This window comes from Methylophaga sp. UBA2012 (assembly GCF_002335235.1).
Lineage (GTDB): Bacteria > Pseudomonadota > Gammaproteobacteria > Nitrosococcales > Methylophagaceae > Methylophaga > Methylophaga thalassica.
This window is the reverse complement of the sequence record NZ_DDCG01000003.1, coordinates 1-115,343: the sequence shown is the minus strand read 5'-3', so window position 1 is coordinate 115,343 and position 115,343 is coordinate 1. Positions and strand designations below refer to the sequence as shown.

General features: G+C 43.7%; 115 protein-coding genes, 1 tRNA gene and 2 riboswitches (1 of these 118 running past the window's edge). Of the genes, 82 read left to right on the top strand and 34 right to left on the bottom strand.

Annotation, left to right across the window (positions count from 1 at the left end):
• Positions 1 to 944, bottom strand: the 5' portion of a protein-coding gene (locus B2248_RS03730) for a substrate-binding domain-containing protein (protein WP_273178745.1). The gene continues 127 nt to the left of window position 1, outside the view; the window shows 944 of its 1,071 coding nt (coding positions 1-944); its start codon is at positions 942 to 944; its stop codon lies off the left edge, out of view.
• Positions 945 to 1,067: 123 nt separating this feature from the next.
• Here B2248_RS03730 and B2248_RS03725 point away from each other — a divergent pair, with 123 nt between their 5' ends.
• A complete protein-coding gene (locus B2248_RS03725; RefSeq protein WP_273178748.1) occupies positions 1,068 to 2,417 on the top strand; it encodes an OprO/OprP family phosphate-selective porin in 1,350 nt (449 codons plus the stop codon).
• A 51-nt stretch (positions 2,418 to 2,468) separates the two neighbouring features.
• Here the strand turns inward: B2248_RS03725 and B2248_RS03720 are convergent, their stop codons facing one another.
• A complete protein-coding gene (locus B2248_RS03720) occupies positions 2,469 to 2,876 on the bottom strand; it encodes a c-type cytochrome (RefSeq protein ID WP_007146890.1) in 408 nt (135 codons plus the stop codon).
• A 132-nt stretch (positions 2,877 to 3,008) separates the two neighbouring features.
• Positions 3,009 to 4,064 (bottom strand): DUF2333 family protein, encoded by a 1,056-nt coding sequence (locus B2248_RS03715; RefSeq protein ID WP_273178750.1) that lies wholly within the window; start codon positions 4,062 to 4,064, stop codon positions 3,009 to 3,011.
• A 168-nt stretch (positions 4,065 to 4,232) separates the two neighbouring features.
• Between B2248_RS03715 and B2248_RS03710 the strand changes: the two genes are divergently transcribed.
• The 4 genes from B2248_RS03710 to B2248_RS03695 are packed head-to-tail and all read left to right on the top strand — an operon-like array spanning position 4,233 to position 9,021.
• A complete protein-coding gene (locus tag B2248_RS03710) occupies positions 4,233 to 5,180 on the top strand; it encodes an ABC transporter ATP-binding protein (protein ID WP_007146888.1) in 948 nt (315 codons plus the stop codon).
• Entirely contained in the window at positions 5,180 to 5,920 is a 741-nt protein-coding gene (locus tag B2248_RS03705) for an ABC transporter permease subunit (protein WP_007146887.1), read from the top strand. The genes B2248_RS03710 and B2248_RS03705 overlap by 1 nt, the downstream gene beginning before the upstream one ends.
• A 15-nt stretch (positions 5,921 to 5,935) precedes the next feature.
• Complete coding sequence (locus tag B2248_RS03700) at positions 5,936 to 7,849, top strand: Gldg family protein (protein ID WP_273178753.1); 1,914 nt, start codon at positions 5,936 to 5,938, stop codon at positions 7,847 to 7,849.
• A 38-nt stretch (positions 7,850 to 7,887) separates the two neighbouring features.
• Complete coding sequence (locus B2248_RS03695; protein WP_273178755.1) at positions 7,888 to 9,021, top strand: DUF4340 domain-containing protein; 1,134 nt, start codon at positions 7,888 to 7,890, stop codon at positions 9,019 to 9,021.
• A gap of 31 nt (positions 9,022 to 9,052) precedes the next feature.
• On the opposite strand, the gene B2248_RS03690 is transcribed toward B2248_RS03695, so the two are convergent.
• Complete coding sequence (locus B2248_RS03690; protein ID WP_007146884.1) at positions 9,053 to 9,973, bottom strand: chemotaxis protein CheV; 921 nt, start codon at positions 9,971 to 9,973, stop codon at positions 9,053 to 9,055.
• A gap of 134 nt (positions 9,974 to 10,107) precedes the next feature.
• Here B2248_RS03690 and flgA point away from each other — a divergent pair, with 134 nt between their 5' ends.
• The 3 genes from flgA to B2248_RS03675 all read left to right on the top strand — a co-directional run bounded on the left by flgA (position 10,108) and on the right by B2248_RS03675 (position 11,676).
• Complete coding sequence (flgA, locus tag B2248_RS03685; protein WP_273178757.1) at positions 10,108 to 10,806, top strand: flagellar basal body P-ring formation chaperone FlgA; 699 nt, start codon at positions 10,108 to 10,110, stop codon at positions 10,804 to 10,806.
• Between the two features lie 65 nt (positions 10,807 to 10,871).
• Entirely contained in the window at positions 10,872 to 11,174 is a 303-nt protein-coding gene (gene flgM / locus B2248_RS03680; protein WP_273178758.1) for a flagellar biosynthesis anti-sigma factor FlgM, read from the top strand.
• A 13-nt stretch (positions 11,175 to 11,187) separates the two neighbouring features.
• Positions 11,188 to 11,676 (top strand): flagella synthesis protein FlgN, encoded by a 489-nt coding sequence (locus B2248_RS03675; protein ID WP_007146881.1) that lies wholly within the window; start codon positions 11,188 to 11,190, stop codon positions 11,674 to 11,676.
• Here B2248_RS03675 and hemH read toward each other — a convergent pair.
• Both hemH and B2248_RS03665 read right to left on the bottom strand, forming a co-directional pair.
• Positions 11,673 to 12,683 (bottom strand): ferrochelatase, encoded by a 1,011-nt coding sequence (hemH, locus tag B2248_RS03670; protein WP_273178759.1) that lies wholly within the window; start codon positions 12,681 to 12,683, stop codon positions 11,673 to 11,675. The two genes, B2248_RS03675 and hemH, sit on opposite strands and share 4 nt — an antisense overlap.
• Before the next feature lie 9 nt (positions 12,684 to 12,692).
• On the bottom strand, positions 12,693 to 13,592 hold the full coding sequence (locus B2248_RS03665; protein WP_273178761.1) for a TIGR01777 family oxidoreductase: 900 nt from the start codon (positions 13,590 to 13,592) through the stop codon (positions 12,693 to 12,695).
• Positions 13,593 to 13,685: 93 nt separating this feature from the next.
• Between B2248_RS03665 and B2248_RS03660 the strand changes: the two genes are divergently transcribed.
• The 3 genes from B2248_RS03660 to B2248_RS03650 all read left to right on the top strand — a co-directional run bounded on the left by B2248_RS03660 (position 13,686) and on the right by B2248_RS03650 (position 18,301).
• Positions 13,686 to 14,630, top strand: coding sequence for a DUF523 and DUF1722 domain-containing protein (locus B2248_RS03660; RefSeq protein WP_273178763.1), 945 nt, complete (start codon positions 13,686 to 13,688; stop codon positions 14,628 to 14,630).
• A gap of 164 nt (positions 14,631 to 14,794) precedes the next feature.
• A complete protein-coding gene (locus B2248_RS03655) occupies positions 14,795 to 17,188 on the top strand; it encodes a bifunctional diguanylate cyclase/phosphodiesterase (RefSeq protein ID WP_273178765.1) in 2,394 nt (797 codons plus the stop codon).
• A 222-nt stretch (positions 17,189 to 17,410) separates the two neighbouring features.
• Positions 17,411 to 18,301: a crotonase/enoyl-CoA hydratase family protein gene (locus tag B2248_RS03650; protein WP_007146876.1), complete on the top strand. Its 891-nt coding sequence runs from the start codon at positions 17,411 to 17,413 to the stop codon at positions 18,299 to 18,301.
• Here the strand turns inward: B2248_RS03650 and B2248_RS03645 are convergent.
• The 3 genes from B2248_RS03645 to alkB all read right to left on the bottom strand — a co-directional run bounded on the left by B2248_RS03645 (position 18,291) and on the right by alkB (position 22,783).
• On the bottom strand, positions 18,291 to 20,864 hold the full coding sequence (locus tag B2248_RS03645; protein WP_273178767.1) for an ATP-binding protein: 2,574 nt from the start codon (positions 20,862 to 20,864) through the stop codon (positions 18,291 to 18,293). The genes B2248_RS03650 and B2248_RS03645 overlap by 11 nt on opposite strands.
• Positions 20,848 to 21,981 carry an HD domain-containing phosphohydrolase gene (locus tag B2248_RS03640; RefSeq protein ID WP_007146874.1) on the bottom strand — a complete coding sequence of 378 codons (1,134 nt, stop codon included), beginning with the start codon at positions 21,979 to 21,981 and terminating at the stop codon, positions 20,848 to 20,850. The genes B2248_RS03645 and B2248_RS03640 overlap by 17 nt, the downstream gene beginning before the upstream one ends.
• A gap of 169 nt (positions 21,982 to 22,150) precedes the next feature.
• The gene (gene alkB, locus B2248_RS03635) at positions 22,151 to 22,783 is read right to left on the bottom strand and encodes a DNA oxidative demethylase AlkB (RefSeq protein WP_007146873.1); all 633 of its coding nucleotides are present in this window, start codon (positions 22,781 to 22,783) and stop codon (positions 22,151 to 22,153) included.
• A gap of 334 nt (positions 22,784 to 23,117) precedes the next feature.
• On the opposite strand from alkB, the gene B2248_RS03630 reads away from it, so the two are divergent.
• The gene (locus B2248_RS03630) at positions 23,118 to 23,672 is read left to right on the top strand and encodes a TMEM165/GDT1 family protein (protein ID WP_007146872.1); all 555 of its coding nucleotides are present in this window, start codon (positions 23,118 to 23,120) and stop codon (positions 23,670 to 23,672) included.
• Between the two features lie 76 nt (positions 23,673 to 23,748).
• Here the strand turns inward: B2248_RS03630 and B2248_RS03625 are convergent, their stop codons facing one another.
• A complete protein-coding gene (locus B2248_RS03625) occupies positions 23,749 to 25,065 on the bottom strand; it encodes a methyl-accepting chemotaxis protein (RefSeq protein ID WP_273178769.1) in 1,317 nt (438 codons plus the stop codon).
• Between the two features lie 419 nt (positions 25,066 to 25,484).
• Positions 25,485 to 25,569, top strand: a riboswitch (cyclic di-GMP riboswitch).
• A gap of 17 nt (positions 25,570 to 25,586) precedes the next feature.
• Between B2248_RS03625 and B2248_RS03620 the strand changes: the two genes are divergently transcribed.
• The 3 genes from B2248_RS03620 to B2248_RS03610 all read left to right on the top strand — a co-directional run bounded on the left by B2248_RS03620 (position 25,587) and on the right by B2248_RS03610 (position 27,481).
• On the top strand, positions 25,587 to 26,267 hold the full coding sequence (locus B2248_RS03620; RefSeq protein ID WP_273178771.1) for a hypothetical protein: 681 nt from the start codon (positions 25,587 to 25,589) through the stop codon (positions 26,265 to 26,267).
• A gap of 353 nt (positions 26,268 to 26,620) precedes the next feature.
• A riboswitch (cyclic di-GMP riboswitch) is annotated at positions 26,621 to 26,703 on the top strand.
• Between the two features lie 14 nt (positions 26,704 to 26,717).
• Positions 26,718 to 27,248, top strand: coding sequence for a hypothetical protein (locus B2248_RS03615; RefSeq protein ID WP_273178773.1), 531 nt, complete (start codon positions 26,718 to 26,720; stop codon positions 27,246 to 27,248).
• A gap of 156 nt (positions 27,249 to 27,404) precedes the next feature.
• A tRNA-Arg gene (locus B2248_RS03610) sits at positions 27,405 to 27,481 on the top strand.
• A gap of 317 nt (positions 27,482 to 27,798) precedes the next feature.
• Here the strand turns inward: B2248_RS03610 and B2248_RS03605 are convergent.
• A complete protein-coding gene (locus B2248_RS03605) occupies positions 27,799 to 29,169 on the bottom strand; it encodes an acetamidase/formamidase family protein (protein WP_273178775.1) in 1,371 nt (456 codons plus the stop codon).
• 234 nt (positions 29,170 to 29,403) lie between these two features.
• Positions 29,404 to 29,634 (bottom strand): sulfurtransferase TusA family protein, encoded by a 231-nt coding sequence (locus B2248_RS03600; protein WP_273178777.1) that lies wholly within the window; start codon positions 29,632 to 29,634, stop codon positions 29,404 to 29,406.
• A gap of 101 nt (positions 29,635 to 29,735) precedes the next feature.
• On the opposite strand from B2248_RS03600, the gene B2248_RS03595 reads away from it, so the two are divergent.
• The 26 genes from B2248_RS03595 (at position 29,736) to B2248_RS03470 (ending at position 56,094) form a co-directional block, all read left to right on the top strand.
• Positions 29,736 to 31,178 (top strand): M48 family metalloprotease, encoded by a 1,443-nt coding sequence (locus B2248_RS03595; protein WP_273178778.1) that lies wholly within the window; start codon positions 29,736 to 29,738, stop codon positions 31,176 to 31,178.
• 3 nt (positions 31,179 to 31,181) lie between these two features.
• Positions 31,182 to 31,670, top strand: coding sequence for a thiosulfate oxidation carrier protein SoxY (locus B2248_RS03590; RefSeq protein WP_007146865.1), 489 nt, complete (start codon positions 31,182 to 31,184; stop codon positions 31,668 to 31,670).
• Positions 31,670 to 31,987, top strand: a complete 318-nt coding sequence (gene soxZ / locus B2248_RS03585; RefSeq protein ID WP_007146864.1) for a thiosulfate oxidation carrier complex protein SoxZ — start codon at positions 31,670 to 31,672, stop codon at positions 31,985 to 31,987. Before B2248_RS03590 ends, soxZ begins: the two co-directional genes overlap by 1 nt.
• The gene (locus tag B2248_RS03580) at positions 31,984 to 33,702 is read left to right on the top strand and encodes a PAS domain-containing protein (RefSeq protein ID WP_273178780.1); all 1,719 of its coding nucleotides are present in this window, start codon (positions 31,984 to 31,986) and stop codon (positions 33,700 to 33,702) included. Before soxZ ends, B2248_RS03580 begins: the two co-directional genes overlap by 4 nt.
• Positions 33,699 to 34,343 carry a response regulator gene (locus B2248_RS03575; RefSeq protein ID WP_007146862.1) on the top strand — a complete coding sequence of 215 codons (645 nt, stop codon included), beginning with the start codon at positions 33,699 to 33,701 and terminating at the stop codon, positions 34,341 to 34,343. The genes B2248_RS03580 and B2248_RS03575 overlap by 4 nt, the downstream gene beginning before the upstream one ends.
• A 138-nt stretch (positions 34,344 to 34,481) precedes the next feature.
• Entirely contained in the window at positions 34,482 to 34,553 is a 72-nt protein-coding gene (gene pqqA, locus B2248_RS03570; protein ID WP_081443609.1) for a pyrroloquinoline quinone precursor peptide PqqA, read from the top strand.
• 144 nt (positions 34,554 to 34,697) lie between these two features.
• A complete protein-coding gene (locus B2248_RS03565; protein WP_273178782.1) occupies positions 34,698 to 36,041 on the top strand; it encodes a sensor histidine kinase in 1,344 nt (447 codons plus the stop codon).
• On the top strand, positions 36,038 to 36,682 hold the full coding sequence (locus B2248_RS03560; RefSeq protein ID WP_007146860.1) for a response regulator: 645 nt from the start codon (positions 36,038 to 36,040) through the stop codon (positions 36,680 to 36,682). Before B2248_RS03565 ends, B2248_RS03560 begins: the two co-directional genes overlap by 4 nt.
• Positions 36,683 to 36,866: 184 nt before the next feature.
• Positions 36,867 to 38,645: a methanol/ethanol family PQQ-dependent dehydrogenase gene (locus tag B2248_RS03555; protein ID WP_286722130.1), complete on the top strand. Its 1,779-nt coding sequence runs from the start codon at positions 36,867 to 36,869 to the stop codon at positions 38,643 to 38,645.
• A gap of 267 nt (positions 38,646 to 38,912) precedes the next feature.
• Positions 38,913 to 40,265, top strand: a complete 1,353-nt coding sequence (locus B2248_RS03550; RefSeq protein ID WP_273178374.1) for a sensor histidine kinase — start codon at positions 38,913 to 38,915, stop codon at positions 40,263 to 40,265.
• Complete coding sequence (locus B2248_RS03545) at positions 40,252 to 40,890, top strand: response regulator (protein WP_007146856.1); 639 nt, start codon at positions 40,252 to 40,254, stop codon at positions 40,888 to 40,890. Before B2248_RS03550 ends, B2248_RS03545 begins: the two co-directional genes overlap by 14 nt.
• Before the next feature lie 190 nt (positions 40,891 to 41,080).
• Positions 41,081 to 42,859 carry a methanol/ethanol family PQQ-dependent dehydrogenase gene (locus B2248_RS03540; RefSeq protein ID WP_007146855.1) on the top strand — a complete coding sequence of 593 codons (1,779 nt, stop codon included), beginning with the start codon at positions 41,081 to 41,083 and terminating at the stop codon, positions 42,857 to 42,859.
• Between the two features lie 224 nt (positions 42,860 to 43,083).
• Complete coding sequence (locus B2248_RS03535) at positions 43,084 to 44,859, top strand: methanol/ethanol family PQQ-dependent dehydrogenase (RefSeq protein WP_273178493.1); 1,776 nt, start codon at positions 43,084 to 43,086, stop codon at positions 44,857 to 44,859.
• 40 nt (positions 44,860 to 44,899) lie between these two features.
• On the top strand, positions 44,900 to 45,538 hold the full coding sequence (locus B2248_RS03530; protein WP_273178491.1) for a response regulator: 639 nt from the start codon (positions 44,900 to 44,902) through the stop codon (positions 45,536 to 45,538).
• A 174-nt stretch (positions 45,539 to 45,712) separates the two neighbouring features.
• Positions 45,713 to 47,491, top strand: a complete 1,779-nt coding sequence (locus B2248_RS03525; RefSeq protein ID WP_007146852.1) for a methanol/ethanol family PQQ-dependent dehydrogenase — start codon at positions 45,713 to 45,715, stop codon at positions 47,489 to 47,491.
• A 488-nt stretch (positions 47,492 to 47,979) separates the two neighbouring features.
• Positions 47,980 to 48,051 carry a pyrroloquinoline quinone precursor peptide PqqA gene (gene pqqA / locus B2248_RS03520; protein ID WP_081443609.1) on the top strand — a complete coding sequence of 24 codons (72 nt, stop codon included), beginning with the start codon at positions 47,980 to 47,982 and terminating at the stop codon, positions 48,049 to 48,051.
• A 105-nt stretch (positions 48,052 to 48,156) separates the two neighbouring features.
• On the top strand, positions 48,157 to 49,071 hold the full coding sequence (gene pqqB / locus B2248_RS03515; protein ID WP_273180228.1) for a pyrroloquinoline quinone biosynthesis protein PqqB: 915 nt from the start codon (positions 48,157 to 48,159) through the stop codon (positions 49,069 to 49,071).
• A 30-nt stretch (positions 49,072 to 49,101) separates the two neighbouring features.
• Positions 49,102 to 49,833, top strand: a complete 732-nt coding sequence (gene pqqC / locus B2248_RS03510; protein WP_007146849.1) for a pyrroloquinoline-quinone synthase PqqC — start codon at positions 49,102 to 49,104, stop codon at positions 49,831 to 49,833.
• A complete protein-coding gene (pqqD, locus tag B2248_RS03505) occupies positions 49,830 to 50,114 on the top strand; it encodes a pyrroloquinoline quinone biosynthesis peptide chaperone PqqD (protein WP_273180229.1) in 285 nt (94 codons plus the stop codon). Before pqqC ends, pqqD begins: the two co-directional genes overlap by 4 nt.
• Positions 50,086 to 51,279 (top strand): pyrroloquinoline quinone biosynthesis protein PqqE, encoded by a 1,194-nt coding sequence (pqqE, locus tag B2248_RS03500; protein ID WP_273180231.1) that lies wholly within the window; start codon positions 50,086 to 50,088, stop codon positions 51,277 to 51,279. The genes pqqD and pqqE overlap by 29 nt, the downstream gene beginning before the upstream one ends.
• Positions 51,269 to 52,207 carry an ABC transporter ATP-binding protein gene (locus B2248_RS03495; RefSeq protein WP_273180233.1) on the top strand — a complete coding sequence of 313 codons (939 nt, stop codon included), beginning with the start codon at positions 51,269 to 51,271 and terminating at the stop codon, positions 52,205 to 52,207. The genes pqqE and B2248_RS03495 overlap by 11 nt, the downstream gene beginning before the upstream one ends.
• Positions 52,204 to 52,992, top strand: coding sequence for an ABC transporter permease (locus tag B2248_RS03490; protein ID WP_273180235.1), 789 nt, complete (start codon positions 52,204 to 52,206; stop codon positions 52,990 to 52,992). The genes B2248_RS03495 and B2248_RS03490 overlap by 4 nt, the downstream gene beginning before the upstream one ends.
• 177 nt (positions 52,993 to 53,169) lie before the next feature.
• Positions 53,170 to 53,826, top strand: a complete 657-nt coding sequence (locus tag B2248_RS03485; protein ID WP_273180237.1) for a protein-L-isoaspartate O-methyltransferase family protein — start codon at positions 53,170 to 53,172, stop codon at positions 53,824 to 53,826.
• 14 nt (positions 53,827 to 53,840) lie between these two features.
• Entirely contained in the window at positions 53,841 to 54,164 is a 324-nt protein-coding gene (locus B2248_RS03480) for a rhodanese-like domain-containing protein (protein ID WP_273180239.1), read from the top strand.
• A gap of 40 nt (positions 54,165 to 54,204) precedes the next feature.
• Positions 54,205 to 55,527 carry a TolC family outer membrane protein gene (locus B2248_RS03475; RefSeq protein ID WP_273180241.1) on the top strand — a complete coding sequence of 441 codons (1,323 nt, stop codon included), beginning with the start codon at positions 54,205 to 54,207 and terminating at the stop codon, positions 55,525 to 55,527.
• A complete protein-coding gene (locus B2248_RS03470; RefSeq protein WP_273180242.1) occupies positions 55,528 to 56,094 on the top strand; it encodes an isochorismatase family protein in 567 nt (188 codons plus the stop codon). It abuts the gene before it with no gap.
• Here the strand turns inward: B2248_RS03470 and B2248_RS03465 are convergent.
• The 4 genes from B2248_RS03465 to hemL form a co-directional block, all read right to left on the bottom strand.
• On the bottom strand, positions 56,087 to 56,302 hold the full coding sequence (locus B2248_RS03465; protein WP_273180244.1) for a DUF1289 domain-containing protein: 216 nt from the start codon (positions 56,300 to 56,302) through the stop codon (positions 56,087 to 56,089). The two genes, B2248_RS03470 and B2248_RS03465, sit on opposite strands and share 8 nt — an antisense overlap.
• A 77-nt stretch (positions 56,303 to 56,379) precedes the next feature.
• A complete protein-coding gene (locus B2248_RS03460) occupies positions 56,380 to 57,891 on the bottom strand; it encodes a B12-binding domain-containing radical SAM protein (protein WP_273180246.1) in 1,512 nt (503 codons plus the stop codon).
• 1 nt (position 57,892) lies between these two features.
• Complete coding sequence (sbcB, locus tag B2248_RS03455; protein ID WP_273180247.1) at positions 57,893 to 59,341, bottom strand: exodeoxyribonuclease I; 1,449 nt, start codon at positions 59,339 to 59,341, stop codon at positions 57,893 to 57,895.
• 105 nt (positions 59,342 to 59,446) lie between these two features.
• A complete protein-coding gene (hemL, locus tag B2248_RS03450; protein WP_273180248.1) occupies positions 59,447 to 60,727 on the bottom strand; it encodes a glutamate-1-semialdehyde 2,1-aminomutase in 1,281 nt (426 codons plus the stop codon).
• Between the two features lie 72 nt (positions 60,728 to 60,799).
• On the opposite strand from hemL, the gene B2248_RS03445 reads away from it, so the two are divergent.
• The 12 genes from B2248_RS03445 to B2248_RS03390 all read left to right on the top strand — a co-directional run bounded on the left by B2248_RS03445 (position 60,800) and on the right by B2248_RS03390 (position 72,197).
• Positions 60,800 to 62,239: a LapD/MoxY N-terminal periplasmic domain-containing protein gene (locus B2248_RS03445; RefSeq protein WP_237701235.1), complete on the top strand. Its 1,440-nt coding sequence runs from the start codon at positions 60,800 to 60,802 to the stop codon at positions 62,237 to 62,239.
• A complete protein-coding gene (locus B2248_RS03440; protein ID WP_040576633.1) occupies positions 62,133 to 62,768 on the top strand; it encodes a response regulator in 636 nt (211 codons plus the stop codon). Before B2248_RS03445 ends, B2248_RS03440 begins: the two co-directional genes overlap by 107 nt.
• Before the next feature lie 293 nt (positions 62,769 to 63,061).
• On the top strand, positions 63,062 to 63,835 hold the full coding sequence (locus B2248_RS03435) for a DUF3450 domain-containing protein (RefSeq protein WP_273180249.1): 774 nt from the start codon (positions 63,062 to 63,064) through the stop codon (positions 63,833 to 63,835).
• Positions 63,832 to 65,187 (top strand): MotA/TolQ/ExbB proton channel family protein, encoded by a 1,356-nt coding sequence (locus B2248_RS03430; protein ID WP_007146833.1) that lies wholly within the window; start codon positions 63,832 to 63,834, stop codon positions 65,185 to 65,187. The genes B2248_RS03435 and B2248_RS03430 overlap by 4 nt, the downstream gene beginning before the upstream one ends.
• Positions 65,171 to 65,695, top strand: coding sequence for a MotA/TolQ/ExbB proton channel family protein (locus B2248_RS03425; RefSeq protein WP_007146832.1), 525 nt, complete (start codon positions 65,171 to 65,173; stop codon positions 65,693 to 65,695). The genes B2248_RS03430 and B2248_RS03425 overlap by 17 nt, the downstream gene beginning before the upstream one ends.
• A 9-nt stretch (positions 65,696 to 65,704) precedes the next feature.
• Positions 65,705 to 66,112 carry an ExbD/TolR family protein gene (locus tag B2248_RS03420; protein WP_273180251.1) on the top strand — a complete coding sequence of 136 codons (408 nt, stop codon included), beginning with the start codon at positions 65,705 to 65,707 and terminating at the stop codon, positions 66,110 to 66,112.
• Between the two features lie 11 nt (positions 66,113 to 66,123).
• A complete protein-coding gene (locus B2248_RS03415) occupies positions 66,124 to 66,783 on the top strand; it encodes an energy transducer TonB (RefSeq protein WP_007146830.1) in 660 nt (219 codons plus the stop codon).
• On the top strand, positions 66,780 to 68,012 hold the full coding sequence (locus B2248_RS03410; RefSeq protein ID WP_273180252.1) for a tetratricopeptide repeat protein: 1,233 nt from the start codon (positions 66,780 to 66,782) through the stop codon (positions 68,010 to 68,012). Before B2248_RS03415 ends, B2248_RS03410 begins: the two co-directional genes overlap by 4 nt.
• Entirely contained in the window at positions 68,005 to 68,565 is a 561-nt protein-coding gene (locus B2248_RS03405; RefSeq protein WP_273180254.1) for a class II aldolase/adducin family protein, read from the top strand. The genes B2248_RS03410 and B2248_RS03405 overlap by 8 nt, the downstream gene beginning before the upstream one ends.
• 80 nt (positions 68,566 to 68,645) lie before the next feature.
• Positions 68,646 to 70,784, top strand: coding sequence for a 5-histidylcysteine sulfoxide synthase (ovoA, locus tag B2248_RS03400; RefSeq protein ID WP_273180256.1), 2,139 nt, complete (start codon positions 68,646 to 68,648; stop codon positions 70,782 to 70,784).
• Positions 70,784 to 71,959, top strand: coding sequence for a pyridoxal phosphate-dependent aminotransferase (locus tag B2248_RS03395; protein WP_273180258.1), 1,176 nt, complete (start codon positions 70,784 to 70,786; stop codon positions 71,957 to 71,959). The genes ovoA and B2248_RS03395 overlap by 1 nt, the downstream gene beginning before the upstream one ends.
• A 37-nt stretch (positions 71,960 to 71,996) precedes the next feature.
• On the top strand, positions 71,997 to 72,197 hold the full coding sequence (locus B2248_RS03390) for a winged helix-turn-helix domain-containing protein (RefSeq protein ID WP_007146825.1): 201 nt from the start codon (positions 71,997 to 71,999) through the stop codon (positions 72,195 to 72,197).
• Here B2248_RS03390 and B2248_RS03385 read toward each other — a convergent pair.
• The 6 genes from B2248_RS03385 to cydP are packed head-to-tail and all read right to left on the bottom strand — an operon-like array spanning position 72,184 to position 76,045.
• On the bottom strand, positions 72,184 to 72,774 hold the full coding sequence (locus B2248_RS03385; protein ID WP_273180260.1) for a Tll0287-like domain-containing protein: 591 nt from the start codon (positions 72,772 to 72,774) through the stop codon (positions 72,184 to 72,186). The genes B2248_RS03390 and B2248_RS03385 overlap by 14 nt on opposite strands.
• Positions 72,774 to 73,052 carry a cyd operon YbgE family protein gene (locus B2248_RS03380; protein ID WP_007146823.1) on the bottom strand — a complete coding sequence of 93 codons (279 nt, stop codon included), beginning with the start codon at positions 73,050 to 73,052 and terminating at the stop codon, positions 72,774 to 72,776. Before B2248_RS03380 ends, B2248_RS03385 begins: the two co-directional genes overlap by 1 nt.
• Complete coding sequence (gene cydX, locus B2248_RS03375) at positions 73,045 to 73,149, bottom strand: cytochrome bd-I oxidase subunit CydX (protein ID WP_040576631.1); 105 nt, start codon at positions 73,147 to 73,149, stop codon at positions 73,045 to 73,047. The genes B2248_RS03380 and cydX overlap by 8 nt, the downstream gene beginning before the upstream one ends.
• 9 nt (positions 73,150 to 73,158) lie before the next feature.
• A complete protein-coding gene (gene cydB / locus B2248_RS03370) occupies positions 73,159 to 74,298 on the bottom strand; it encodes a cytochrome d ubiquinol oxidase subunit II (RefSeq protein WP_273180312.1) in 1,140 nt (379 codons plus the stop codon).
• A 5-nt stretch (positions 74,299 to 74,303) separates the two neighbouring features.
• On the bottom strand, positions 74,304 to 75,866 hold the full coding sequence (locus B2248_RS03365) for a cytochrome ubiquinol oxidase subunit I (RefSeq protein ID WP_273180263.1): 1,563 nt from the start codon (positions 75,864 to 75,866) through the stop codon (positions 74,304 to 74,306).
• On the bottom strand, positions 75,863 to 76,045 hold the full coding sequence (cydP, locus tag B2248_RS14760) for a cytochrome oxidase putative small subunit CydP (protein ID WP_379006734.1): 183 nt from the start codon (positions 76,043 to 76,045) through the stop codon (positions 75,863 to 75,865). The genes B2248_RS03365 and cydP overlap by 4 nt, the downstream gene beginning before the upstream one ends.
• Positions 76,046 to 76,338: 293 nt before the next feature.
• Between cydP and parE the strand changes: the two genes are divergently transcribed.
• From parE to lysS, 8 genes are all read left to right on the top strand, one after another.
• Entirely contained in the window at positions 76,339 to 78,240 is a 1,902-nt protein-coding gene (parE, locus tag B2248_RS03360) for a DNA topoisomerase IV subunit B (protein ID WP_273180264.1), read from the top strand.
• A 20-nt stretch (positions 78,241 to 78,260) separates the two neighbouring features.
• The gene (parC, locus tag B2248_RS03355; protein ID WP_007146818.1) at positions 78,261 to 80,498 is read left to right on the top strand and encodes a DNA topoisomerase IV subunit A; all 2,238 of its coding nucleotides are present in this window, start codon (positions 78,261 to 78,263) and stop codon (positions 80,496 to 80,498) included.
• Between the two features lie 170 nt (positions 80,499 to 80,668).
• Positions 80,669 to 81,415 (top strand): 5'/3'-nucleotidase SurE, encoded by a 747-nt coding sequence (gene surE, locus B2248_RS03350; RefSeq protein ID WP_007146817.1) that lies wholly within the window; start codon positions 80,669 to 80,671, stop codon positions 81,413 to 81,415.
• A 1-nt stretch (position 81,416) separates the two neighbouring features.
• Positions 81,417 to 82,076 carry a protein-L-isoaspartate(D-aspartate) O-methyltransferase gene (locus B2248_RS03345; RefSeq protein WP_007146816.1) on the top strand — a complete coding sequence of 220 codons (660 nt, stop codon included), beginning with the start codon at positions 81,417 to 81,419 and terminating at the stop codon, positions 82,074 to 82,076.
• Positions 82,076 to 82,651: a YqaA family protein gene (locus B2248_RS03340; protein WP_273180266.1), complete on the top strand. Its 576-nt coding sequence runs from the start codon at positions 82,076 to 82,078 to the stop codon at positions 82,649 to 82,651. The genes B2248_RS03345 and B2248_RS03340 overlap by 1 nt, the downstream gene beginning before the upstream one ends.
• Positions 82,652 to 82,655: 4 nt before the next feature.
• The gene (locus B2248_RS03335) at positions 82,656 to 83,450 is read left to right on the top strand and encodes a peptidoglycan DD-metalloendopeptidase family protein (RefSeq protein WP_273180267.1); all 795 of its coding nucleotides are present in this window, start codon (positions 82,656 to 82,658) and stop codon (positions 83,448 to 83,450) included.
• Between the two features lie 110 nt (positions 83,451 to 83,560).
• A protein-coding gene (gene prfB / locus B2248_RS03330) for a peptide chain release factor 2 (protein ID WP_139031940.1) occupies positions 83,561 to 84,638 on the top strand; the annotation gives its coding sequence in 2 pieces (ribosomal slippage) (positions 83,561 to 83,614 and positions 83,616 to 84,638; 1,077 coding nt in all).
• A gap of 13 nt (positions 84,639 to 84,651) precedes the next feature.
• Positions 84,652 to 86,145, top strand: coding sequence for a lysine--tRNA ligase (gene lysS, locus B2248_RS03325; protein WP_273180269.1), 1,494 nt, complete (start codon positions 84,652 to 84,654; stop codon positions 86,143 to 86,145).
• A 101-nt stretch (positions 86,146 to 86,246) separates the two neighbouring features.
• On the opposite strand, the gene B2248_RS03320 is transcribed toward lysS, so the two are convergent.
• The 3 genes from B2248_RS03320 to B2248_RS03310 all read right to left on the bottom strand — a co-directional run bounded on the left by B2248_RS03320 (position 86,247) and on the right by B2248_RS03310 (position 88,232).
• Complete coding sequence (locus tag B2248_RS03320; protein WP_273180271.1) at positions 86,247 to 86,690, bottom strand: DUF3617 domain-containing protein; 444 nt, start codon at positions 86,688 to 86,690, stop codon at positions 86,247 to 86,249.
• Positions 86,691 to 86,773: 83 nt separating this feature from the next.
• Entirely contained in the window at positions 86,774 to 87,307 is a 534-nt protein-coding gene (locus tag B2248_RS03315; protein ID WP_273180273.1) for an NlpC/P60 family protein, read from the bottom strand.
• Between the two features lie 76 nt (positions 87,308 to 87,383).
• Positions 87,384 to 88,232 carry an HDOD domain-containing protein gene (locus tag B2248_RS03310; RefSeq protein ID WP_007146809.1) on the bottom strand — a complete coding sequence of 283 codons (849 nt, stop codon included), beginning with the start codon at positions 88,230 to 88,232 and terminating at the stop codon, positions 87,384 to 87,386.
• A gap of 95 nt (positions 88,233 to 88,327) precedes the next feature.
• On the opposite strand from B2248_RS03310, the gene alaC reads away from it, so the two are divergent.
• Genes alaC through B2248_RS03290 form a run of 4 tightly spaced genes read left to right on the top strand, consistent with a single transcriptional unit; the run spans position 88,328 to position 92,532 of the window.
• Positions 88,328 to 89,506, top strand: coding sequence for an alanine transaminase (gene alaC, locus B2248_RS03305; protein ID WP_040576629.1), 1,179 nt, complete (start codon positions 88,328 to 88,330; stop codon positions 89,504 to 89,506).
• An 8-nt stretch (positions 89,507 to 89,514) separates the two neighbouring features.
• A complete protein-coding gene (locus B2248_RS03300; RefSeq protein WP_007146807.1) occupies positions 89,515 to 90,828 on the top strand; it encodes a homoserine dehydrogenase in 1,314 nt (437 codons plus the stop codon).
• A 34-nt stretch (positions 90,829 to 90,862) separates the two neighbouring features.
• Positions 90,863 to 92,005, top strand: a complete 1,143-nt coding sequence (gene thrC, locus B2248_RS03295; protein WP_007146806.1) for a threonine synthase — start codon at positions 90,863 to 90,865, stop codon at positions 92,003 to 92,005.
• A 5-nt stretch (positions 92,006 to 92,010) separates the two neighbouring features.
• Positions 92,011 to 92,532, top strand: coding sequence for a hypothetical protein (locus B2248_RS03290; RefSeq protein ID WP_273180277.1), 522 nt, complete (start codon positions 92,011 to 92,013; stop codon positions 92,530 to 92,532).
• A gap of 30 nt (positions 92,533 to 92,562) precedes the next feature.
• Here B2248_RS03290 and B2248_RS03285 read toward each other — a convergent pair whose 3' ends face one another.
• Genes B2248_RS03285 through rph form a run of 5 tightly spaced genes read right to left on the bottom strand, consistent with a single transcriptional unit; the run spans position 92,563 to position 96,050 of the window.
• Positions 92,563 to 92,853, bottom strand: coding sequence for a hypothetical protein (locus B2248_RS03285; protein ID WP_273180279.1), 291 nt, complete (start codon positions 92,851 to 92,853; stop codon positions 92,563 to 92,565).
• A 40-nt stretch (positions 92,854 to 92,893) separates the two neighbouring features.
• Positions 92,894 to 94,048 carry a radical SAM family heme chaperone HemW gene (hemW, locus tag B2248_RS03280; RefSeq protein WP_273180281.1) on the bottom strand — a complete coding sequence of 385 codons (1,155 nt, stop codon included), beginning with the start codon at positions 94,046 to 94,048 and terminating at the stop codon, positions 92,894 to 92,896.
• Positions 94,048 to 94,701: a hypothetical protein gene (locus B2248_RS03275; RefSeq protein ID WP_273180314.1), complete on the bottom strand. Its 654-nt coding sequence runs from the start codon at positions 94,699 to 94,701 to the stop codon at positions 94,048 to 94,050. The genes hemW and B2248_RS03275 overlap by 1 nt, the downstream gene beginning before the upstream one ends.
• 27 nt (positions 94,702 to 94,728) lie before the next feature.
• Positions 94,729 to 95,334: an RdgB/HAM1 family non-canonical purine NTP pyrophosphatase gene (rdgB, locus tag B2248_RS03270; protein WP_273180283.1), complete on the bottom strand. Its 606-nt coding sequence runs from the start codon at positions 95,332 to 95,334 to the stop codon at positions 94,729 to 94,731.
• Positions 95,331 to 96,050 (bottom strand): ribonuclease PH, encoded by a 720-nt coding sequence (gene rph / locus B2248_RS03265; protein WP_007146800.1) that lies wholly within the window; start codon positions 96,048 to 96,050, stop codon positions 95,331 to 95,333. Before rph ends, rdgB begins: the two co-directional genes overlap by 4 nt.
• A gap of 118 nt (positions 96,051 to 96,168) precedes the next feature.
• Between rph and B2248_RS03260 the strand changes: the two genes are divergently transcribed.
• Complete coding sequence (locus B2248_RS03260; RefSeq protein ID WP_349676129.1) at positions 96,169 to 97,035, top strand: YicC/YloC family endoribonuclease; 867 nt, start codon at positions 96,169 to 96,171, stop codon at positions 97,033 to 97,035.
• A 72-nt stretch (positions 97,036 to 97,107) separates the two neighbouring features.
• Here the strand turns inward: B2248_RS03260 and B2248_RS03255 are convergent, their stop codons facing one another.
• Positions 97,108 to 97,758: a VPLPA-CTERM sorting domain-containing protein gene (locus B2248_RS03255; RefSeq protein ID WP_273180285.1), complete on the bottom strand. Its 651-nt coding sequence runs from the start codon at positions 97,756 to 97,758 to the stop codon at positions 97,108 to 97,110.
• Positions 97,759 to 98,104: 346 nt separating this feature from the next.
• Here B2248_RS03255 and gmk point away from each other — a divergent pair, with 346 nt between their 5' ends.
• The 9 genes from gmk (at position 98,105) to B2248_RS03210 (ending at position 106,499) form a co-directional block, all read left to right on the top strand.
• Positions 98,105 to 98,722 carry a guanylate kinase gene (gmk, locus tag B2248_RS03250; protein ID WP_273180287.1) on the top strand — a complete coding sequence of 206 codons (618 nt, stop codon included), beginning with the start codon at positions 98,105 to 98,107 and terminating at the stop codon, positions 98,720 to 98,722.
• Between the two features lie 45 nt (positions 98,723 to 98,767).
• Positions 98,768 to 99,028: a DNA-directed RNA polymerase subunit omega gene (gene rpoZ / locus B2248_RS03245; RefSeq protein ID WP_007146778.1), complete on the top strand. Its 261-nt coding sequence runs from the start codon at positions 98,768 to 98,770 to the stop codon at positions 99,026 to 99,028.
• Between the two features lie 66 nt (positions 99,029 to 99,094).
• Complete coding sequence (locus B2248_RS03240) at positions 99,095 to 101,191, top strand: bifunctional (p)ppGpp synthetase/guanosine-3',5'-bis(diphosphate) 3'-pyrophosphohydrolase (protein WP_337955133.1); 2,097 nt, start codon at positions 99,095 to 99,097, stop codon at positions 101,189 to 101,191.
• A gap of 24 nt (positions 101,192 to 101,215) precedes the next feature.
• Positions 101,216 to 101,602: a RidA family protein gene (locus tag B2248_RS03235; protein WP_007146776.1), complete on the top strand. Its 387-nt coding sequence runs from the start codon at positions 101,216 to 101,218 to the stop codon at positions 101,600 to 101,602.
• 26 nt (positions 101,603 to 101,628) lie between these two features.
• Entirely contained in the window at positions 101,629 to 103,716 is a 2,088-nt protein-coding gene (gene recG / locus B2248_RS03230; RefSeq protein WP_273180291.1) for an ATP-dependent DNA helicase RecG, read from the top strand.
• 15 nt (positions 103,717 to 103,731) lie between these two features.
• Positions 103,732 to 104,274, top strand: a complete 543-nt coding sequence (locus B2248_RS03225; protein ID WP_273180293.1) for a chorismate--pyruvate lyase family protein — start codon at positions 103,732 to 103,734, stop codon at positions 104,272 to 104,274.
• Positions 104,271 to 105,149 (top strand): 4-hydroxybenzoate octaprenyltransferase, encoded by an 879-nt coding sequence (ubiA, locus tag B2248_RS03220; RefSeq protein ID WP_273180294.1) that lies wholly within the window; start codon positions 104,271 to 104,273, stop codon positions 105,147 to 105,149. Before B2248_RS03225 ends, ubiA begins: the two co-directional genes overlap by 4 nt.
• Positions 105,146 to 105,643: a hypothetical protein gene (locus tag B2248_RS03215; protein WP_273180296.1), complete on the top strand. Its 498-nt coding sequence runs from the start codon at positions 105,146 to 105,148 to the stop codon at positions 105,641 to 105,643. The genes ubiA and B2248_RS03215 overlap by 4 nt, the downstream gene beginning before the upstream one ends.
• 31 nt (positions 105,644 to 105,674) lie before the next feature.
• On the top strand, positions 105,675 to 106,499 hold the full coding sequence (locus B2248_RS03210) for a thermonuclease family protein (RefSeq protein WP_273180297.1): 825 nt from the start codon (positions 105,675 to 105,677) through the stop codon (positions 106,497 to 106,499).
• Between the two features lie 3 nt (positions 106,500 to 106,502).
• On the opposite strand, the gene B2248_RS03205 is transcribed toward B2248_RS03210, so the two are convergent.
• The 3 genes from B2248_RS03205 to B2248_RS03195 are packed head-to-tail and all read right to left on the bottom strand — an operon-like array spanning position 106,503 to position 108,745.
• Positions 106,503 to 106,931 carry a potassium channel family protein gene (locus B2248_RS03205; protein ID WP_273180298.1) on the bottom strand — a complete coding sequence of 143 codons (429 nt, stop codon included), beginning with the start codon at positions 106,929 to 106,931 and terminating at the stop codon, positions 106,503 to 106,505.
• Positions 106,932 to 107,996 carry a GGDEF domain-containing protein gene (locus tag B2248_RS03200; protein WP_273180299.1) on the bottom strand — a complete coding sequence of 355 codons (1,065 nt, stop codon included), beginning with the start codon at positions 107,994 to 107,996 and terminating at the stop codon, positions 106,932 to 106,934.
• Positions 107,997 to 108,034: 38 nt separating this feature from the next.
• Entirely contained in the window at positions 108,035 to 108,745 is a 711-nt protein-coding gene (locus B2248_RS03195) for a ComF family protein (protein WP_273180301.1), read from the bottom strand.
• A 42-nt stretch (positions 108,746 to 108,787) separates the two neighbouring features.
• Between B2248_RS03195 and bioB the strand changes: the two genes are divergently transcribed.
• The 7 genes from bioB to B2248_RS03160 all read left to right on the top strand — a co-directional run bounded on the left by bioB (position 108,788) and on the right by B2248_RS03160 (position 115,102).
• Positions 108,788 to 109,801 (top strand): biotin synthase BioB, encoded by a 1,014-nt coding sequence (gene bioB / locus B2248_RS03190; RefSeq protein WP_273180303.1) that lies wholly within the window; start codon positions 108,788 to 108,790, stop codon positions 109,799 to 109,801.
• A 15-nt stretch (positions 109,802 to 109,816) separates the two neighbouring features.
• On the top strand, positions 109,817 to 110,992 hold the full coding sequence (bioF, locus tag B2248_RS03185) for an 8-amino-7-oxononanoate synthase (RefSeq protein WP_273180304.1): 1,176 nt from the start codon (positions 109,817 to 109,819) through the stop codon (positions 110,990 to 110,992).
• Positions 110,982 to 111,743, top strand: a complete 762-nt coding sequence (bioH, locus tag B2248_RS03180) for a pimeloyl-ACP methyl ester esterase BioH (protein WP_273180305.1) — start codon at positions 110,982 to 110,984, stop codon at positions 111,741 to 111,743. Before bioF ends, bioH begins: the two co-directional genes overlap by 11 nt.
• Complete coding sequence (gene bioC / locus B2248_RS03175) at positions 111,736 to 112,629, top strand: malonyl-ACP O-methyltransferase BioC (protein WP_273180306.1); 894 nt, start codon at positions 111,736 to 111,738, stop codon at positions 112,627 to 112,629. Before bioH ends, bioC begins: the two co-directional genes overlap by 8 nt.
• Positions 112,626 to 113,291: a dethiobiotin synthase gene (bioD, locus tag B2248_RS03170; RefSeq protein ID WP_273180307.1), complete on the top strand. Its 666-nt coding sequence runs from the start codon at positions 112,626 to 112,628 to the stop codon at positions 113,289 to 113,291. The genes bioC and bioD overlap by 4 nt, the downstream gene beginning before the upstream one ends.
• A gap of 232 nt (positions 113,292 to 113,523) precedes the next feature.
• Positions 113,524 to 114,327 (top strand): hypothetical protein, encoded by an 804-nt coding sequence (locus tag B2248_RS03165; RefSeq protein ID WP_273180309.1) that lies wholly within the window; start codon positions 113,524 to 113,526, stop codon positions 114,325 to 114,327.
• Between the two features lie 274 nt (positions 114,328 to 114,601).
• A complete protein-coding gene (locus B2248_RS03160) occupies positions 114,602 to 115,102 on the top strand; it encodes a hypothetical protein (RefSeq protein WP_273180311.1) in 501 nt (166 codons plus the stop codon).
• Positions 115,103 to 115,343 lie beyond the last annotated feature (241 nt).

Here is a 115,343-nt window from a genome sequence, read left to right as displayed (position 1 = left end):
TCATCCACTAATAGCTGCGGTACTGCCAAGCAGTAGTGTTCCCATACCAAGGGGATAAATTCCAGATTGAATTTATCGGCAATGGGAGCGATACCAAAGCCAATATCGGCAGCACCACTAGCCACCATGGCTGCCACAGCCATGTGTGTGAACTCTTCATGTGAATAGCCTTTAATATGGTCACTGGAAATAGCATTCGCTACAAGAAGTTGATCAAATAACGTGCGGGTGGCCGACCCCGTTTGCCGGTTGATAAAAGTGACTCCATCCTGAGTCAGCGAGCTGAGATCGTTGATGTGTTTCGGGTTGTCCCTGGTAACCATCAGACCTTGATTACGACGAACCACATAGATCAATTGATGTTGTTTTTCATCAAGCAGTTTTAAATAGTCGCTCATTAAGTGACGTCTTAACTCGCCAATCGGAAGATGGAAGCCTGCAATATGACAATCACCAGCTTTTAATGCTTTCAGACTTTCCTGACTGCCGTGAAAATGTAAATCCAATAAAAAGTCAGATTGCTGATCGAGTAATTCTTTTAGTGCACCAACGGCCAGACCATGACTGGTAAAAATTTTAAATGTATCGCGGGGGCTATGATCCAATATGGCTTCAAATTCACGTTTCAATTCGGTGGAAAAGTTATCCAATTCCGGAGAAAATGAGGCGCTGAGATGCCGGTTCGCATGCATTAGCTTTTCTCCGACCACAGCCAATCTGGCGCCACGACCTCGTTCGAGAATGACCAAGGGCTGCCCCAGCAGGGCTTCCCATTTATTCAATAAGCCCCAGGCGAAGCGATAGGAAATGCCTAACCTGTCAGTCGCTTGTTTTAATGATCCTTCCTGCTGAATGGCTTCCAGCATCTGAAACAGAATGTCATCAATGTGGTGCGGTTTTCCGTGTTGTGTCAATTGCCAATGAAAATCAATTTTAATTTCCATGATTTATCTCGACTAATTGTTGTAACAAAACTGTCATGATAAGTACCTTTTAACCGTTAACTAGGATTACAAGCTGCTTTTGTCAGCTATGTAGTGCTTAGTAATTCAGACAAGGAGAAGAACATGACAATAAAAAGAAGCCTTTTGGCTGCTGGTATTCTGGCTGCATTATCGGGTCCTGCCTATGCGGGGTCTGAAATTGAAACTCTCATTAATATGCTGCATGAGAATGGTATGGTCAATGATGACCAATATGGTCGGCTCATGGCGGAATTAAAACAAAATCAGGCTCAGGCAAAAGAAGAAAAACAACAAGTCGATGCCAAACTCGCTGAAGCGACCAAGCCTTCAGATGTTGAAGTCACCGTCAAGGGAGGGATTGGTGTTAAGACCCGTGACGGTAAGTTTGAAAGTAAGTTAGGTGGTCGCTTACAAGCTGATGCAGCAAGCTATAGCGGTCAGCCTGAAATGGGGGATGGTTCAGAATTTCGCCGTGCCAGGATTTCTTATTCGGGCACAATGTATAACGTTTGGGACTTTAAGCTCGAATATGATTTTGCCAGTACCGGGTCAAATGGCAGGGGGATAACGGATGCTTACCTAGCCTATACAGGCTTTGAGCCAATGGATATCACTGTCGGTAATTTTAAAACACCGTTCAGCTTAGATTATCTGACCAGTGCAAATAACACATTATTTATGGAACGCGCGCTGCCTAACGCTTTTTCTTCAGGAAGAAAGATGGGAATCATGGCGAGTAATGAAACAACGCACTGGTCATGGGCGACAGGCATCTTCGGTGATTCCATCACTAATAAAGGTAATAACGATGGTCAAGATGATGAAGGCTGGGGGGCAACTGCTCGTGGCACCTGGGCTCCGATTAACGATGGCGTTCATTTTGTGCATTTAGGTCTTGGTGTTAACTATCGTGATACCGGCGATAGTGGTGAAGTGGGGTTCGATAGTGAGGCTGAATCACATGTATCTGGTGTGAGCATTATTGATACCAGAGATATTACTTCAGTCACAGATTATTACAATATCGGTGCTGAACTGGCTGCTGGTCACGGGCCATACTCTGTCCAGGGTGAATATATCACCACAAAGGTGAATCGTAATAATGGTAAAGATGCCGACTTTGATGGCTGGTATCTGCAAGCGGGTTATATCCTGACCGGCGAGACCCGCCAATACAAAAATGGTGTGATGGGTGGCGTGAAACCAAGCTCGATTGTCGGTGAAGGTGGTTATGGTGCTTGGGAGCTGGCCTTGCGCTATAGCTCGCTTGATTTAAGTGATGCCGGTATTGATGGTGGGGAAGCGGATGCAATGACGTATGGTGTGAACTGGTATCCAACACCAACATTACGTTTCTCTGCTAACTATGTGGATGTGCTGGAAGTCGATGGTGGGCCGAATGATAATGATGAACCATCCGTATTTCAGGTTCGAAGCCAATGGGCGTTCTAAGATAACTTAACTATTGAGGGCTGTTTACAGCCCTCAATGCTGTTTCTGGTTTTAATTGGCTTTTTTAGGTTTTACTTCGCCAATTGCGCCGTCTGCTCTGGCTTTAAGATAGTTATAAATGTCTTCTCTGCCTTTCATGACTTTTGCATTTGATGACCAGGCCGGCATGCTGCCGATAGTGCCCGTTTTTCCATGCTCTACCGTATTAAAAAATTCGTCTTTGGAAATTACCTTCAGGCTTTCCGCTAAGTTAGGCCCAACCATACCTTGACCATAGGTGCCATGACAGCGGGCGCAGAAGTTTCTATACAGTTTGAAGCCAGCATAGCTTGAGGCATCAAGTTCATTGCCATTCGTTACGGTGTAAGGTTTGTCATCAGCAAAAACTGATGGTGCTGAAATAAGCAGCAGTGTTGCTGAAAGCAAAACTGGCTTAATTGATTTAAGTTGAAACAACATGAACATCTCCATTAAATCTGAACTTCCAGCCCCTGTTCCGGGGCCGGATAATTCAATAATAAGATGTTATTTTCTGACCTGGTTGGGTGATTTGCCCTGATATATAAGTCAAATACCCTTCTTTTGTAGGATTTATCCTCGATTTAACAGATCTCTTAAATCGATCAAAGCTGCATTGGCCCGAGACACGTAAGAAGCCATCACTAATGAATGATTAGCGAATAAGCCAAACCCATTCCCATTCAAAATGACCGGACTTAACACCGGCTCCTGTGTGGCTTCCAGTTCGCGAATGATCTGACGAAGGCTGACTAGAGCGTTTTTCTTCCTTAAGACATCAGAAAAATCATATTCGACGGCTTTCAATAAATGGATGAGGGCATAGGTTGTTCCTCGCGCTTCGTAGAATACGTCGTCGATTTTATTCCAAGGCGTTTTTGTCACCACTTCATCTGCTAAAGGGGTTGATTGCAGCGCCTCAGCATCACCGGCTAAGTCAGTATTAATTCGGACCTGACCTACACTGGCGGTTAAGCGCTGTGACAAGCTACCAAGACGTTTTTCTGCCACGGATAACCAGGCGACTAAGTTATCGGCCCTGGCATAAAATTGAGCATCATCCTGATTACTGCTCAATCTCGCTAAGTAGGATTTAAGAGACTTAATGCCTGCACGGTATTCACGTTCAGTGGGCGGGAATAACCAGGAGTTGGAATTAAAGTTAAACTGAGGTTCAGCAATCGCCAGATCCTCATCTTCTCGTGATTGTGATTGTGAACGACTGATGTCATTGCGCAAGACCCGAGCAAAATCACGAATCTGCACCAGCACACCGAACTCCCAGCGAGGGATATTGTCCATCCACACGGATGGTGGCATGACATCATTGCTCAAGTAGCCACCCGGTTTATCCAGTAGCTTTTCAGCGAGTGTGATGAGTGTCGCTGTGGATGTATAACCGGTTACCAGTTGTTGTTGCTGTTGAGATGCCATAATTCGGGCATTTTCAGTGGGGTCAAATTCACTGGGGGCGATGCTCCACCACACCATCAGAATGACCATAATGGATGCAATCACACCTATGATGATGCTGGTGGTCTTAATGATACGTTGACGAGTTGTGGTATCGGCAAAACTGTCGCTGACTGACCAGCCGAAATCACGGATTTTATGTGTTAAGCGTTTCATTGACATCTCATATCTGAATAAGTGGGAGTGTTATGTGACAGCTTATGCGCTATGAATCTTTAAGACAATGGGGTTGATGAAAGACAATTCAAGCTTGACTTAAATTGCCTCACCTCAGAATAATGACAGGTTTGCAAAAATGATTAGGAAGCGGGGGACGCTTTTGTTATGACATTGAGAATTGAGATCGATGATCTGGCCAAATATTTTGGTGCGATCAAAGCCGTTGATGGTGTGTCATTTTCTGTCAGTAAAGGCGAAGTGCTAGGGTTTTTAGGCCCGAATGGTGCCGGCAAATCAACGACGATGAAAATGATTACCGGGTTTTTGACACCGACAAGAGGTACGGTACGAGTTTGTGGTTATGACGTGCTGACAGACCCTATTTCGGTGAAAGCACATTTAGGATATCTTCCTGAGGGGGCACCGGCTTACGCGGATATGACGCCGGATAGTTTCCTGAAGTTTATTGCTGAGATTCGAGGTATTAAAGGGGCTGACAGACGTCGTGCTGTCGACAGTGCAGCTGAGCGGGCAAGAATTACCAATGTCATGTATCAACCGATTGAAACCCTGTCGAAAGGGTACAAGCGTCGTGTTGGTCTGGCTCAGTCTATTTTGCATAATCCGCCCGTGTTAATTCTTGATGAACCTACAGATGGTCTCGATCCGAATCAAAAACACGAAGTCAGAACATTAATTAACGAAATGGCGGAAGATAAAGCCATTATCATCTCTACCCATATTCTCGAAGAAGTACACGCTCTGTGTACGCGTAACGTCGTTATTGCTAACGGTAAAGTGAAGTTTGACGGCACACCTCAACAACTGGAATCAAAATCACGTTATTACCATGCCGTTGTGGTCAATGTCGCTAATGTCGAACAAAAGGCATTCGAGACCTTCTTGAACTCATTGCCGTTTGTTGCTCAAGTTGAACCTGTGGAAGGGGCTGGCTTCAGAGTCTATCCAAAAGATGGACAGCAAATTACCGCCGACTTATCAGAGAAAATTCGTGAGAATGGCTGGAGCATTGATGCCTTGCATGCGGAAGCAGGTCGCCTGGATGAAGTTTTCCGTAGTATTACCATGCCTAGTACGGGAGCCAAAAACTGATGAATATGCGTAATATCTGGTTCATTATGAAACGTGAGTTTAATGGCTATTTTGCTACACCGGTGGCTTATGTTTTCATTATCATTTTCTTGTTGTTAACCGGCTTTTCAACATTCTATGTTGGTAACTTTTTCGAACGCGGTGAAGCCGACCTTTATCCTTTCTTCTCCATGCATCCATGGTTGTACATTTTGTTGATTCCGGCCATATCAATGCGTTTATGGGCCGAAGAACGTAAGAGTGGCTCAATTGAGTTATTGATGACCTTACCTGTTTCTGTTTTTGAAGCCGTTATTGGTAAATTCCTCGCGGCCTGGGCGTTTACTGGCTTAGCGTTGTTTTTGAATTTTCCATTGTGGATTACCGTGAATTATCTGGGTAATCCTGATAATGGTGTCATTGTGGCGAGTTTCTTAGGCAGTTTATTAATGGCCGGCGGTTTTCTGGCCATTGGCTCATGTATCTCAGCGATTACCAAAAATCAGGTGATTGCCTTTGTGATTAGCCTGATTATTAGCTTGGTATTTGTACTTAGCGGCTATGGTATCGTCATTGACTTTTTCAGCGGCTGGGCACCTAAGACATTAGTGGAAACAGTGAGCTCGTTTAGTTTCTTGACCCATTTTGACGCTATCAGCAAAGGCGTAATTGATATGCGAGATATGATGTATTTCATTTCATTAATCGTTATCTGGCTGTTTGCTAACGCCCTTATCGTCAATGCTCGTAAGGCTGACTAGGAGAGAAGTGCGACGATGAATAAACAACTATTATCTGCAACAGGTCTGATTCTGGCCATCATTCTGTTTGTATCATTCAATATTGTGGTCAATGGCAACTTCAAATCAGCACGTGTTGATTTGACTGAGGATAATCTTTACACCTTATCCGATGGCACGGTTAACATTCTCAAATCGATGAAAGAGCCGATTAGTCTGCGTTTTTACTACACAGAAAAAGCAGCTCAGGCGTTGCCTAGTTTGAAGTCCTATGCACAACGTGTGCAGGAACTATTGCTTGAATATCAACGAGCTTCGAATGGCAAGATTCGTTTGTTTGTGATGAACCCTGAACCTTTTTCATCTGATGAACAGCGTGCTGATCAATATGGTTTGCAGTCTGTGCCGATTGATGGCGAATCAGATCCATTATATTTTGGTTTGGCAGGTACCAATGAAGTAGATGGTGTTGAGACGATTCCTTTCTTTCAGCCAGAAAAAGAAGATACGCTGGAATATGATCTGACAAAATTGATATACAAACTGTCTAACAACAACAGAAAAACGGTGGGTGTGATTAGCTCTCTGGAAGTTGATGGTGAGCAGTACGATCCTTTAAAAGGTGAAGTCGCCTCTGCTGATGGTGCCAAACCTTGGGCCATGATGGCTGAGTTACGTCAGATGTTTAATGTCTCTATGCTACCTACCGACGTTCGCCGTATTCCCTCAAGTATGGATGCATTAGTGGTGATTCATCCCAAAGAGCTGTCTGAAAGTACACTCTATGCGATCGATCAGTACGTGTTGGCTGGTGGTAAGTTGATTACCTTTGTTGACCCTTACGCAGAAGTCGATAAGCCGAAAAAGGATCCGGACAATCCAATGAGTGCCATGTTGGCGCCTCGCAGCTCAAATATGGATGAATTATTTGAGGCATGGGGCTTTAAGCGTTCCAATACAGATGTCGTAGCGGATCGTAAAACCGCAACGAAAGTGGATTTTGGTGCTAAGACAGATTATCAGCCCATCGATTATGTACTCTGGCAGAAGTTGACCAAAGGCAACTTTAATAAAGATGAGCGTATCACCTCAGCTTTACGTCAATTGAATGTTGCCACTCCAGGGCGTTTTGAGATTCTGGATGGTCATACCACAAAAATTACGCCTTTATTCTCATCAAGCAACGAAGCGATGCTGGTGGATAAGCGGGTGGTTCAATTCCGTAATGATCCTGTTGCCCTGTTGACCAAATATCAACCGGGGACAATTAGTTATCCAATGGCTATCCGCGCCCAAGGCGAGGTAAAAACAGCGTTCCCTGATGGCGCGAAAACGGTGTCTGGTGAGTTGAAAAAAATGCCAGGCCATTTAGATAAAGCTAAGGGTGATATTGATGTTATCGCCATTGCTGATGTCGATATGCTGGATGATCGTTTTTGGGTCGAAACTCAGGACTTTTATGGCAAGCAATTAGCCTTTAATACATCAAATAACATTGATTTTCTGATTAATGCTATTGAGGATATGACAGGCAGTGAAGGGTTAATCAGTATCCGTTCCCGAGCAGGTTTTTCCAGACCTTTTTACAAGGTAATTGAGCTGCAACGTGATGCCGAAAAACGCTTCCGTACCAAAGAGCGTGAATTACAGAACAAGCTGAAAGAAACGCAGCAACGTATCGCCCGTATGCAAGTCCAGCGTAGTGGTTCAGGACAACAAATATTATCTCCTGAGCAACAAAAGGAAATTGCTGAATTCCGTCTGACCGCCAATAAGACTCAGCAACAACTTCGTGATGTACAGGCTAACTTGCGTAAAGATATTGATAAACTTGATGCACAGCTGAAGTTTTTCAATATAGGTTTGGTACCGATATTAGTCGGATTATTAGCGGTTTTCACTGGCTGGATGCGTATTCGGAAACGCAATAAAGCACGTAGCCAGCAATAACGATGCTGTTTTAGTCGACTCGATAATAGGTTTATAACATGACAAAAAAATTCAACAGTTTGACTATTCTTTTCATTATTACGGTCGTGATGGTATTGCTGATGTTAGTAACCATTTATCGAACTGATGATAATGATGATGATTATGGATTGTTGTTTCCTGATTTATTCAGTGAATTGAGTCAGGTAGATAATATTCAATTCAGCAGTGGTGAAGATCAGTTTTCACTGCATCGAGAAGGGGAAGACTGGTTTATTCCTGATCACTACAACTATCCAGCAAACTTTGATGAAGTGAAGCGTATGTTGATTGATCTATCAGAAGCAAAGCTGATGGAGAAAAAGACCTCTAATCCAGAGCAATATGCTGTGCTGGGCGTGGATGGTGCTAAGCCTGAAACGCCTGATGGTGATTCGATCAAAGTGTTGTTAAAGCATGGAGATAATGACATTGCAGGCTTACTATTAGGTAAGCAACGTGACGTGACTGTCGCCAGTGCTGGCCCTAAACAGTTTTATGTCAGGCGTGTAGGTGACGAGCAAAGCTGGTTAGCCGAAGGCTACTTGCTGATTAGTCCAGTGATGTTGAACTGGATTGATAGTCAGGTTATTGATTTAGCGCGTGAACGTATTGCTCGGGTGGAAATTATTCAGCCTAATGGTGATATTGCTACGCTGGTAAATTTAGGCAAAAAAGACAAATTTGGCACACCTGAGTCGGGTGAAAAAACCGTATTTAAATATCCTCAGTTGGGGTACGACATAGCGGGATCATTACACCAGTTGCGTATGGAAGACGTGTTACCGAAAAAAGATTTTAATCGGGGCGACGCGGACGTGGTTATTGCGCGATTTATTACATTTGACGGTTTGGTGATAACCACCAAAACGTCATTTATTGATGGTTTCTACTACACAACGTTATCTGCGGATTATCAGCCGGAACTGATCAGCGAAGCATCTGATGATATTAAAGCGCTTGATGTACTGAAATCAGAAGAACAAGTCAAAACTGAAGCTGAAGCCTTAAATAAAAAACTGTCTGACTGGGTATATCGTGTCAGTGGTTTTACAGGGACTAATCTGATGAGAGCGAAAGCGGATATTGTTACAGAAAAAAATAATGTTATCCCAATGCCGGCTGATTTAAATGGTTTTGGACCACTCCGCTAGGCATAAAAAAGGCTCTGAAAAGAGCCTTTTTTTATTTCAGCATTGACTGTACTGCTGCCGCTAGTTCATCAGCAGAAAATTTAGGGATAAATTTATCTGCACCGACTTTTGAAACCAGTGCCTGATTAAATGTCCCGCTCATTGAGGTATGTAATAGAATGGGCAAGCTCTTCATTGCCGGGTCATTTCTAACTTCAGATGTCAGTGTATAACCATCCATCTCTGGCATTTCGATATCGGATATCATTAAGGCGATTTTTTCATAGATATCTTCACCATTCGCTTTCCACGCCTTGAGCATATCCAGAGCTTCCTTACCATTTTTAGCTAAGGTAATTTCTAAGCCAATTTGCTCAAGCGTGCGTTTAATCTGATTTCTGGCCACACTGGAGTCATCAACCACCAGAATATGTTGTCGTATCTCTTGGTTATGTTCAGAATAATTATTGACTAACTCAGAAGATACGTCAGCCTGAATACCCATCACCTCGGCTAAAACTTGCTCAACATCAATAATCTGGACTAACTTGTCTTCAAATTTGGTAATAGCAGTCAGATAACTGCTGGCACCTGATGCTGCTGGTGGCGGTAATACATCAGACCAACTGATATTAATAATACGTTCAACAGAGGTGACTAAAAATCCTTGAACAGAACGGTTATATTCGGCGAGGATGACAAAACTCTCTGCCATATCTTGTATAGGTCGACGTCCGATGCTTTGTGATAAATCAACAATGCTGACTGTTTGTCCACGTATAGAGGCCATACCTTTAATATTAGGATGAGATTGTGGAAGCTTGGTTAAGGCCGGACAAGCAATCGCTTCACGAACTTTAAAAACGTTAATGCCGTAAAGCTGAGCGGTGCCTAGACGAAATAACAATAACTCCAGACGATTCGTACCGGCAAGGTTGGTACGTTGGTCTACACCATCAATAATGCTGCTCATGTTGACTCCTCTATACTTAATGATGCTATCGGCAATGCTTAACAAGTCTTGAGTTTTTGCGATTGAGTCTAGGCATATAACTTGCAGCATTGAAATCAAGAAGTTTTTTAACCTCACATATTAGGTAAACTCGCATGATTCGTAGATTTTTTTTATGCTTTCTAAGTGTCGTTTTTTTGACGCCTTCTGTAAATGCCGAATCTTTACAAGCTTTAGCCGGAATTGAGCAAACTGCTTACGTTTTTGCCATGAACGATGCACAAGCCTATTACGACAATCCTCAAGTGATTGTTGATGCTATGGATAAACGCTTACGACTGCAAGCCTGTTCTGGTGATTTAGAAGCTTTTTCTACATCCAATGCTAATACAGTTGGAAAAAGAACTATCGGCATCCGCTGTCTTGCGCCAATAGAGTGGACTGTATACGTAGCTGTTCAAGTCAAAGTCATGCGCCCTGTCGTTGTGGCAGCGAAAGCGTTGTCAGCAAATCAGACTTTGAAAGCATCCGATGTTAAAATTGTTATGCAGGATATTAGTGACTTACGGCAAGGTTTTTTACTTTCAACTAACAAGGTATTGGGTAAACAGTTAAAGTATCCCGTTGCTATGGGAACAGCGCTGACTCCACGTAGTCTCAAGCAACAGAAAGTCGTTCAGCGAGGTGAACAAGTCATACTTGTTGCTCAAGCAGGATCTATGGAAGTGAGGATGAATGGCATGGCGATGGAAGATGCCGTTTTAGGCGATAAAATTAAAGTAAAAAATAATTCTTCAAACCGGGTGGTAGAAGGTGTCGTACAGGCGCCAGGCATTGTTCAGGTGACAATGTAAAAAATTCTCAACTTTCTTTCTTTGCTGCCGATACAACAAACATAAGATAAACGGAGACAGCTTATATGTCTGATATTAATAGTATTAAACCACCATCTCAGACGGAATATACCCCGTCACGAAATGTAGGTGAACGCAATGAGACGGCAGAAAAATCACCGTCAGTGACAACATCAAGCCCAAACACGGAAAGTGATAAAGTGAGTTTAAGCGATACACTGTCGCAGGTAGAAAAAAGCTTAGCTGATGTCCCTACTGTGAATCAGACTAAAGTCGATAGTATTAAAGCGGCAATTGATAACGGCACTTATCAGGTGGACAGTCAACAGTTGGCACGAAAAATGATTGATTTTGAGGGTAACCTGTAGAAAGGACATCCTCATGTCAATGAATGCCATGCAGCAGCTGAGTACGATTTTACAATCTGAAATCAGCAATAGTACTGCACTTGCAAGCCTGTTAAAGCAGGAACGCGATGCGTTAAAAATTTCAGATGTTGATAAAGTCTCTGAAATAACCAAACTCAAACAGCCGTACCTGTTAAAGCTGGAGCAACTTGCCCGACAGCGTGAGCAGTTACTGTCTGCTGTCGGTTTCCCAGCAGGAAAGTCTGGTTTAGAGGCCTTTATTGCAAACCAGGAAGAAGCCGACGCAACTCGTATGTCTATGCAGGTATCACGGCTTCGTGAAGTGGCAAAAACTTGCCGGGAGTTTAATCAAATAAACGGTGGCATTATCAATGTAAACCGGCAATATTTGGTCAGGGCTTTATCTATTCTCCGTGGACGCGATCCCGAAACTGGCGCTTACGGACCCGGTGGTGAATATACCAGCCAAGTTGTCAGACAACCTTTAATTGGTCGCGTCTAATTTTGACACCAATCTGCTAGCACATTTACCCATGCCGGATCATCATTCATACATGGAATGAGCGTCAATTTCTCGCCGCCGGCTTCTTTAAAGACTTCTTCGCCACGAATGGCAATTTCTTCTAATGTTTCGAGACAATCGGTGACAAATGCCGGACATAAAACCATGACATGTTTTGCACCTTGTTGAGCTAAATCTCGCAAGGTGTCTTCTGTATTTGGTCCTAACCATTTTGCCCGGCCTAATCTAGACTGGAATGCGACGGAATAACGCTGTTTTTCTAAACCGGCTTGCGAGGCGAAACATTCAGTGGTTCTCATGACCTGATGTCGATAGCAGGTTTTATGAGCGGGATGACTGCCCTGGCAGCAATTATTCTGTTTTAGACAGTGTGAACCCGAACTATCCAATTTAGTGATATGTGACTCGGGCAACCCATGATAACTAAATACCACGTGGTCATAAGGTTGTTCGAGATAAGGCTGAGCACTGGTCACTAAAGCTTCTATGTATTGAGGGTGATCGTAAAAGGGGGGGATGATCGTCAGCGTAATATCTAATCCATGTTTTTTGATAACACGCTTAGCTTCCTCTATAGATGTGGTCACCGTGCTGTCTGCGTAATGCGGGTAAAGTGGGATATAGAGTACTTCTTCTATCGATTTATCTGCGGTAATTTTTAATAGCTGCTGTTCAATACTAGGATTGCCATAACGCATTGCCATTTCTACAGGCATTGTTAGTCTAGCCTGAAGTGCATTTTTCAACTTTTCTGATAAAACGATTAGCGGAGAACCTTCAGGCATCCATACACTTTGATAGGCTTCTGCTGATGCCTTTGGCCGAGTGGGCAAGACAAACAGGCTGACAATCATCCTGCGTAGTATCCAGGGCAGTTGAATCACATATGGATCCATTAAAAACTGATTAAGGTATCGGCGTACGGCTGTTGTCGAAGGTGCGTCAGGAGAACCAAGGTTAGCTAATAAGATGGCACGTTTTGTCATAGGATTAGTTTACGGTTTATTCAAAAGATTGTAGAGAGCATTATCTAGCTCAGTATATTGGAATTGATAACCAATTTCCTTGGCTTTTTCCGGATACGCTCTTTGCCCCCCTAATAAAAGTTGAGACATTTCACCTAATGCCAATTTTAAAATTGATTCGGGTGCTTTTAGGAAAGTGGGGCGATGTAGCTGCTCGGCCAGAGTGTGGGTAAACGTTTTATTTGTGACCGGATGAGGAGCTGTAGCATTGAATACCCCTGTTGCTGAAGGATTCTGGCTGATATAAATAATAAGTTGAACGATGTCAGTAATATGAATCCATGGCATAAACTGGTGTCCATCTCCGAGCGTGCAGCCAAACCCGAGTTTAAAGGGTAATAGCATACGTTGAAGAACACCACCTTCCATGCTCAGAACGAGTCCGGTGCGAATGATACAGACTCTGATATCATCCGCAGCGGCTAATGCGGCTTGTTCCCACTTCTCACAAAGTTCGTGAGCATAGTCACTTTTGTAAGCGCTATCCTCAGTCAACGGTTGAGCACCCTGATCGCCATACCAGCCAACGGCTGAGCCGCTGATTAATGTATGTGGCTTTTGCTGAAGACTTTTTATCCAGTTGACTAAATTTCTGGTCAAGTCGATTCGGCTTTTTTCCAAAATTGTTTTTTGTTTTTCACTCCATCTCTTATTCGCAATAGGTTCACCGGCAAGATTAATGACAATATCTACAGCATGTTTCTGATCGATTTCATCAAGAGATTCTACGGCTTTTACCTTGTCACTAAAGAGGTTGTAGACTTTTTGTCTGTCTCGGCTTAGAACAGTGACATCATTACCCGATGTTAAGAGATGCTGGCAGAGTGATGAGCCAATGAGTCCTGTACCACCAGTAATTAGATAATGCATATTGATGTCCTTAATAATCTTCGCCAGACCTTCACATTTTTTAGTAATCCCAATGCTAATATAATTTACACAAGATGAGATGGACGTGAAGAGATGAAAATTAAAGTCGGCATCAGTAGTTGTTTGCTAGGTCATGAAGTACGTTATGACGGTACGCATAAACATTTGCGTCTGGCTACAGAGAGTTTATCGCGTTATTTTGATTTTGTACCTGAGTGTCCAGAGGTGGGAGTAGGCATGACTATTCCACGCAAACCAATACGTTTGGTGGGTAACCCTGAGAGCCCGGATGCGGTTGCCGTTCATGATGAGACGTTAAATTACAGTCATGCACTGACGGCTTTTGGAGAAAAAAAAGCAGCAGAACATCAAGACTTGTGTGGATATATCTTTATGAAAAATTCACCGAGCTGTGGTTTGTTCAGGGTAAAGGTTTATCAGGAAAATGGTTATCCTTCAGCTACTCCTGGACGAGGCTTGTATGCCAAAGCGTTTACCAATTTACATCCTTTATTACCGGTGGAAGAGTCGGGGCGATTATGTGAGCCTTTACTAAGAGAGAACTTTGTAACGCGTGTTTTTGCTTATGCGAACTGGCTTCAGCTCAAAAAGCAGGGCTTAACGGTAAAAGCCATTTTAGATTTCCATGTCCGTTATAAATATACCTTGATGGCACATTCTCCATCGAAGTATGCCGAGTTGGGGCGTATGTTAGCGGATGCGGGTAATCATGAACCAGATGCATTGGGTCAGCGTTATTTTGCAGAGTTAATGACGACACTGAAAACATTAGCATCAAGAAAAACCCACACAAATGTATTGATGCATTTACAGGGGTACTTGAAGAAAAAAATTTCGAGCTCTGAAAAACAAGAGCTGGCGACGATAATTGAACAATACAGAACTGCGCAAATTCCTTTGATAGTGCCTGTGACACTATTACGGCATCATTTTAACAATCATCCAGATCCATACATAAACAAACAGGCATACTTGCAGCCTTATCCAGATGATTTAAGCTTAAGGAATGCTATTTGACGTTATTAATGATGAATTATGATGAGGGTGAGTTCCGTTTAGTGATGGCGAATTTAGCAAAAACTTCTGCTACTTAGTTTATTCCGGTGACATGGGGTTAGTAATGAGATTCTAATCAATGATATTCTCATGTATTCATAACGTTACGGATAGATAAGCTAGATATGGATGCTCAAGTTATACTAAGAAAACAAGCTGATCGCTTATACGACGAAGTGTTGTTTTCTAATCTCACAGTAATGGGCGTCTCCATACTGGTTTTTATCGTGTTTTTTGATCATGTCCAGTCCCACTCAATACTATTATTTAGCTGGAGTCTTACTATTTGCCTATTGTCTTCAATACGGCTGATAGTTCTGTTTCTATATAAAAAACATAATGATATTTTTGGTTTTACGCCAAAAAAATGGATTATTCTCTATACCTTTCTGACGGGGTGTGTTGGGATCGTTTGGGGGTTGGCAAGTATTTTTTATGTCATTATCGACGATGTTCAAATCAATACCTTATTCTATATTCTAATCAGCACTGTGATAGCTGCTGCTGTGCCTGTACTAAGTGCTTATTTCGCTACTTTTCTGGCGTATACCCTTCCCCAATTAGTATTACTTACCAGTATGTCAATTTATCAGATCGAGACTACGTCAGCTGATAAATTGGTTTACATCCTAATGTTTGGTTTTATTGCTTTTTATGCCTTGATGTTTTCTATGGCGAAGCGGGCGAACCACAATCTGATCAGAAGCTTGAACCTGCAAGAGAAAAATCAGTATTTAGTAGATCAACTTAATGATGAAATGATAAAACGCGAAGAGCTTATTGAAGAGCGAACCAAAGCGTTACAACTGAGTAATGAAAAATTACAAGCCAGTCAGGCGCACATGCTCAAGTTATCTCGGGCCGTAGAGTCAAGTCCAAATTCTATTCTGATTATGGATGCAAAAGGTACGATTGAGTATGTAAACAAAAAATGCGAACAGGTATCAGGTTATTCTGCCACTGAGATGATTGGCCAGAGACTCGAGAGCTACAAATCGAACAAAATGGTCTCAGCATTTTTTGACGAAATCTGGCATCAGGTTGCTTCTGATGGGCACTGGTCAGGAGAAATCGAAAACCGCCGGAAAGATGGCAGTCTCTACTGGGTTAAGCTTTATCTCGCAGCAGTTTATGATGACAAACAACAGATTAGTCATTATGTCGCTATTTATGAGGATATCACCGAGTCAAGAAAACTAGCGAAGAAATTGTCATTTCAAGCAACACATGATGATTTGACTGGTTTGATTAATCGTACTGAATTTGAGCGACGGTTGTCGATGCTGGTGAATGATGCTCAGCGAATAGGAACTGAACATGCCTTATGTTTCCTTGATTTGGACCAATTTAAAGTCATTAACGATACCTGTGGTCATATTGCAGGAGATGAACTGCTTCGGCAGTTAGGATCGTTACTCGGTAATTCCACACGAAAAAGCGACACGTTAGCAAGACTTGGCGGTGATGAGTTTGCGATTCTTGTGGAAGATTGTGAGCTGGAAAAAGCCGAGTTTATTGCAAATGAAATTAAAGAATTGATATCGCAATTCCAGTTTATCTGGGAGTCTCAAGTTTTTACTGTCGGTGTCAGTATTGGTGTCACGATGGTGACCTCCCACACTCGAGATAGAACTGAGGCGCTTAAACAGGCCGACAGTGCATGCTATGCGGCCAAAAATTCTGGCAGAAACCGCGTTTACATTTATCAGGAACAAGATCAGCAGTTAACCACTCAGAAGGGAGAGTTTAAATGGGTCAATGAGATAAAGGATGCATTGACCGAGAATAGATTCGAGTTGTATGCACAACCTATTGTTAGCACTGCAACAGGCTCACTGGACATGTATGAAGTACTCGTCCGACTGAGAAACAGAGCGGGTCGATTATTCCCTCCGGGCGCATTTCTATCCTCGGCAGAGCGTTACAATTTGTCTGAACGAATTGATAAATGGGTTGTAAGCCATGTATTTGAATGGTTGGAGGAACATTACACTTCCGTACCCCATTTAAAATACTTAGCTATTAACCTTTCAGGTACGAGCCTAGGTAATGAGGATATGTTGGACTTTATCAAGACAAAATTATCCTCAGCGTCTTTTCGTCGGGAAATGATTAAGTTTGAAATTACTGAAACCGCCGCTATTGGTAATTTGAAACAAGCTCACTACTTCATTAAAAGCTTATTGGAGTTAGGCTGCAAATTCTCTTTGGATGACTTTGGTAGTGGCTTGTCATCGTTTGCCTATCTGAAAAATTTACCCGTACAAAGTATTAAAATTGATGGAATGTTTGTGAAAGATATGCACATCGACCCACTTGATTATGAAATGGTTAAATCGATTAATGATATCGGTCATGTTATGGGATTGGTAACTATTGCTGAATTTGTTGAGGATGAAAAAATCTGGCAAAAGTTAAAAGCCATTGGCGTTGATTATGGTCAGGGATATCATTTAGGAAAACCTGAACCTATTGATGGCATTCTTCATCATACTCAAACCATTGAGCCTGTAGCATAATTTGATAAGACTCTAGCAAGAAAGTTGCGCGTGATATTTCTAGTCAGATAATTGACAGTTACATAATCGATTGTTATCGCTTTATTTTTAATTTAAGTTATTGATAATTATATAAAAATATATTTTATTGCTATCTTGTTGTTTGGGCATGGTTCCTGCAAAAGCTTAACTATCCAGCATGTTTTACTTTTTTGGTAATTAAGTCTGTATAGGAGATGATGTATGAATGCCCTGGCAAAAATGGATGACGCCGCTCAATTACAACAGGAGCAAAATCAGTTTTCACAACTATCTACACATTATGATAAAAAATATCGTACAGGCTGGTTTCGTATGCATGGAGAGCCCAGACCTTGTTTTACACCGACCTTACTGAGTGAAATTGCTAGCTATTTTTCGAGTGTTAAACAAGACATGCGATTATCTCAGGGGCAAAAATACGATTACCTGGTGCTAGCCTCAGATGTTGATGGCATCTTTAATTTGGGAGGTGATCTGGGGCTGTTTGCAAATCTTATTGAGCAGCAAGATGCCGATGGTTTGCTGGCGTATGCAGTGAGCTGCATTGACGTTTTATATGCCAATATGTCCCATCTCGATAGCGACCTGACCACTATCGCTTTAGTCAAAGGTGATGCACTGGGAGGGGGCTTCGAGTCGGCGCTATCAAGTAATGTATTGATTGCTGAAAAGGGCGCCAAACTCGGGCTTCCCGAGGTCTTATTTAATTTATTCCCTGGTATGGGGGCATTCTCACTTTTATCAAGAAAAATTGGCGCATCAAAAGCAGAAAAAATGATTCTGGCAGGTAAGTTATATTCTGCTGAAGAGCTTTACGAGATGGGCGTTGTCGATATTCTCGCTGAGCCTGGACAAGGCGAATGGGAAGTTTATCGTTATATTGAAAAATCGAACAAAAATGCGAATAGCCATCGGGCTATGAGACAGGTTAAAGATGCCTGTAGTGCGGTTAGTTATGACGAATTATTGACGATCACTAAAATTTGGGCTGAGTCAGCATTGAAATTGCAACCTCGTGATTTGCGTATGATGCAACGTCTAGTCCATCGTCAATCCAGTAAAACAGATGTCTTAGCATCAGCTAATGTTTAGTTTCATAACTATGGTCGGTAATGGTTTTTTTGAGGGCAACTAATGAGTCATTAAATACCTGACTGATATCTCGGGCGATTTGTTTGATCTCGTGACTGTTGATTTGATCGGGTTTTATCTGTTCAGCCTGACGTGTTAACCCGGCAAGTTTGATGGCGCCAATTTCAGTGGAAGAGCCCTTAAGGGCATGTAAACTTTCACGATATTGATAATAGTCATCGAAGACGGCACTGTTGATAATATCAATGTGCTTGCGGCCATCGTACTCAAAGCCACTGACGAGGCTATTGATAAATTGTTCACCTCCGCCAAGTTGTTCTAATTCGGAGATGAGGCGGTAATCGAGTAATTGTTCATTGTCTGGTGTTGAAATACTCTCACTGAACGGAGGCGATGACTGCTTTTGTTTTGATTGTTTTGTGAAACTTGCTATCTCTGACAATAGTGCTTTTGAATTGATAGGTTTTGTCAGAAAAATATCAGCACCGGCGTCAATGCTGTTTTGTCTAGCTTCAGGTGTGGCATCAGCGGTAAGGATTATGGACGGTATTTTTCTTGATGTGTCCATGAATTGAGTTGCTTTGATGATATCAATTCCAGAATAACCGGGCATATTCATATCCAGTAGCATTAAATCAATCTCGTCGTAATGCTCGCTGATAAGACTCATCGCTTCTTCACCGGTATTGGCTAAGATAAGCTTGTGTCCTATTTGACTCAAGATGCCTGATAATACCCGCTGATTAACAACATTATCTTCTGCGATAAGAATAGTTAATTGAGTCTGGGAGTTAGCTTCGGATTGATAGTATTCATTGAGCTTAACCACCTTATCAGCGTTATAGAATGTAGACTCAGCTGAATGCAGCGCATTAAATAAAGCTCTTTTATCCAACACATCTTTTACTGAAGAACGATAAAACTGGTTAAGCTCTTCGTCCTGAAGCACATCTTCATTATGATTGACTAACACTAACGACAAATGTTGAAGACTGTCTTCTTGAGTTAAAAGTTGTGCATATTGAACGGGGCTGATTCCAGCCATACAATCACTATCGATGACTAAAGTAGAAAAAGGTTGTTCATTTTCTGCTGCGGTCATTAAGGCTGACATTGCCTGAGCTGAAGACTGTACACATTGATATTCCAAATTCCATGTGTCAAAGCTTTGGCATAAAGATGAAGTGATTTTTTCTGTAGCGAGAACGAGTACTTTATGTTCGTTTAATTCCAATTCATATTCAGAGTGGGTGTCAAAAGGCAGTTCAAACCAGAACGTTGTTCCTCTGCCGAGTTCACTTTTTACACCTATCTCTCCTCCCATGAGTTCTACGAGCTGTTTAGAGATCGTGGTTCCGAGCCCTGTACCCTGGTATTTCGACGTGTTTGACATATTGGCTTGCGTGAAGTTATCAAATATCTTATCCAGATATTCTTCAGCTATGCCGATGCCAGTATCACGTACTTCGAACCGTATCGTTATTTTTTGACTTATTGTATCAGTCGCTAATTTTTCTAACAGTAATTTTACCGAACCAGAGTCCGTAAATTTAATGGCATTTCCCAATAGATTAATTAGAACTTGACGTAAATGTTGTGGATCGCCTATCAGTCGATAATCAATATTTGAGTCGATATGATAACTGACGCGGAGGTCCTTAGACTCACCCATTACGGCCTGTAATTCGATAATGTTATTAATCAAAGAATGTAAATCAAAACTCTCTTTAGCAATATGTATCTTGCCAGCTTCGATTTTTGAAATATCCAGCACATTTTCAATTAAACCCGATAAGGTCTGCGCTGAATTACGCATGATATTAACGAATTCGTACTGTTGTGGGCTTAGCTTGGTTTCACCTAGCAAGTCTGCAATGCCAATTACACCGTTTAGAGGTGTCCTTAATTCATGGGACATATTCGCTAGAAAACGGCTTTTAGCTTCATTGGCAAGTTTTGCCGTTTTTATAGCGACATGCAGCTTATTGATTAAAAATGCGGAGTAGACAGGGATGACCAGCAATAATAACAGTAAGCTAAACCCAATGGGTTTGTGCTGGAGATCCTGCCAATAAGGACCGTAAACCACCGCGATACTAAAGCCAATCAATCCCACGCAGAGTGAAAGATAAAGGTATCGAGTGCCATAGCGGAAGCCATTACCCAAAATTACCCAGAGATAGAGAATAAACAGAAACACACTCTCATCGCCTGAATAAAACATCAGAATCGACAAAGAGCCCAGATCTAAGAGGATACCGGCAAAGCGTCTGAAAGGAGAGGGATGAGGATGGCGCAATATCGCTATGGCAATGGCCATAGCGCCAGCATAATAAATTAAAGTGACTAAGGTGGGATGAGAAAGCAACGTATCTTGTAGCTGCTCACCATCATTCCATGGCAAGGCGAAATAGAAAAGAATACCAAGACCAATAGTTAAGCGTACTTTGATGGCTTGCTCAGGCTCACTGTCACCGGTGTTATTTAGGATGGAACGAAAGTGTTCTAAGCGAGCTAAAAAACGGTGTTTACGATTGGGCTTGGCGTTATCTGAATCGTTCATTAGGTTCATCCGCATACTCAGCCTGAATTGCTTTTATCTTATCGAGACTTTCGATAAACGCATCAACACATTCAGGATCAAAATGGCTGCCAGATTGTTTTCTTATATAGTCAATGGCGTCTTGAAATGGCCATGCCACTTTGTATGGTCTTTCAGAGACAAGGGCATCAAATACATCGGCTACAGCAACAACACGTGCGATGAGTGGAATTTCATCACCCTTTAAGCCATTCGGATAACCTTTTCCATCGAAACGTTCGTGATGATTCAAGGCGATGATAGCGCCCGTTTGCATGTAGCGAGACTGGCTGTCCGATAAAATGGCATGTCCAATAGTCGTATGGGTTTGCATGATTCCCCACTCATGTTCACTTAGCGGGCCTGCTTTAAGCAATATACCGTCAGGAATACCAATTTTCCCAATATCATGCATGGGAGCGGTATATTCTAATTCCTCACACTCTCTCTGACTGAAAGTATTAAGCGACTCAGCAATCACGCGTGCATACTTCGCCATACGAATAACATGATTTCCTGTGCCTTCATCTCGATATTCGCCAGCACGAGCTAATCGTAATAAGGTTTCTTTTTCGCGATCGACCACTTTCTTTGTGGCAATCTCAACTTGCCTTGCCAGCCAGTCTGCACGGTCTTGAATAATCAGGTGCTGTTCCTGCATTTGAAGTAGATTTCGGCAAGTGGTTCGGCATTCAATCTGATCTATTGGTCGGGTTAGGAATGCGGTAGTACCTGCTTCAAGAGCATCGTAGCGAACAGATTTTTCACTAACAACAGTGATCATCACAATAGGTACGGTCTGACAATGAGGCATGACGCGAATTTTTTGAATAAATTCCACACCATTCATATTCGGCATACGATAGTCGGTGACGATGAGATCCGGCTCATTATCGTTAAGCCATATTAGACCTTCTCCCGGACTACTTAACGACGTAACAACAATATTGTCAGCAATTTGTTGAATAATGCGTTCTAGAATTGTGCGCCCTGTAGATTGGTCATCAATGATCAATACGTGTTTTGATTTTTTCAGAATGCTTTGCCTCCTGGCTTTTGCATAGGGACTCTGAGTGATTAGTTTGTCTTCGCGAATCAAGATGGTTTACCTGATTATGTGGCACTTCTGACCGCGCATCCTGCAATAAAGCCACTAAAGACAGCTTACGAAACCTGTAGGCTGCTAGTTAAAAGTATCAAAATGCCTCAATTAAACTTGGCTTTCAGACTCTAAATCTAATCATTATGCGTATAACGTTTTTTTTAGTCTAGTCGATAGTCGTCCCTGTATTGCGAAATGTCAGGTTATATCTAAATTGACCGGTTAGAGGGTGATGAGCGAGTTTGATCGGTTTTATACCATGAAAGCGTAAACGGTCAACGCCTCCCCAGATGACGATATCACCATGCTCAAGTAAATGGTAATTAGGTGTTTCATTGCGTTTATTACTACCAAATTGAAATATGGCCGGTACGCCGAGAGAGACGGAAACAATAGGCTGAGTGAAGTCTTTTTCGTCCTTATCCTGGTGCAAGCCCATACCGACACCGGGAGTGTACTGATTGATAAGACAAGCATTAGGCTGGAAATGTTGAAACTCTACCAATGAGGCATTTTCTTCTGCCAGCGATTCAAATAACTCAGGCATGGATGGCCACGGCATATTTGTCAGTGGGTCGATAGCTGTATAACGGTATCCCTTGTTATCACTTACCCAGCCTAAGTCACCACAATTGGTCATTTTTGCTCCTACATAATATCCGCGCTTAGTCGACATTTGTCGAAAAGGGGAGAGTGCGCTTATCTGATTTATTTCAGTGAGCAAGTTTTCTGCAATCTGTTTTGCTACTCCTTTAAGAAGGTAGCTTTGCTCTGCAAGTTTGATAACCATGTCAGACATTGTATTTCAGTATACGTTTATAGCAGATTAATTAAGTTGATGAGTGTTGTTACCTGCGATTGGATAATGCGCTCATTGGATAAAAGCCGCCAATAAAAAATGCAGATTAACCATAGGCAATTAGTTAGATAACAGCTAGAATATTGTCATCGTCTTGGGGGAGTAGTCTACTCACCTACCGGTGTTTGAAGCTGTCAACATAATTGGACCCTCAAGGTCCATGGCAGTTTCGTACCAGCTTGCTGGTATTGACAAGACCTGAGACAAATAATGATTCCTCTTGGCGGGAGATCGTTGTTTGTCTTGGTATTGTTATCCCGCCGGAGTTTATTTAATGGATGCTTTCTTTACTTCTGTTCTCACGGTTTCGCTAGCGGAAATTGGTGATAAAACCCAGCTTTTATCTTTAATGCTAGCTGCACGTTTTAGCCATAAATCAGCCATCGTGGCTGGAATCCTTGTTGCTACACTCCTCAATCATGCTGCATCTGCCTGGCTGGGCACCTGGCTTGGACAATTTATTCTTGGTCCAACAGGTCAGTGGATACTGGGCTTGAGTTTTATTGCGATGGCCGCTTGGTTATTGATACCAGACAAGGAAGATGATGATGCGATTAAATATGCTAGATACGGGGCGTTTGTCGTTACCACCGTGTTATTTTTCATTGCTGAGATTGGTGATAAAACGCAAGTCGCTACGATTGCGCTTGCTGCAACCTACCAAAATATTTTTATGGTGACACTGGGCACGACAATTGGCATGTTATTAGCCAATGTTCCAGTAGTATACGCAGGAGAAGCCATGTTGAAAGTGATCCCTTTGAATGTGGCTAGATGGGCTGCTTCCCTAGTATTTGTTATTGTTGGTTTAACCATTATTCCATGGTAAACCCTGTGACAAGGGCACAATAAATATTATCGAGCCACACACCTGTGTGCGGCTCGATGGTTTATCACTAATAGTGTTAGTGAAGATTCGATAAATTTTCTACCACTTCCACGACTTTTTTTGCACCGCTTCTGATTTGGCTGATGGTATTCCCTGCGGTATTAGCAAACTCAACGCCTGATTCGACACCCGACATGCTTCCGGACATACTTTTTATGACGGAATCACTTTTAGACTGGATTTTATTAATCATGCTCGCTATTTCGGCCGTTGATTGTGAGGTCCGTGTCGCCAGTGAGCGAACTTCATCAGCCACAACAGCAAAACCACGCCCACTATCACCCGCTCTTGCAGCTTCTATTGCGGCATTTAAGGCGAGTAAGTTTGTTTGTTCAGTGATATCGCTGATCGTTTTAACGATAAATGATATTTGTGCGGTTTCTACACCTAGCTGTTCCAACTCGGTTGATGAATGACTGAATTGTTGTTTCAATTCTTCAAGTTTATCAATGGTTTTAAAAATAATATCTTCACCTGTCGAGGATAACTTTTCTGTCTCCAGTGATATTGTATAGGCTGTGTTAGCGGCCGCTTTTTCTTCCTCGGAACGGCGAACTTTTTCAGTAATGTCAGTGGCAAATTTAATGACTCGATAGGGCTTGCCATTACTATCGAATATAGGGTTATAGGTGGCTTCCAACCAAACAGCAGATTGATATTTATTTATCCGTTTAAAATTGTCTGCAATAAAACGTCCCTCATTCAATTGTTCCCAGAACTTGGCATATTCAGGACTTTTTACATAGTCTGAGTCACAAAAAATTCTATGGTGCTGTCCTTTCACTTCATCAAGCTTATATCCCATAAGGCTCAGAAAATTTTGATTGGCATTGGTGACACGACCTCCCATATCAAACTCTATGATAGCCATTGAACGATCGATTGCAGATAGCAAACTATCATTACTACGAGAATGTTCTACACGTTCGGTCACATCGTTAGCAATCTTAAAAATTTTAACGACACGGCCTTCACCATTTTTTATTGGGAAATAATTGGCTTCCAGCCATATATCATGGCCGTTTTTATGCTTGCGTAATACTTCCCCTGAAAAATACTCACCGTTCTTTAGATGCTTCCAAAAATCTTTATATCGGGAAGATTCAACTTCGGATTTATCGCATAACAGTTGATGATGCTGTCCTATCAGTTCAGAAGAGGAATAACCTGTTACCCGAGAAAAATTGTCGTTTACTGCGGTGATGATACCTTCAGGTGTGAACTCAATAATGGCCAGTGATGACTGCATGGCGCTGAAAATCTCCTGCAAGGGAGTGAGTTCGTTTTTTAATAACGCATTCTCGGTGATTAACTGCTTTGTTTTACCAAACATGTCTTTTTTTCGCCTCTTTGCAAATAGTGTGCAATTTAATTGTATGCATCTTATATCGGCAGTGAAAAGTAAAAGTTAACTGCTTTTATACGAAAGCATGATGTCTATCACGTTACTGGTAAGTTAATGATCTTAATGGGGGGCACTGACTTTTGCATTTCAAACACGGTGGGTGGATATGGGTAAATTGTGTTCTGCCGAGTGAGGATTAAGTTATTTTTCACTTATGCTGAAAACGTATCGAATTTTCCTCTATAAACATTGTGTTGAGGAAGAATGGAATGTCTTTTTTTTAATAAATTAGTACCAAAGTACAATGTAATTTTTAATTAATTAAGGCAAGTTAATAGTGCGCAACTGATTGTTGGTGGTTACCTGTTGCGAAATTAAATAGTTATATTATTATTTCATCGTGTTCAACACATTAACGCCAAACCTGATGTGAGTCAGGGACGGAAAGCCTACAGCTGTATATTGAAGTCTTGACAGGGCTGGGTTGCAAAATTATTGGGATATGGGACATGTATAAAAAATTTTTTGCAACAACCCTTGCTCTGTCAGCATCGATGTTAACGATATCGGCTCATGCTGCAAATATTGGCTGGACAGACTGGACAAAAACAAGTCAAAAAACTGCATCTGGAACCATGGCGTTTGGTAGTGACAATGTCAGTGTTGGTTTTAGCTCAAGTTCTGATGCTTATTTCATAGAATCGGGAGCGACAGATAATTGGTGGGGTAATGCCTACACCAAGGGGACGGTTAGCAATCTTCCATCATCACGTGAAATTATCGGTTTGAGTACCGGTGGTACAGTAGAAATAAAATTTTCAGAAACAGTGCTGAATCCTTACATTGCCCTTGTCAGCTGGAACGCAAATAATGTTGATTTTGGTGATACAAAAATTAAATTTGATAGTACTGGTTTAGGGAAGTACGGTTCGGGATCACCCACCCTGTATTCTGACGGTACTGGATTTACTACCTCTAATTTTGCCGAGCTACATGGAGTGATTATTCTTGAAGGGTTATTTGACTCGTTCAGTTTTACTCATACAAGTGAAGGCTGGCATGGCTTTACCGTAGGTGCCGCAGGCATCGCGCCTGTGTCGGAAGTGCCTATTCCAGCGGCTGCATTTATGTTTGCTCCGGCTTTGCTTGGTTTTATGGGACTTCGCCGTAAAGCCAAACAAGCTGCATAATCAATCAATAGATACTGGCGTTTCATAAAAAAAAGCCGTTACAAAATGTAACGGCTTTTTTTGTCACTGATTGTCTCACCATGACAAGCTGGTTATCGAACATATATTGCCTAACTCCATATAGTCTTCTTAATCTGAACTTAATTAGAGATATGTTGACGTGAGTTAATATTCTCTTTGAACATTTTTTTGACTCAATTTTTACTATGAATTTAAAGTCAATTTTTTAAAAAAATCATACTTAAGGATGATTTTTTTTCTAATTCAATTTAAGTAACCTGTTAACAACAGAATATAAGTGTTCATCTGTTACTCGCCATAGCAAGTTAACTTTAATTTATTAATTTTGTTCAACATATTATCGCCAAACCTGATGTGAGTCAGGGACGGAAAACCTACAGCTGTGCATTAGTGGCATCAGGGCTGGGCTGCATTAGATGGAAATTTCTTATGAAAAAAAAATTGTGGATGCTATTAAGCCTCGTTTTATTGACACTATCCCACAACTCTTGGGCTGCAACTGTTGTTAAAGCTAATTTTATTGCCGGATGGGCCCCCACGGGGAGTCCTGAAGTTATTAAGTTTAAAGGGAGTTTTGTTGGCGAAGATCTGAATGAGGACGGGAAGTTATCTTTTGGTGAATTTTCTGTTTTTAATGCGGAGACTCCGAATGATGACGGTACCATTACTTTCTATACTTTATCAGACCTGTTTGATACGGGGGATATTAATATTGGTACGCAAAAATGGTTGGCTAATGGTATAAGTTGGGTTGGAAGTGAGCAGTTAGCTTATATAACTTGGGACCCTTCGGATGACGTGCGACAATCAGTAAATCTCAACATTTCAAGCTTTCCGGGTGTAGTTCACTTTACTTCTTTCGAGGTTTCAGCTGTTCCACTTCCTCCAGCAGCCTTGCTATTTGCTCCTGCGCTACTTGGTTTTATGGGCTTACGTCGCAAAGTAAAACTTGCTGTCTAGTTAATTTCAGTATTTCAAACGTTTAAAGCCGTCATAGAGTGACGGCTTTTTTGTTTGTATCGTTACCGTTTAACCGCCGATCCTATGACGATTAATCAACAAACAATATTCAGTCTTCGAGCTTAATGCTTATCGCTGTTATAATGCCTGACCAATGTCCCCGTAGCTCAGCAGGATAGAGCGTCCCCCTCCTAAGGGGAAGGTCGCAGGTTCGACTCCTGCCGGGGACGCCATTTAATCTTCCTTTTTTCAATAAGTTACATTACTCTGGTGTCAACGCTAGATCCTCAAAATGCCCATTTGGGACAATTTTGGGACACTAACAAAATGATACTGATGTGATAATGGATGATTCAGCATTATGGTTTCAGACTCATTTTTACCAGATAAAACTGTCTGACTATTGTCAGGCATCACTAGTAAATCGAAATAGAAGAACAAAATACCTCATCACAATTTTATTCCTGGTCATCGAGCAGGAGTGTTTCATTAAAAAGGCTATCTGTGGATAGCCTTTTTGGTGTTCTGATGATAAAAATATTAAATCCAATCAGTTTATTGAATCGCCAGCAAAGACGCGTTTTTCAATGACACCATGAACGCCCCAATTACCATCTACCACTTGAGTTATGCCGAAGTCAGCGGATACCGACATCAGAGAAATAGCTTCGTCTTCACTGAGCCCTTTGGCTGTCATGAGAAAGTGGCGCATTTTTCTAAAAGCATCGCGCATGGCATTGTCGATAGAGGATTTTGCGTAAATCTCGCTCTGTGCTTTTTCCCCAAGTGCTTCAAGGTAATTAGGATAACTAAAGCCGTGAACAACCCATTCGGTGTCTGTTTCCAGTAGAGGGTAATCCAGGCCTTGCAAAACCGTATCTTGCAACTCATTTTGTTTGTGAAGAATAACTTGAACGACGCCTGTCATTGAGGTTTCGATAGCGGTTCCAGCAAGTTCTGAGTCACCTTGTGCTGCATGCGGATCGCCGGCACTGAGTAAAGCGCCTTTAACTGCAACAGGGTAGTACATGGTGCCGCCTTTACCAATACGCCAGTCATCAATGTTGCCGCCAAAATAGCCTGGTGGAATAGAGTCGACATAATCTGTTTCGACCGGAGCTACCCCCATTGTTCCAAAATGTAATCTGACAGGAACGCGAATATTCTCGAGGACTTTTGTGTTTTTAGTGATTTTGCTGTGATCAACGGGGACGCCTGGATAGTCAATTTTTTCATGGACGACACCTTTAGGGTCGGTTTGAGGAACCCATTGATAGTTGTAGACCGCTTTTGCCCAGTCTTTCTCTCCAGTCGCGTCAAGCTCAAAAATAGTAATGACTTCACGCGGTTTAGGATCTTCGATCATATCGTTGTAGTGATATCCCCACCATGCTGCAGCATTGACCCCATATGTTTTACCAGCATACTTGGGGTTTCCAGAGGGACGCGGGTACATATCCAGAATGCGTACTTCAAGAACGTCACCTGGCTCTGCACCACAGACATAGACTGGACCAGTTAAAACATGAACTCCGAAACCTTCACCGGCACCACGACCATAGATTGACGCATCCATGGGGCCAGCACCGCGTCGATCCACACCTTTATCATTTTTTTCCCATTTAAAAACGCTCTCAGCACCGGGATCGCCTTTTACCATTCTTTCTGCGTCGTCATTAGCATGATGTGTCAATGTTTCCAGAGTCACAAAATCACCAGATTGAACAACTGCCTGTGGTGCTTTATTTTTACTGAAGTAGCCCCAGTGGACCGTTTTATTATTAGCCGGAATGTAATGATGTTTCGCTTCTGTTGATTCTGAATCACAGCTTATTTCCGCAAATACCGGGCTGCTTAATATCGTGAAAAAGATAGAACTGGCAATGAATCCTGTGTGTTTGAGTGGACTGATGTTGTTCATTAATAACTGCTCCATATTATTTAAAATGAAAAAACATTTTAAAAACAAGCAGATAAGGTGCCATCTTTTAATCTGGCATTAAAACAGATATTAGTTACTGTTTTTTATAGAGTAAATTCTGTTTAGCGCTTATTCAGCAGTATTTGGCGATATGCTGTTTCGGATCATAACTGAGCAAGTGATCAATATTGGCGCGTAGTGTGATGAATCGCCACCATTCAGTACGATGTCAAATTAGGCTTTCTCAACAACAAAATGATATTTATCGTCGACTTCAGACATTTCTATTAATGCATTGCCTGTCATTTTACAAAAAGTAGGAATATCTTTATTTGCACCTTTGTCGGTGGCAATCAATAAAAGCCGTTGTCCAGGTGACATATCGGCGAGTGCTTTCCGGGCTTTTAACACAGGAAGAGGGCAATTGAGGCCGGAGGTATCAATTTCTTTTTGAAATTCTGACATACTACTTATCCCATTTTTTCTTAGAATGATGCAATGATAAACGGATTTATATTCAGTGTCTCACTGGAACCGTGTACCTTACTGGCGGGTCTATTTGGCTTATGAGAACAATATTTCAAATCGTAAGTTTAGTTTTTTTCAGTCATCTTAGTAGTGGCTGGGCGCTGGATATTGCCTTACCTGAAATGGGGGATAGCGCAGGTGAATTGATTTCTCCTCGAGAAGAGCAGGAGATTGGTCAAGCATTTTTCTGGCGCTTACAACAAAGTACTGACTTGGTAGAAGATCCTGAGGTGAATAGTTATATCCAGTCCTTGGGTTACCGATTGGCTTCTAATAGTAACGAACCTAATTTGAACTACACTTTTTTTGTTGTTCCTGACGCTACTGTAAATGCGTTTGCTACGCCAGGTGGGTATGTAGGGGTCAATTCAGGCTTGATTCTGACCGCAGCAAATGAAGATGAGCTGGCTTCGGTAATGTCGCATGAGATTGCGCATATCACGCAACGCCATATACTGAGAAGCTTTGAAAATTCAAAACGGATGACGATTCCCCGAACAGCTGCCATGATTGCTGCAGCGCTGTTGGGTGCCGCTGATCCTAAAGCCGGTTCGGCGGCGATCATGGCAGTGCAGGCAGGGAGTATTCAGAGTCAGATTGACTATACCAGGGCGAATGAGGCAGAAGCTGACAATATAGGGATGCAGACATTAGTTAAATCAGGGTTTAATCCTGATGCGATGCCCAGTTTTTTTGAAAAGCTCCAGCAAGCGAGTCGCTTTTATGGTGGCGATGCGATTCCAGAGTTTTTACGAACTCACCCAGTCACCACATCACGTATAGCCGATGCTAGAGGTCGTGCATCTCAATATAAGGTAAAACCAAGGCTTTCAGATCATGAGCAGTTTTACTTAGTCAGAGAAAAGCTTCGTGTGATGATGGCGCAGGATAGTCAGGATTTGATTAAGTATTATCAACAGCAATTAACGGAAGATAAACCAGAAAATAAAGATCCGCTGAATTATGGTTATGTGCTGGCATTAATGAAGAGTGCACAATACACCTTAGCGCGTCAGCGTTTGATGCCATTGATTGAGAAAGAGCCTGATCGTTTGGCCTATCAATTGGCGCTGGCAGATATTGAATTATCAGTAGGTCGTGTCGATGCAGCCCTGGCGATTTATGAAGACAATCAGCGTCTATATCCCGACGATCGTGCATTGACGCTGAATGAGGTGCATGCCTTGTTAACAACAGGCAGACCCGATAAAGCGGCTAAGCTATTACAGACCCAGATTGAGCTCGGTGAGACAGGACGACAGATATATAAGCTAATGGCCCAGGCGAAAGGTGATATGGGGCAAAAAAGCGAGTCGCATGCATGGCTTGCTGAGTATTACTATCAGTCAGGCTTACTGAAGGCCGCTGCAGATCAATTGCACCTGGCTGCAGAGGCGGCTGGCCATGATGAATATCAACTTTCCAAAATTGCTTCACGATTGCGGGAAGTTGAGAATGCGATGAGTGAGATGGAAAATTAAATAATGACGGAGAATGCCGACAAGCGACGCAGACAGTTTTTGAAAAGTGCTATTTCAGCATCTACATTGGCATTGGTGGCCAGTACTGGCTTGCTGGCTCCAAAACGCGTACTGGCACATTGGCCCTCTGATGCCTTTACGGCGGATACGGTTGAGGATGCGCTGCTTGCCTTATTAGGGCAGGCACAAGATATTCCAGAAGATAAAGTGAGTTTTAAAGTGGGCTCACCACCTAGCTACGCCGTTAATGGCGCCTCTGTGCCTTTTGAGGTGATATCCAGTTTGGAGAATATAGAACGGATTGCTATTCTCGTGGATAAAAATCCCAATCCATTAGCAATGAGTATCGAACTTACAGAAGGTGTAAAACTGCCATTCAAAAGCATGATAAAAGTGGCGGAAGATTCAAAAATCATTGCTGTCATTCGTGCCGATGGCAAGCTTTATCAAACTTCACGTGACATCTCAGTTGATATTGGAGGATGTGCCTGATGGCCATAACTGCCCGAGACCGGATTCGTGCCAAACTAAAAGAGGGCGATACGACCGTTAGAGTATTACTCGCCCATCCGATGCATACCGGTAGAGGTAAGGATGAAAACGGTGAGTTGATTCCAGCCCAATTTATTCAGGATATTCGTTGCTGGCGAAATGGTAACGAGGTGATGGCGATAAAATGTGGCACGGCAACGGCTCGTAATCCTTATTTCTCTTTTCAATTGGCGGGAGGAGCCGTTGGCGATAAGATTATGATTCGCTGGGTCGATAATCTGGGCGCTAAAGGCGTAACAGAAACTGAGTTACGATGAGTCTTAAGTTAAAAGTTAATCTGTTTTTTACCGTGCTCTTACTGGTGGCATTACTCGCCAGTACCGGTGTTCTGATTACTAACGCACGAAAATCTGTTCAGATTGAAGTTGAAGATACGATGGCTGCCGCAGCTCGTCTTATTACTCTGACCTTAGCCGATAAACCGCTTAACCGGGATTATGGTATCAACCAGCAAATCCATGAAATGGTCAAAGCGCTGAGTCAGATAAGAAGTTTACATATTTTGATGTTCGATTCGCAGGGGCTTCTTTTCGAAGGAGAGCCGGATGAAACACTCAAAGTCGAGCCTCCTGAGTGGTTTGTCAAAGTGCTGTTTCCCGAAGTGACACCTCTCTCTAAACGGTTTGGCACCGGCCATATGGTGATTTATGCTGCGCCAATGCAAGAAATCAGTGACCGTTGGATGGATATACGGAGCATCCTGGCCTTAGGTATGGTGGCTTTTGTATTTGTCAGTATTTTCCTTTACTGGGGCGTGGACTGGTTTTTAAGGCCTTTGCAGAGACTATTGCAAGTTTTGTCTGCGTTTGAGAAAGGCGATTTGCACTTACGCCTGCCGGATTTCAGCCTGGCTGAAATGAATCAAATCAGTCATACCTTTAATAGAATGGGTCAGGCACTGGAACTGAGTATGGCAGAAAATCAACGTTTAGCCATGTTAGTTCGGCAGTCCGGCGATGCCATTTTGTCACTGGATCATGCTGGTAATATCACATTTTGTAACTCTACAGCCGAACGTTTATTTGCCAAACAAACCTTGGTATTAAAGGGTGAAGCACTTGCTAACCTGGGCTTTGAACAGTCTCATCAGAAAATAGCTTCCATTTTAGAAAACTGTGAAACGACAGAAAACATGGAGACTACGCTGTTACGACCAGATGGCGAAAAAGTGGCCTTACTTATGTCAACGGTGCCGTTATTTGATAAAGAGCAGCAGGTCATTGGTCTGATTTGTACACTGCGTGATATCACCGAGCTAAAACAGGCTGAGGCCGCTAGAACGCAACTCAGGGAGACGCGTTTACTGACTCAGCATATGGATGAAGTACAAGAAGCGGAACGGCGTCATTTAGCCAGAGAGCTTCATGATGAGTTGGGTCAGTGCCTGACAGCGATAAAAACTGATGCGGTATTAATCCGCAATCGTACGGAGCAGAGCGAACCGCGAGTGTTCAACAGTGCCCAGGCTATTATTGATACGACGAGTCATATATATGATGTAGTTCATAATATGATCACGCGTTTACGCCCGAGTCCTTTGGATGATTTAGGATTGGTGCCGACACTTGAGCAAGCGATTACCAGCTGGCAGGCACGTGAGCCTGATATCCAGTTTGATATTCGGGTGTCAGGTCGTTTAGATAATCTGAATGAAATGATGAATATGACGGTATTCCGTGTGGTGCAGGAAGCAATAACCAATGCAGTAAGACATGCGGAGGCAAGTCAGATCAATGTTATTGTAAAAACACAGAAAGCCAGTAATAGTGATATAGATAATCTTTCTATCGAGATTAAAGACAACGGTAAAGGTATGGTTGTTAAAGACCTACATTCTGACGTCGACTTTGGATTGTTGGGCATGCGCGAGCGTGCTCACAGCCTCGGGGGTGAGTTTGAACTTACCAGTGAGCCAGGCAATGGCGTTAAAGTCAGCGTGGTTATTCCTCTAAGAGCGGACAGATTATTATGAGTCTGGATAAAAAAACAATATTGCTGGTTGATGATCACGAACTGGTGCGAGCAGGATTTCGTCGACTTTTGGAAGATGGTGACAAATTTACGGTGATTGCAGAGGCAGGTAGTGGTGAGCAGGCTGTTCAGGATTTCAGTAAACATCATCCTGATATTGTTGTTATGGACATATCTATGCCTGGCATCGGTGGTGTAGGCGCCATAGAGAGGATCACTGCCAGAGACCCCTCTGCAAAAATTCTTGTCCTCAGTGTGCATGAAGATAGTGTCTTTACGACAAGGGCAATGCAGGCAGGGGCGTTAGGTTTCATTCCCAAACGCAGTGCGCCGGAAGAAATGCTACGAGCAGTAGAAATGGTCGCTCAGGGCAAAACCTGTATTGCGCCTGAAATCGCTCAGCAGTTAGCCATGCAAAAACTGACTGGTTCAGAGAATCCGATTGATGTTTTGAGTCAGCGAGAGTTTGAAGTCTTCCGTTTGCTGGCGGAAGGTAAAACGGTAAACGAAATTGCGGATATCTTGAATTTAAGTCCAAAAACAGTGGGCACTCATCATACCAATATCAAGCAAAAATTGAATGTCTCAAACTCTGCAGAGTTAGCGCGCTTGGCAATTCGTAGTGGTTTGCTTGATGCGTGAGATAATCCTGCTTAGTTTATTCAGAAAAATCCTGAGTCATGACGAGTAAAAACCTCTCTGAATTGTTTACACAAATCCGTAGACTGTGAACTATGGAATTCAGCCAATAGTGACTGAATCAATTAAGAGGAATTGACTATGTGGACTAAACCAGAATACTCAGACATGCGTTTCGGCTTTGAAGTAACAATGTATATTTGCAACCGCTAAAACGCCTTTCTTTCAAAGAAAGTCAAAAAGCCCCGTTAATCGGGGCTTTTTTTTGTCTGTCACTTTTGTAAAAGGGAATTTCTCCTATCTCCAATACATCACTGCAATACTAGAATGCTTATTTATTTCACATAGTCCTAGTGCATGAATCTCAGATATAGACTCAATCTTATCGTCACAGCTGTCTTGTTAATTATCTTAGTGATTGGCGCAGTAAAAGCGATCCATAGTGCTCGTGAAGATGTTAGGGCTGAAGTCGCCTCTACCATGGACTTCGCCTTACACATGCTAAATGCCGAGTTAAGTCATTTTAAATTCAAAGACAAAGTGCTTAAAGAGCAGGCTGAATCACCATTTATGCTGAATAAGCTCACGGGAGTCAGGCATTTAAGAATCGAATTTTATGGCATGCATAATCAACTTATCGAAAGTAATGAAGATGAAACCAGTAATGACCATAAACCCTATCCCGACTGGTTTGGTCGCGAGATGTATTCTGCCCTTGATGATTTAAAACCTGAACGACTGCCGGTTTATGTGAATTCGCAAAAAATTGGTGAATTAGTCATAAAGCCTAAGCCTGATAATGAAATAGCCGAGGCTTGGGATGAGACGAAAACACTATTGACCATGATTTCATTATTTTTTGTCTTTGTGAATATTCTGGTTTATCTGGTAGTGGCTCGCGCCTTAAAACCTATCGATCAGATAATTTCTGCGCTGACTGATATTGAAACTGGGAATCTGGATAGCCGATTACCTATATTTGAATTACCCGAAATGGCCAGTATCAGCCATAAATTCAACATGATGGCTTCTACCTTACAAAGTAGTATTCGTAATAACCATCGCCTGACACAACAGATTATTCGTTTGCAGGAAGCTGAGCGAAAAAGTCTTGCTCACGAACTGCATGATGAAATTGGTCAGCATCTGACGGCAATTCATGTTGATGCTTCGGTGATTAAGTCTACCAACGATCTTGAGGCTGCTAAAAAAAGTGCTTCGGCGATTGATGAAGTGGTGGGCTTGATGATGGATATTCTGCGAACCATGCTGCAGCGCTTGCGTCCGGGCGGACTCGATGAATTAGGTTTTATTGCAGCAATGCAGGAGTTAGTGGATAGCTGGCGTGAAAGACATCCGAATATTGAAGTGGAATATCAATTTGATGGTGAGTTCTCGTCACTGGAAGAAAATGCCCAATTAACACTTTATCGCGTCATACAGGAATGCCTAACCAATATCAGCCGCCATTCAAAAGCCAAGCAGGCATGGATCATTTTAAAAGAGGAAAAGCGTGCCATTCATTTGACCGTGAGTGATAACGGCAAAGGCTTTGAACCATCACAGCACACACAGCGTTTTGGTCTCGCAGGAATGAAAGAACGCTTAGACAGTGTGGGCGGCACTTTTGATATTACATCTAATTTAAATCAAGGCGTCACGATTGATGTGACGGTTCCCAAACAAGGAGATAATGCGTGAGCCAGTTAATTAAAGTCATGCTGACTGATGACCATGCCGTAGTCAGATCAGGTTTATGTCGATTACTCGAACAAAATTCAGACATAAAAGTGATTGCTGAAGCGGAGAGTGGAGAACAGGCCTATCAAACTTATCCGGAGAATCGTCCGGATGTGTTAGTGATGGATATGTCGATGCCTGGTATGGGGGGGCTTGAGGCATTACGCAGGATTCTTCATCGTTGGCCTGATGCACGAGTCATTATGTTCTCTATGCATGAAAATGCGACCTATGCAATTCAGTCGCTGACCGCTGGCGCCATGGGTTACGTAGCAAAATCGGGTAATGCTGAGGATCTTGTTAAGGCAGTAAAAGAAGTCGCGTCAGGCAAAAGCTTTTTGAGTGCAGATATGGCACAAAAAGTCGCTTTGCAAAGTTTGACTGGCGATGATAACCCGACGCAAAGATTAACTTCACGGGAATTTGAAGTTTTCCGTTTATTGGCGGAAGGAAAGTTAGTAGAAGAAATTGCGGGACGATTAAATATCGGTCAAAAAACAGTCGCTAATTACCAAACAAGTCTCAAACAGAAGCTAGATATTCATTCTCCGGTTGAATTGGTCAGATTGGCCATGAAATATGGTGTAATTACGGAGCAGTGATTTTTGATTAAATGACAATTATTTCATCAGTTTAGGTTTTACTTCCTTAAGTTGTGTCGATTTGTTCCCGCTAAAATCGGGAATCTTTGGTAATGATTCTTGGGCATAACGAGCATAAAGTGTGGGAACCATGTCGTTGTTATTCCTCTCGACATGTTCTGTAATCAAACACTAGGGATTAAAAATGAAGCTGAAAACTTTGTCATTAGCAATGATGACATTGGCAGTGCCAGGCTTGGCTGCTGCCGATGAATTGCTTGAAATGCAAAAAAATCCGAATAACTGGGTAATGCCAGCAGGTAACTATAACAACCAACGTTACTCTGAATTAACTCAAATCAACAAAGACAATGTCAAAGATTTAAACATGGCATGGTCTTTCTCAACCGGTGTTTTACGTGGTCACGAAGGTAACTCTTTGGTTATCGGTGACACTATGTATGTCCATACTCCTTTCCCAAACATCGTTTATGCGTTGGACTTAAACAACGATGGTGCGATGAAATGGAAATATGAACCCAAACAAAACTACGATGAAACAGTGCCTGTTATGTGCTGTGACACGGTTAACCGTGGTTTAAGCTATGGCGATGGCAAAATCTTCCTGAACCAAGCCGATACAACACTTGTTGCATTAAATGCTGAAGACGGCAAAGTGGTTTGGTCTGACAAACGTGGTGATCCTAAAAAAGGTGAAACCAGCACAGGCGCTGCATTTGTTGTTAAAGACAAAGTCTTAGTCGGTATCTCAGGTGGTGAGTTTGGTGTACGTGGTTATATCAAAGCCTATAGCCTGGATGGTAAAGAACAGTACACGGCATACAGCACAGGTCCTGACAAAGAAATGTTAGTTGATCCTAACAAAACCATGTCTATGCTGAAGCCGGTTGGCAAAGATTCATCTTTGAAAACCTGGCAAGGTGACCAATGGAAAATTGGTGGTGGTACCACTTGGGGCTGGATTTCTTATGACCCGGATCTGAACATGTTCTACTATGGTTCAGGTAACCCATCTACCTGGAACCCGGTTCAACGTCCTGGTGACAACAAATGGTCAATGTCTTTATGGGGTCGTGACTTAGACACCGGTATGGCGAAATGGGTTTACCAAATGACACCACATGATGAGTGGGATTATGACGGTATCAACGAAGTCATTCTTGCTGATCAAAAAGTGAAAGGCAAAATGCATAAAACTGCTGTTCACTTTGACCGTAACGGTTTTGGTTACACCATGGACCGCGTCACTGGTGAACTGTTAGTGGCTGAAAAATATGATCCAGCAGTTAACTGGGCAACTGGTATTAATATGAAAACAGGTCTGCCTGAGCGTGCTGCAAAATACTCAACAGCAGCCAATGGCGAAGACGTTAATACTACGGGTATTTGTCCTGCGGCCTTAGGTTCAAAAGACCAACAGCCAGCGGCATTTTCGCCTCGTACAGGTCTGTACTATGTGCCAACCAATCACGTTTGTATGGACTATGAACCATTTGAAGTGGAATACGTAGCGGGTCAACCATACGTTGGTGCAACGCTGAATATGTTCCCTGCACCAGGTGGTACTCACATGGGTAACTTCATCGCTTGGGATGCCCGTGAAGGTAAGATCGTATGGTCAAACCCAGAACGTTTCTCAGTCTGGTCTGGTGCCTTAGCAACAGCGACTGATGTCGTGTTCTACGGTACATTGGAAGGTTATCTGAAAGCCGTTGATGCACAAACAGGTCGTGAACTATGGCGCTTCAAAACAGCATCAGGTGTAATCGGTAACGTCAATACTTACACACATGACGGTAAACAGTACGTTTCTGTGCTGTCAGGTGTCGGTGGTTGGGCTGGTATCGGTATGGCGATTCCTGACTTAGAAAACAGCTCAGATGGTCTAGGCGCAGTCGGTGCTTATAAAGCATTGTCTAGCTGGACTAACCTGGGTGGTGTTCTGAGCGTATTCAGCCTGTAAGACCCAGATGATATAGATTACTCTGTAATCTTAGTCTGAATAAAAGGCCCGGTATCTTTTGATGTCGGGCCTTTTTTTATATCTCTAAATCAAAATGGGATTTGAGGTATGTCTGTGGTTAAAAAAGCTATAATAGTCGGCTTCGACTGCATTGTTTATATCTAAGGATGTTGATGTAGCAAGGTGTGCTTGGGTGTGAAAACCTAAATACCAAACTTATTTCGTTAGGGACTACAGGTATTTTTAAGCCTCACGATAAGGGTATTGATGAATAAAATATTGACCGGCTCAGTTGCACAGAAAGTAGCGTTATTTATCGCTGGATTAATTTGCTTCCTAATTTTCTTAGAAGTCTTAGCCCTAGTACAAATCTACTTGATTAACCATCGTGAAACTACTCAGGAAGCCACCTTGGTCTCATCTATGATTCGTGAGCAGATTGACGATTTTAATATCGCCGAGACAGATAAAAATCAGATTCCTATATTTGAACTACAACAATGGCGTAATTTAGATCGTTTGAATATTGAGTTCATCTCTCAAGATGGTTCTATGATTGAAAGTAATCGTCAATATCAATCTGATACTGATGGCGTGATGACAAAAGTGATGAAAGTCATTTTAGATATCTTTCATCTTAAATCTGTTTATATTGTTGAGCCGGTAGTGATTCACTCCAGGCATGTCGGTGAAGTCATTATTCGCAGTGATATATATCATGAACTGAAATATGTTGGGATAGGGATTGCCGAATTATTAATTCCCATTTTATTTACATTCATATTATCAAGCTGCCTGGTCGTGTTTCTGTTCTCACTCATTTTAGAGCGTATTGACGGTCAACTTAACTTTCCAAGACAGAAGGAAGAGAAAACTGGACGTCTACGTTATCTATCCTTATCCAATATCAAACGCCTTATTTTTCGTATTATTGAGTCAAGTGAAAGTTTAAAAAAGGTTTTTCACATACAAAAGAGAAAAGCCGTTGAATTACAAGAAATCGAACGAAAACGTATTGCGGCAGAGCTACACGATGAGCTTGGTCAACTTTTAACCACAATGCGTATTGATTTGGACAAGTTTTATCACTCAGATGATCCCAATACAAAAGAAAATACCATTGCTAATCTAAGGCAACGTAGCGAGAGAATGTCAGATATTCTGAGATCGAATCTTAAACAATTACGCCCCCCTAATTTATCTGAATTTGGTTTGGCACATTGTTTACATGAGTTGGTTAATGACTGGATTTATAACCATCCGCAGCATCAACTTGAATTGACCATAAATTGTAATTTGAGGTTACTTGATGAGCATATGCAATTAAGCTGTTACCGTATCATTCAGGAAGGTTTAACTAACATCAGTCGTCACGCTGGTAACAATGTTGAAGCTAAAATTCTGCTTTACAGAAAAGACAATGACATTATTATCGACGTGATGGATAACGGTCAGGGATGCGATTTAAACTTGATAAAAAAAGGCTATGGATTATTAGGTATGCGAGAACGGGTAGAGACAGTATCAGGTCACATTCATATTGAAAGTCAGCCAGGACAAGGCATGAAAATTAAAGTGAAGCTACCGTGTGGTATCGGAGAGATCGATGGCAAAAATTAAGATTCTATTGGCTGATGATCATGAGATTGTACGATCAGGTCTAGCGAGTATGCTGAACAGTTACGATGAGTTTCAGGTTGTGAAAGAAATTCCAAGCGGGGAAAAAGCCTATCAGGCATACACAGAATTATTACCCGACATCCTGATCACTGATATGTCGATGCCGGGTATTGGCGGTTTGGAAGCAGTAAGAAGGATCTGTGGTAAGTTTCGAAATGCTCGTATTATTGTCTTTTCAATGCATGAAAATGTGACATTAGCGATGCAAGCAATGAGTGCTGGAGCAAAAGGTTACGTTATCAAATCAGGTGATAGTCAAGATCTGGTGACGGCTATTCATCAGGTAATGAATGGCAAAAACTTTTTAAGTGCTGAAATGGCACAGAAAATTGCTATGCAAAGTGTGTCTGGCTCCGATGACCCTACCCAAAGATTGAGTACGCGGGAATTTGAAATATTCAGGCTGTTGGCTGAAGGACTGACCATTTCACAGGTTGCCTCCCAGTTAAGTCTGGAAGCGAAAACTATTGCTAATTACCAGACCATGTTAAAACATAAATTGGGTTTTAATTCATCGGCAGAAATGGTTCGCTTAGCCATAAAGTACGGTGTAGTCAGCAGTTAATACTAGATTTTCAATTATTTTCAGGAATCTTATTAATATTGCGTGGGAAGCCTTTCCGCCATGCTTGGGAATATATCCCAAACTATGGGTGATTATTCCCTAATGAAAAGAAGGTAAAAGCCGAATAGAGTCCTCCCTGACCGGCCAGTGTTGCCGTCATGTTAAATAACAATTAATAGAGGTCACTCTAATGAAGCTGAAAACTTTATCAATCGCAATGATGACTTTAGCTGTGCCAAGCTTGGCTGCTGCTGATGAATTATTGCAAATGCAAAAAGATCCGAATAACTGGGTAATGCCAGCAGGTAACTATAACAACCAACGTTACTCTGAATTAACTCAAATCAACAAAGACAATGTCAAAGATTTAAACATGGCATGGTCTTTCTCAACCGGTGTTTTACGTGGTCACGAAGGTAACTCTCTGGTTATCGGTGACACTATGTATGTCCATACTCCTTTCCCAAACATCGTTTATGCGTTGGACTTAAACAGTGACGGTGCGATCAAATGGAAATATGAACCCAAACAAAACTACGATGAAACAGTACCTGTTATGTGCTGTGACACGGTTAACCGTGGTTTAAGCTATGCAGACGGCAAAATCTTCCTGAACCAAGCGGATACAACACTTGTTGCATTAAATGCTGAAGACGGCAAAGTGGTTTGGTCTGATAAACGTGATGATGCTAAACGTGGTGCAACAAGCACGGGTGCTGCATTTGTATTCAAAGATAAAGTCTTAGTCGGTATCTCAGGTGGTGAGTTTGGTGTACGTGGTTACGTTCAAGCCTATGACTTAGATGGTAACGTTAAATACAAAGCCTACAGCACGGGTCCTGATGATGAAATGTTAGTTGATCCTAACAAAACAACGTCTATGCTGAAGCCGGTTGGCAAAGATTCATCTTTGAAAACTTGGCAAGGTGACCAATGGAAAATTGGTGGTGGTACAACATGGGGTTGGTATTCATACGATCCAGATCTGAACATGTTCTACTATGGTTCAGGTAATCCATCTACCTGGAACCCGGTTCAACGTCCTGGTGACAACAAATGGTCAATGTCTCTATGGGGTCGTGACTTAGACACCGGTATGGCGAAATGGGTTTACCAAATGACGCCACATGATGAGTGGGATTATGACGGTATCAACGAAGTTGTACTTGCTGATCAAAAAGTGAAAGGCAAAATGCATAAAACTGCTGTCCACTTTGACCGTAACGGTTTTGGTTACACCATGGACCGCGTCACGGGTGAACTGTTAGTGGCTGAAAAATATGATCCAGCGGTTAACTGGTCAAACGGTGTGAACCTGAAAACTGGTTTACATGATCGTGTAGCGAAATACTCTACTGCACGTAACGGTGAAGATGTGAATACATCTGGCGTATGCCCTGCAGCATTGGGTTCTAAAGATGAGCAACCTTCAGCGTATTCTCCACGCACTGGTCTGTTCTACGTGCCAACCAACCATGTATGTATGGACTATGAACCATTTGAAGTGGAATACGTCGCAGGTCAACCATACGTTGGTGCAACATTAAGCATGTATCCCGCACCAGGTGGTACACACTTAGGTAACTTTATCGCTTGGGATGCCCGTGAAGGTAAGATCGTATGGTCAAACCCAGAACGTTTCTCAGTCTGGTCTGGTGCCTTAGCAACCGCTTCTGACGTCGTGTTCTACGGTACATTGGAAGGTTACCTGAAAGCCGTTGATGCGCAAACAGGTCGTGAGCTGTGGAGATTCAAAACTCCATCAGGCGTTATCGGTAACGTCAACACCTACAAACATGACGGTAAACAGTATATTTCTGTACTGTCAGGTGTCGGTGGTTGGGCTGGTATCGGTATGGCGATTCCAAGCTTAGAAAACGAAACAGATGGTCTTGGCGCAGTCGGTGCATATAAATCACTGTCTAGCTGGACTAACCTGGGTGGTGTTCTGAGTGTATTCAGCCTGTAAGACCCAGATGATATAGATTACTCCGTAATCTTAGTCTGAATAAAAGGCCCGGCATCGTTTGATGTCGGGCTTTTTTTATTCAGCCAAGGTTCACTTGTCACATGTGAAAATACTCAGACTGGTCAGATCGGGAAGATTTGCCGGTGATTCATTCGTTTTTTAGGCATAGAGTGTGATGACCTACATGCCCTGAAAACGCATTTTTAATGAATAAACTGAGTAATATGACATTTCTAAGATTTTTAATTGCTTCTGCAGTCGGAATTTATGCTGGCACCAGCCAAGCTGATGAATTACAAAAACTTCAAGATGATCCGGCCAACTGGGTGATGCCGGCCGGAAATTATAATAACCAACGATACTCATCACTCAAGCAAATCAATAAAAAAAATATTAACAAGCTGAACATGGCCTGGTCTTTTTCGACAGGTGTTTTACGTGGTCATGAAGGCAATTCTCTAGTCATTGACGATACTCTATATATTCATACACCTTTCCCTAATATTGTTTATGCGCTCGATTTAAATAATGACGGTGCTATTAAATGGAAATACGAACCCAAGCAGAGCTATGACGAAACTGTGCCAGTCATGTGCTGTGATACGGTCAACCGAGGCCTGGCTTATGCAGATGGAAAAATATTTCTTAATCAGGCAGATACGACCTTGGTTGCGTTGGATATGCACACAGGTAAAGTCGTTTGGTCTGATAAACGTGATGATCCAACGACAGGTGCCACAAGTACTGGCGCCGCTTTTGTTTTTAAAGATACGGTTTTAGTCGGTATTTCTGGCAGTGAATTTGGTATTCGTGGTTATGTTCAGGCATATGATTTACAGGGGAATGTGAAGTATAAAGCCTATACCACAGGACCCGATGATGAGATGTTGGTAGATCCTGTAAAAACCACCTCAATGTTGAAACCGGTAGGTAAAGATTCATCTCTGAAAACATGGCAGGGTGATCAATGGAAAATCGGTGGTGGTGTCACATGGGGTTGGTTTTCATACGATCCTGACTTAAATCTGTTCTATTACGGGACAGCAAACCCTTCCACATGGAATCCCGTACAACGACCCGGTGACAATAAGTGGACTATGTCATTGTTTGCCAGAGATTTGGATAGTGGAATGGCAAAGTGGATTTACCAAATGACACCTCATGATGAATGGGATTATGACGGTGTGAATGAAATTATTCTCAGTGATCAGAAAATTAAAAATAAACTACGCAAAACCGCAGTTCACTTTGATAGGAATGGTTTTGCCTACACAATGGATAGAGAAACAGGTGAGTTATTACTGGCGAAGAAATTTGATCCATCTGTGAACTGGTCAAAAGGAGTTGATTTAACCACCGGAAGGCATGACCGTGTTCAACAATATTCGCCCGATTTTAATGGTGAAGATGAGAATACAACGGGTATTTGTCCTGCAGCGTTAGGGTCAAAAGATCAGCAACCGGCGGCTTATTCTCCACGAACCGGTTTGTTTTACGTGCCAACCAATCATGTTTGTATGGATTATGAACCATTTGAAGTCGAGTATGTGGCGGGTCAGCCATATGTTGGAGCCAGCCTGTCAATGTACCCGGTAGATGACGATCCCAACTTAGGTAATTTTATTGCCTGGGATGCCCGTGAAGGCAAGATTGTCTGGTCTAACCCAGAACGTTTTTCTGTCTGGTCAGGTGCTTTGGCGACTGAGTCAGATATTGTTTTTTACGGCACCCTTGAAGGCTACTTAAAAGCGGTGGATGCCAAAACTGGACGCGAGCTTTGGCGTTTTAAGACGGCATCGGGAATCATTGGTAACGTCAATACCTATGAACATAATGGCAAACAATACGTTTCAGTGATATCTGGACTGGGTGGCTGGGCCGGTATTGGTATGGCGATGGGACTAAAAAATGATGCTGATGGCGATGGAGCAGTAGGTTTATACAAATCACTTTCCAGCTGGACAAATCTAGGTGGTGTATTAAGTGTCTTTAGCCTCTAAGCCAACTTACTTTCCTAAGATAAAAGTGATGTAAATATTAATGATAACAGTCATTCTGGTTGATGAGCATCATGTTGTACGTGCTGGGATTAAACGTCTAATTGAAGAACAGAATGACATATTAGTGATTGCAGAGACCAACCAGAGTGATCAACTGCCAGCCTTGTATGAAGAGTATCAACCGGATGTATTCATCATTGATATGAATACGGCTTATGGCTCGACCTTAAATAGGGTTAATGAGCTTACAATGACATACCCAAGCGCCCGTGTGATGATATTTTCGAACCTGCCGGAGTCTTTTTTTGCCAATGAAGCTATCCAATCTGGTGCAAAAGCCTACATAAGAAAAACCAGTACAACTGAAGAATTGCTGCTAGCCATTAGAAGTGTCGCTGCAGGCAAAACATATCTGAGTGTGGATATTGCCGAAAAATTGGCATTAAAAAATGTTGCTGATGAGCATGAGCCAAGCACAATACTTACCCCTAGAGAGTTTGAGATTTTTCGTTTACTTGCTGAAGGTATGGAAGTAGAATCCATCGCGAAAGAATTGAAGATCAGCCTCAAAACAATGGCTAATTATCAAACGCAGTTAAAGCAAAAGTTGAATATAGCGACACCCATTCAGCTGGTTCGTTTAGCACTCAAGCATCACGTTATCACCCTAAATGAATAATCAGAATTCATTTCTAGCGCCAAGTCAATCCCGAGTTAACTATGATTAATTCCTGCTTATATAGGGAGTTGCTCCTAATGTGCTAGGGGAAAAATAAGAATAAAGTATTCAGCAGTGGTTATTTATAGATTAGCCACCTATAAAAACAAACCTTCAATACTAGAGGTATATAAAATGAAGCTGAAAACTTTATCAATCGCAATGATGTCATTGACTGCGCCTGGCTTGGCTGTAGCTGATGAATTGCTTGAAATGCAAAAAAATCCGAATAACTGGGTAATGCCAGCAGGTAACTATTCAAATACACGTTACTCAACATTAACTGAAATTAACAAAGATAATGTCAAAGATTTAAACATGGCATGGTCTTTCTCAACCGGTGTTTTACGTGGTCACGAAGGTAACGCTTTGGTTATCGACGGTACTATGTACGTTCACACACCATTTCCAAACATCGTATTCGCATTGGACTTAAATAATGATGGTGCGATCAAATGGAAATATGAACCCAAACAAAACTACGATGAAACAGTGCCTGTTATGTGCTGTGACACGGTTAACCGTGGTTTAAGCTATGGCGATGGAAAAATCTTCCTGAATCAAGCGGATACAACATTAGTTGCTCTGAATGCCGCTGACGGTAGCGTAGTTTGGTCTGACAAACGTGATGATGCAAAACGTGGTGCGACCAGCACTGCAGCGGCTCACGTATTTAAAGATAAAGTTCTGGTGGGTATTTCAGGTGGTGAGTTTGGTGTACGTGGTTATATCAAAGCCTATAGCCTGGATGGTAAAGAACAGTACACGGCATACAGCACGGGTCCTGATGACGAAATGTTAGTTGATCCTAACAAAACCATGTCTATGCTGAAACCAGTTGGCAAAGATTCATCTTTGAAAACCTGGCAAGGTGACCAATGGAAAATTGGTGGTGGTACAACATGGGGTTGGTATTCATACGATCCAGATCTGAACATGTTCTACTACGGTAACGGTAACCCATCTACCTGGAACCCGGTTCAACGTCCTGGTGATAACAAATGGACCATGTCTTTATGGGGTCGTGACTTAGACACCGGTATGGCGAAATGGGTTTACCAAATGACACCACATGATGAGTGGGACTATGATGGTGTGAATGAAGTCATTCTCGCTGAACAAAAAGTGAATGGTAAAATGCATAAAACCGCTGTCCACTTTGATCGTAACGGTTTTGGTTACACCATGGACCGCGTCACGGGTGAACTGTTAGTGGCTGAAAAATATGATCCAGCGGTTAACTGGTCAAACGGTGTGAACCTGAAAACCGGTTTACATGATCGTGTAGCGAAATACTCTACTGCACGTAACGGTGAAGACGTTAACACAACAGGTATTTGTCCTGCGGCTTTAGGTTCTAAAGACCAACAGCCAGCGGCATTCTCGCCTCGTACAGGTCTGTACTATGTGCCAACCAACCACGTTTGTATGGACTATGAACCATTTGAAGTGGAATACGTCGCAGGTCAACCATACGTTGGTGCAACATTAAGCATGTATCCCGCACCAGGTGGTACACACTTAGGTAACTTCATCGCTTGGGATGCCCGTGAAGGTAAGATCGTATGGTCAAACCCAGAACGTTTCTCAGTCTGGTCTGGTGCCTTAGCAACAGCGACTGATGTCGTGTTCTATGGTACATTAGAAGGTTACCTGAAAGCCGTTGATGCACAAACAGGTCGTGAGCTGTGGAGATTCAAAACAGCGTCAGGCGTTATCGGTAACGTCAACACCTACAAACATGACGGTAAACAGTATATTTCTGTACTGTCAGGTGTCGGTGGTTGGGCTGGTATCGGTATGGCGATTCCAAGCTTAGAAAACGAAACAGATGGTCTGGGCGCAGTCGGTGCATATAAATCACTGTCTAGCTGGACTAACCTGGGTGGTATTCTGAGCGTATTCAGCCTGTAAGACCCAGATGATATAGATTACTCCGTAATCTTAGTCTGAATAAAAGGCCCGACATCGTTTGATGCCGGGCTTTTTTTTGATCAAAAAAAACCAGGCACAGGGCCTGGTTAAATGAAATATAGGTAATGCAATAATGTGGTAAACCACAAAAAGATTAAAGAAGCTGAAATTCTCTAACTTGGTGAATAGTCTATCTTCCATGGTTAATCATGTCGTGAGCATAAATGCATTTAAATTTAGGTGTTTTTTGCCTGACCAGGCTAAGAAGATCTTCCCGCACATTTAGTCATTTTCATCAAATTTTAAAACTACTGCTTTAGCTAAAACTAAGCAGATAGAGCCTCTACAGCTTTTCGGTGAATCAGGAAAATCCTGAATGGCAAGGCGGGGAATCCTGACGAAACATCTCAATCTGCTGTGTACTATCTAATCGTCATTCAAATAGGTTGGATGACATTAAATAAAACAATTTTAGAGAGGATATAGTTATGTGGACTAAACCTGAATACTCAGATATGCGTTTTGGTTTTGAAGTAACCATGTACATCTGCAACCGTTAATCACGGTTTTGATGTATGCCCGGGGCTTTCTGCTCCGGGCAACGTTATACCAGATAAAATTTGTTAAAGTCTTATCTGGTCTAATGCAAGTTTCTAAGGATAATTATGTTTGTACATGTTTTAGGTTCTGGAGCCGGTGGTGGCTTTCCTCAGTGGAATTGTAATTGCACTAACTGCAAAGGTGTAAGAGAGGGCACAATCAAGGCCAGTCCTCGCACACAATCATCCATTGCTATCAGTGCAAACGGAACAGACTGGATTCTGTTTAATGCTTCACCTGATATCAAAAAACAACTGGATGATTTTCCCGCTTTACAACCTGCCAGACAAGTCAGAGATACCGCTATCTCGGCGATAGTGATCACAGATGCACAGATCGACCATGTCACCGGTATGCTCACCCTTAGAGAACATAATAAGCCATGGGATGTATACACAACCAAGGCTGTTTATGAGGATCTGACCACAGGATTCCCAGTATTTAATATCCTTGGTCATTTCCGCGGCATCAACCATCATGAAATTGCAACGGATGAATCAAGCTTCACCATTCCTACAGCAGAAGGACTCGTGTTTACTGCCGTGCCTTTGAAGAGTGAAGCACCTCCTTATTCACCGCATCGTCATAATACGGTCCCTGGCGATAATATCGGTATGCGTATAGAAGATACGCGTACCGGCAAAAACTTATTCTATGCACCAGGATTAGGTGTAGCAGAACCGCATGTTATGGAATATATGGCAAATGCCGACATGGTTCTCGTTGACGGTACCGTTTGGACCGATGATGAGATGTCACATGAAGGCATTAGTAATAAACGTGCGCAGGAAATGGGCCATCTTGATCAGTCGAGTAAAGGCGGCATCATGGAGATCCTCAGTGGTATGGATAAACCACGTAAATTCCTGATTCATATTAATAATACTAATCCAATACTCAACGAGGAATCACCCCAGCGAAAAACGCTGGAAGCGGCTGGAATTGAAGTGTCGTATGACGGCATGGATATCGAGCTTTAACAGTCTAAGATGATTCTAGAGGAACAAAACATGTCAGAAAAACCAGCACCATGGACACGCGAAGAGTTTGAACAAAAATTACGCGAAAAAGAGTCGCTGTATCATATCAACCATCCTTTTCATAAATTGATGCACGCAGGCAAGCTGGATCAAAAACAAGTTCAAGGCTGGGTCGCTAATCGTTTTTATTATCAAACGGCGATTCCAATAAAAGATGCAGCCATTATGGCAAATTGTGAAGATGCTTCAGTACGTAAACACTGGGTGCAACGCATTCTTGATCATGATGGTTATGATGGAGAAGAAGGTGGCATTGAAGCCTGGTTGCAGCTGGGTGAGGCTGTTGGTTTAACAAGAGACGAACTGGAATCACATCAACATGTATTGCCAGGTGTCCGCTTTGCGGTAGATGCGTATGTCAATTTCGCGCGTCGGGCTAACTGGCAGGAAGCTGCAGGCTCTTCGTTAACAGAGTTATTTGCACCAAAGATCCATCAAGCGAGGCTAGATAACTGGCCTGATTTGTATCCCTGGATCGACGAACGTGGATATCGTTATTTCCGTAAACGTTTAAGTGAAGCGCGTCGTGACGTAGATCACGGCCTACAAATTACGCTTGATTACTGTGACACACGTGAGAAGCAACAACGTGCTGTCGACTTATTACAATTCAAGCTTGATATCTTATGGACCATGTTAGATGCGATGTGGATGGCGTATATTGAAGGACGTCCTCCTTACTTTATGGAAGTTGAAAAATGACCGATCGCATCTTTAATGCAGACTCGACTCCTGTGCTGGCCCTGGGTTACCGTTTCCAATGGGAGCCAGCTCAGGATTGTTATGTACTGCTTTATCCGGAAGGTATGGTGAAATTAAATCCAGCTGCAGGTGAAATCCTGAAGCGGGTAAGTGAAAAAAAGCAAACTGTCGGCGAGCTCATCGCTGAACTTAAAGAAGCCTTTAATGGCGCTGACTTAGACGATGACGTCTATCAGTTTTTGGAGGAAGCTCATGACAACGACTGGATCAGACCAGAATAAAGCGCCCGGAAGTACTGGTGGCGCTGTAGGTATGAATGTCCGTGATAGCATTCGTCAGCCTCTATGGTTATTGGCCGAGTTAACCTACGCATGCCCGCTGCAATGTCCTTATTGTTCAAATCCTATGGATTTTGCCAGTGTCAAAAAAGAGCTGACAACAGAAGAGTGGATCAATGTTTTCCGTCAGGCTCGGGAAATGGGGGCCACTCAGCTGGGTTTATCAGGTGGTGAACCTTTAACTCGTCCTGATTTGATTGAACTTATCCGTGAAGCCAGAAATTTAGGTTTTTACACCAATTTGATTACCTCGGGTGTGGGGCTAAACGCAGATAAAGCAAAAGAGTTTAAAGAAGCTGGCCTGGATCATATCCAGGTTAGTTTTCAGGCGAGTTCAGAAGATTTGAATAATCTTATTGCTGGTACTGATGCTTTCCAACATAAGATTGAGATGGCAAAAGCGGTGAAAGCTGCTGGTTATCCAATGGTGTTGTGTTTTGTCACACATCGTCAGAATATTGATAAGATTGATGAGATTTTGGATCTGGCCATTAATCTTGATGCTGATTATGTTGAGCTTGCTACTACTCAGTACTATGGTTGGGCGATGCATAACCGTGACCAATTATTACCGATGAAAGAACAATTGGTGCGTGCAGAAGCAATTGCGCACGAATATCAGGAAAAGCAAAAAGGCAATATGAAGATTTATTATGTTGTTCCTGACTATTATGAAGATAGACCCAAAGCTTGTATGAATGGCTGGGGAAATGTCTTTCTGACAGTGACGCCAGATGGAACCGCCTTGCCTTGCCATGCTGCCCGTGAATTGCCAGGCATGGAGTTACCTAATGTTAAAGAGCTCAGTATAAAAGAAATCTGGGAAGGCTCGAACGACTTCAATCGTTTCCGTGGTTTTGACTGGATGAAAGAGCCTTGCCGTAGTTGTGATGAAAAAGAAAAAGATTTTGGTGGCTGTCGTTGTCAGGCCTATATGCTAACAGGGGATCCAGCCATGGCTGATCCTGTTTGTACGAAATCTCCCGATCATCATCTAATTCTGGAAGCGATTGAGAATGGTCGGCAGGAGGCTGAAAAATCAGCTGATGTTGCCAAACCTCTTGTATTCAGAAACCCGAAAAATTCAAAAGAAATTTGTGGCTTATAAAAATCAATATGCGATTTTAACCAAGGGCCTGACCAAGCAATATGGTCAGGCCCTTGCTGTTAATGGGCTTGATCTTAGTATCGAACCAGGACGGTTCTATGGTTTGCTTGGTCCTAATGGGGCAGGTAAAAGTACGACTATTCATATGCTGACTACCATGACTTCAGCCTCATCAGGCGAAGCCTGGATATCTGGTCGTGAAGTCAAACGCTATCCAGTACAAACACGTGCCGCAGTTGGCTTGGTTTTCCAGGATTCAGCCCTTGATCGGATGATGACGGTGGATGAAAACTTACAGTTCGCTGCCGCTTTATATAATCTGAATAAACAGCAAGCAGAGCAACGTATTTCTGAGTTGTTGTCAGTATTTGGCTTAGAAAAAAAACGTCATCAGAAATTATTAGCCTTATCCGGTGGGCAGCGGCGCGCTGTAGATATTGCTCGTGGCGTTTTACATAAACCTCAGGTCTTATTTTTGGATGAACCGACTATTGGTTTGGATTTACCTAACCGTCGTGCCATTTGGCGATTCATTGAACAGCTAAGAAAAGATGAAGGCATGACGGTATTTCTGACCACACATTATCTGGAAGAAGCAGAAGCCTGTGACCATGTCGATTTCATACAAAAAGGACAGTTGCAAAAAGGTGGCGCGCCTAAAAAACTGATTAAAAATCTAGCAGCATATATGCTGGAAATTGATTGTGCTGATACCGAAATAGTTAGCCAGCAGATGCGTCCGCAATTTGGTGAGCCTTTATGGGAAGACCAGCATCTGACGTATCGTATTCAAGATAAAGAAACCGATTTTTATCAGTTACAAAAAACGCTTGGTAATGCCATCAATGCAATGCAATGGCGTAAACCTAATCTCAATGATGTGTATCTATGGACAGTATGTCCACCTGATTATGGGGTCGTGACATGACACATATACTCGCCGTTAAGGCTGTGGTGGCAAGAGAGCTGACGAAGGTCTTCCGTCAACGTGCAAGACTGATCAGTGCCATGGTCAGACCGATGATTTGGCTGCTGGTGATAGGCTCTGGTGTTGGCAGTATGTTGCAGGGTGAGCAGCAAGCTGGTTACCTCAGCTTTCTAGTGCCTGGCATTGTGGCGATGACACTATTATTTGCTGCTTTATTGTCAGCATTAACCCTTGTTTATGATAAAGAATTTGGGGTGATGCGGATGATGTTGATTGCCCCAATTCCTCATTATTTAATTGTTATTGCTAAATTAATTGCTGCAGCTATTACCGCGATGGTTCAGGCCATTCTATTATTAGTGATCTTGGCCTTGATAGGTTTGATCGAAGTGAAAGTCGCTTTATGGTTATTATTACCGGCTTTAGCGACAGCCGTATGCTGTGCGGCAATAGGCGGTTTGATCGCTGCCTGGTCTAAAACTCTGGATAATTTTGCGGTGATTATGAATTTTTTCATCTTCCCGGTGTTTTTCTTGAGTGGTGCGCTTTATCCAGTCAATCAATTACCAGAGATGCTGAAATATGTCGTGTTAATCAATCCATTTAGCTATGGTGTCGATTTGATGAAACATGTTGTGCCGACCGCGAATAGTGATTTTTCTATCATGACCGACATTACCGTGCTGGCAGTTTTTTCAGTGATGGCAATAAGTATTGCTTGTTGGCGTTTCTCTCGTGAGTCAGTTCATGAGCCATTATTTCATCGGGCTACAGGAAAAAAATAGACCGAATTAAGTGCGCCAGACTTGATGGGGTAGATGTCTATGCTTATCCATATCTGACAATAAAACACAGAATTAGCATATATTAATATTCCCCTATTTCCTCTATGGTTGCACCTATATAAGAAAGCACTTATCCTTAGTCTCCTAACTGCCATAGCTCAATAATAGGGGCAACATGTGTCTTCGCTAAATCATGCTCATACCAATATGGTCATTCAACAAGTTCGTCCTAGTGAAGTCCTGAATGACACTGTTTTAGCTGTGATGTCAGATGTTGCCAGGGCGGACTTTGTTGACGAGGATTCGGTGGGCATGGCGTATGCCGATACAATGCTAACCATTGCTTATGAGCAATGTATGTTAACGCCTATATTGGAAGGTCGTTTTTTACAGGCGCTTGACTTAACACCTGAAACAAATGTGTTGGAAATAGGAACCGGATCAGGCTATTTCACAGCATTACTGGCTAAACTCTCGAATCACGTTATTTCCGTTGAATATTATGCTGATTTATCTGAGTTAGCAGCTAAACGCTTAGCTAAAGCAGATATCAGAAATGTCACGTTAACTGTTGGTGATGCCAGCCAGGGATGGCCGTTAGTTGAGCGTGTTGACACAATTGTTATTACGGCTGCCTGTGCACAGATCCCTGATGACTATTTACAAAGTCTGAAAGTTGGTGGGAAATTATTGATAGTCACAGGCACAGCGCCTGCTATGTCGGTTCAATTAATCACACGAATGAATGAAAGAGAATGGCAGCCAAAATTTTTATTTGAGACCGTTATTCCCTACATGATTAACGGTGAACCAATCCAACAATTTGAATTCTAAGCCAGAGTAAAAACATGAAACAAATGACCGCCACTGAATTTAGCACTTTGTTATTAAGTGAAGCGCCACCGGTAATGATTGATGTTCGTGAAAGCCATGAATTGGTTCACGGCATGATTGAAGGGGCAATGCACATTCCGATGAACGAGATTCCTGCGCGTCTGGAAGAGTTAGGACCTTATCAGAATAAAACGGTTGCGATTATTTGTCGTAGCGGAAAACGAAGTGCCCAGGTCGGGCAGTTTCTTGAACACGTTGGTTTTAATGATGTGATTAATCTTGATGGTGGTATGAATGGCTGGGCAGTTAATGTCGATACTACAATGTCGACATATTAATATTGAATACTATCATCTGAATGACTCCTAAGGAAGGAAAATGAAAAAAATTGCGTTAGGCGCATTGATTGCTTCGGCATTATTTTCTAGCTCTGTTTGGGCTGAAGATTTATTAGATGTATACAAATTATCTCTTAATAGTGATCCACAGCTTTTAGCAGAAGCCGCATCCCGTCAAGCTGTTGGTGAACTGGATGATCAAGCTATTGCTAACTTTTTGCCACAGGTTGGTCTATCGGCGAATGAAAGTAAAACCTGGTTAGATTCATCATCACGTCTTTTTACCGGTAACACAGACTATACAAGTCATGGCTATACGTTAAGCCTGACTCAGTCAGTTTATAAACGTGAGAATTTTGTGCAGAAAACCCAGGCTGAAATCGCCATGAAAGGGGCTGATGCCAGTTACACTATTGCTGAACAATCTCTAACATTACGCGTTGCAGAACGCTATTTTGGTGTATTGGGCGCACAGGATGATCTAACGTTTGCTTTGGCAGAACGAGAAGCCATTGCTAAACAGTTAGAACAAATGCAACAGCGTTTTGATGTTGGCATGGCGACGATTACCGATATCACTGAATCACAAGCAGCTTATGATTTGGCGAATGCGAGAGTGATTCAGGCTCAAAATGACCTGGCTAATGCGCAGGAACAATTGCGTGAAACAGCAGGCAAGTATATTGATGATCTGGTCGGACTCTATGGTGAGTCACCACTGGTAAAACCTGAACCTGCAAGCATTGATGCCTGGAGCGAAACAGCGATTTCGCAGAATCCGTCTTTATTACTTGCGAATATCAATGTTGAAGCTGCAAAACAGACAATTGAGTTGCAACGCAGCGGTCACTATCCGTCATTAGGTATTGTGGCCCAGAAGAGCTACAGCTCTGATAGCGATGGTATTTATGGTCGGAGTAATTCATCAAATGAAAGTGTTGGTCTTGAGTTCAATCTGCCAATCTACTCAGGTGGCGCAGTATCATCCAGGACACGTGAAGCAGGTCATCGTCTAGACGAAACCATGCAGGTTGAAGAACAACAACGTCGTGCCGTGACCAGGCAAACACGTGAGTCCTATAATGGAGTGATGTCTGGAATTAGCCGTGTTACAGCGCTTAAACAAGCGGTGGTTTCAAACCAAAAAGCATTAGAGTCGACAGAAGCTGGCTATGATGTGGGTACACGGACAACCGTTGATGTTCTTAATGCACGTCGTAATCTGTTCAGTGCAAAACGTGATTATGCACGTTCTCGTTATGATTACATTCTGGATACACTGCGATTGAAACAAGCCGCCGGTATTTTGAGTGTGAATGATTTGGTTGATATTAATAACTGGCTGGGTAAAGGCACTTCCTAAGTGAGTAAAGCCTTATCTATAGCCAGTGCTGAAAAGGGCGTGCTGATAGTAGTCGATATTCAGGATCGACTTCTGTCAGCCATGCCACAAGAGCAGCAGCAACTGATTCAAACCTCTGTGCAGACTCTGCTTGCTGCGGCTGATGTGCTGGCTTTACCTGTGTTAGTGACTGAGCAGTATCCCAACGGTTTAGGACATACAGTGGCAGGTATTCAGGAGGTTTTACCAGCGAATACATCTGTTTTTGAAAAAACACAGTTTTCAGCCTGGCAAGTCGATGGTATTGCTGCTGTGCTAAAGCAATCTGAATATCAGCAAGTATTTTTAACTGGCATGGAAACGCATATCTGCATATTGCAGACAGCATTGGATCTGCTTAAGCAAGGGTTTGAGGTTTTTGTGATAGAAGAAGCGGTATGTTCACGTGATAACAAACACTATCAGAGTGCCTTAAACAGACTTCGTGATGCCGGAGCAGTGATTACCAATATCGAGTCACTGTTATTTGAGTGTCTTGGTGATGCCCGTCACCCTCAGTTTAAAACCCTCTCAAAACTGATTATTTAGTTTTTCTTTTTTGTGCTAAACGTAACTGTCTGCGTTGCTGACAACGTTCCAGTGTTTGTAATTTTGCCGTGTTATCCATGGCTGCCCAGCCAGTGATTTCATCAATCCGGCGATAGCAGCCCAAACAGACATCGCGTTCATCCAGGCAACATTTCCGCAGACAAGGGCTGGCAATGACTTGTTGAGATGCGTTGGATTGTCTGGTCATAGCTTGTCTCTCATCCCTTTATGAGCGCATGTATGATTAAATTGAAAAGTGCTGCAAGCATTTTCGTTCAGTCAGTTTTAGCCATGATAGCGCTGACGCTTATTGGCCACCCCGGCTTTTGCCGGCTTATTCAGGCTTGGTAAGTTCTCGTAGTCCAAAATACCTTTAACACCTGCTCGAGCGTAATCAAGTTTTAGGTGATCTTTGACTGTCTGTTCATCAATCGCTAAATCCTCAGTTAACACGACAAAGAGCAGTTCAAATAATCGTTTGAGTGCGATTTTCCAGGTGCTGCCACTTATTTCAAAAAGCCGGTCAGACACAAGCATAAAGCGGAGAAATGCATCGTCAGCCAGGATAAGTGGCAGCGTATTAATAAAGCGGCCGGAATTGCCAATCATATCCCAGAATCGTGCAAAGCGATTTACCCGTTGCATCGTCATAAAATCGACGCTGCTGGTCGATAAAATATTATACGGCGCTTGTGGATTATAGTTTAAAGCGAAGTTTTCATTATGACGATTAAGTGGCGCACCACGCAGCCGTTTCAGAATGCCTAGCTGAATTTCATGCGGGTTCAGAGCGACCAATTGATTAAAACTCTCAGCAAAATTATCCAGCGAGTCAGAGGGCAGACCAAAAATCAGATCGGTGTGTAAGTGAGCACCAGTATGTTCCCTCAACCAGCGAATATTCTCTCGGGTTTTATCATTGTTTTGTTTACGGCTGATAAGAGTTTGAATATCGCTGTCAAAAGTCTGAATACCAATTTCAAATTGCAGACTATTGGGTGGGAAACGTTTCAGCGCCTCTTTCAATTTATCAGGCAGATTATCAGGCACCACTTCAAAGTGGAGATATAAATCATCCGTCATTCGTTCAAGGAAAAATTCCAGAATACGAATACTGGTGGAGACCTTCAGGTTGAAAGTGCGATCAATAAATTTAAAGTTACGAACGCCGCGTTGCCACAATGCGTCCATTTCAGCCAGGAATGATTCCAGCGGGAAGGCGGTAGCTGTTTTATCTAATGCCGATAAACAGAATTCGCACTTAAACGGGCAACCACGAGACGCTTCGACATAAATCAGCCGGTTACGAATATCTTCTTCATTGTAGAGGTGGTAGGGCAATTGTAATTCAGCTAACTCAGTAGCGATACCATCAATATATTTTGTTTCAGGCCGTGCCTTGTCTAAAATTTGGCGGCACAGCTCTCGAAAGCTTTTTTCACCCGGCCCACTGATCACAAAATCAGCTAATGCACAGATATCCGGTACATCCGGGTAATGGCCGACTTCCGGCCCACCAAGCACGATAACGGTGTCGGGTGAGATTTGTTTAATGACGGTGACAATGTCGCTGATTTCACGAATATTCCAGATATAGACACTAAATCCGATAATTTTAGGTTGATACTGCAATAGCTGCTCGGCGATATTCAGTGTCTGTTCCTGAATGGTGAACTCGAGCATTTTAGTTTTGGACGCCAGTTCTTCCATATTGGCGAGAAGATAGCGCAGCCCAAATGCTGAATGCATATAACGCGCATTAAGGGTAGTAAGTAGAATGTCGACTTGCTGAGTCATATTAGTTCGCTTGGTAACCAAGTTCAGCAGCTAATTGGCTGGCGTAGTGGGTGAGTTCAGCCAGAACTTTTTGTTTTTGTTCAGGCAAATCTTGTTGCTTTGCTTCAGCAAGCGCTGAATAAAACCTTGAGAAGTTAAGAATAGCGTCTGGTGTCTCATCTGCCAGTCGTTGCTGACGATATTGCAGCCATTGATCTTGTTCATCTTCAGTCAAGGAATCAGGCCAGTTACGAGCACGATAACGGAATAACATCTCGGCCAGACGCGAGTCTTCAAAAGGGATAGATAATGTTTTTAACATATCCGGCTCAGCTGAACGAATAAGCTCCATCTTGCGTTTATCATTGTCACTGAAAAAACCACCGCTGTAGAGACTGGCATCAGGATCAGCGACCGGATCAAATGGTTTAGGTGTAAAAATCTGTGACAGCTTTTCGTTTAAATCACCTGCCGCATTCAACATGTCCAGGTGACGTTGATGCTGGGCACGATCAATATCTAAGCGTTTTGCGGCATCCTCATTTAACGTCGCTGCCGGCACAACCACTGGGCATTTATTGATATGAATGGTTTTGAGGGCCGGTCGTTGAATACCTTCAGCCAGATCGACTGAGGGGGTAAATAAACGTTGCTGTAATGTCTCTGCATCAAGCTCAATCAGATCGGTGGGATCATAACGGCAGTCGTAGACAATAACCCCATTAGGATTAGTTGGATCTTTTGCTAAGGGCACAACCAGTGCAGTGCCACAATATTCACTCGGATACATTCTCGACACATGAATGACCGGAGTTCTGTCATGGATATTGAGCAGCGGGGCAATATTGTTTTTGCGACGATTCTGGTAAACGTAATCAAATAATTTGGGTTGGGCATTTTTGATGAGCTTGGCAATTTCTATCGTCGCATAAACGTCGACTAAGGCATCATGAGCACCGATTTGTTCGATATTGTTTGCGGCTGTTAAATGTTCCAGGCGGAAACTGGGTTTGCCATCATCATGATCCGGCCAGTTGATGCCTTCTGGTCGTAAAGCTCGGGTGAGTCTGACCATATCGATAATGTCCCAACGGGAATTACCGTTTTGCCATTCACGGGCATAGGCATCATAAAAATTACGGAACAAACTAAAGCGTGTGAACTCATCATCAAAGCGCAAGCTGTTATAACCAACGCCACACGTGCCGGGTTCTGCGAGTTCGGCATGAATACGTGCAATGAACTCGGCTTCTGTTAAACCTTCCTGCTGAGCTTTTTGTGGGGTAATACCCGTGATTAAAGAGGCTTGAGGATGGGGCAAAAAGTCATTGGCGGGTTTGCAATAAATCATCAACGGCTCGCCGATGATATTAAGATCTTCGTCTGTACGAATACCGGCAAACTGCAAAGGTCTGTCATAACGGGGATCCGTGCCAGAAGTTTCATAGTCATGCCAGTAAAGCGTATTCATAGTTAATTCAATATCTTAGATTTGTATAGATGGGATATATACCATCTTAACGTACAAAGCCATACATCTGCTGAGCATGTATGGCTTTGTAACGGTAATGGTGATTTATAAGGCAGCGAAAGTGGCTTTTGCTGCTGATAAGGTATGCTCGATTTCTTGTTCGCCATGGGCAGCAGAGACAAAACCGGCTTCAAATGCTGAGGGCGCCAGATAGACGCCATTGTTAAGCATTAAGTGGAAGAAGTGTTTGAAACGCTCCTGATCACAAGCCACAACTTGCTCGTAGTAGTTCACTTGGCTGTCTTCGGTAAAGAATAAACCAAACATACCGCCAACTTGGTTCGTTGTCATTGGAATACCCGCTTTATTAGCCAGTTCCTGTAAACCTGAGACTAAAGTTTCGGTGGTTTTTGTTAATGCATCGTGAAATCCAGACGCCTGAATCAGTTTTAACGTTGTCAGTCCGGCAGCCATGGCGATAGGGTTACCTGATAAAGTGCCCGCCTGGTAAACGGGGCCGAGCGGTGCGATATATTCCATCACTTCACGTTTGCCACCAAATGCACCTACTGGCAGACCACCACCAATAATCTTGCCAAAGGTCGTTAAGTCCGGGGTGATATTGTAATGCGCTTGCGCACCACCCAGTGCAACACGGAATCCGGTCATCACTTCATCAAAAATCAGTACCGCACCATATTCATCGCAGATTTCTCTAAGCCCTTGCAGAAATCCGGGAACAGGTGGAATACAGTTCATATTACCGGCAACAGGTTCAATAATAATGCAGGCAATCTGATCACCGGCTTCTTTGAAACAGGCTTTGACGGACTCTAAGTCGTTATAACGTAATGTCAGTGTGTGTTCAGCTAATGAGGCTGGCACACCTGCAGAAGAGGGCACACCTAGAGTTAAAGCCCCTGAGCCTGCTTTCACTAATAATGAATCGGCATGGCCGTGATAACAACCTTCAAATTTGACGATTTTGTCACGACCGGTGTAACCACGTGCTAAACGAATGGCGCTCATCGTGGCTTCAGTCCCAGAGCTCACCATACGAACTAACTCCATTGATGGAACAAGTTCACAGACTAAGTCGGCCATGGTTGTTTCAATTTCTGTCGGTGCACCAAAACCTAAACCATGATTAACCGCCTCTTTGACAGCATCAATCACTTCCTGGTGTGCATGACCGACAATCATCGGCCCCCAGGAACCAATATAGTCCACATATTTTTTCCCTGTCGCATCTGTCAGCCATGCGCCTTTTCCTTCGCGGAAAAATACGGGATCCCCACCCACACCTTTAAATGCGCGGACGGGCGAGTTGACGCCACCTGGAATATGTTTTTGGGCCTGTTGGAACAAGTCGTGATTATTTTGCATGCTGTTTCCTAATCGTCTCCGTTGTAACTGTGCGATAATTCTAAACTTATCTCATCTATTGTACTGATGATCATGAGTTTAAAACTACGATTACTAATAATAGTCAGCATTATTTTGCTGATTAACTTCGCTGCTGCCGGTTATTTTATGGTGCAAAACGCCAGATTAGCGCTTGCCCAGGAAATGGCCTCCAGTACGCAGCTGGCTAAAGGTTTGCTGGTAAATGCGCTCCCGACATTACGTTTTTCTAATGATCTGAGTGAGCGATTGACGCTGATTGTCGATAGTGTCAGACATACCCGTCATATTCGTGCCTGGTTTGAAGATATGCATGGCGAACCGTTGATTGGACAGGAAGATCAAACCGGCTTTTTTAATAAACCCGATGCACCGGACTGGTTTATTCGAATGATGGAGCCTGAAGCCGTCGCTTTCCGACGATTAATTACCAAAGGCAGTAAATCTTATGGTTATCTGGTGGTAGAGGCTGATCCCAGTGATGAAGTCACCGAAGTCTGGCAGGATATCCAAACCTTATTTTGGCTGGGTGTGTTCTTCTTATTACTGATTTTGAGTTTAATTTATCTGGCTTTACGTCAAGGTTTAAGGCCGTTATCACAACTGTCAGATGCGCTGGGGCATCTTGAACAAGGCGACTTTACAGCACGGGTGGATACTTCTGCTGTAAAAGAGTTGAATCCCATTCAGATCCGCTTTAATCATATGGCCAGCGTGTTAGAAAAAACCATGGCAGAAAATCATGCACTTGCCGGTAATATGCTCAGCTTACAGGAATCTCAACAGCGCGATTTGGCAAGAGAACTTCATGATGAGTTAGCGCCATGTTTATTCGGGATTCGCGTTGATTTAGGTGAAATTGAGCGAATTGCTGGCGAAAATCATCTGATCGAGATCGAAGAAAAAGTAGGCTCTGTAAAAACGATTACTAATCATATTCAATCTTTAGTCAGGAAAATGTTAAGCCGACTGCGTCCGATGACGCTGGATGATTTAGGTTTAACAGAAGCATTAAGAGATATGTTGCACAACTGGCGTGAGCGTCAGCCGGAAATTGACTGGGAGTGGGACTTTGTCGGTGAATTTGAATCACTGCCTGATACACTACAGGTAACGATTTACCGTCTGGTTCAGGAATGTACGACCAACTGTGTACGCCATGCCCATGCCAGTCATGTCAAAGTTGAAGTACGCCGGGAAACAGAGACCATCAAAGTGGCTGTAACGGATGATGGTAAGGGGCTGGATGCTAATCTGGTCAAAGGTTTTGGTTTAATTGGTATGCGAGAAAGGGTGTCAGCACTCGGTGGTCGTATAGCGTTTGATACGGAAGAAGGACGTGGTTTACAGGTCCGGGTGTTGATTCCATTAAAGGGTGAAGCAAAAAATGAAACAGGCATTAACAATTTTGGTAGTGGACGATCATCCGATAGTCAGAGCAGGTTGCCGTCAACTGATTCAACAAATTCCCTCGGCTACAGTTCTCGAAGCTGAAACTGGCGAAGAGGGTTATCGTCTCTTTCAGGAGTCGCAGCCAGATATGGTGTTGCTTGACATTACGCTGCCAGGTGTCGGTGGTCTGGAAGTATTAAGACGGATCAGAGCAAACCGTGAAGATGCCAAAGTGTTGATGTTTAGTATGCATGAAGATCCTGTGTTCGCATCACGTGCCATGCAGTCAGGCGCCAGAGGCTATATCACTAAAAACAACGCGGCGGATCACTTGGTCGAAGCGGTGAATAAAGTGCTTGATGGTAAAATTTACTTAAGTCCGGACATGGCTCAACAATTGGCCATGCTGAATATTGATGCAGGCACCAGTGCTCTGAGTGATTTATCGCGCCGTGAGTTAGAAATTTTACGACTATTGGGCGAAGGCAAGAGCATGACGGAGATTTCTGAAGTATTGGGAATCAGTTATAAAACGGTGGCCAACAATTTGACCCAGATAAAAAGTAAGCTAGATATCAGCAAAACAGCTGAACTGATGCGCTTTGCGATAAGCCACGGTATTTCATCGTAAATAATTGATATTGAAGGAAAGAGGAATAGGAATAAATTCCCGAGTTATTAGGATAAGTCGCTCATTTGAAAATCAGGAGTGATTTGTATTATGTATCTCAAGTTTATAGAAATTTCAGCTTCTATAGTCTTATATTTCTCTCTCCTTCTATGAAGGTTTCGCCAGATACAATTTGTATCTGGCTTTTTTTTGTCTAAATTCTACGCTAAACCGTTTCCCACTTTCCATTCTCTTGTTAAGATGACTCCTTTCGTTTACTGCCGTGATGACGGCAAATATGGGATTTGAAATCTATGCACCTCAAGCAAACCATCAAACGTGGTTGGCAGTTGAGTATTTTTCTTGCGTTGCCTTTTTTAGCCAATGCAGGCGCCTTGGATGAGGCGATTGATACTCAGGTCAATACCGATATTGCCGCTCAGAAGTCTCAAGAGAAAATTGATAGTTTATCCGATGAAACCACGGATATGCTGGCGGAGTACCGTGATGTTCTAAGACAAACGCAAAGTCTCAAATCCTATAATGACCAACTCCAGTCACTGGTCGATTCTCAACAAGAAGAAATGGCCTCCATCGCTGAGCAATTAAATAATATCGAAACAACACAGCACGACATTGTGCCGCTCATGCTGAAAATGATCGATGTCCTGCAACAGTTTGTGTCATTGGACGTGCCTTTTCTGAAACAGGAACGTCAAACGCGTTTAGAGGCGTTAACTACGATGATGGGGCGCGCTGATGTGTCATTAGCAGAAAAGTATCGTCGTATTATGGAAGCCTATCAGGTCGAAACTGAATATGGTCGAACCATCGAAGCCTATCAGGCTGATTTGGAAGACGGCGAAACGAAAAAAACAGTCGACTTCTTAAGAATTGGTCGTGTCAGCCTGTATTACCTCACACTGGATGGAAAAGAAGCGGGTATGTGGGATAACGATAAGAAGCAGTGGGTCACATTGTCTGATGATTATATTCAGCCCATAACCGATGGCTTGAAAGTAGCGAAAAAACAATTACCACCGGATCTGATGGTGTTACCAGTTAATACTGTAGGAGAGAAACAATGAAACAACTGATTTCTCTTCTTTGTTTACTGACGCTGAGTTTGCCTGTATTCGCTGCGGATAAACCGGCGAATCTTGATGAGTTATTGCAGCAGGTCAAACGTGAACGTGTGCTTGAGCAACAACAAAATCAGGTACGTGAAGCTGAGTTTGCGAAAGCGCATGATCAACAAGCCAGTCTTTTGGCCCAAGCCAAGCAAGAATTAGCGGACCAGGAAAAGCGTACCCAGCAACTGAACACCATTTTTAATGAACAAGAGCAGCGTCTAGCCGAGCAACAAAGTCTGTTGGATGACAAATCAGGTTCATTAGGTGAGTTATTCGGTACCGTCAGACAAGTCGCCAATGATAGCCGTGCTGTGCTGGAAAGCTCGATGACCAATGTTCAGCATCCTGAACGTGTCGATTTCCTTAATCAATTAAGCGACAGCAAACAGCAACCCACCATCGAAGAACTTCGTCAGTTATGGTTGACCCTGCAAGAAGAAATGACCGCTTCAGGAAAAGTGGAAAAATTCACTACCCCCGTAATCACCACTACCGGGGATGTTGAGGACAAACAGGTTACCCGAATTGGTGTGTTTACCGCGTTTACTGATGGCTTGTTCCTGCGTTATTTGCCAGAAACAGGCAATTTAGTTGAGCTGGCAAGACAACCTGTGGATCGATTCAGAAAGCTGGTCGCTGAGTTTGAAGATGCCCAGCCAGGTGAGTTACTACCAACGGTGATTGATCCGACCCGGGGTGCGATTATGGCACTGTTAGTGCAAACACCGACCCTAAAAGAACGTATAGAGCAAGGTGGCTGGATTGGTTATATCATCCTGGTGCTGGGTGCGATTGGTTTGATTATCGCTCTTATTCAGTTCTTATCTTTGACCAAAGATGGTCATGGTATTGCCAAGCAGCAAAAACAAAAAGAAGTCAGTCAGAAAAATCCGCTGGGACGCATTTTGTCTGTGTACAACGATCGCTTAGCACATGATGTTGAAACCCTGTCATTAAAACTGGATGAAGCCATTCTCAGAGAAATGCCAAAACTGGAACGCGGTTTAATCACGCTGGCTATTCTGGCGGCGGTTGCGCCAATGCTAGGCTTATTAGGTACGGTTTCAGGCATGATCGAGACATTCCAGTCGATTACCTTGTTTGGTACCGGTGATCCGAAATTAATGTCTGGTGGCATATCCCAGGCACTGGTCACCACAGAACTGGGTCTGGCTGTCGCCATCCCTTTGTTATTGATTCATAGTGGTTTATCGAGCAAATCAAACCGTCTAGTGCAAATTCTTGATGAAGAAAGTGCTGCTATCGTTGCTCGTAACGCGGAAAAACAACATGACCAGTCTGTCTGACGGACTCTTTCAGATTGAATTGCTGATGGAAAGCGGCGGCAGTGTGCTGTGGCTGATCCTGTTTGCTTCGGTGTTAATGTGGAGTTTGATTATTGAACGTTATTTGTTTGTGGTGTTTGAGCATCCTAAACAGGTCAAACGTTTGATTAATGAGTGGCAGCAACGTAAAGACAGAAATAGCTGGTTTGCCCATCAAATACGTCAAGGCATGATTACAGAGAGTCGTATTTCCTTACAACGTTATTTGATGACGATTCGTACACTTACTATGGCGCTTCCTATGTTGGGTTTGTTGGGCACGGTGAGCGGAATGATTCAGACATTTGATGTGATGACCGTATTTGGTACCGGTAATGCCCGCGGTATGGCGGGTGGTATTTCTGTTGCGTTGATTACCACGATGGGCGGTCTGTTAACCGCATTATCAGGTTTGTATTTCAGCACTCAGTTAACCCAACGTGCAGAACGTGAAGTCGATAAAGTGGCTGATGCCTTGCGTAGAGAGTAAAGGATAAAAATGAGAAACCGACATTCCCGACGCCAAAGTGGTGGTATCGCTGAAATCAATATGACACCACTGATTGATATGGTGTTTATCTTATTAATCTTTTTCATTGTCACCAGTTCGTTTGTAAAAGAAACCGGCGTGGATGTGAACCGTCCTTCGGCAAAAACAGCGGTGAAAAAAGAACGGGCCAATATTCTGATTTCTATTCGTCCCAATGGCGAAATCTGGATGGATAAACGCCAGATTGATCGTCGTGCTGTCAGAGCCAATGTAGAACGTATGCATGCTGAAAACCCGGAAGGTTCAGTCATTATTTTGGCCGACGAAGAAGCGAAAACCGGCCTGTTAATTGAAGTTATGGACCAAGCCCGACTGGCGGGCGTGGCCAATGTGTCTATTGCTGCTGAACGCGACTAACGGCGGATTTGATGAGATTAGTTGTTGGTATTGTTCTCGCACTACTGGTTAACTTTGGTTTGTTCTATTTAATGGAACATATGACCAATAGTAAGAGTGTGGATAAACGCGATATTGAAGAAGTTCAGATTCTGGACTTTGTGCGTTTGAAAAAGGAAGAAGCGCAACCGGAAACCAAAAAGCGTGAGCTGCCCAAAAAACCGCCACCACCGGATGAGCCGCCACCGCCACCTGAACCTGCTCCTACCCAGGCAAATAAGCCGGATGCACCGACACCAGAAATGGATATTCCAGCGATCGATGTACCGATGAATATCACGGGGGGACCGTATTTGGGGGATTTCTCTGCGGCGCCTAAAGCAGCACCTGCTCCAGCACCTAGTGACGCGCCGATGCTGGATAATGAAGTGGTGCCATTGGTACGTATTCCACCTAAATATCCGCGTGTTGCATCACGGCGTGGTATTGAAGGCGTGGTGACGGTGACATTTATTATCACTAAAGATGGCAGGGTACGCGATCCAAAAGTGATAAAAGCTGAGCCCGCCAGTGTATTTAATGATGCGGCGCTGAAAGCTATTTTGAAGTGGAAGTTCAAACCTAAATTAGTGGATGGACAGGCGGTTGAGCGTCAGGCCACTCAGGAAATCGAGTTTAAATTGTCACGATGAAAAAGCCATTATTAACGATCCTTTTTCTTACACTATCTCTGTTGGTACTGGGAAGTGCATCCGCGGCTGATGATGAGAAACAATTTTTACTCAGTGAAAAAACATATAAAGCCTTGAATCAGGCACAGGAGTTGATGGAAAAACAAAACTATCAACAGGCCAAACAGCAGCTTGATAGTTTACTGAGTACCGTTGAAAAGGGCAGTTATGAGCAGGCTGTTGTTCTACAAACTCTAGGCTTTTTATATTCATCATTAGAGCAGTATAAAAAAGCGACAGAGACATTCCAGCAGGCGCTGGATTTAAACGCATTACCAGAAGATGTCACACATACCCTGCGTTATAACCTGGCGCAATTACTTATTGCTGATGAGCAGTATAAAAAGGGCATTCCACTGATGGAGAGCTGGTTAGCCGCGGAGAAAAAACCAGATAATACGGTTTATGTGCTTTTGGCCAGTGCTTATTATCGTGTAAATAATTTTTCTAAAGCGGCCGACAGAATACAAATTGCTATTAAAAATGATAAAGCACCTCAAGAAGACTGGTACCGATTATTGCTGTCTTCTTACCTATCGCTGAAACACTACAAATCAGCTATATCGGTGCTGGAATTACTGATTACCAGCTACCCTGACAAAAAAATGTATTGGGATCAGCTGGCGGCTTTATATATGCAGGAGAATAAAGAATTTACTTCTCTTGCCGTGCGTATGTTAGCTAAAAGGCTGGATCTGACCGAACCTAAAACGCTGGTAAATCTGGCTGATATGTATCGTTATCTGCGAGTACCATACAAAGCTGGTCAGTTACTTGAGCAGGGAATGAAACAAAACGTTATTCCCAGTAACTTTGAAAACCTGAATAAGTTGGCAGACAGTTGGTTAGCTGCCAGAGAAAACCAGCGTGCCGTAGATACTTTAAAAGTCATGTTACCTATGGATAGTAGTGGTGATACCCAGTTAAAACTGGGGCAAATCTATATCAGTATGGAACAATGGGGAAATGCCATTGATACTTTATCTTCAGCATTAAAATTACTGAAAGGTAAAAAATTAGGCCAAACCTACGCGATGTTAGGCACGGCTTACTATCATCAGGACAACTTTGAACAAGCCAAAGCACAATTTCTGAAAGCGGCTTCCTTTGAGGCTCAGAAAAAACAAGCGGCTCAATGGCTACAACATATTAATAGCCTGTTAGAGAAAAATGATGAGCCGGATGCCTGATTTACAGCAACAGAAACAGGCTTTAGTTCAGCACTATAAATGGCTGCGTCAGTATGGTTGTAATGACTCTCATAGCGGTAATGCGTCTTTTCGTTGGCATGATGATGTCTGGGTCACGCCAACAGGCTGTTGTGCTGATACTTTAACCACTGATGATTTGGTGCTTTGCCACATTGATGGTCATTGTGGTGAGGGCGCGTCGCTTGATGCCCCTTTGCATGTGGCGGTGTATCAAAAAAATGAACAAGCTAGAGCGCTTTTTCATAGCCATGGTCCTTACACGGTCGCTATGACGATGAAGGAAAAAAGCTTCACACCCATCGATTTCGAAGGTCAGTATTATTTTCCAGAAGTGCCAATTATTCATATCAACTATGCGCAGTATGTCGAACTGGCACCTGCTGCAGTTGCGCAGATCCTTCAGGACTATAAAGTAACAGTCGTAAGTGGGCATGGTGTCTATGCCTGTGCTGATAGCATAAATTTGGCTTATAAATGGACATGTTCCCTGGAGTTGTCAGCAAAAACAGCATGGATCGCCAAACAAATCTGATGTGTGTGACTTATTTTCGCAACAAATTCACAGTTCATTAGTCATAACACACAATAAAAATACAGAGATGGAGTAGCAATATGACTGCTGAGAATGCCTTGAAAAAATATGCCTCGATGGAGAGTTCTTATTTGAGAACGCCTTTATTAGATGGTGGTAATGCTGCAGATAAACGACAGGAAATTGCAGATTACTTCAATTTCACTTTTGAGCGTTATGAATCGCTGTTTGATACGTTAATTGATGATCAGGCGTATTTTCAGAAGTCTATTCCTCTACGTCACCCACTGATTTTTTATTTTGGTCATACCGCCACCTTTTTTGTAAATAAGATGTTGTTGGCCGGACTTATCGATAAACGCATTGATCCCAAATTTGAGTCTATGTTTGCTGTCGGTGTAGATGAGATGAGTTGGGATGACCTCAATGAAGATCATTATGACTGGCCAGCATTGGAAGAGGTGAAAGCCTACCGCAAAAAAGTCCAGGCGATGGTGAATAAAGTCATTCGTCAAGCTCCCCTCAAGTTACCTATTGATTGGGAAAATCCGTGGTGGTCGATCATGATGGGGATTGAGCATGAACAGATTCATCTGGAAACCTCTTCCGTACTGATTCGTCAACAGCGTCTGGAGTGGGTCAAACCGCATCCAGCCTGGCAACCGTTCAGAGAGACGAATGAGGCACCGAGAAATAGTCTGGTGGATATTCCCGCAGGTAGCGTTAGTTTAGGTAAGTCGTACTCAGATCCCATCTATGGTTGGGATAATGAATATGGTGAGCATGAAGCGGATGTTGAGGCCTTCCAAGCAGCCAAGTTTTTGGTCAGTAACCAGGAGTTTCTCGAATTCGTTGAAGACGGTGGGTACCACACAGATGAGTTCTGGTCTGAGGATGGTTTACAGTGGCGTCAGTTTACCAAAGCACAACACCCCACATTCTGGCATCAAACAAAAAAAGGCTGGCAGTGCCGTTTGATGGCGGAAGTCATTGATATGCCGTGGGACTGGCCAGTGGATGTTAACTACCATGAAGCAAAAGCGTTTTGTAACTGGAAAGCGAAACAGACCGGCCAATCTGTACGTTTGCCAACAGAAGATGAATGGTACCGACTCTATGAGGTGGCCGGACTGGATGAATTAACCAGCGATTTGGCACCCGCCAATATTCATCTGGATTATGCGGCATCCTCTTGTCCTGTTAACTTCTTTAAACATGGTGACTTATATGATGTGATTGGCAATGTCTGGCAATGGACTGAAACGCCAATTTATCCTTTTGATGAGTTTAAAGTTCATCCTATTTATGATGATTTTACAACGCCAACCTTTGATGGCCGTCATAATCTGATCAAAGGTGGTTCGTGGATTTCGTCAGGCAATGAGAGTCGTAAAGCATCAAGGTACGCGTTTCGTAAACACTTTTTCCAACACGCTGGTTTTCGTTATGTCGTGTCAGAGGCTGAACTGGAAGAATACAGTTCTAATTACGAAACTGACATCATGCTTTCACAGTATGCTGAATTTCATTACGGTGATGAATATTTCAATGTCGCTAATTTCCCTAAAAAATTAGCGGAATTGGCTGTGGAGATGATGGCAGGCCGGCCAATGAAAAAAGCCCTGGATTTAGGCTGTTCTGTCGGCAGGGCCAGCTTTGAGCTAGCAAGACATTTTGACAAGGTTACTGGTATTGATTTCTCAGCACGCTTAATCAATCTCGGCACGCAAATGGCTGAACAGGGTGTGGTGCGCTATACCATTACCGATGAAGGTGAGCTGGTTCACTATAAAGAACGCCGTTTGGAACAGCTGGGTTTGGAAGATACGGCCTCTAAAGTTGAGTTTTTACAAGGTGATGCCTGTAATCTTAAGCCGATGTTTGAAGGTTATGATCTGATCCTGGCTGCTAACTTGATTGATCGCCTTTATAAGCCTGCACAGTTTTTAGCTACTGTTCACGAGCGACTCAATCAGGATGGCATTCTGATGTTGGCCTCACCTTATACCTGGCTGGATGAACACACTGAAAAAGAACATTGGTTGGGTGGGTTCAAAAAAGATGGTGAAAGCTTTACCACATTGGATGGTCTGAAAGCGATTCTGGAACCTCATTTTGAACTTATTCGCGTGCCGGAAGATATTCCGTTTGTTATTCGTGAAACCAGCCGTAAATTTCAGCATACCTTATCTGAGGTGACGGTCTGGAAACGTAAATAATGACGGTTGATTTTGACCAGAAAATAGATCGAAGTTTTAGTCAAAGCCTGAAATTTGATGCCAGAACGGCCTATTTTGGCCGTAGTGATGTTATCCCAATGTGGGTGGCGGATATGGACTTCGCTGCCCCTGAAGCTGTGACTAAGGCTCTGGTAGAGCGTGCTAAACATCCCATCTATGGTTACACGCTTCATCCTGATTCCATGTATGAAGCATTGATTGAGTGGAGTGCAAAGCGCTACGACTGGCAGATAAAGCAAAGCGATATCATTATGTGTCCAGGCGTTGTACCTTCAATCAATGCCGTCATTGAAGCGATAACGGAGCCCGGTGATAAGGTCATTGTTCAGCCACCGGTTTATTTCCCTTTTTTCTCGTCGGTAGAAAAAACGGGGCGAGAATTAGTATTAAACCCGTTAAAGTTAGACAATAATCGTTATTTTATCGATTTTGAACATCTAGAGGACTGTGCCCAACAAGGAGCAAAAACATTACTTTTCTGCTCACCGCATAATCCTGTGGGGCGAGTCTGGACTCGCGAAGAATTACAGCAGTTGCTGGAACTGGCCGAACGTTATCAGATGACGATTATTTCTGATGAGATTCATGCTGATCTTATCTTCCCCGAGCAACAACATATTAGCCTGGCAACCTTAACACACAGTAATAATGTGATTACGACGTTGGCGCCCAGCAAGACATTTAATATTGCCGGCATGGGGCTTTCAGCGTTGATTGTCAGTAATATGCAACAGCGCAAAGCTATTAAAGCCGTATTTGAACAATGGCACATCAGTCCCGCTAACCCTTTTAGTATCACCGCATTTGAAGCGGCTTATCGCTATGGTGAAGACTGGTTAAAACAGCTGAATGTTTATATTTACAAAAATAAAAAATGGGTAGAAGATTTTCTTCAAAAGCGTTGTCCTCAGATCCAGTTAATCGAGTCTGAAGGTACATACTTATTGTGGCTTGATTGTCGTGCACTGGGTATGGATAACGAATCGCTCAGACGCTTTTTTATTGAAGAGGCCAGGGTGGGCATGAATCCGGGTTATGTGTTTGGCGATAATGGCTCAGGGTTTATGCGATTAAATATCGGAACACGTCTTGAAGTTGTCCAGCAGGCTCTGGAAAACATGGCGGATGCTATTGCTGGTCTCAAAACAGTTTAATCAACACTCTTTCATGAGTTAAATGGAGTTTAGCCCCATGATGAATGATGAAATTGGTGAAGCTGCAGGCCTTATCTGGACATATTTAAATACCCGTGGCGAAGCGTCAGTCACGCGTATATGTAAGGATACGATGCTTGAGCCTAAGCTGTGTCAGCGTGCTATTGGCTGGTTGGCAAAAGAAAATAAGTTGGGCTTTAGACAGCAGGGGCGAACAGAACTGATCAGTCTGCTTTAAGTTTTGAGTAGCGGCGTTTCACAGAAAACGCCCCACGGATATCACCCATTTTGTAGCCGATGGCCATGTCACGGGGATAATTTTTATCTATCAACTTCTGAACGGGTAATGCAATCTGACTGCCATGACACGATAAGCAGAGTTTATCAGTTGCAATGGCTTTCATATAACGCCACTCATATTCCAGCTCAGAATCTACTCTTTCTACGAAGCTGAGTGATTGAATAGCCTCACCCGTCTTTAGACGTGTTTCAAAACTTTGTAATACACCAGTTTCCCAACTGTCTGCCTCATTATCAGGATTTCGAACGCGTAAACTGGTTCGATGAATATCAAGACTGTATTTTTTTGAGACTTCGTCAGCAAGAGTAGGTGCCACCAACTTACAGACTGAGATTGCCTCTATAGGACCACCATCCTGCAAGGCGGACATCAACGCTTCTTTGAGATGGGTAGACAAATCCTTAATAGCTGCCTGAGCATCACGTTCAAACGCGATTTGCTCTTGGTTTTCAGCAAAAGCGGGTAAGGCTAAACCGAAAGCAACAATGAAAGGGATAAAACCTCGCATAGGCATTAGTTCAGAGCCATATGGAATACGCCATAGAACATAATCGGCCAGCAGGTGTATGGGCTGAGTAAAATATGCAACAGCGTCTTTTTAGGAGCGAAACCGACACCATGAATAAAACCGATACAGACACCAACTAATAACACCATTAATAAATCATGATCCGATTTACCATTTTCCATCAAAAGCCGGTTAGGGAAAATTAATATGGCAGCAGATAAGCCCAGTGCAGTTAATAAACTAATTAAACGTACACCAGACTTATCTATCCACGAATTAGTCATCCAATGTATCCATCGGGCAGTTTTCTAACCACATCACATTAATGATACCGAATGCGACGGCTAATAAAACGCCAAGTATCCAAGCAAAATACCACATAATAGATTCCTAATAGGTTGAATGTTGGTTACCGCGAATAAAGTTCACGTCGAGTCTTCGCCACATACGACGATAGGTCCAGAAACTGTAACAAATTATAATTGGCACCATGACGATGGCCACCCAGAACATGATTTTTAATGTCAACAGACTGGAGGTGGCATCCCACATGGTCAGACTATGATTCACAGCATCACTTGATGGCATGACAAATGGGAACATAGAAAAACCAGCTGTCAGAATGATGCCTGTCAGTGTTACGGCACTACTTATAAAAGCCATACCAGGACGGGACAAGTGAGAGAATAGATACACACCAATCATCCCCAGAAAAGCAAATGCTGGGGCTAAAATCATCCATGGATATTGCTGATAGTTCAGCAACCAACCTCCCACTTGGGTGGTGACTTCTTTCATATCCGGAGTGAAACTTGAGTTTGCGGCTGGCATAGAGCTCACAACATAGCCATCCATACCAAAAGAAACCCACAAACCTGCAAGAGCAAATGCGATCAATAAAGCAACCGAACTGGCTTTAGCCACCTGAGTTGCCCGCCACTCCAGACTATCCAGTGTACGAATTTGTAACCAAACAGAGCCATGCATAACGATCATTAACAAGCTGACCACGCCGGATAACAAGGCAAAGGGATTAAGCAGTTGTAAAAAGCCACCTGTGTAATTTGGACGCATCATATCGTCGAAGTAAAAGGGGACGCCCAACAATAAATTACCAAAGGCGACACCGAAGATAATCGGGGGGACAACACTTCCCACAAATAAACCCCAATCCCAGCTTGAACGCCAGCGTGAGTTATCCAGTTTGCTGCGATAATCAAAGCCAACAGGTCGTAAGAAAAGTGCAAATAGCGTTAACATCATCGCTAAATAAAAGCCTGAAAATGCCATGGCATAAACAAGGGGCCATGCAGCGAATAAAGCACCACCGGCAGTAACCAACCAGACTTGGTTGCCTTCCCAGTGAGGGCCTACTGTGTTGATCATAATACGGCGTTCTTCGTCTGTATGACCGATAAACGGTAATAAAATACCGACGCCCATATCAAAACCATCGGTGAGAGCGAATCCGATGAGAAGAACGCCCATCAGCAGCCACCAGATTAATTTTAGTGTTTCATAATCAAGAATCATGATTAGCCTCTCTCTGCTGATGCTTCATAGTGGTAACGGCCGGTATGCAAGCTGCTCGGCCCTTGCCTGACGAACCGAATCATCAGATAGAGTTCAACAATTAACAGCAGGGTATAGAACACCACTAAGGCAATTAAACTGTTTTGAACATCACTGGCAGATAAGGTTGATGTCGAAATATGTGTTGGCAAAATGCCACTGATGGTCCAGGGTTGACGACCAAATTCAGCAACAAACCAGCCTGTTTCTGCCGCTATCCAGGGTAGCGGTAGACCGAGCATCGCCAGACGCAGTAACCATTTCTTTTTGTATTCTTGTCGCTTGGCACAATGATAGAAAGACAAGAAAAAGATAATCAGCATGGCAAAGCCAGATGCGACCATGATCCTGAATGCCCAGAACATCGGTGCAACAGGTGGAACGGTATCATGCGCTGCTGCTTTTATTTGTTCATCCGTCGCATCGGTAACGTTATTGGTATATTTTTTCAATAACAAACCATAACCCAAGTCATCTTTGACTTTATCAAATTCGGCTTTGGTTTCCTCTGTTACAGGGCCGTCACGTAATTGTTTTAACAGCGCGTAGGCTTTCATACCATTACGAACACGGTCTTCATGCTCTGCTCTCAGGTCTTTAATCCCAGCTACGGGCTCAGTCACTGATCGTGTAGCAATTATGCCCAGCAAATAAGGGATTTTAACGGCGTAGTCTGTTTCCATTGTTTCGTCATTAGGCCAGCCGAACAAGGTAAAGGCGGCTGGTGGTTCTGCTGTTTCCCACTCGGCTTCAATTGCCGCTAATTTGGTTTTTTGTACATCACCTACTTCATAACCGCTTTCATCACCCAGCAAAATGACTGAGCATATTGCCGCTACGCCGAAACCTGCAGCTACAGCGAAGCTGCGGCGAGCAAAACCGACATCACGGTTTCTTAGTAGGTAATAAGCGCTGATACTTAATACAAACATAGCGCCAGTGACATAACCGGCTGCAACGGTGTGAATAAATTTCACCTGTGCGACAGGGTTGAAAAATACTTCGGCAAAGCTGGTGAGCTCCATACGCATTGTTTCATAGTTGAAGTGCGCTCCGACCGGATTTTGCATCCAGGCGTTTGCCACCAGAATCCACAATGCTGAGAGATTTGAACCTAGTGCGACCAGAAAAGTGGTGGTGAGATGTTGTCGTTTACTGAGTCTGTCCCAGCCAAGGAAAAACATACCAACAAAGGTCGATTCAAGCATAAATGCCATCAAACCTTCTATGGCAAGTGGGGCGCCGAAAATGTCGCCAACGTAATGCGAATAATATGCCCAGTTGGTGCCAAACTGGAATTCCATAGTCAGGCCGGTGGTCACCCCAAGGGCAAAGTTAATCCCGAATAACTTACCCCAGAACTTTGTCATGTCACGGTATATTTCCTTACCTGTCATGACATACACCGATTCCATAATCACCAGAATCCATGATAGCCCCAGCGTGAGCGGCACAAATAAAAAGTGATACAGTGCCGTGATAGCGAACTGCAAACGGGATAAGTCGACTAAGTGTTCAGAAATCAAGGTGAATCTCCATCTGAAGAGTGATTAATAATCACGTCAGCGACGGCGTCATGGGTAATGTCGTCGGGGGCGCTACTAAAAAACAAATGCCATATAAGAAAAAGTAACAACAGCTTGCAAACCAACATAATGCTAAGCTCAATGATCAATTTTCTATCAGTGAATAATTTCTTTGCCACTATTCCACCACAACACAAGTTAAGAAAACATGATCTTAGTCAATTTTAGTTAAATCAGGTTGCACGCTCTGCCAAATTAAGGGGCGAATAATACGCCAGATGCCACAAAAGACAGTATTCTTAGCGGGTTATTTACAAAACTTTACAAACTTGTCACTTTAAAAGCGAGGGAATATTTACACGAATTCGGATTAAACCGGTTTTTTTTCACAGATATGTTGCTTCTGTGTTGTCTGTTAGGCTTTTATCCTGCTAACCTTCGGTGGGAACAATTTTAGGTAGATATCTCAATAATGACGAATACATACAATGCATCTGCCATTGAGGTTTTGACGGGGCTAGAGCCTGTCCGTAAACGACCAGGCATGTACACCGATACAGCACGTCCCAACCATCTTGCTCAAGAGGTCATTGATAATAGTGTTGACGAAGCGGTAGCAGGCCACGCGAAACAAATTCAGGTTACCTTACATAAGGACAATTCACTGGAAGTCAGTGATGATGGCCGAGGTATGCCGGTTGATATTCATCCGGAAGAAGGTGTGCCAGGTGTTGAAGTTATTCTCACGCGCTTACATGCGGGGGGGAAATTCTCCAATAAAAACTACCGCTTTTCCGGCGGTTTGCATGGTGTCGGTGTTTCCGTTGTTAATGCATTGTCCTCGCGTCTGGAAGTCAAAATTCGTCGAAACGCCACGGAATATCAAATTGCGTTTGAAAGCGGCGCTTTAGTTGAAGCTTTGAATGAAATCGGTACGGTGGGTAAACGAAATACTGGCACCACTGTCAGATTCTGGCCTGAAGAACCGTTTTTCGACTCTCCTAAATTTTCTGTTCCCAGACTAAGACATGTGTTGCGAGCAAAAGCCGTTTTATGTCCAGGCCTGGTGGTGACCTTTACCGATTTATCGGGTAAAGAGAAGGTGGAAGACCGCTGGTGCTACGAAGATGGTTTAAATTCATACCTTTCTACGGCGATGACCGATGCGCCCTGTGTTCCTGCAACGCCTTTTGTTGGACATATGAGTGAAGAGTCACAGGAAGTGGACTGGGCACTTATGTGGCAGTTGGAATCTGGGGACGAGTTAGCAGAAAGTTATGTCAACCTGATTCCTACAGCTCAGGGTGGAACCCATGTTAACGGCTTACGAAGTGGCGTACTGGAAGCACTCAGAGAGTTTTGTGAATTTCGTAACTTACTGCCAAGAGGCGTGAAGTTAGCCCCGGAAGATGTCTGGGAGCGTTGTTGTTATGTGTTATCGGTCAAGTTAGAGGATCCCCAATTCTCAGGTCAGACCAAGGAACGTTTATCTTCTCGTCAATGCGCTGGCTTTGTGTCTGGTGTGGTGAAAGATGCCTTTAGTTTATGGCTGAATCACCACGTAGAAGATGGTGAAAAAATTGCCGATCTGGCGATTAATAATGCGCAGTCCAGATTAAAGCAGGCGAAAAAAGTGGTACGCAAACGCGTACAGTCTGGTCCGGCGCTGCCCGGTAAGTTAGCGGATTGCGCTTCTCAGGATCCTTCGCGTACGGAATTATTTTTAGTGGAAGGGGATTCGGCTGGCGGTAGTGCCAAGCAAGGCCGAAATAGAGAGTTTCAGGCCATCATGCCATTACGTGGCAAAATTCTGAATACATGGGAAGTGGAACCCGGACAAGTGCTGGCTTCTCAGGAAGTCCATGATATTGCCGTCGCTATTGGTGTGGATCCCGGTTCTGATGATTTGTCGGGCTTACGTTACGGTAAAGTTTGTATTTTAGCCGATGCGGATTCAGATGGTGCCCATATCGCCACCTTATTATGTGCGTTATTTGTCAGACATTTTCGTCCCCTGGTTGAAGCAGGTCATATCTGCGTTGCTATGCCACCGTTGTATCGTATCGATGTAGGTAAGCAAGTGTTCTACGCACTGGATGATGAAGAACGCAAAATTATTCTCGACCGAATTGAAAAAGACAAAATCAAAGGTAAAGTCAGTACACAGCGCTTTAAAGGCCTAGGGGAAATGAATCCCATGCAACTGCGTGAAACAACGATGGCACCTGATACCCGACGTTTGATTAGACTGACCATTAATGCTGAAGACGATACGATGATGACGCTGGATAAGCTTTTGGCTAAAAAACGTGCTGCTGATCGTAAGTCCTGGCTTGAGCAACATGGTGATTTAGCGGATCTGGCCGCTTTATAAATGATAAAGAGATATAACCCATGACTACTTTCGTCGATGATTTGGAGAATATGCCGCTACGCGATTTCACTGAAAAAGCGTATCTGGATTATTCGATGTATGTCATTCTGGACCGTGCATTACCGCATATTGGTGATGGTCTGAAACCTGTTCAGCGGCGGATTATTTATGCAATGTCTGAACTGGGTCTGAGTGCCTTATCCAAGCATAAAAAATCAGCCAGAACAGTCGGTGACGTCTTAGGTAAATACCATCCCCATGGTGATTCTGCCTGTTATGAAGCCATGGTATTAATGGCGCAGCCGTTCTCTTATCGTTATCCCTTAGTCGATGGACAAGGAAACTGGGGCTCAATCGATGACCCTAAATCTTTTGCTGCAATGCGTTATACCGAAGCGCGTCTGGCAGCTTATTCGCAGGTTTTATTAAGTGAGTTGGGACAGGGCACAGCGGATTGGGTGCCGAATTTTGACGGCACCATGGATGAGCCGTCATTGTTGCCAGCCCGGTTGCCTAACCTATTACTAAACGGTACGACAGGGATTGCTGTGGGGATGGCCACTGATGTGCCTCCTCATAATCTGCGTGAAGTGGTTAATGCCTGTTTACGCCTGTTAAAAACACCCAAAAGTACTCTGGAAGATTTGCTTGAAGATATTCAGGGGCCGGATTTCCCAACTGGGGCTGAAATCGTTTCCAGTCGCGATGAAATTCATAAAATGTATGCCACCGGGCATGGCTCGATAAAACAACGGGCATGTTATAAAAAAGAAGAAGGTGAAATCATCATCTATGAATTGCCCTATCAGGTGTCCGGGGCAAAAGTGCTGGAGCAAATTGCGGCTCAGATGCAGGCAAAAAAATTACCGATGGTTGCCGATTTGCGTGATGAGTCGGATCATGAAAATCCAGTTCGTCTGGTCATTATGCCTCGCTCCAACCGGGTTGATATCGACAGTCTGATGTCGCATTTATTTGCGACGACTGATTTAGAACGCAGCCATCGTGTCAATATGAATATGATTGGCATGGATGGTCGTCCGCAGGTGAAAAATCTGTTGGATATGCTGCAGGAATGGCTGGCCTATCGTGTGGAAACGGTTCGTCGTCGTTTGCAATATCGTCTGGATAAAGTGCTGGATCGCATGCACGTTCTGGAAGGCTTACTCGTTGCCTATCTGAATATCGACGAAGTCATTGCGATTATCCGTACTGAAGATGAACCTAAAGCCGTGATGATGGAACGATTCGGTATTACTGACAGACAAGCCGAAGCCATTTTAGAACTGCGTTTACGCCATTTAGCCAAGCTGGAAGAGATGAAAATCCGTGGCGAAATGGATGAGTTGAGTAAAGAGCGCAAACAGCTTGAATTATTATTAGGTTCAGACACACGCCTAAAAACACTGATTCGAAAAGAATTGACGGCTGATGCAGAAAAATTTGGTGATGACAGACGTTCAAACATCATTGAAAGAAAGGCCGCAAAAGCATTAAATGCCACCGAGTTATTACCTACAGAACCGTTGACCATCGTGTTATCTGAAAGTGGTTGGGTACGCGCAGCTAAAGGTCATGATGTTGATCCTGCTTCGTTAAATTTCCGTACAGGTGATCGTTATTTTGCTTCAGTGAAAGCCAGAAGTAATCAACAGATTGTGTTTCTGGATGATACTGGCCGTAGTTACTCGCTGGGCGCACACACGCTCCCTTCTGCACGAGGTCAGGGTGAACCGCTGAGTGGGCGTTTACAATCACCTGCCGAGGCCAGGTTTGTGGCTGTGATGGTAGTTGAACCTGAACAGTCAGTCTTACTGACCAATACGGCAGGTTACGGATTCATTACTACGCTTGATAATTTATTGGCTAAAAATAAAGCAGGTAAGGCCATTTTTAATATTCCAAAAGGCGCTGCTTTGCTGCCACCGTTATTTATTGACAGTAAAGAAACACAGATTGCCGTAGCCTCCGGCGATGGTCGTTTACTGGTGTTTCCTGCTGATGACATTCCAGAAATGAATAAGGGCAAAGGGGTTCGTTTGATCAATATTCCTCAGGCGAAATTCACTTCGGGTCAAGAATGGATGCAAGCCGTCGTTATAGTACCTAATGAACAGGGGCTCACCTTACATGCTGGCCGACGTCATTTAACGTTAAAAGCCGCTGATTTAGCCCATTATGAAGGCAGTCGTGGTAAAAGAGGACATAAGCTTCCACGCGGCTTACAGAAAGTCAGTGGCATGGAAGTCGCTGAATAAATTTCATTACCGTGACAACGATGTCATATGACGCTGATAGCGTTGAAGAACAGCCAAAGTATTCTTTCTTCAGCCACATGGCTGTTTTGCGTGATTTTATAACGATCGCTGCTCAATCTTGTTAAGATATGAGCGCTTAAATAACAAGAGCTTAAAGACCAAACAATCTAATGAAAATCCTGATAAGCAATGATGACGGGTATATGTCGAAAGGCATTCGCACTCTGGCAAAAGCGATGGCAGAACTGGGGGAGATCACCGTTGTCGCCCCTGATAGAAACAGAAGTGGTGCCAGCAATTCACTGACACTGGAAAATCCGCTAAGACTTGAACAACAAGAAGATGGTGTCTATCGCGTTGAAGGCACGCCGACAGACTGTGTGCATCTGGCGATTACAGGCTTACTGGAGGATGAACCGGATATGGTGGTGTCGGGTATTAATGCTGGCGCCAATCTGGGTGATGATGTGCTTTACTCTGGTACAGTAGCGGCGGCCATGGAAGGACGTTTTCTTGGCTTGCCAGCAATCGCTATATCACTCACATCACATAATGGCACTCACTACGAGACAGCAGCTTGGGTAGCCAAGAAACTGGTTGCCCAGCTTAAGTTATCTGCATTACCCGCTGATACGATTCTGAATGTGAATGTGCCGGATTTACCTATTGACGAAATTACCGGTATTGAAAGTACCAGACTTGGCCATCGTCACAAAGCCGAGCCGGTCATTAAAGAAGTGGATCCACGTGGTCGTATGATGTACTGGATTGGCCCTGCTGGTGAAGAGGAAGACGCGGGTCCAGGAACTGATTTTGATGCTATCCGGCGCGGTGCTGTTTCTGTGACTCCTTTGCAAATTGATTTAACACGCTACGATGCTATTGATGGCGTTGCCAACTGGTTGAAAGATATCTGAAATGAAAACCGACTACCGAGGCATCGGCATGACCTCACAGCGCACACGCGATCGATTGGTAACTCGATTACAGGAGCGTGGAATCAAGAATAATGAAGTGCTTTCTGTCATTCGTGAGATGCCAAGACATTTATTTGTCGATGAAGCTTTAGCCAGCCGTGCTTATGAAGATACGGCTTTGCCGATTGGTCATGGTCAGACTATTTCACAGCCATATATTGTGGCAAAAATGACTGAAATCCTGCTCGAAGATGGGCCACGCCAGAAAATTCTGGAAGTCGGAACGGGTTCCGGTTATCAGACAGCGGTGTTATCTAAACTGGTTGAACGGGTCTACAGTGTTGAACGAATTTCACCGCTGCAAAATCAGGCTCGTGAACGTTTTTATCAACTTAAACTCAATAATATAAAACTCAAACACAGTGATGGTAACTGGGGTTGGGAATGGTATGCACCGTATGACGGTATTATTGTGACCTGTGCGCCTGAACACATCCCATTAGAATTATTAAAACAGTTAGCGCCGGGCGGACGTCTGGTGATACCGGTTGGTACAAGTCAGGGTCAGTCTCTACGTGTGATTGATCGTCAGGGTGACAGGTACGAAGAAACGGAGTTAGATCCTGTCAGTTTTGTTCCTCTATTGAGTGGTCAGATTTAATGCGCTTATTTTCAGGTTTGTATGCACAAGTGATGATATGGGCCCGACATAAGTACGCGACCTACTGGTTAGCTTTAGTCAGTTTTACCGAGTCTTCCTGTTTTCTTGTGCCACCGGATGTAATGCTGGCACCGATGACCTTAGCCAGACCAGAACGTGCCTGGTTTCTGGCTGCTTTAACCACAGTGACATCAGTTTTAGGTGGACTGTTAGGGTATCTCATAGGCTTGTTTGCTTTTAATATGGTTGAACCCTGGCTGGTGTCTCTAGGTTATATGGATGCTTACACCCATGCTGCCGAGTGGTTTCATGAGTGGGGAATCTGGGCCATCTTTCTTGCTGGGTTTACGCCGATTCCCTTTAAAATTTTTACTATTGCGGCCGGTGTAGCCAGCATGGCCCTATTACCATTTATATTTGGTTCTTTGGTTGGGCGGGGAATGCGTTTCTTTCTGGTGGCGGCTTTAATGCGTTGGGGCGGTGCTGAGTTAGAGTCAAAACTTCATTTATGGATTGATCGTATTGGCTGGTTTACGGTGTTAGCACTGGTGATAGGTTATTTTATCTTCATATAAATTTATGCAATGGATCTGGCCGTTACTACTGGTTTTTACCTTAACATCCTGTGGTGGTGGAAGCCGGGCGTTGGCGCCAGTTGGTTCCTATGGTTATGAAAGCAATCAGCGAAAAATAGCCAGAACGCCTTATTCTTATACGGTCAAAAAAGGCGATACTCTGTATTCCATAAGTTGGCGTTATGGAATGGATTACAAGGAATTGGCGCGTATTAATGGCATTCGGTCTCCTTACACCATATATGTCGGACAAAAGTTAAAATTCAGGGGTTCTACGTCAAGTACAAGGACGCCGTCCAGTTCCAGCTCCAGCAAACAAAAAGTAGTGACCAAGCCGACGACGCCTGCACCAAAACCTAAAACACAAGCGAAGCCAACTTCCCAGCCAGCAACTGCGTCAACAAACTCCAGCTATACCGGTAGCCAGAACTTGCAATGGCGCTGGCCGACGGATGGACTGGTGATTGCGACATATTCCAATAGCAGTTCAGGTGGTAAGGGTATTGATATTTCTGGAAAAGCCGGGCAACCGGTAGTCGCCGCCGCTTCAGGAAAAGTGGTTTACAGTGGTAATGGTTTGCCGAGATATGGCAACTTATTGATTATAAAACATAACGATGTTTACTTGAGTGCCTATGCGCATAACGAACGTTTGTTAGTGAAAGAGGGCGAGGTTGTGAAGTCTGGGCAAAAGATTGCCACATTAGGACGGACCGGTACTCAGCGATACCAACTGCATTTTGAAATTCGTCGTAATGGTAAACCTGTCGATCCACAACGTTTTCTACCCAAACAATAAACGCTGGGTACGCCATTTTTATGACAAATCAGCTACAATATGTGGCTTGCCGGATTCGCCGGTAGTTCAATCAAATTTACTAGAGGTTACCTTTGGAACTAGGCGCAACGATGCAGCGAATCAAAGACCTACGGGATCGCAGTGACGATCTTAGGGGGTATCTTTGACTATGATGAGAAAGCTGAACGATTAATTGAAGTCACGCGCGAACTGGAGTCGCCCAGTGTGTGGGAAAATCCGGAAACTGCCCAGAAACTAGGGCAGGAACGTGCGAGTTTAGAAAAAATTGTCACCACCTTATCCGGCCATCGTGACATGCTGGATGATGCAAAAGAATTACTCGAATTAGCCGTTGAAGATAATGATCAGGCCACGTTTGATGCGATCCAGGCTGATCTGAATGAATTAGAAAAAGGTCTGGAAAAGCTGGAATTTCAACGCATGTTCTCCGGTAAGCTGGATAAGAACAATGCCTATCTGGATATTCAGTCAGGTTCTGGTGGAACTGAGGCGCAAGACTGGGCAAATATGATTTTGCGTATGTATCTGCGTTGGGGCGAATCACAAGACTATAAAGTCGAATTGATGGAAGTCTCTGCTGGTGAGGTGGCGGGTATTAAAAGTGCCACAGTCCGGTTTGAAGGCGAATATGCCTTTGGTATGCTGCGGACAGAAACCGGTGTACACCGCCTGGTTCGTAAGTCACCGTTTGATTCTGGTGCGCGTCGCCATACCTCATTTGCATCGGTATTCGTTTATCCGGAAGTGGATGACACCATTGAAATTGATATCAACCCGGCAGATCTGAGAACCGATACTTATCGTTCCAGTGGTGCCGGCGGTCAGCATGTTAATACGACGGATTCTGCTGTTCGTATTACGCATGTACCTACCAATACGGTGGTGCAATGTCAGACCGAACGCTCGCAGCATCAGAATAGAGACCGTGCAATGAACCAGTTACGTGCGAAACTCTACGAACTGGAGTTGATGAAACAAAACGAAGTGAAACAGGCTGCTGAAGAGTCGAAGTCAGATATTGGCTGGGGCAGTCAGATACGTTCTTATGTGCTCGATCAGTCCCGCATCAAGGACCTGCGTACAGGCGTCGAAACCGGCAATACACAAGCGGTCTTAGATGGTGATCTGGACCAATTTATTGAAGCCTCACTCAAATCAGGATTATAAGCTGGAAACCCGAATGACAAATGAAACAGAATTGGACGAAAACCGATTAATTGCCCAACGCCGTGAAAAACTGGCCGACTTAAGAGAGCAGGGCAATGCTTTTCCTAACGACTTCCGTCGTAATGTAATGAACGCTGAATTACAGGCAGAATACGCAGAGTGGGATGCTGAAAAATTAAAGGCAAATCCATTACGCGTGAAGATTGCCGGCCGTATGATGACCAAGCGAGTCATGGGTAAAGCAAGTTTTGCCACCATTCGTGATATGTCAGGCAATATTCAGTTGTATGTCGCACGCGATGAATTACCGGAAGGTGTTTATGCGCAATTTAAAAGTTGGGATTTAGGCGATATTATCGGTGCTGAAGGCACACTATTTCGTACCCAGAAAGGCGAGTTGTCGGTGCATGTTGATCGTATTCAGCTTTTAACAAAATCGCTCAGACCGTTACCAGAAAAATTCCACGGATTATCGGATCAGGAAACACGCTATCGTCAACGCTATGTTGATTTAATCATGAACGAAGCCAGTCGTGATGTGTTCCGTATTCGTACCAAAATTGTTGATGGTGTTCGTCGTTACCTGATGAGCAAGGATTATCTGGAAGTGGAAACACCGATGATGCAGGCAATTCCAGGTGGTGCCACAGCCCGTCCATTTACGACACATCACAATGCGCTGGATATGGGCTTATATTTGCGTATTGCCCCAGAGCTTTACCTGAAACGTTTGGTAGTCGGTGGTTTCGAACGCGTATTTGAAATCAATCGTAACTTCCGTAATGAAGGTTTATCGACTCGTCATAATCCAGAATTCACCATGGTGGAGTTTTACCAAGCCTATGCTGACTACCATGAATTAATGGATTTGACTGAGGATATGCTGCGTACCATCACGCAAGATGTGTTGGGTACAACGCAAGTGCACTATCAAGGTTTAGACATTGATTTTGCCAAACCCTTTACCCGAATGACCGTGAAAGAGTCGATTCTGCATTTCAATCCTGAATTAAAAGCTGAACAACTGGATGATATTGAGTCTGCACGTGCAATCGCTAAATCATTAGATATCCCGCTGAAAGACAGTTATGGTTTGGGTAAAGTCCAAATTGAGATTTTTGAAAAAACCGTTGAACACCGTTTAATGGATCCGACTTTCATCACGGCTTATCCAACCGAAGTCTCACCATTAGCGCGTCGTAATGATAATGATCCGTTTGTGACCGACCGTTTTGAATTTTTTGTCGGTGGTCGTGAAATTGCTAATGGCTTCTCAGAGCTTAATGATGCCGAAGATCAGGCGGAACGTTTCAAAGCGCAGGTAGAAGAAAAAGACGCCGGTGACGATGAAGCGATGCATTATGATGCCGATTACATTCGTGCACTTGAATACGGTATGCCACCCACCGCGGGTGAGGGTATCGGTATTGATCGACTGGTGATGTTACTGACCGACTCACCCTCCATCCGTGACGTCTTATTATTCCCGCATATGCGTCCTGAATAGTTATATATTAGTTAATAAAAAAGGCGAGCTTTGACTCGCCTTTTTTGTTTCTGTTTTATTGCAGGGGGAGGTTGTAAGAAGCAGGAACCCCAACAGCTTTTTTATTCAGACGCTGGACATGCCCCAATCCGTTTTGCGGTAAAGTTCATCTTCATCACCATCACCCCCATCGGACTATTCATTTCACTGCTCATTTGACCATCCATATGATCACCGTGGAAATTAGTATGGCCGATAAAGTGATTTTTTATACCTTGAATATCACAGTCAACAGCAAAGTCAGCACTATCCCGCAATACCTTTACTTTTTGAACAATACACTGCTGAGGTATTTCCAACATATTCACACCTTTATCAATCTGAGCCTGGGTCAGACATTCCTGATTAGTGCTGGTTTGTGGTTGCAGTGACATCGGACCTTCGATGGTTGTCGTCGTGGTATGAGCCCAAATGCCAGGTTGGAGGTTAGGTGTTTCAGCAAGAACGGGGAAACTGATAGTAGTCAGACTAAAACAGATCAGTAACATACAAGCGCGTTGAAACATGAGACGTTCTCCTAGAGTTTTATTCATCACTGAATAATGAATCTCGCACATATTGCCGCGAGTTTCTCAATATAGCAATGCGTCTATGGTGAAATAGTGATAACCGGTTTGACACGCACCGCTTGCCAAAAATAACGTGACCAGTAGCTGTTGTGCATGCTGGAAATAGTAACGCCGATTTTGGTCGACACATGCAAAAATTTATCGTCTTCCAGATAAATCCCGACATGACTGCCCTTACGAAAAAAAACCAAATCCCCAGATTTGAGTTCACTTCGTTTTATCGGATGCCCCTGCAAGATTTGTTGCGACGTTGTTCTGGGCATAGTGATACCAAACAGTGTTTGATACGTCTGCTGTACAAAAGCAGAGCAATCTAAACCTGAGCGACTGTTACCACCTAAACGATAAGGGGTGCCATTCCATTGTTGATATTGACGATACAGCAGACTAAGCGTTTGTTGCTGATCAAGCGATGCAATGGTTTGTGGTGGAGGACTATAACTATAGTTGGGAGGACTCGTCTGACAAGCAGCAAGCAGACTGAGTAAAGACAGAATTATGAGGCGCCATAAATAGCGGTTTAACCGATTAATCTCTAAGTGGAGAATATGCATATCACACAGTTCTGTCTCTTTGCTTCCAAATAAACAAAAAGGGCAGTATGACTGCCCCTTATGCATAAATTTAGTTTTAAGGTTTGATGTTAAATAAAGCTAATGCTTCCAGATATTCTTCACTATTCTCATCAATTTCATACACAGTCAGACCTGTATCTGCACCCACTTTCTCGAAAGAAATCACTTTATTTAATGTGAGCGGGTCTAGTGCTTTTTCAGTATCAAATAAGCTTTGAAGGTAGGCAACTTGCACCACATCGACTAAATCAGGACCGGAAGGACCACTATTACGATTGAGATTTTTATGTTCAGCGGCGACCTCAACCAAACTTTGTGGAAATTCCCATTTGCGGAGGATTGCTGCGCCAATACGCGGATAAAGATTATCGATAATCTGGTCTAAACGCTGCGGATTTTCTAATAAACCGGGTTCGTCTTGGGCCTGCATTAGAATAGGGAGTGTGCCTATGGAGTGAATTAAGCCCGCTAACATCGCTTCATCTGTATTCATTTTGGGAAGTTTGCTGGCCAGTACCTGACTCTGCGCAGAAACCTTAGTGCTATGCTCCCAGAGTGTTTTTAAACGTTTTTCCAAACGTTTATTGGTCGCTTTAAACATTTGTTCCATCATCAGACTGGTAACGATATTACGCACCATAGTAAGTCCCAGTCTTGGCACGGCCATGTGGATACTTTCAATCGGGACTCGGCCACGGTATAGCGGACTATTAGCAACTTTTAATAAGCGCGCTGACAGGGCAGGATCGGTTACAATAATATCTGCCAATTGCACTGCAGTGGCATCTGGATCATCGACAACTTCTCTCACCTTCAAGGCCACTTCTGGCAATGTCGGTAGAAGAAGTTTACCGTCCTCAAGATCTTTCAGGATTTTGTTATAAAATAGGTCTTGCTGGCTCATAGTAATCGCTTCTGATAAATGAATTTGAAGTGTTTATTAATTTCAGTTATTTTGCTTAGTTTGCCGACAGTTTTTAGCTTATCGCAGGTATTCAGTTGAACGACGAATTTCCAAGAATTAAACGCCTTCCGCCCTACGTTTTCAACATTGTAAATGATTTGAAAGCAAAAGCACGTGCGCGTGGTGAGGATATCATTGATTTTGGCATGGGTAACCCCGATCGCCCTGCACCCGCACATATTGTAGAAAAACTGGTCGAGGCGGCGCAGCGGCCAGATACCCACCGTTATTCGGTTTCTCGTGGTATTCCCAGGTTACGTAAAGCTTGCGCGGGCTGGTACAAACGTAAGTTTGATGTCGAACTTGATCCGGAAACTGAATGCATTGTTACTATCGGCTCTAAAGAAGGTTTAGCGCATCTAGCACTAGCTACTGTCGGTCCTGGTGATGCGGTATTAGTGCCTAACCCCGCTTATCCGATTCATCCTTATGGCTTTGTTATCGCGGGCGCAGATATCCGCCATGTGCCATTGACGCCTGATGTCGACTTTTTTGCTGAGCTGGAAAAATCGGTTAAGGATTCTTGGCCTAAACCGAAAATGCTGGTCTTGAATTTCCCTGGTAATCCGACAACACAATGTGTTGATTTGGACTTTTTTCAACGGGTAGTCGACTTTGCCCGCGAGCATAAAATCTGGGTGATTCATGATCTGGCTTATGGTGAAATTGTATTTGATGGCTATAAAGCGCCGTCCATTTTACAAGTGCCGGGCGCGAAAGAAGTCGCTGTTGAGTTTTATACCCTGTCAAAAACGTACAATATGCCTGGCTGGCGTGTGGGCTTTATGTCTGGTAATCCGACATTAGTCGCTGCACTGGCACGAATGAAGTCTTATCTGGACTACGGTATGTTTACGCCGATTCAGGTTGCAGCCATTACCGCTCTGGAAGGGCCACAGGACTGTGTTGATGAAATTGTGGAAACTTACAGAAGTCGTCGTGATGTTTTATGTGATGGACTGAATGCCATTGGCTGGCAGGTAGAAAAACCCAAAGCCACCATGTTTGTCTGGGCGAAGATTCCTGAGAAATATCGTGAGCTTGGCTCATTAGAATTTAGTAAAAAATTATTGAAAGAAGCGAAAGTCGCTGTATCACCAGGTATTGGTTTTGGTGAGTACGGGGATGATTATGTACGCTTTGGATTGATTGAAAATGAACATCGTACACGTCAGGCGATCCGTGGGATCCGTGACATGATGAGAAAACCGTAGGGGGCAGAGTGCAATCAGTAAAAATCGGAATTCTGGGTTTAGGAACGGTTGGTAGTGGTACTGTCAACGTATTAACCCGGAACTCGAGAGAAATCAGTCGTCGTGCAGGCCGTGATATTGAAATATATCGCGCTGCTGATCGTGACCTTGATAAACCTAAAGGCTGTGACACTTCTGCTATCAATTTAACGGATGATGCTTTTGACATCATCAACGATCCTGAGATTCAGATTGTTGTTGAATTGATTGGCGGTACAGGTGTTGCTAAAGAGTTGGTGATTAAAGCCATCGAAAATGGCAAGCATGTCGTGACAGCCAACAAAGCGCTTATTGCCATACATGGTAATGAGCTATTTGAGCTTGCTCAGGAAAAAGGCGTCACAATCTCCTTCGAAGCGGCAGTTGCAGGTGGTATTCCGATTATCAAAGCCATGCGTGAAGGCCTGGCTGGTAATCGTATTGAATGGCTGGCAGGCATTATTAACGGTACAGGTAACTTTATCCTGACTGAAATGCGGGAAAAAGGTCGTGACTTTGCCGACGTTTTAGCGGAAGCTCAGGCGCTGGGTTATGCCGAAGCGGATCCTACGTTTGATATTGAAGGTATTGATGCGGCGCATAAACTTACCATTATGGCTTCCATTGCATTTGGTATACCGTTGCAGTTTGATAAATGCTACACCGAAGGTATCAGCCGTATAGCGCAAGAAGATGTGCTGAACGCCAATGAATTGGGTTACCGCATTAAACACCTGGGTATTGCGAAGAAAACCACAGCTGGTGTGGAACTAAGAGTCCACCCGACTTTGATTCCACAGCGTCGTTTATTAGCCAATGTAAATGGTGTGATGAACGCGGTTGTGGTGAAAGGTGATGCAGTTGGCCCAACACTCTATTACGGTGCAGGTGCAGGTTCAGAAGCCACGGCTTCAGCCGTTGTCGCAGATATCGTGGATATCGTTCGTGCTTTAACCACTGATCCTGAAAATCGCGTACCCCATTTGGCTTTCCAGCCTGATGCATTAAAAGACACGCCGATTCTGCCTATGTCAGAAGTGGTGACATCGTATTATTTACGTATTCATACCTTGGACAAGCCGGGTGTGTTAGCCGATATAACCCGTATTTTGAGCAATGAGGGCATCAATATTGAAGCTATCTTGCAAAAGCAGCCTGAAGAACATGAAGGCATGGTACCGATTATCATGTTGACCCAAGCTGTGGTAGAGAAAAATATGGACCAGGCCATTGCACAAATTGAGGCATTGGATACGGTGCCGGATTCTATTATGCGTATTCGCATGGAATCTCTCGGTGGTTAAGCCTGTATAAAGAATTCATTTAGAGGAAATTATTATGTCATTTCGACCACGTTACACTGGACTCATTGAGCGCTATCGCGACCGTTTACCAGTCAATGACGATACCCGCCTGATCAGTCTTGGTGAAGGCAATACCCCGCTTATTAAGCTCAACCACATTACCAAAGAGCTGGGTAAGGATGTCGATATTTATGTGAAGTACGAAGGTCTGAACCCAACGGGTTCATTTAAAGACCGTGGTATGACCATGGCTGTGACCAAAGCGGTAGAAGAGGGAAGTAAAGCGATTATCTGTGCCTCAACAGGTAATACATCGGCTGCGGCTGCGGCTTATGCTGCACGTGCAGGCATCGCTGCATTTGTACTTATCCCAGACGGCAAAATCGCACAAGGTAAACTGGCCCAGGCAATGATGCACGGTGCAACCGTTATTCAAATCAAAGGCAACTTTGATCAGGGCATGCAGTTAGTCAAAGAAGTCGCTGAACACGCACCAGTAACCATTGTGAACTCGATAAACCCATATCGTTTACAAGGACAGAAAACAGCGGCCTTTGAAATTGTCGAAGAACTGGGTCGAGCGCCTGACTATCACTGCTTGCCTGTAGGGAATGCCGGTAATATTACGGCTCACTGGATTGGCTACTGTGAGTATTCATGTAATTCAGGCGATCATGTCACCGATTCATGTGCTTATTGTGGTGGTAAATGTAAATATGCAGGTGGTGCCATTGTCGGAAATCGTCCTAAGATGATTGGTTATCAGGCGGCTGGCAGTGCGCCTTTCATGCGTGGTCATATGGTAGATGATCCTGAAACAGTCGCCACAGCGATTCGTATCGGTCACCCGCAAAGCTGGGATAAAGCTTGGCAGGTGAAAGAAGAGTCGGGCGGTTGGTTTGATGAATGCTCTGATGAAGAAATTCTGGCTGCGCAGAAGTTATTAGCTGAAAAAGAAGGCGTGTTCTGTGAGCCTGCTTCAGCAACATCTTTGGCGGGAGCTATGCGTGATATTAAATCAGGCAAAATCCCTGAAGGCAGCACTATTGTTTGTACTTTAACGGGTCACGGCTTAAAAGATCCTGACACAGCGATCAAACAAAGTACATCTGCTGTTGTAACCGTAAATGCTGAGCTTGATGCCGTGCGTGAAGCCATTTTGAACAATATGGCGTAATCGATATGACGCATTTCGCGGAACCAACCGAAACAGAGATTGCACGTGCCAAGTTGCCCCATGATATTTTTTTAAGCAACCTGATTGGCAATCATATTCTGGTGTTTACCGCGATATCTACGTTTGGTCCAACGTATATGAAGTATTTATTCCTGGTGCCATTAATTTCTTTTTTGGCACTGGGATATACCTACTGGCGATCGAGTCGGGTCAAACGTGAAGAGGGTGAGTTTGTTTGGGCACATTGGCAAGTAGCACGTCGCTGGAGTCGTTTTTTTCTGATGATTCTTCTACTGCTTGTCAGCGTGTCGACCCTAGGTGTGCTCGGTCATATGCATCTTGGCATGATGAAAGAAGCTGTCTATGCCATGATCGGTGGTCTTGGAATTTTGCCAACGCTGGTCAGTGTATTGGTGTTGATTGTTATTGAGTCTGATTCTTTGCATCATGCAAGGATGGGAACGCTGCCGAAATGGGCATTAAAACGGTTTTTGAATATTGATTCTGCACCAAGTCAGGACGATTAACGCGACTATCTAATTTAGTGGTCTCGATATTTATTTGACGACAACAGAATGAATTACTTTGTCGTATTCAAACACCACCTCAAACTTTGCATACTCCCAACGCGTAATTGGCGGCTGTCCGACGGCTGGACGAATGGTATCTGGTTCCCCAAACTGTTCTTTTACCTGAACCATTGTCATTCCTCGGGTGGGCCGGACAATGCCTGAGGGATCATTAGCTACCTCATAACTGGGATCCGTAATGGAAATCACTTCTGCCTGACAGAGGTTGGTAAAAAACAATAATGCGGTGCCAATAATTAGCAGAGAACGGTTTGCCATAAACGTTTCCTTATGTCTTTGTGCAAAAAGCATACTATGCCTATATAAATAGCTCAATGAGACTGTTGAGATAACGTTGCCCCTTTTCTGTCGGCCGAATTCTCTCGATAGTATGTTGCAATAATTCTAACTGTTCAGCTTTTTGCATAGCCTGTTTTATTGTAGAAATTGGCACGCCAGTATGTTGCTGGAAAAGCGGTGTGGGAACGCCATCAAGCAAACGCATCGCATTCAACATAAATTCAAATCCAACCTCATCCTCGCTGACGAAAGTTTGCTCAAGCAATCCCGCTTCTGTGCCTGCCGTATCGATATATTTCTGTGGCTGTTTTTGTTTAACACGCCGTTGAATCTGTTGTGGAGAAGCACTGCTGATTTTGCCATGAGCACCGGCACCAATGCCGATATAGTCACCATAGCGCCAGTAGTTAATATTATGGCGGCATTGATGGCCTTTTTGGGCATAGGCCGAGGTTTCATACTGCATATAACCCGCTTCAGCCAGACTTGCCTGATTGGCAAGCTGCCAGTCATAAATTGGATCGTCATCCGGAAGACTCGGCGGTTGAGCATAAAACAGCGTGTTGGGTTCTATCGTTAATTGATAGTAAGAAATATGCGGTGGCGCCAGGGCAATGGCGGTTTCAACATCATGCCTGGCTTTTTTCTCATCCTGTCCGGGTAAGCCAAACATCAGATCCAGATTAAAACTATCAAACCCTGCCTGATGGGCATATTCCACGGCTTTGATCGCTTGCTTGCTGTCATGGATACGGCCCAGAGCCTGTAGTGCATCCTGATCAAAACTCTGGATACCAATACTCAGCCTATTGATACCGACATCACGATATTCGCTAAAACGACCCGCTTCTACAGTACCTGGATTGGCTTCTAAAGTAATTTCAGCATCATGTTGCAAGGGCAGTAAGGCACGGACTGAAGAGAAAAGCCGATCATATGCTTCTGCTGAAAATAAACTGGGTGTGCCACCACCGATAAAGACCGTATTGATCGAGCGTCCCCAAATCAGGGGTAATTCTTGTTCCAGGTCACGTATCAATGCATCAATATAGGCCTGTTCTGGCAGTGATTGATGATTATCATGAGAGTTAAAGTCACAGTAGGGGCATTTACGTACACACCAGGGCACATGAATATAAAGACTAAGAGGCGGTAAGCTTGTAAAGTTGAACATTATTGTTGTTCCGGTTCCCAGCCTGACATCCATTTATCCAGATTGATAATGACTGGGGCTTTTCCATTTTCATAAAACCACGAGTCTACGGCATAACGGATCTGCGTTTGCGTATCAATCATCGTCGCCGTGTTGTGTGGCGCCTGACCCTGAAAAATACCTCGTGACATACGTGAAGCGGTAGTATGCCATGTTAAAACACCTGCATTTTCAAGCATACGCAGATAGACACTGGTATTGGTGGCCTCATCAACACAGTCCATCTGACCATAACGATTAGACGCTATCTGGTTACGAGCTAAATCATGCTGGCTGTCAATCTGCATTCCGACGAGAAATTCTAACCTGGCAATGGCTTGTTGAACTGCATGGCGTTCATCTTCAGCACTGTCGTTGTTGGCAAACAGTGTGAGAATGTCCTGCCAATCCCGCTTATTAATGCTCGCTTCACTGATTTTATAGCAGCTCATGCTGTGACAGACTGAAAAACGATCGGGAGTGGGCTGACCAATAAAAAAACGATAATCATTGTCCCATATATCATTCAGGCTCTGACTACTGCGGATCGGTTTTATAGGATGCTCAGCGTAGGGGGATGAACAAGCAGATAAAGCTAAAAATAGCGTGATGAATGGAGTCCGGTATCGAAGCATCACATTAAATAGTAGCTAAAAATGTGATCAAAACTGATGGCGATTGTATGGGAATTCTTCAACAAACCGATGCATTGCTTGGCCCCGATGACTGATCGCGTGTTTTTGTTCTGAGCTAAGTTCTGCTGCACTGCAGCCCGTTTCGGGAACAAAAAAGATGGGGTCATAACCAAAACCTGAATCCCCAACGGCTTCCGTCATTATTTGACCTTGCCAACTACCGTGAAATATCAGGGGTGTCGGGTCGTCAGCATGACGCATGAAGACAATAACGCATTGAAAACGGGCACTGCGCTCAGAGGCCGGCACATCTTTCAGTGCGTCTAACAAAGCAGCAATATTGTCTTTATCTGTGGCAGACTTACCGGCATAGCGGGAAGAATAAATGCCCGGCGCACCGCGCAGGGCATCTACTTCTATACCAGAGTCATCAGCAATGGCTGCCAGGCCAGTCTGTTTACAGGCATTGCGAGCCTTGATGATGGCATTTTCGACAAAGCTTAAACCGGTTTCCTCAGCCTCAATGACACCAAGATCGGCTTGCGAGACGATGTCGATTTTGAGAGGGGCGAGTATTTCTGCAAACTCACGAAGCTTGCCTTGATTGCCGGTCGCTAAGACGATTTTTTTCATGATACTGCCAGTACTTCCCGTTGTTTTTCCATCAGCTGACTGATGCCATGACTAGCCAGATCCAACATGGATTGTAATTCTTCAGCTCGGAAGGCATGTCCTTCAGCGGTGCCTTGTAATTCGATATAAGCGCCTGCATCGTTCATGACCACATTCATATCCGTTTCTGCAGATGAATCTTCATCATAGTCCAAATCCAAAACCGGTGTGCCGTTATAGATACCGACGGAAATTGAAGCAACTTGACCATGTAGGGGACTGGATTTCAGCTTTCTGGTGTTGAGTAAATGGCTGATGGCATCGTGTAATGCAACATAAGCACCCGTGATAGAGGCTGTACGAGTACCACCATCGGCCTGAATCACATCGCAGTCAATGGTAATACTGCGCTCACCTAATGATTTCAGATCAATGGCTGCGCGTAATGAGCGTCCGATAAGGCGCTGGATTTCCATTGTACGGCCGCCTTGTTTTCCTCTGGCCGCTTCACGTTGCATGCGGCTACCGGTAGAGCGTGGAAGCATGCCATATTCAGCGGTCACCCAACCTTCACCTGTTCCGCGTAAGAATTGTGGAATACGTTCTTCAACGGTTGCAGTACAAAGTACTTTGGTGTCACCGAACTCTACCAGTACTGAGCCTTCGGCATGTTTGGTGTAGTTACGGGTGATATTGACGTGTCTTAATTCATTGGCTTGACGACCACTTGGACGCATATTCGCTTTTCCTCAGTCAAATTTAACCTATTATACCTGCCCTAAATCACTGCCGCAGATGCTTTTTATCAATGGTTTTCTGTAAGATGTCAGATTAATTCAGAAATAGGACATGATTGTGACACGAAGTATGACCGCCTTTGCCCGCCATGAGGAGCAAACTGAGCTTGGCAGCTTGAGTTGGGAAATTCGCTCAGTAAATCATCGTTATCTGGAAGTGTCTTTTCGTTTTGAAGAAAGTTTTCGTCCGTTTGAAATGGCGATGCGCAAACTGATCAGCGACACGCTGAGTCGGGGTAAGGTGGAAGTCGCATTACGCTATCGTGTGCCTGAGCAAGCGCAGAATGCATTACAAATGAATGTCGACCTGGCTAAAACTGTTATGGAAAACTATCAACAGCTGGCTTCTTTTACTGATAATGCGGCGCCGATTGATATCTTACGGGTGATGCAATGGCCTGGCGTCATTCAGACTGAAAGTCTGGATCAGGATGCCTTACAAGCAACCGTATTGAATTCTTTAAAACACGCGCTGGATGATTTAGTGGCAACCCGCGAGCGAGAAGGTGCAGCGCTGGAACAGATGATTATTCAACGCTGTGAGCAAATCAACGATATTGCAGAACAAACTAAAATTCGTCTGCCAGACATTCTTGCCAGTCATCGACAAAAATTATCAGACCGGATTGCTGAGCTTGAGGTGAGTCTGGAACCAGAGCGGCTTGAGCAGGAAATGGTGCTATTGGCGCAAAAAGCGGATGTGGCAGAAGAAATCGATCGTTTACAGAATCATGTGAATGAAGTGAAACATACATTGAAACGGAATGAGCCTATCGGTCGCCGACTCGATTTTCTGATGCAGGAATTAAACCGTGAAGCCAATACATTAGGCTCTAAATCGATTGATACTGATACCACACGATACTCGGTTGATCTGAAAGTATTAATCGAACAGATGCGTGAGCAAATTCAGAATATTGAGTGATTGAAAATCTTTTCAATCAGACATAAAAAAACGCGGCTTTTGGCCGCGTTTTTTTGAGCTTTTACGACAATCTTACTTAGTCGCTGATTGCCTTCTACGGAAACCAACTAAACCAAGTAATGCTGGAGCAAACAGCCATAAAGCGGCAGGCACTGGCACTGCAGAGATAGGGGCTGTGTTGAACAAGGCGATATGAGAAATGCCCTGTTTAATAAAGGTTTTGAAATACAACTCTGAAATCGCATCACTGAATAAGGCGACAAGTGTCGTGTTGCCTGATTTGATCATGATGCCTTCAAATGTCAGACCGAGTGAAGTTGTATTCAGATAGCCAGTTGAAAACACATCTGAGGTGAAAAAGTCGGTGCTTTCTGTAGCCGCAGGGTAGGAACCCGTGCTGTAAAAATCTGATACATCGTAGCCAACCAGTTCAGAATAATTACCAGAAGCTTCAGCAGCATTAAACGCGGTGTTTAACTGGTCTTGTTTAACCGAGTTTGTTGTTGCCTCTGGATTGAGTTGGTATGCGTAATCCGGGCCTGTACCTGCGCTGAAGCTACCATCTGTGCTTACGTACTGATAAGCACCAGCAAAGTGCTGAATTGTGCTTTCTTTTTTATTTTTTGTCGCATAAATAACTTTGTCGCTGAGGTGAGCAGCGGAAGCTGAACTCGCGATGAAGAGTGACAGAGCCACACCTGCTAAAGTCTTTAATATTTTCATTTTCCCCTCCAAATGAGGAAGTAGTTAATCGCTGAACTAGTTTGCTTTCAAAGAAGTTATGAAGGAATCGTCGGTAATTCCACTAGTTTGTTACGCTGTGATAATTATATGCATGGATAATTATTTTTGTATTGTACCTTAGGTGGTTGTGTGCATAATTTGTTGTGCACAATCATTATGATTGATAATTGTGCCAATGTGAATTGGCTTAATAAAAATAGTTGCTTATGTTCATCATTTAGATCGGTTTATTTATAAAAATAGACGCAGCATTAGATCCTTCATGGTGAAACACAGGGCTTTTTGTCATAATTGCCCAATTATTCCTAACAGCGTTCAGAATTTTATGATGGGTAATCTTTTTATTGTGGCTGCACCGTCAGGTGCGGGCAAAACGAGTTTGGTCAATGCGCTTATTGCACAGCATGCTGAAATTAAACTATCAGTCTCACACACAACTCGCGCTCCTCGTGAGGGTGAGATCGATGGTAAGGATTACCATTTTGTCGATCAGCAAACCTTTTCAGCGATGCGAGATGCTGGACAGTTTCTAGAGTCAGCCACGGTATTTGATAACAGCTACGGCACATCTTCTGAAACAGTTGAAACCTTATTAAGTGAAGGTTTTGACGTCATTCTGGAAATTGACTGGCAGGGTGCGCAACAAGTCAGAAACAATTTCCAGCAAGCGATTGGCATATTCATTCTGCCGCCATCAAAAGCGACTTTGGAACAACGCTTACGAAATCGCGGTCAGGATAATGAGGATGTCATTTCCAGACGTATGCGTGATGCAGAGAATGAAATCTCGCACTATGTTGAATTTGACTACATAATCGTCAATGATGATTTTGAACAGGCATTGACCAGTTTGTCATCTATCATCGTTGCACAGCGTCATTCCTTAGCGATTCAAAAAAATATTCAAGCGGACTTAATCGCTGAATTACTGGCTCAAAGCTAAGATATTTCGTAAAATTGATTCTTTAAATTTTAACTGGGAAAAACCATGGCTCGTACTACTGTTGAAGATTGTTTAGAAAATGTTGATAACCGTTTCCAATTAGTCCTGGTTGCTTCAAAACGTGCTCGTGAAATCGCCATGGGTGATGACGCTATGGTCAGCATTGATAATGACAAACCTACTGTTCTAGCGTTACGTGAGATTGCTGCAGGTTTAGTTGGTCGTGAAATTCTCGAAAAGACCAATGCCCGTGAACATGCTGCTGAAAGCATCGTCAGTGACGAAGAATTACAAACGGAAGAATAAACGACAGTGAGTGCCAAGCCATCCGTTGCTTCTGAACTGGATTTTATCCAGGAGTCAGAACCCAAACTGACAATAGATGACTTGTGCTATGCGACGGCAAATTACCTGGAATCAGGCCAGGTCGATGCGATACGAAGAGCCTATCATTTCGCGGATAACGCACATGAGGGCCAAACTCGCCGCAGTGGCGAGCGATACATCACCCATCCGTTAGCCGTCGCCCATGTTCTGGCCATGATGCATATGGATTATGAATGCATCATGGCCGGATTGCTTCATGATGTGATTGAAGACACTGCGCTGACAAAAGCTGACCTGGCCGCTGAATTTGGTGAAGAAGTCGGTGAGTTAGTTGAAGGTGTTACCAAATTAGCAAAAGCCGCTTTTGAAACGCAAAAGCATGCTCAGGCTGAAAACTTAAGAAAAATGCTGCTGGCGATGTCACGTGATATCCGCGTTATTATCGTTAAGCTGGCAGACCGTCTCCACAATATGCGCACGCTGGGCCATTTACGCCCTGAAAAACGCCGTCGCATAGCCAACGAAACATTGGATATTTACGCACCTATTGCCCAACGCCTCGGCATGAATTTAATGCGTTGTGAGCTGGAAGATCTGGGGTTCCATGTTCTGTACCCAATTCGTTACCGTGTGCTTCAGGATGCTGTACGTAAATCACGGGGTAACCGCAAAGAAATTGTCACACAGATCACCGCGTCTATTCTGAACCGAATGGAACAGGAAGGTTTGAGTGCTGATATTCAGGGGCGTGAGAAAAACCTGTATAGCTTGTATAAAAAAATGGTCAGCAAACAACTGTCATTCTCTGAGGTGATGGATGTGTACGCTTTCCGTATTATTGTCGATGATGTGGACGCCTGCTATCGGATGCTGGGGGTGGTACATAACCTGTACAAACCGGTACAAGGTAAATTCAAAGACTATATTGCGATTCCTAAAGCCAATGGCTACCAGTCATTACATACCGTATTGTTTGGTCCATATGGTGTGCCTATTGAAGTGCAGATTCGTTCCCGTGATATGGATCATATGGCAGAAGCGGGTGTTGCTGCTCACTGGTTATACAAAACCGGTGAATCAGTGGGTAATAATTTAGCTCACCGTAAAGCACGCCAATGGCTGCAAGGCATTCTGGAAATGCAGAAAGGCTCTGGTGACTCGATGGAGTTTCTGGAAAATCTGCGTATTGATTTATTCCCTGATGAAATTTATGTGTCGACGCCAAAAGGGGAAATTCTGACCCTGCCAAGAGGTGCCACAGCGGTCGACTTTGCTTATGCTGTACATAGTGATGTGGGTAACAACTGTGTCGCTGCCCGTGTCGGCCGTCATCTGGTGCCACTCAGCAGTCAGTTGGAAACCGGTGAGTCTGTTGAAATCATTACTTCACCTGCTTCACATCCAAATCCTGCCTGGCTGAATTTTGTGGTGACGGCGAAAGCACGGACCAATATTCGTAATTATTTACGTCACTTGCAGACCGAAGAAGCGGTGTTACTCGGACGTCGTTTGTTAAACAAACACCTGACCGCGTTCTCGACTAATCTGGATGAAATTCCGGTTGAACGCTTTAACGAGCTGATTAATGAGTTTGAACTGAAACAGTTTGATGACTTGTTAGAGGATATCGGTCTCGGTAACCATTCTGCTTTATTAATCGCCCAGAAACTGGTGCATGAATCAACGCCGGATACAGAAGCACAGGCGCTGATGATCGCTGGTACCGAGGGCATGGTGGTGAGCTTTGCCCGTTGTTGTCATCCGATTCCGGGCGATCCGATTCATGGTTATGTCAGTAGTGGTCGCGGCATTATCATTCATCAGCGTGGCTGTAAAAACACCTCTAATCTCCGTGTGCAGAATGAGAAATGGCTGGATGTAGCTTGGTCACCTGATGTATCACGTGACTTCCCGGTCGATATTATGATTCATGTGAAAAACCAACGTGGCGTCCTCGCGACGATTGCGGCCGTGGTATCTGAGTCTGATTCCAATATCGACAATGTTGTCGTTGATGAACGTGATGGTGGCTACTCTGATTTACGTCTGACCATCGAAGTAGCCAATCGCCAGCATTTAGCGCGTGTTATTCGCCGCTTACGTCGCCTCGACATGGTAGAAAGAATTACTCGTATTAATTAAAACCAGACTTTGATGGAGAAATGAATGTCTCGCGAAATTATTCATACAGCGGATGCCCCTGAAGCTATTGGCACATACTCACAAGCAGTAAAAGTGGGTGATGTGGTTTACCTGTCAGGACAGATTCCATTGGTACCCGAAACAATGACTGTTATCGAAGGTGACTTTAATACACAGGTTAAACGTGTGTTTGATAATTTGTCTGCGGTAGCTAAAGCGGCTGGTGGTAGTTTGCAGGATGTGGTGAAGTTGAATATTTACCTGACCGATTTAAGCTATTTCGGTGCTGTTAATGAAATTATGGCGGAGTATTTTGAGCAGCCTTATCCAGCACGTGCAGCGATCGGCGTGGCTTCTTTACCGAAAGATGTGCCTGTGGAAATGGATGCAATTCTGCATCTTAATGCGTAATTATTAACCTTTAGGAGGTTAAGGTTGTGGTGGCGGATAATGGATTATCACAACCCGTGACTTCATTGAAAGGCGTTGGCGGAAAAGTCGCTGAACGTCTTGTCAAAATTGGTGTACAGCAGGTCCAGGATCTGCTGTTTCATCTTCCTCTCCGCTATCAGGACCGTACCCGCTTAATGCCGCTGGGTGCATTGAGATTGCAACAGGAAGTCCTTGTAGAAGGCACCATACAACTTTCGCAAGTCAAATTTGGCCGTCGTCGATCATTGTTATGCCATATCTCTGACGGAACAGGCTCATTGATCCTGCGTTTTTTTCATTTTTCCAAAGCTCAGCAACTGCAGCTGGAAAAAGGCCGGAAGATTCGCTGTTTTGGTGAAGTGCGTAATGGGCCTTCCAGTTTTGAGATGGTACATCCTGAATACCAGTTAATAGATGCCGGTAAAATTGTGCCGGTCGATTCTGAACTGACACCGGTGTATCCGACTACAGAAGGGCTGCACCAACTTTCCCTGCGCAAACTGATTACACAGGCGCTTGCCAGTCTTGAAAATGGCTTGATGCCGGAGTTAGTGATACCTGAAGCTCGTTGTCACAATGTGGCTGATTTTTCTCTGACTGAGGCCTTGAAGTTTGTGCATCAACCGCCGCCGGATGCACCTGTGCAGCAACTAATCGACCGGCAACATCCGGCACAAAAACGACTGGCTTATGAAGAGTTACTGGCTCAGCAACTGACCATGAAAAAGCTGCGTCAGCAGACACAACATCATCGGGCACCAGCATTAAATCCAGACCCAGCACAGCGCGAAGCTTTGTTAAATCAGTTGCCATTTCCGTTAACTAAAGCGCAGCAACGAGTATTGACGGAAATTGAAGCCGATATGATCAAGCCATTTCCGATGCAGCGATTAGTGCAGGGCGATGTGGGTTCAGGCAAAACCGTTGTAGCGGCACTTGCCGCTATTGATGCTGTCAGTGCTGGTGCACAAGCGGTGATGATGGCGCCAACAGAACTACTAGCAGAACAGCATTTCAAAACCTTTACCCAGTGGCTGACACCGTTGGGTATGAAAGTAGGCTGGTGCGCTGGAAAACAGACTGCAGCAGAACGACGACAGGTATTAGAGCAGCTAAAGTCAGGTGAGATTAAAGTGGCTGTAGGTACCCATGCCTTATTTCAGGATGAAGTGGTATTTAATCAGCTGGGTTTAGTCATTATTGATGAGCAACATCGCTTTGGTGTGCACCAGCGTCTGGCTTTACGAGATAAAGGCCGTGATGTGGATACCATGCCACACCAACTGGTGATGACGGCAACCCCGATTCCCCGCACACTGGCGATGACCGCTTATGCTGATCTAAGTGTCTCGGTGATCGATGAGTTACCACCCGGAAGAACACCTGTCACTACCGTCGTCGTTTCAGATGGCCGACGTCAGGATGTGATTGAACGTGTCCATGCTGCTTGCCAGCAGAACCGGCAGGTCTATTGGGTGTGTACCTTAATTGAAGAGTCTGAACATTTGCAGTGTCAGGCCGCCGAAGATACCGCGACTACCTTGCAGGAAAGTTTACCGGACTTAAAAATAGGGCTTGTGCATGGCCGGATGAAGTCAGCGGACAAAGAGCGTGTCATGTCAGCGTTCAAGGCTGGAGAGTTAGATATGCTGGTGGCGACCACTGTTATTGAGGTGGGCGTGGATGTGCCCAATGCCAGTTTGATGGTGATTGAGAATGCCGAGCGACTTGGGCTGGCACAGTTACATCAATTGCGTGGTCGGGTTGGACGGGGCCAGGTCGAGAGTCATTGTGTTTTGATGTACCATGCGCCACTGTCTGAGAATGGTCAGGCCAGATTAAAATGTCTGCGTGAAAGTAATGATGGTTTTGTGATTGCTCAGCGTGATCTGGAAATCCGTGGACCCGGTGAAGTTCTCGGTACTCGTCAGACTGGTCTGCCGCAATTTCGCGTTGCTAATTTACTGGAAGATCAGGAACTGTTAACGGTGATGGAACAGGCGGCCAATAAAATGCTGGAGTTAGCTCCGGAGAAAGCCGAGGCCTTAGTGACACGTTGGTTTGCCCACAAACTTGATTTTGGGCATGTTTAATTGGTTGGATTTTGAATGAAGCATTGGACAAACTGGCTGCCAGCTCGTAAGCCATCATTACCGTATGACTTACGCGAGTGGCTGACGGATAGCGGATCACTGACCAAGCGTCTGCAATCTGTCAGCGAGCAAGCAGTGAATGTCGAGTTATTACATTATGACTGGCATGCCGCCTTGCCTGAAGAAAGCCTGTTTCTTCAGCAACCATTTCGGCGTATTCAATTGGAGCGAGAGGTTTTATTGTGTGATGGCGACAGACCGGAAATTTATGCCCGAACGATTATTCCTCAATCCACCTATCAAGTCTTGCCGTCTCGGTTCGATAACCTAGGTACAAAACCATTAGGTCAGATGTTATTTGATGAGCCAACATTAAGCCGAAGTGATATTCAGGTCGCGTGCTTAACGTCGCAGCATTGGTTGTATCAATTAGCGACCGAGTGGTTGAATATTCGTCCTGATATTTTATGGGCAAGACGGTCATGTTTTTACTTGAATGGGAACCCAGTACTTGTGTGTGAGATATTTCTGCCATCAGAAAAATGGAGTCATGTGTGAGCAAGGTTCAACAACGTATCATGCCTTATATCCAGTTGATGCGACTGGACAGACCGATTGGCATTTTACTTTTGTTATGGCCAACATTATCGGCATTGTGGATTGCTGCAGAAGGCATACCTGATCTCACGGTGTTAGTCGTGTTCATCTTAGGTGTGATTTTAATGCGTTCAGCAGGCTGTGCGATTAATGATTTTGCCGACAGGGAAATAGATGGCAGTGTCTGGCGAACACAAAACCGTCCTCTGGCGACGGGAGAGTTAACGGCCAGACAAGCGGTGTATGTCTTTATAGGCATGGCCTTGGTGGCCTTTATTCTGGTGTCCTTACTGAATAGCTTGACCATCTGGTTATCGTTGGGTGGTGTCTTTCTGGCTGCGACTTACCCGTTCATGAAACGCTACACCTATTTCCCTCAGATTTATCTGGGCATGGCATTTGGTTGGGCGATTCCCATGGCATTTGCAGCACAGACGAATACGGTTCCGGTGATGGCCTGGTTATTGTTTCTGGCTAATATTATCTGGACAACGATGTACGACACATTTTATGCGATGGCAGACAGGGAAGATGATCTGTTGGCTGGGGTCAAATCAACAGCCGTGTTATTTGGTGATGATGACCTGATTATTCAGGGCATTATGCAAGTCGCCTATATCGTGGTGATGGTATTAGTCGGCCTGCAATTAGAGATGAGCTTTATTTTTTATTTGGGGTTGTGTCTGGCTAGTGCCCTGTTTGTCTATCAACAGTTTTTGGCAAAAGATCGACAGCCACAACGCTGTTTACAAGCATTTTTAAATAATAACTGGGTTGGATTGATTATTTTTATCAGTCTGGTCATTCATTACAGTATTTTGTCGGTGGGCAAATGAACGCGATATCAGAATTATCTTCTTCAAGTTTGCAGCAGCAAGCAGATGCTCTGGCAAGGGCAATGGATGATCTTAATCCCATGTTAAAGAAAATGCGTTTACTGGCTTCCAATGCGGTCAGTGCCGCTGCCAGGGCTGGTTCCGAAGGTGATGCATTTCGTGTGCTAACCCAAGGTATTCAGGAGTTAGGGCTGGAAATCAAACATGAAATTGATAATTCCAAAGAGCTATTGCTTGCACTCGCTGACAGTCAGTCAGAGGCTGAAAAGAAAAAACTCTTATTTGAAATCAAGTCAACATTGGAAGAATTACCAGCCGCAGTGGCAAAAGGCGATTATTTAGCTATTTATTGTTCCGTGGAAGCGGCGCATGCAGAGAGCCATGCGACACGATTTAATTCAGTTGCGCAAATGTTGAAATCCTTGATTACGGATCTCAGAGAAGAGATTGTTAAGCAAAAAACACTAATAACAAATATGCTTGAAGAAGTTTAGTCATCACTATCGTTATTCATGGAGGAAAACGATGCGAATGATTCTGGTGTTTATCACCATCATCATACCGACTGTTTGTTACCCCACATCGGTTTATCAATCACAGAATGAGCAGGGGCGGACTGTTTTTTCCGATCAGCCCTCTGACAATGCGACCTTAATATCAGTCAAGTCAAAACCCTATCGTTATCGCGTCAGTCTTAAACGTGTGATTGACGGTGATACCCTCGAATTACAATCCGGGCAAGTCATTCGTTTACTGGGCATCAATACCCCTGAGGTCCTGAGTCGTTATCGGGATGGCGAAGCCGGTGGTGAGCAGGCGAAAAAGTGGTTAAAAGAAATGTTAAGTCAGCCGGAGCTTTTTATTGAATACGATCAGCAACAGCGAGATAAATATGATCGTGCTTTAGCTCATTGTTTTTTGCCGGATGGACGTTATTTAAATGCCATGCTGATTGAGCAAGGTCTTGCTTCACTGACATTGATTCCACCTAATTTGCGATACAGCGATAAACTTATTGCTGCACAAAACAAAGCTGAGCAAGCTAAAAAAGGTCTCTGGTCTTTGTCTGACTATCGGGTAAAACGTCTCTCCGAGTTAAAAACTGGAAAGAACTACCGTGGCTGGCAGCGAATTAAGTTAAAACTCAAATCAATAAAATACGGCAAAAAGACGGTTTTTCTGGAAGCGAATACGCATTTCAGATTAGCGATCAAAAAGAAAGATATCACCTATTTTGGAGATTTAAAAAGTTACCTTAATCAAACGTTTGAAGTGCGTGGCTGGATTCGTCGACAGGGTAAACAGTTTTATATGAATGTCAGCCATCCTTCAGCGATAATAAGCCAATAACAATTAGCGTTTTGGCCAGTATTTTTGCATCTCCAGAAATACAAAAGAGGCGGACCAAGTAATCATCACTAATCCTGTCAGTGACTCCAGTCCGGTTAAAAAGCGGACATAACCCGTCGGTTCGATATCGCCAAAACCCAGCGTGGTATAAGTGGTGAAAGAAAAATAACTACAATCAAGCAAGCTGGAATCAATATTTCCCATCAGCGTGCCGAAACCATCAACCTGTATCATCAGGTAATAAGCGATAGCAAATAGCCAAATCTCAACGATATGAGCCACCATCACCACCATCACCGCTAGTAAAACACGATAACGATGAATAATATGCAAGGCAGGGAGGCGCTTAGCTAGCTGGTAAAGTGTTTCGTAGTGGATGAGTATGGTGCTGACAAAAACAAAAGTATTGATGACAAACGTCGTAAGTAACATTTAACGTGCCTGTTTGATTTGATTTCGACCTGATAATTTAGCTGCATAAACAGCCTGATCAGCCGCTGCTATCAGTGATTTTGTGTCATGAATATGACTATATTGACCAAGTGTTGCTGAGCCAATAGAGAGAGTGGCGTGTATGGCTTTGCCAGATGGAATAATAAATTCAGTTTTCTCGACTCGATGGCGAATTTGCTCTGCTATCAAAGCGGCATCTTCGGCGCTGGTATCCGCTAATAAAATGACAAATTCTTCTCCACCATATCGGGCAAGCACATCATTATTACGCAAACGGTCATTGAGTAATTGTGATACTTGTTTGAGCACCGCATCACCCGCTTGATGGCCGTAGTGATCATTAATACGTTTAAAAAAATCTAAATCAATAAACAAGCAGGTTAATGGACTATTTAGCCGTTTAGCCCGACTGACTTCTTCACTGAGCCGTTGATCGAAGAAACGACGATTATTAATGCCAGTTAAAGGATCACGCAGGCCGACTAATTTAATATGTTCGTGTAAACGGGCATTTTCCAGACAGGCTGACATGACTGCGGCCAGATGTTCCAGAAACTGAGTGCCAATATTACTTTCAAATCGGGTTGGATTGCGGCTGCCTAAATTCAAACTACCGATTAATACGTTATGCCTGATTAGTGGTAGTAAGGCGATGGAACCCAGCTCGGCTTGATCAGGAAATAAAAAAGCATGTTGATGAGGTGAGTAACGGATCAGGCGTGGTTTACGTAACGGGCTGAAATATTGATTTAATAAATGAGCTGATTCAGTAAATATCAGTTTGTCTAACCAAGTTGATTTGACGGGTTGAGCTTCGATCAAACGCTGAAAGTCATATTCAGGGTCATGCAATAGCAGGGTCACATCAGTCAGTTGAAAGCGCTCTTTGTGCTCTTCCAGCACGATCCCTAACAGCTCATGAAGATTATTACTGGCAAGAAGTGCTAGCTCATATTCCTGGAAATTGGTTTGTTTTCGCTCATTGCTTTTAGCGATGCGAAGTAGTTCATCCAAACGAGCTTGTAAGGTGGCGATATCTTGCATCCAAACGCCTTATGAGCCTAAGTGTGATTTAGTTAACACTAATAATGGCTTATTGCACGTGCAATTGTCCACACTTCTATTGTCTCTACGCCAGCTCGCTTTAATACACGTGCCGCTTCATGTGTCGTTGCACCGGATGTCATGACGTCATCGATAATAGCTACATGCTCAGGTACAAAAGAAGAATCATACTTAAAAGCTTGCCGCATATTTTTATGCCGTTGCTTAGCATTAAGCTGAGTCTGTGTTGCTGTTTTTTTGACTCGTTTCAGTAATTCTGGTCGACAAGGAATCTTCAATAACTGAGCGAGGGTATCGGCAAATAAAAGAGATTGATTGTAACCTCGTTGTCGGAGCCGGCTCGGATGTAGGGGTATGGGAAGCAAAACGTTCGGTGGCGTAGCTAATGAGTGATACGCAATAAATTCTCTGGCACAGATGTCTGCAAGCTGAATTTGCCGATGATATTTCAGCGCTGACATCATTCTGGGAACCGCCTGTTCATAGCGATATAGACTTAGGCTGGAATCCTGAATGGGTGGATTTTTCAAGCATTGTCCGCAAATCTGTCCTTGTTCTATGGGTATCGCGCAGTGAATACAACACTGTTGGATAACAGGTAATTCAGCGATACAGCTCTCACATAGTGCCTGACCTTCTGTCGCCAGCCCACAGAGTAAACACGGAATTGGAAATACTTTCCTGTATAATTGTTGGAATTGTTGTGTCAGTGAGAGCAGATTTGCCATGACATGACCTAATTTAATCCTTTAAATCAGTAAAGAGTCATCATGCCTGAGAATGTAGCAGAAACCCAAGCAACAATCCGCAACGACTGGAGCCAGCAAGAGGTTGAAGCCTTATTTGCTATGCCCTTTAACGACCTGATGTTTAAAGCACAAACTGTTCATCGTGCCAACTTTGATGCCAATGCGGTGCAGATTAGTACCTTATTAAGTATTAAAACCGGCGGTTGTGCTGAAGATTGTGGCTATTGCCCACAGAGTGCACATCACGAGTCAGCCGTCAAAGCTGAGCCTTTGATGCCGCTCAATGAAGTGCTGAAATCAGCCAACGAAGCTAAAGAAGCTGGCGCAAACCGTTTCTGTATGGGCGCCGCATGGCGTAGCCTGAAAGATCGTGACTTGGAACGCGTTGCTGAAATGGTTGAAGGCGTGAAAAGTATAGGCCTGGAAACCTGTGTCACTTTGGGCATGTTGGAAGAACATCAGGCAAAACGTTTAAAAGAAGCTGGTCTGGATTATTACAATCACAATCTGGATACTTCACCCGAATTCTACGGTGAAATTATTACTACCCGTACTTATGAAGACCGTCTGAATACCTTAAGCCACGTCCGTGATGCTGGTATCAATGTGTGTAGTGGCGGTATTGTCGGCATGGGTGAAGGTCGTCATGACCGCGCTGGTTTATTAATCAGCTTAGCTAACCTGCCAACTCAACCACAGAGTGTACCTATCAATCTGTTGGTTCAAGTCGAAGGTACACCATTAGATGGTGTTGATAATCTAGACCCAATCGAGTTTGTTCGTACCATTGCGGTTGCTCGCATCATGATGCCGAAATCATTTGTACGTCTCTCAGCAGGTCGTGAACACATGACCGATGAGTTACAAGCGATGTGTTTCCTAGCTGGCGCAAATTCGATTTTCTATGGTGAAAAACTGTTAACCACTGACAACCCTGATACCAACCATGATCAGCAATTGTTCAAACGTTTAGGTATTACACCTTGGGTTGGTGAAGAAAAAACAGAAGAACGCAGCTGTTCTTCTGCTGCATAACGACTCAATTTTCGAGTGGCCAAACTCCCTTGGCATAATGAACTGACCGCCGCTTTAGCTGAACGCAAAGCGGCGGGTCGTTATCGACAAAATCGTCTCAGAGTCGGTGAGCAGGGTGTGCATATTCACCTTGCTGACAAAACCGTTTTGTCCTTTTGCAGTAATGATTATCTTGGTCTTGCTGCCCATCCTGATATCAAACAAGCCTTCAAAGAGGCGGTAGACAAAGAAGGTGTCGGCAGTGGTGCCGCCCATTTGTTGACCGGTCATAGTTATTATCATCAGGCGTTGGAAGAAAAGCTGGCCGACTTCACGGGTCAACAACGTGTGTTGTTGTTTTCGACGGGGTATATGGCCAATCTGGGTGTGATCGATGGCTTGCTGAGCCGTGGTGATACGGTGATTCAGGACAAATGGAATCATGCTTCTCTTTTAGACGGTGGTCGTCTGACCGATGCCGATCAGTTACGTTACCCTCACGCGGATATGAGTCTATTACACAAACGACTCCATAATGCCTCTACAGCAAATCACCGACTTATCGTCAGTGATGGCGTGTTCAGTATGGATGGTGATATCGCTCCATTACCCGAGATTATGGCTTTGTCAGAGCAACATCGCGCCGCGGTTCTGATCGATGATGCACATGGCTTTGGTGTGATAGGTGAAGGTGGTCGCGGTACGGTATCTCATTACCAAATCACAGCAGATAAAGCCCCGATTGTGGTGGGCACCTTAGGTAAAGCCATTGGTACTGGCGGTGCTTTTGTCGCTGCCGACGAGCTAGTCATCGAAACCTTAATTCAGCAAGCACGCAGTTATGTGTATACCACGGCACAGCCGCCGGCGATTGCCGCGGCAACACTGGCCAGTCTGGAGCTGGTGGAAACTGAACAGTGGCGACGAGACAAACTTCAGTTGTTAATTCAGCAATTCAGACAGGGGGCAGAACAGCTTGGTCTGAAACTGATGCCATCGATGACGCCAATACAACCCGTTATTATCGGTGATGATAAACAGGCGTTAGACATCGGGGCGAAACTAGAAAAACAAGGCATCTTGGTGGGTGTTATCCGTCCACCCACCGTACCTAAAAATACAGCAAGGCTAAGAATTACTTTTTCTGCTGCCCATAAAGAGCAGGATGTGGACAGACTGCTTATTGCTCTGGAGCAGACGTATGCACATTAACAGCATAGGTCAGGGGCCTGATTTAGTTCTGGTGCATGGTTGGAGTATGCATAGTGGTGTCTGGCAGCCACTGGTTGATTTATTGGGTGAACATTTTCGTTGTCACTTGGTTGATTTACCTGGACATGGTCAAAGTGAATGGCATGAAGGGGATTTTGAGTTAACGCGGCTTTTAGACAATTTGTCGTTGGCTCTCCCTCAAGACGCTATGTGGCTAGGGTGGTCCTTAGGTGGCATGGTCGCATTGGCTATGGCGCAGCATTACCCTGATAAAGTCAAAAAGCTGATTTTGTTGGCAAGTAATCCACGCTTTGTGCAAACAGATGACTGGCCTTGTGCCATGGCTGCTGAGGTGTTTAATACCTTTTCAGCCAGTTTAGCTGACGATCAACAGCTGACCTTGCAGCGTTTTATTATGCTGCAAGCAAAAGGCGCGAATCAGCCCCGACAAGTGATAAAACAATTAAGCGAACAACTGGCTCAACAGCATGAACCCGAACCAGAGGCATTACAGGCAGGCTTAAAGTGTCTGGCTGAATGGGATTTACGAGAGGCGCTTGCCAGCGTAAATTGCCCCACACAAATGATACTGGCTGAGAATGATCACCTTATTCCGGTGTCATTAGCGGAATATTTACAGAAGTTGCAGCCAAAACTGCGTATTGAAGTGATGCCGGGATTAGGCCACGCGCCGTTTATTTCGCAGCCTCAGCAATGCCAATTAGTGATAGAACAATTTATCCATGAGTGAATATCGTCCCGATAAAAAAAGAGTGGCTCAGTCATTTTCTGCCGCCGCCGAGCATTACGATGATGTGGCTGTGCTACAAAGACAAACAGCAGATGAATTATTAGAGCGCTTGTCGTACATCACTATCGAACCACAAACGATAGTGGACCTAGGGGCAGGGACCGGACGTAATTTATCGTTATTACAAAAGCGCTATCCTCATGCCCAATTAGTCGCTGTCGATATTGCACCACAAATGTTAAAGCAGGCCGAAAAGCGTTATCGGCATGATCAAGGCATTAAACGCTGGTTACCGAAACAGCCACGTTTACAGGTATTGGCGGGGGATGCGGAAGCCATTCCCCTGGCTGATAACAGTGTCGATCTGATCTATGCCAATCTGGCATTACAGTGGTGTGATCCTAAACGTTGTTTCAGCGAGATCTTTCGGGTGCTAAAACCACAGGGACTATTGATGTTTACCAGCCTTGGCCCTGATACCTTGACGGAGTTGCGTCAGGCTTGGGCTGAAGTCGATAGCTATCCTCATGTGAATTTATTCTACGATATGCATGATGTGGGTGATGCCATGACAGCCAGCGGCTTAGCGGATTGTGTGCTGGATATGGAGCCTTACACATTAAGTTACAACGATGCAATGAGTGTGATGCGCGATCTAAAAATCCTTGGCGCACGTAATGTGAATGAAGGCCGCCGTCGTGGCCTGACAGGCAAACAATTGATGCAAAAAGTGGTTTCCGCTTATGAAACCTTTCGCCAAGCAGACGGTTTGCCTGCCAGCTATGAAGTCATTTTTGGGCATGCGTGGAAATTAGCTCAATCAGGCCAATGCCGAACGGATGACGATAGCGTTTATATTCCGATCAGTGAGATCAAACGATTATGACCAGCACACATTTTTTTATAACAGGTACAGATACTGAAGTAGGGAAGACCTTCATCAGTGTGGGCTTGGTATCTCTACTGCAACAACAAGGCTATACAACAGTTGGCATGAAGCCGATTGCCAGCGGTTGTGAGTGGTTAGATGGGCAATGGAAAAATGAGGATGCACTCGCATTAATCAAACAAAGTCAGACAGATTTAGCTTATTCACTGATCAATCCTTATGCCTTTGAACCAGCTATTGCCCCCCATATTGCGGCTGAGCGAGAGGGGGTAGCACTCTCTATTGCCAACATTAAAGGCAACTATGAGTTGATCGCTGAACAAGCAGACGCCGTCATTGTGGAAGGGGCGGGAGGCTGGTATGTACCCCTAAACGCAGAATGCACCATGGCCGATCTTGCTGCTGAACTTCAATTGCCGGTAATTTTGGTGGTGGCAATTAAACTCGGTTGTATTAATCATGCCTTATTGACCGTGGCAGCCATTGAACAACAAGGTCTCAAACTGGCTGGCTGGGTGGCGAATCATGTCGCTGAACAATCAGAATCAACTGAAATGATAGAGACCTTAACGAGCCGAATTGATGCCCCCTGCTTGGGAGTGATCCCTCATCTTAACAGCCATCAGTCGGCGGCCAGTTTCCTGCGACTACCTGAATAAAATCATTAAATTACTTTAGAAATCTCCTTTCCAAAATAAGTAATGTCAGGCACTATTTTTCATTGCTAGTTCAAAAAACTGGCCTCATAATTCAAAACTAATAAATAGAAATTTATTAATAATCAGAATGTTATAGTTTTAGTGAATGAGTTATAAGGTCGCCTGTTTAATATTTATTATGAGGCCAGTGGCCTCATAAAACAGACTGTTAAGTGAATTCTGAGGATGATTCGTGTTTAGAACTCCGAGAGATATTGAGACCAATTTTAGAAAATCGTTGGGAGCAATTGGTCCCTTAATGTGTGTCGCCGATATAGCCACACATGAGCTTGTAAATAAACGGAGTAACGATGAACTCTCTAAGCTAACGAAAAAATACAAACATAAGAGATTAAATTTAAGCCAAATAGATTTGGACGATGTAGCGCTTTATGTCAATCTGGCTCACATTGCCTACATTAACAGCAGAGCCGAGTCATTCTGTGCAGACGTAGTTCGTTACTCGAAAGAAAATAGTAAGGTGAGTGAGAGCTTCAATATTGATTCGGTAGATTTTCTAAGAAGGTCGGTTTTTCTAGTCTATGCTCGGAATAATGGCCTTAAAAAAACGAATACAAGCTTAGCGGAAAGTATTTATATAGACTTCGTTGGTGAAAATGAGTTGCTTGTTATCGATTACTATAGGCAGTTGCGTAATGTTGAGTTCCATGGAGGGGTTGATGGAGAGGCTGTTCCTCCACTAGATAAGCAGCAAACCGATGCTATTAGAACTATATATAATTTTTCACCGAATACATTTTCAGAACTCTCAATTAGAGACGTGATACTTTATTCACAGGCATGGCAAACCGCTGCAAAGCGACTTTGTAGCAAAGTTGTTAAAATTGACAACGATCTTCTGGGGAAGATTCTTTGTAAGTACGTGAATGACGACGATAGTCGTAGGCGTAATGCGCTAAGGCAGAAGTTAAAGCAGGATTACTTGCAGTCCGATGATGTGATTAATATACTTGAATCTAATGGTTGGGTAGCTTGAGGCAAAAGCGCCCTGGCCCCTCCTGTTTACAGGAGGGCATCCTTCGAGTGTGCTTTGGATCTCAGAGTTTACTCGAAGGGTAGATTGGGGTTCGAATCCCCACCCAGCCATCACTTCTTGTGATTATCACTACCGCACTGACATCCACTTAACAATTTGCTGTACTCGGACCCAACTACGCGCCGCAAGCTTGTGGTTTGCTGCGCAAACTTTACCACAAGCTTGCTCTACTCCGTTGGGCCGGTAAGCAAGATGTTAGGCATCAGGAATGTGTATGGACAACCTTATCGCAATTATTAATGGCTTCTTAGGCTCCTTGCTTGTTGTATTGTTTCTTTATAGATTGAAGCCAAAAATAGAAATTTCTCCATATATTGCAAAAAATTCGAAATCTGAATACGAGTTCAAAATCAGGAATAAAACCCCTTATTCTGTTTTGGACGTAAAAATTGAGCTTTATCTAATTACCCCAACAAACACTCCAAACGGACTAGCCAACTCTCTTCATAAATTTAGTTCAGCTGAGGTTCCAGAGTTGGATAGTTATAAGGCAAAGGAAGAGCTATTTGGTAAAGAATTTTTCTTCTGCTACCCCGGCACCTTGGAGACACACTGGAATGACGATAATCAGCACTTAATGCTAGTAGTCACATCAAGACACAGTCTTTCACAGTTTTCTAAAGTATCGAAACAAAAATTCTATAGAAAAGGCTCTACTATAAAAGCTGGAAAATTTGAGTCTGGAGAAAACTTAGAGGTTATAGAAAATGCCTAACAAGTTGCTCAAGTACGCTCCGGCACTTCGTGCCTCCACGGGATGCCAAAAGCTCAGCTTTTGCCGCCCCTTAGCTAAGCGTTAGATTTCACGGGAAGATTTTTGCATTACCCACGAGCAGCGGATAAAACAAATCGTCGCCTTAGCATACGAGTAAATCAATAGGGTCAGAGTCTGTACCATCCCCACAAAAATTATAGCGTTTCAAATAAGAAAGCACTTGATAAATGAAGTGCCCTGA

What these genes read in the sequence shown, in the direction of transcription:
- B2248_RS03725 (WP_273178748.1), top strand. Translation starts at nt 1,068, where the DNA reads ATGACAATAAAAAGAAGCCTTTTGGCTGCTGGTATTCTGGCTGCATTA.
- B2248_RS03720 (WP_007146890.1), bottom strand. Translation starts at nt 2,876, where the DNA reads ATGTTGTTTCAACTTAAATCAATTAAGCCAGTTTTGCTTTCAGCAACA.
- B2248_RS03715 (WP_273178750.1), bottom strand. Translation starts at nt 4,064, where the DNA reads ATGAAACGCTTAACACATAAAATCCGTGATTTCGGCTGGTCAGTCAGC.
- B2248_RS03710 (WP_007146888.1), top strand. Translation starts at nt 4,233, where the DNA reads ATGACATTGAGAATTGAGATCGATGATCTGGCCAAATATTTTGGTGCG.
- B2248_RS03705 (WP_007146887.1), top strand. Translation starts at nt 5,180, where the DNA reads ATGAATATGCGTAATATCTGGTTCATTATGAAACGTGAGTTTAATGGC.
- B2248_RS03700 (WP_273178753.1), top strand. Translation starts at nt 5,936, where the DNA reads ATGAATAAACAACTATTATCTGCAACAGGTCTGATTCTGGCCATCATT.
- B2248_RS03695 (WP_273178755.1), top strand. Translation starts at nt 7,888, where the DNA reads ATGACAAAAAAATTCAACAGTTTGACTATTCTTTTCATTATTACGGTC.
- B2248_RS03690 (WP_007146884.1), bottom strand. Translation starts at nt 9,973, where the DNA reads ATGAGCAGCATTATTGATGGTGTAGACCAACGTACCAACCTTGCCGGT.
- flgA (WP_273178757.1), top strand. Translation starts at nt 10,108, where the DNA reads ATGATTCGTAGATTTTTTTTATGCTTTCTAAGTGTCGTTTTTTTGACG.
- flgM (WP_273178758.1), top strand. Translation starts at nt 10,872, where the DNA reads ATGTCTGATATTAATAGTATTAAACCACCATCTCAGACGGAATATACC.
- B2248_RS03675 (WP_007146881.1), top strand. Translation starts at nt 11,188, where the DNA reads ATGTCAATGAATGCCATGCAGCAGCTGAGTACGATTTTACAATCTGAA.
- hemH (WP_273178759.1), bottom strand. Translation starts at nt 12,683, where the DNA reads ATGACAAAACGTGCCATCTTATTAGCTAACCTTGGTTCTCCTGACGCA.
- B2248_RS03665 (WP_273178761.1), bottom strand. Translation starts at nt 13,592, where the DNA reads ATGCATTATCTAATTACTGGTGGTACAGGACTCATTGGCTCATCACTC.
- B2248_RS03660 (WP_273178763.1), top strand. Translation starts at nt 13,686, where the DNA reads ATGAAAATTAAAGTCGGCATCAGTAGTTGTTTGCTAGGTCATGAAGTA.
- B2248_RS03655 (WP_273178765.1), top strand. Translation starts at nt 14,795, where the DNA reads ATGGATGCTCAAGTTATACTAAGAAAACAAGCTGATCGCTTATACGAC.
- B2248_RS03650 (WP_007146876.1), top strand. Translation starts at nt 17,411, where the DNA reads ATGAATGCCCTGGCAAAAATGGATGACGCCGCTCAATTACAACAGGAG.
- B2248_RS03645 (WP_273178767.1), bottom strand. Translation starts at nt 20,864, where the DNA reads ATGAACGATTCAGATAACGCCAAGCCCAATCGTAAACACCGTTTTTTA.
- alkB (WP_007146873.1), bottom strand. Translation starts at nt 22,783, where the DNA reads ATGTCTGACATGGTTATCAAACTTGCAGAGCAAAGCTACCTTCTTAAA.
- B2248_RS03630 (WP_007146872.1), top strand. Translation starts at nt 23,118, where the DNA reads ATGGATGCTTTCTTTACTTCTGTTCTCACGGTTTCGCTAGCGGAAATT.
- B2248_RS03625 (WP_273178769.1), bottom strand. Translation starts at nt 25,065, where the DNA reads ATGTTTGGTAAAACAAAGCAGTTAATCACCGAGAATGCGTTATTAAAA.
- B2248_RS03620 (WP_273178771.1), top strand. Translation starts at nt 25,587, where the DNA reads ATGTATAAAAAATTTTTTGCAACAACCCTTGCTCTGTCAGCATCGATG.
- B2248_RS03615 (WP_273178773.1), top strand. Translation starts at nt 26,718, where the DNA reads ATGAAAAAAAAATTGTGGATGCTATTAAGCCTCGTTTTATTGACACTA.
- B2248_RS03605 (WP_273178775.1), bottom strand. Translation starts at nt 29,169, where the DNA reads ATGAACAACATCAGTCCACTCAAACACACAGGATTCATTGCCAGTTCT.
- B2248_RS03600 (WP_273178777.1), bottom strand. Translation starts at nt 29,634, where the DNA reads ATGTCAGAATTTCAAAAAGAAATTGATACCTCCGGCCTCAATTGCCCT.
- B2248_RS03595 (WP_273178778.1), top strand. Translation starts at nt 29,736, where the DNA reads ATGAGAACAATATTTCAAATCGTAAGTTTAGTTTTTTTCAGTCATCTT.
- B2248_RS03590 (WP_007146865.1), top strand. Translation starts at nt 31,182, where the DNA reads ATGACGGAGAATGCCGACAAGCGACGCAGACAGTTTTTGAAAAGTGCT.
- soxZ (WP_007146864.1), top strand. Translation starts at nt 31,670, where the DNA reads ATGGCCATAACTGCCCGAGACCGGATTCGTGCCAAACTAAAAGAGGGC.
- B2248_RS03580 (WP_273178780.1), top strand. Translation starts at nt 31,984, where the DNA reads ATGAGTCTTAAGTTAAAAGTTAATCTGTTTTTTACCGTGCTCTTACTG.
- B2248_RS03575 (WP_007146862.1), top strand. Translation starts at nt 33,699, where the DNA reads ATGAGTCTGGATAAAAAAACAATATTGCTGGTTGATGATCACGAACTG.
- B2248_RS03565 (WP_273178782.1), top strand. Translation starts at nt 34,698, where the DNA reads ATGAATCTCAGATATAGACTCAATCTTATCGTCACAGCTGTCTTGTTA.
- B2248_RS03555 (WP_286722130.1), top strand. Translation starts at nt 36,867, where the DNA reads ATGAAGCTGAAAACTTTGTCATTAGCAATGATGACATTGGCAGTGCCA.
- B2248_RS03550 (WP_273178374.1), top strand. Translation starts at nt 38,913, where the DNA reads ATGAATAAAATATTGACCGGCTCAGTTGCACAGAAAGTAGCGTTATTT.
- B2248_RS03545 (WP_007146856.1), top strand. Translation starts at nt 40,252, where the DNA reads ATGGCAAAAATTAAGATTCTATTGGCTGATGATCATGAGATTGTACGA.
- B2248_RS03540 (WP_007146855.1), top strand. Translation starts at nt 41,081, where the DNA reads ATGAAGCTGAAAACTTTATCAATCGCAATGATGACTTTAGCTGTGCCA.
- B2248_RS03535 (WP_273178493.1), top strand. Translation starts at nt 43,084, where the DNA reads ATGACATTTCTAAGATTTTTAATTGCTTCTGCAGTCGGAATTTATGCT.
- B2248_RS03530 (WP_273178491.1), top strand. Translation starts at nt 44,900, where the DNA reads ATGATAACAGTCATTCTGGTTGATGAGCATCATGTTGTACGTGCTGGG.
- B2248_RS03525 (WP_007146852.1), top strand. Translation starts at nt 45,713, where the DNA reads ATGAAGCTGAAAACTTTATCAATCGCAATGATGTCATTGACTGCGCCT.
- pqqB (WP_273180228.1), top strand. Translation starts at nt 48,157, where the DNA reads ATGTTTGTACATGTTTTAGGTTCTGGAGCCGGTGGTGGCTTTCCTCAG.
- pqqC (WP_007146849.1), top strand. Translation starts at nt 49,102, where the DNA reads ATGTCAGAAAAACCAGCACCATGGACACGCGAAGAGTTTGAACAAAAA.
- pqqD (WP_273180229.1), top strand. Translation starts at nt 49,830, where the DNA reads ATGACCGATCGCATCTTTAATGCAGACTCGACTCCTGTGCTGGCCCTG.
- pqqE (WP_273180231.1), top strand. Translation starts at nt 50,086, where the DNA reads ATGACAACGACTGGATCAGACCAGAATAAAGCGCCCGGAAGTACTGGT.
- B2248_RS03490 (WP_273180235.1), top strand. Translation starts at nt 52,204, where the DNA reads ATGACACATATACTCGCCGTTAAGGCTGTGGTGGCAAGAGAGCTGACG.
- B2248_RS03480 (WP_273180239.1), top strand. Translation starts at nt 53,841, where the DNA reads ATGAAACAAATGACCGCCACTGAATTTAGCACTTTGTTATTAAGTGAA.
- B2248_RS03475 (WP_273180241.1), top strand. Translation starts at nt 54,205, where the DNA reads ATGAAAAAAATTGCGTTAGGCGCATTGATTGCTTCGGCATTATTTTCT.
- B2248_RS03465 (WP_273180244.1), bottom strand. Translation starts at nt 56,302, where the DNA reads ATGACCAGACAATCCAACGCATCTCAACAAGTCATTGCCAGCCCTTGT.
- B2248_RS03460 (WP_273180246.1), bottom strand. Translation starts at nt 57,891, where the DNA reads ATGACTCAGCAAGTCGACATTCTACTTACTACCCTTAATGCGCGTTAT.
- sbcB (WP_273180247.1), bottom strand. Translation starts at nt 59,341, where the DNA reads ATGAATACGCTTTACTGGCATGACTATGAAACTTCTGGCACGGATCCC.
- hemL (WP_273180248.1), bottom strand. Translation starts at nt 60,727, where the DNA reads ATGCAAAATAATCACGACTTGTTCCAACAGGCCCAAAAACATATTCCA.
- B2248_RS03445 (WP_237701235.1), top strand. Translation starts at nt 60,800, where the DNA reads ATGAGTTTAAAACTACGATTACTAATAATAGTCAGCATTATTTTGCTG.
- B2248_RS03440 (WP_040576633.1), top strand. Translation starts at nt 62,133, where the DNA reads ATGAAACAGGCATTAACAATTTTGGTAGTGGACGATCATCCGATAGTC.
- B2248_RS03435 (WP_273180249.1), top strand. Translation starts at nt 63,062, where the DNA reads ATGCACCTCAAGCAAACCATCAAACGTGGTTGGCAGTTGAGTATTTTT.
- B2248_RS03430 (WP_007146833.1), top strand. Translation starts at nt 63,832, where the DNA reads ATGAAACAACTGATTTCTCTTCTTTGTTTACTGACGCTGAGTTTGCCT.
- B2248_RS03425 (WP_007146832.1), top strand. Translation starts at nt 65,171, where the DNA reads ATGACCAGTCTGTCTGACGGACTCTTTCAGATTGAATTGCTGATGGAA.
- B2248_RS03420 (WP_273180251.1), top strand. Translation starts at nt 65,705, where the DNA reads ATGAGAAACCGACATTCCCGACGCCAAAGTGGTGGTATCGCTGAAATC.
- B2248_RS03415 (WP_007146830.1), top strand. Translation starts at nt 66,124, where the DNA reads ATGAGATTAGTTGTTGGTATTGTTCTCGCACTACTGGTTAACTTTGGT.
- B2248_RS03410 (WP_273180252.1), top strand. Translation starts at nt 66,780, where the DNA reads ATGAAAAAGCCATTATTAACGATCCTTTTTCTTACACTATCTCTGTTG.
- B2248_RS03405 (WP_273180254.1), top strand. Translation starts at nt 68,005, where the DNA reads ATGCCTGATTTACAGCAACAGAAACAGGCTTTAGTTCAGCACTATAAA.
- ovoA (WP_273180256.1), top strand. Translation starts at nt 68,646, where the DNA reads ATGACTGCTGAGAATGCCTTGAAAAAATATGCCTCGATGGAGAGTTCT.
- B2248_RS03395 (WP_273180258.1), top strand. Translation starts at nt 70,784, where the DNA reads ATGACGGTTGATTTTGACCAGAAAATAGATCGAAGTTTTAGTCAAAGC.
- B2248_RS03390 (WP_007146825.1), top strand. Translation starts at nt 71,997, where the DNA reads ATGATGAATGATGAAATTGGTGAAGCTGCAGGCCTTATCTGGACATAT.
- B2248_RS03385 (WP_273180260.1), bottom strand. Translation starts at nt 72,774, where the DNA reads ATGCCTATGCGAGGTTTTATCCCTTTCATTGTTGCTTTCGGTTTAGCC.
- B2248_RS03380 (WP_007146823.1), bottom strand. Translation starts at nt 73,052, where the DNA reads ATGACTAATTCGTGGATAGATAAGTCTGGTGTACGTTTAATTAGTTTA.
- cydX (WP_040576631.1), bottom strand. Translation starts at nt 73,149, where the DNA reads ATGTGGTATTTTGCTTGGATACTTGGCGTTTTATTAGCCGTCGCATTC.
- parE (WP_273180264.1), top strand. Translation starts at nt 76,339, where the DNA reads ATGACGAATACATACAATGCATCTGCCATTGAGGTTTTGACGGGGCTA.
- parC (WP_007146818.1), top strand. Translation starts at nt 78,261, where the DNA reads ATGACTACTTTCGTCGATGATTTGGAGAATATGCCGCTACGCGATTTC.
- surE (WP_007146817.1), top strand. Translation starts at nt 80,669, where the DNA reads ATGAAAATCCTGATAAGCAATGATGACGGGTATATGTCGAAAGGCATT.
- B2248_RS03345 (WP_007146816.1), top strand. Translation starts at nt 81,417, where the DNA reads ATGAAAACCGACTACCGAGGCATCGGCATGACCTCACAGCGCACACGC.
- B2248_RS03340 (WP_273180266.1), top strand. Translation starts at nt 82,076, where the DNA reads ATGCGCTTATTTTCAGGTTTGTATGCACAAGTGATGATATGGGCCCGA.
- B2248_RS03335 (WP_273180267.1), top strand. Translation starts at nt 82,656, where the DNA reads ATGCAATGGATCTGGCCGTTACTACTGGTTTTTACCTTAACATCCTGT.
- lysS (WP_273180269.1), top strand. Translation starts at nt 84,652, where the DNA reads ATGACAAATGAAACAGAATTGGACGAAAACCGATTAATTGCCCAACGC.
- B2248_RS03320 (WP_273180271.1), bottom strand. Translation starts at nt 86,690, where the DNA reads ATGTTTCAACGCGCTTGTATGTTACTGATCTGTTTTAGTCTGACTACT.
- B2248_RS03315 (WP_273180273.1), bottom strand. Translation starts at nt 87,307, where the DNA reads ATGCATATTCTCCACTTAGAGATTAATCGGTTAAACCGCTATTTATGG.
- B2248_RS03310 (WP_007146809.1), bottom strand. Translation starts at nt 88,232, where the DNA reads ATGAGCCAGCAAGACCTATTTTATAACAAAATCCTGAAAGATCTTGAG.
- thrC (WP_007146806.1), top strand. Translation starts at nt 90,863, where the DNA reads ATGTCATTTCGACCACGTTACACTGGACTCATTGAGCGCTATCGCGAC.
- B2248_RS03290 (WP_273180277.1), top strand. Translation starts at nt 92,011, where the DNA reads ATGACGCATTTCGCGGAACCAACCGAAACAGAGATTGCACGTGCCAAG.
- B2248_RS03285 (WP_273180279.1), bottom strand. Translation starts at nt 92,853, where the DNA reads ATGGCAAACCGTTCTCTGCTAATTATTGGCACCGCATTATTGTTTTTT.
- hemW (WP_273180281.1), bottom strand. Translation starts at nt 94,048, where the DNA reads ATGTTCAACTTTACAAGCTTACCGCCTCTTAGTCTTTATATTCATGTG.
- B2248_RS03275 (WP_273180314.1), bottom strand. Translation starts at nt 94,701, where the DNA reads ATGCTTCGATACCGGACTCCATTCATCACGCTATTTTTAGCTTTATCT.
- rdgB (WP_273180283.1), bottom strand. Translation starts at nt 95,334, where the DNA reads ATGAAAAAAATCGTCTTAGCGACCGGCAATCAAGGCAAGCTTCGTGAG.
- rph (WP_007146800.1), bottom strand. Translation starts at nt 96,050, where the DNA reads ATGCGTCCAAGTGGTCGTCAAGCCAATGAATTAAGACACGTCAATATC.
- B2248_RS03255 (WP_273180285.1), bottom strand. Translation starts at nt 97,758, where the DNA reads ATGAAAATATTAAAGACTTTAGCAGGTGTGGCTCTGTCACTCTTCATC.
- gmk (WP_273180287.1), top strand. Translation starts at nt 98,105, where the DNA reads ATGATGGGTAATCTTTTTATTGTGGCTGCACCGTCAGGTGCGGGCAAA.
- rpoZ (WP_007146778.1), top strand. Translation starts at nt 98,768, where the DNA reads ATGGCTCGTACTACTGTTGAAGATTGTTTAGAAAATGTTGATAACCGT.
- B2248_RS03235 (WP_007146776.1), top strand. Translation starts at nt 101,216, where the DNA reads ATGTCTCGCGAAATTATTCATACAGCGGATGCCCCTGAAGCTATTGGC.
- B2248_RS03225 (WP_273180293.1), top strand. Translation starts at nt 103,732, where the DNA reads ATGAAGCATTGGACAAACTGGCTGCCAGCTCGTAAGCCATCATTACCG.
- B2248_RS03215 (WP_273180296.1), top strand. Translation starts at nt 105,146, where the DNA reads ATGAACGCGATATCAGAATTATCTTCTTCAAGTTTGCAGCAGCAAGCA.
- B2248_RS03210 (WP_273180297.1), top strand. Translation starts at nt 105,675, where the DNA reads ATGCGAATGATTCTGGTGTTTATCACCATCATCATACCGACTGTTTGT.
- B2248_RS03205 (WP_273180298.1), bottom strand. Translation starts at nt 106,931, where the DNA reads ATGTTACTTACGACGTTTGTCATCAATACTTTTGTTTTTGTCAGCACC.
- B2248_RS03200 (WP_273180299.1), bottom strand. Translation starts at nt 107,996, where the DNA reads ATGCAAGATATCGCCACCTTACAAGCTCGTTTGGATGAACTACTTCGC.
- B2248_RS03195 (WP_273180301.1), bottom strand. Translation starts at nt 108,745, where the DNA reads ATGGCAAATCTGCTCTCACTGACACAACAATTCCAACAATTATACAGG.
- bioB (WP_273180303.1), top strand. Translation starts at nt 108,788, where the DNA reads ATGCCTGAGAATGTAGCAGAAACCCAAGCAACAATCCGCAACGACTGG.
- bioH (WP_273180305.1), top strand. Translation starts at nt 110,982, where the DNA reads ATGCACATTAACAGCATAGGTCAGGGGCCTGATTTAGTTCTGGTGCAT.
- bioC (WP_273180306.1), top strand. Translation starts at nt 111,736, where the DNA reads ATGAGTGAATATCGTCCCGATAAAAAAAGAGTGGCTCAGTCATTTTCT.
- bioD (WP_273180307.1), top strand. Translation starts at nt 112,626, where the DNA reads ATGACCAGCACACATTTTTTTATAACAGGTACAGATACTGAAGTAGGG.
- B2248_RS03160 (WP_273180311.1), top strand. Translation starts at nt 114,602, where the DNA reads ATGGACAACCTTATCGCAATTATTAATGGCTTCTTAGGCTCCTTGCTT.